Annotated in this window: 111 protein-coding genes, 1 other RNA gene and 1 riboswitch (2 of these 113 only partly in view); of the genes, 50 read left to right on the forward strand and 62 right to left on the reverse strand. The window is 69.1% G+C overall.

The window, feature by feature from the left end; genetic code table 11:
* A protein-coding gene (locus KCG34_RS15630; protein ID WP_211936568.1) for an EAL domain-containing protein crosses the window boundary here: on the forward strand, positions 1-1,384 show its 3' portion. It extends 287 nt beyond the left edge of the window; the window shows 1,384 of its 1,671 coding nt (coding positions 288-1,671); its start codon lies beyond the left edge, outside the window; it ends in the stop codon at positions 1,382-1,384.
* 274 nt (positions 1,385-1,658) lie between these two features.
* Here KCG34_RS15630 and KCG34_RS15635 read toward each other — a convergent pair whose 3' ends face one another.
* Entirely contained in the window at positions 1,659-1,982 is a 324-nt protein-coding gene (locus tag KCG34_RS15635; protein ID WP_211936569.1) for a cupin domain-containing protein, read from the reverse strand.
* The gene (locus KCG34_RS15640; RefSeq protein ID WP_211936570.1) at positions 1,979-3,919 is read right to left on the reverse strand and encodes a potassium transporter Kup; all 1,941 of its coding nucleotides are present in this window, start codon (positions 3,917-3,919) and stop codon (positions 1,979-1,981) included. The genes KCG34_RS15635 and KCG34_RS15640 overlap by 4 nt, the downstream gene beginning before the upstream one ends.
* A 184-nt stretch (positions 3,920-4,103) precedes the next feature.
* Here KCG34_RS15640 and KCG34_RS15645 point away from each other — a divergent pair, with 184 nt between their 5' ends.
* Entirely contained in the window at positions 4,104-4,904 is an 801-nt protein-coding gene (locus KCG34_RS15645; protein WP_211936571.1) for an SDR family NAD(P)-dependent oxidoreductase, read from the forward strand.
* A gap of 162 nt (positions 4,905-5,066) precedes the next feature.
* Here KCG34_RS15645 and purH read toward each other — a convergent pair whose 3' ends face one another.
* From purH to rpe, 3 genes are all read right to left on the reverse strand, one after another.
* Positions 5,067-6,680, reverse strand: a complete 1,614-nt coding sequence (gene purH / locus KCG34_RS15650) for a bifunctional phosphoribosylaminoimidazolecarboxamide formyltransferase/IMP cyclohydrolase (protein ID WP_211936572.1) — start codon at positions 6,678-6,680, stop codon at positions 5,067-5,069.
* A 26-nt stretch (positions 6,681-6,706) separates the two neighbouring features.
* Positions 6,707-6,788, reverse strand: a riboswitch (ZMP/ZTP riboswitch).
* A gap of 41 nt (positions 6,789-6,829) precedes the next feature.
* On the reverse strand, positions 6,830-8,515 hold the full coding sequence (locus KCG34_RS15655) for a heparinase II/III family protein (RefSeq protein ID WP_211936573.1): 1,686 nt from the start codon (positions 8,513-8,515) through the stop codon (positions 6,830-6,832).
* A gap of 10 nt (positions 8,516-8,525) precedes the next feature.
* Positions 8,526-9,188, reverse strand: coding sequence for a ribulose-phosphate 3-epimerase (gene rpe / locus KCG34_RS15660; protein WP_211936574.1), 663 nt, complete (start codon positions 9,186-9,188; stop codon positions 8,526-8,528).
* 148 nt (positions 9,189-9,336) lie between these two features.
* Here rpe and KCG34_RS15665 point away from each other — a divergent pair, with 148 nt between their 5' ends.
* Positions 9,337-9,906, forward strand: a complete 570-nt coding sequence (locus KCG34_RS15665) for a carboxymuconolactone decarboxylase family protein (RefSeq protein ID WP_211936575.1) — start codon at positions 9,337-9,339, stop codon at positions 9,904-9,906.
* A gap of 2 nt (positions 9,907-9,908) precedes the next feature.
* Positions 9,909-10,712: an SDR family NAD(P)-dependent oxidoreductase gene (locus KCG34_RS15670; RefSeq protein ID WP_211936576.1), complete on the forward strand. Its 804-nt coding sequence runs from the start codon at positions 9,909-9,911 to the stop codon at positions 10,710-10,712.
* 12 nt (positions 10,713-10,724) lie between these two features.
* Here the strand turns inward: KCG34_RS15670 and KCG34_RS15675 are convergent, their stop codons facing one another.
* On the reverse strand, positions 10,725-11,345 hold the full coding sequence (locus KCG34_RS15675) for a C40 family peptidase (protein WP_211936577.1): 621 nt from the start codon (positions 11,343-11,345) through the stop codon (positions 10,725-10,727).
* 126 nt (positions 11,346-11,471) lie between these two features.
* On the opposite strand from KCG34_RS15675, the gene KCG34_RS15680 reads away from it, so the two are divergent.
* Positions 11,472-11,999, forward strand: a complete 528-nt coding sequence (locus KCG34_RS15680; protein ID WP_211936578.1) for a hemerythrin domain-containing protein — start codon at positions 11,472-11,474, stop codon at positions 11,997-11,999.
* A 22-nt stretch (positions 12,000-12,021) separates the two neighbouring features.
* Here KCG34_RS15680 and KCG34_RS15685 read toward each other — a convergent pair whose 3' ends face one another.
* The 7 genes from KCG34_RS15685 to KCG34_RS15715 form a co-directional block, all read right to left on the reverse strand.
* Positions 12,022-13,380, reverse strand: coding sequence for an alpha/beta hydrolase family protein (locus KCG34_RS15685; protein WP_211936579.1), 1,359 nt, complete (start codon positions 13,378-13,380; stop codon positions 12,022-12,024).
* A 74-nt stretch (positions 13,381-13,454) separates the two neighbouring features.
* Positions 13,455-13,787, reverse strand: coding sequence for a phosphoribosyl-ATP diphosphatase (locus KCG34_RS15690; protein ID WP_211936580.1), 333 nt, complete (start codon positions 13,785-13,787; stop codon positions 13,455-13,457).
* Positions 13,784-14,548: an imidazole glycerol phosphate synthase subunit HisF gene (gene hisF / locus KCG34_RS15695; RefSeq protein ID WP_211936581.1), complete on the reverse strand. Its 765-nt coding sequence runs from the start codon at positions 14,546-14,548 to the stop codon at positions 13,784-13,786. The genes KCG34_RS15690 and hisF overlap by 4 nt, the downstream gene beginning before the upstream one ends.
* 6 nt (positions 14,549-14,554) lie before the next feature.
* Complete coding sequence (gene hisA / locus KCG34_RS15700; RefSeq protein WP_211940841.1) at positions 14,555-15,298, reverse strand: 1-(5-phosphoribosyl)-5-[(5-phosphoribosylamino)methylideneamino]imidazole-4-carboxamide isomerase; 744 nt, start codon at positions 15,296-15,298, stop codon at positions 14,555-14,557.
* Complete coding sequence (hisH, locus tag KCG34_RS15705; protein ID WP_211936582.1) at positions 15,286-15,930, reverse strand: imidazole glycerol phosphate synthase subunit HisH; 645 nt, start codon at positions 15,928-15,930, stop codon at positions 15,286-15,288. The genes hisA and hisH overlap by 13 nt, the downstream gene beginning before the upstream one ends.
* A 7-nt stretch (positions 15,931-15,937) precedes the next feature.
* Positions 15,938-16,534: an imidazoleglycerol-phosphate dehydratase HisB gene (gene hisB, locus KCG34_RS15710; RefSeq protein ID WP_211936583.1), complete on the reverse strand. Its 597-nt coding sequence runs from the start codon at positions 16,532-16,534 to the stop codon at positions 15,938-15,940.
* Positions 16,535-16,614: 80 nt separating this feature from the next.
* Positions 16,615-17,601 (reverse strand): adenosine kinase, encoded by a 987-nt coding sequence (locus tag KCG34_RS15715; protein WP_211936584.1) that lies wholly within the window; start codon positions 17,599-17,601, stop codon positions 16,615-16,617.
* Positions 17,602-17,678: 77 nt separating this feature from the next.
* Between KCG34_RS15715 and KCG34_RS15720 the strand changes: the two genes are divergently transcribed.
* Entirely contained in the window at positions 17,679-18,530 is an 852-nt protein-coding gene (locus tag KCG34_RS15720) for an ATP-grasp domain-containing protein (RefSeq protein WP_367576002.1), read from the forward strand.
* On the opposite strand, the gene nth is transcribed toward KCG34_RS15720, so the two are convergent.
* A complete protein-coding gene (nth, locus tag KCG34_RS15725) occupies positions 18,527-19,240 on the reverse strand; it encodes an endonuclease III (RefSeq protein ID WP_211936586.1) in 714 nt (237 codons plus the stop codon). The genes KCG34_RS15720 and nth overlap by 4 nt on opposite strands.
* Before the next feature lie 80 nt (positions 19,241-19,320).
* Between nth and KCG34_RS15730 the strand changes: the two genes are divergently transcribed.
* Positions 19,321-19,797 (forward strand): DUF2244 domain-containing protein, encoded by a 477-nt coding sequence (locus tag KCG34_RS15730; RefSeq protein ID WP_211936587.1) that lies wholly within the window; start codon positions 19,321-19,323, stop codon positions 19,795-19,797.
* Between the two features lie 3 nt (positions 19,798-19,800).
* Here the strand turns inward: KCG34_RS15730 and hslU are convergent, their stop codons facing one another.
* Both hslU and hslV read right to left on the reverse strand, forming a co-directional pair.
* On the reverse strand, positions 19,801-21,108 hold the full coding sequence (gene hslU, locus KCG34_RS15735; RefSeq protein ID WP_211936588.1) for an ATP-dependent protease ATPase subunit HslU: 1,308 nt from the start codon (positions 21,106-21,108) through the stop codon (positions 19,801-19,803).
* Between the two features lie 10 nt (positions 21,109-21,118).
* Positions 21,119-21,670, reverse strand: a complete 552-nt coding sequence (hslV, locus tag KCG34_RS15740) for an ATP-dependent protease subunit HslV (protein WP_211936589.1) — start codon at positions 21,668-21,670, stop codon at positions 21,119-21,121.
* Positions 21,671-21,798: 128 nt separating this feature from the next.
* Here hslV and KCG34_RS15745 point away from each other — a divergent pair, with 128 nt between their 5' ends.
* Positions 21,799-22,545, forward strand: coding sequence for a HesA/MoeB/ThiF family protein (locus KCG34_RS15745; protein WP_249138042.1), 747 nt, complete (start codon positions 21,799-21,801; stop codon positions 22,543-22,545).
* Between the two features lie 45 nt (positions 22,546-22,590).
* Positions 22,591-23,547 (forward strand): alpha/beta fold hydrolase, encoded by a 957-nt coding sequence (locus KCG34_RS15750; RefSeq protein ID WP_211940842.1) that lies wholly within the window; start codon positions 22,591-22,593, stop codon positions 23,545-23,547.
* A 24-nt stretch (positions 23,548-23,571) separates the two neighbouring features.
* Here the strand turns inward: KCG34_RS15750 and KCG34_RS15755 are convergent, their stop codons facing one another.
* Positions 23,572-23,892, reverse strand: coding sequence for a hypothetical protein (locus tag KCG34_RS15755; protein WP_211936591.1), 321 nt, complete (start codon positions 23,890-23,892; stop codon positions 23,572-23,574).
* 160 nt (positions 23,893-24,052) lie between these two features.
* On the opposite strand from KCG34_RS15755, the gene KCG34_RS15760 reads away from it, so the two are divergent.
* The gene (locus KCG34_RS15760) at positions 24,053-25,969 is read left to right on the forward strand and encodes a transglycosylase domain-containing protein (protein ID WP_211936592.1); all 1,917 of its coding nucleotides are present in this window, start codon (positions 24,053-24,055) and stop codon (positions 25,967-25,969) included.
* A gap of 24 nt (positions 25,970-25,993) precedes the next feature.
* Complete coding sequence (locus tag KCG34_RS15765; RefSeq protein WP_211936593.1) at positions 25,994-26,710, forward strand: alpha/beta family hydrolase; 717 nt, start codon at positions 25,994-25,996, stop codon at positions 26,708-26,710.
* Between the two features lie 4 nt (positions 26,711-26,714).
* On the opposite strand, the gene KCG34_RS15770 is transcribed toward KCG34_RS15765, so the two are convergent.
* The 5 genes from KCG34_RS15770 to KCG34_RS15790 all read right to left on the reverse strand — a co-directional run bounded on the left by KCG34_RS15770 (position 26,715) and on the right by KCG34_RS15790 (position 31,103).
* Complete coding sequence (locus KCG34_RS15770) at positions 26,715-27,533, reverse strand: enoyl-ACP reductase FabI (protein WP_211936594.1); 819 nt, start codon at positions 27,531-27,533, stop codon at positions 26,715-26,717.
* A 377-nt stretch (positions 27,534-27,910) separates the two neighbouring features.
* The gene (locus tag KCG34_RS15775) at positions 27,911-28,681 is read right to left on the reverse strand and encodes a phosphodiester glycosidase family protein (RefSeq protein ID WP_211936595.1); all 771 of its coding nucleotides are present in this window, start codon (positions 28,679-28,681) and stop codon (positions 27,911-27,913) included.
* Positions 28,682-28,707: 26 nt separating this feature from the next.
* Positions 28,708-29,925, reverse strand: coding sequence for a beta-ketoacyl-ACP synthase I (fabB, locus tag KCG34_RS15780; RefSeq protein ID WP_211936596.1), 1,218 nt, complete (start codon positions 29,923-29,925; stop codon positions 28,708-28,710).
* A gap of 29 nt (positions 29,926-29,954) precedes the next feature.
* Positions 29,955-30,476, reverse strand: coding sequence for a 3-hydroxyacyl-[acyl-carrier-protein] dehydratase FabA (fabA, locus tag KCG34_RS15785; RefSeq protein WP_211936597.1), 522 nt, complete (start codon positions 30,474-30,476; stop codon positions 29,955-29,957).
* Between the two features lie 105 nt (positions 30,477-30,581).
* Positions 30,582-31,103, reverse strand: a complete 522-nt coding sequence (locus tag KCG34_RS15790; RefSeq protein ID WP_249138043.1) for an SH3 domain-containing protein — start codon at positions 31,101-31,103, stop codon at positions 30,582-30,584.
* A gap of 132 nt (positions 31,104-31,235) precedes the next feature.
* Between KCG34_RS15790 and KCG34_RS15795 the strand changes: the two genes are divergently transcribed.
* The 3 genes from KCG34_RS15795 (at position 31,236) to KCG34_RS15805 (ending at position 34,548) form a co-directional block, all read left to right on the forward strand.
* The gene (locus KCG34_RS15795) at positions 31,236-32,222 is read left to right on the forward strand and encodes a 2-hydroxyacid dehydrogenase (protein WP_211936598.1); all 987 of its coding nucleotides are present in this window, start codon (positions 31,236-31,238) and stop codon (positions 32,220-32,222) included.
* A gap of 54 nt (positions 32,223-32,276) precedes the next feature.
* The gene (recQ, locus tag KCG34_RS15800; protein ID WP_249138044.1) at positions 32,277-34,112 is read left to right on the forward strand and encodes a DNA helicase RecQ; all 1,836 of its coding nucleotides are present in this window, start codon (positions 32,277-32,279) and stop codon (positions 34,110-34,112) included.
* Positions 34,113-34,239: 127 nt separating this feature from the next.
* Positions 34,240-34,548 (forward strand): hypothetical protein, encoded by a 309-nt coding sequence (locus KCG34_RS15805; protein WP_211936599.1) that lies wholly within the window; start codon positions 34,240-34,242, stop codon positions 34,546-34,548.
* A gap of 95 nt (positions 34,549-34,643) precedes the next feature.
* On the opposite strand, the gene KCG34_RS15810 is transcribed toward KCG34_RS15805, so the two are convergent.
* From KCG34_RS15810 to rplU, 11 genes are all read right to left on the reverse strand, one after another.
* A complete protein-coding gene (locus tag KCG34_RS15810; RefSeq protein ID WP_211936600.1) occupies positions 34,644-35,114 on the reverse strand; it encodes an OsmC family protein in 471 nt (156 codons plus the stop codon).
* A 41-nt stretch (positions 35,115-35,155) separates the two neighbouring features.
* Entirely contained in the window at positions 35,156-36,277 is a 1,122-nt protein-coding gene (zapE, locus tag KCG34_RS15815) for a cell division protein ZapE (RefSeq protein WP_211936601.1), read from the reverse strand.
* Between the two features lie 51 nt (positions 36,278-36,328).
* Positions 36,329-36,793: a 23S rRNA (pseudouridine(1915)-N(3))-methyltransferase RlmH gene (gene rlmH / locus KCG34_RS15820; protein ID WP_211936602.1), complete on the reverse strand. Its 465-nt coding sequence runs from the start codon at positions 36,791-36,793 to the stop codon at positions 36,329-36,331.
* Between the two features lie 34 nt (positions 36,794-36,827).
* Positions 36,828-37,256 (reverse strand): ribosome silencing factor, encoded by a 429-nt coding sequence (gene rsfS, locus KCG34_RS15825; protein WP_211940845.1) that lies wholly within the window; start codon positions 37,254-37,256, stop codon positions 36,828-36,830.
* A 59-nt stretch (positions 37,257-37,315) separates the two neighbouring features.
* Positions 37,316-37,978 (reverse strand): nicotinate-nucleotide adenylyltransferase, encoded by a 663-nt coding sequence (locus tag KCG34_RS15830; RefSeq protein ID WP_211936603.1) that lies wholly within the window; start codon positions 37,976-37,978, stop codon positions 37,316-37,318.
* Positions 37,944-39,524 carry an aldehyde dehydrogenase family protein gene (locus KCG34_RS15835; RefSeq protein WP_211936604.1) on the reverse strand — a complete coding sequence of 527 codons (1,581 nt, stop codon included), beginning with the start codon at positions 39,522-39,524 and terminating at the stop codon, positions 37,944-37,946. The genes KCG34_RS15830 and KCG34_RS15835 overlap by 35 nt, the downstream gene beginning before the upstream one ends.
* 485 nt (positions 39,525-40,009) lie before the next feature.
* Positions 40,010-41,143: a glutamate 5-kinase gene (gene proB / locus KCG34_RS15840; RefSeq protein WP_249138350.1), complete on the reverse strand. Its 1,134-nt coding sequence runs from the start codon at positions 41,141-41,143 to the stop codon at positions 40,010-40,012.
* On the reverse strand, positions 41,131-42,174 hold the full coding sequence (obgE, locus tag KCG34_RS15845) for a GTPase ObgE (protein ID WP_211936606.1): 1,044 nt from the start codon (positions 42,172-42,174) through the stop codon (positions 41,131-41,133). Before obgE ends, proB begins: the two co-directional genes overlap by 13 nt.
* A gap of 196 nt (positions 42,175-42,370) precedes the next feature.
* Entirely contained in the window at positions 42,371-42,904 is a 534-nt protein-coding gene (locus KCG34_RS15850; RefSeq protein WP_211936607.1) for a GNAT family N-acetyltransferase, read from the reverse strand.
* A 143-nt stretch (positions 42,905-43,047) separates the two neighbouring features.
* Positions 43,048-43,320 carry a 50S ribosomal protein L27 gene (rpmA, locus tag KCG34_RS15855; RefSeq protein WP_211936608.1) on the reverse strand — a complete coding sequence of 91 codons (273 nt, stop codon included), beginning with the start codon at positions 43,318-43,320 and terminating at the stop codon, positions 43,048-43,050.
* A gap of 23 nt (positions 43,321-43,343) precedes the next feature.
* Complete coding sequence (rplU, locus tag KCG34_RS15860; RefSeq protein ID WP_211936609.1) at positions 43,344-43,883, reverse strand: 50S ribosomal protein L21; 540 nt, start codon at positions 43,881-43,883, stop codon at positions 43,344-43,346.
* Between the two features lie 186 nt (positions 43,884-44,069).
* Here rplU and KCG34_RS15865 point away from each other — a divergent pair, with 186 nt between their 5' ends.
* Complete coding sequence (locus tag KCG34_RS15865) at positions 44,070-45,122, forward strand: CobW family GTP-binding protein (RefSeq protein WP_211936610.1); 1,053 nt, start codon at positions 44,070-44,072, stop codon at positions 45,120-45,122.
* Positions 45,123-45,328: 206 nt separating this feature from the next.
* On the opposite strand, the gene KCG34_RS15870 is transcribed toward KCG34_RS15865, so the two are convergent.
* Positions 45,329-45,766 (reverse strand): ExbD/TolR family protein, encoded by a 438-nt coding sequence (locus tag KCG34_RS15870; RefSeq protein ID WP_211936611.1) that lies wholly within the window; start codon positions 45,764-45,766, stop codon positions 45,329-45,331.
* A gap of 166 nt (positions 45,767-45,932) precedes the next feature.
* Here KCG34_RS15870 and KCG34_RS15875 point away from each other — a divergent pair, with 166 nt between their 5' ends.
* Positions 45,933-46,907 (forward strand): WD40 repeat domain-containing protein, encoded by a 975-nt coding sequence (locus KCG34_RS15875; RefSeq protein WP_211936612.1) that lies wholly within the window; start codon positions 45,933-45,935, stop codon positions 46,905-46,907.
* Positions 46,908-46,973: 66 nt separating this feature from the next.
* Here the strand turns inward: KCG34_RS15875 and KCG34_RS15880 are convergent, their stop codons facing one another.
* Entirely contained in the window at positions 46,974-47,642 is a 669-nt protein-coding gene (locus KCG34_RS15880; RefSeq protein ID WP_211936613.1) for a nitroreductase, read from the reverse strand.
* 90 nt (positions 47,643-47,732) lie between these two features.
* Here KCG34_RS15880 and mtgA point away from each other — a divergent pair, with 90 nt between their 5' ends.
* The 3 genes from mtgA to rarD all read left to right on the forward strand — a co-directional run bounded on the left by mtgA (position 47,733) and on the right by rarD (position 50,622).
* Complete coding sequence (mtgA, locus tag KCG34_RS15885) at positions 47,733-48,428, forward strand: monofunctional biosynthetic peptidoglycan transglycosylase (RefSeq protein WP_376788223.1); 696 nt, start codon at positions 47,733-47,735, stop codon at positions 48,426-48,428.
* A 254-nt stretch (positions 48,429-48,682) separates the two neighbouring features.
* Positions 48,683-49,711, forward strand: coding sequence for an aspartate-semialdehyde dehydrogenase (locus KCG34_RS15890; RefSeq protein ID WP_211936614.1), 1,029 nt, complete (start codon positions 48,683-48,685; stop codon positions 49,709-49,711).
* Complete coding sequence (gene rarD, locus KCG34_RS15895; protein ID WP_211936615.1) at positions 49,711-50,622, forward strand: EamA family transporter RarD; 912 nt, start codon at positions 49,711-49,713, stop codon at positions 50,620-50,622. Before KCG34_RS15890 ends, rarD begins: the two co-directional genes overlap by 1 nt.
* Here the strand turns inward: rarD and KCG34_RS15900 are convergent.
* The 3 genes from KCG34_RS15900 to KCG34_RS15910 are packed head-to-tail and all read right to left on the reverse strand — an operon-like array spanning position 50,619 to position 54,618.
* Entirely contained in the window at positions 50,619-51,749 is a 1,131-nt protein-coding gene (locus KCG34_RS15900) for a serine hydrolase domain-containing protein (RefSeq protein ID WP_211936616.1), read from the reverse strand. The two genes, rarD and KCG34_RS15900, sit on opposite strands and share 4 nt — an antisense overlap.
* 4 nt (positions 51,750-51,753) lie before the next feature.
* Positions 51,754-52,602: a PfkB family carbohydrate kinase gene (locus KCG34_RS15905; RefSeq protein WP_211936617.1), complete on the reverse strand. Its 849-nt coding sequence runs from the start codon at positions 52,600-52,602 to the stop codon at positions 51,754-51,756.
* A gap of 51 nt (positions 52,603-52,653) precedes the next feature.
* Positions 52,654-54,618: a methyl-accepting chemotaxis protein gene (locus KCG34_RS15910; RefSeq protein WP_249138045.1), complete on the reverse strand. Its 1,965-nt coding sequence runs from the start codon at positions 54,616-54,618 to the stop codon at positions 52,654-52,656.
* 312 nt (positions 54,619-54,930) lie between these two features.
* On the opposite strand from KCG34_RS15910, the gene KCG34_RS15915 reads away from it, so the two are divergent.
* Together KCG34_RS15915 and KCG34_RS15920 are read left to right on the forward strand one after the other, a co-directional pair.
* Entirely contained in the window at positions 54,931-56,031 is a 1,101-nt protein-coding gene (locus KCG34_RS15915) for a tetratricopeptide repeat protein (RefSeq protein WP_211936618.1), read from the forward strand.
* Positions 56,028-57,245 (forward strand): SGNH/GDSL hydrolase family protein, encoded by a 1,218-nt coding sequence (locus KCG34_RS15920; RefSeq protein ID WP_211936619.1) that lies wholly within the window; start codon positions 56,028-56,030, stop codon positions 57,243-57,245. Before KCG34_RS15915 ends, KCG34_RS15920 begins: the two co-directional genes overlap by 4 nt.
* Here the strand turns inward: KCG34_RS15920 and KCG34_RS15925 are convergent.
* Positions 57,229-58,284 carry an acyltransferase family protein gene (locus tag KCG34_RS15925; RefSeq protein WP_211936620.1) on the reverse strand — a complete coding sequence of 352 codons (1,056 nt, stop codon included), beginning with the start codon at positions 58,282-58,284 and terminating at the stop codon, positions 57,229-57,231. The genes KCG34_RS15920 and KCG34_RS15925 overlap by 17 nt on opposite strands.
* 192 nt (positions 58,285-58,476) lie before the next feature.
* Between KCG34_RS15925 and KCG34_RS15930 the strand changes: the two genes are divergently transcribed.
* Positions 58,477-58,830 (forward strand): DUF6481 family protein, encoded by a 354-nt coding sequence (locus KCG34_RS15930; protein ID WP_211936621.1) that lies wholly within the window; start codon positions 58,477-58,479, stop codon positions 58,828-58,830.
* 96 nt (positions 58,831-58,926) lie between these two features.
* On the opposite strand, the gene KCG34_RS15935 is transcribed toward KCG34_RS15930, so the two are convergent.
* From KCG34_RS15935 to KCG34_RS15950, 4 genes are all read right to left on the reverse strand, one after another.
* Positions 58,927-60,309, reverse strand: a complete 1,383-nt coding sequence (locus KCG34_RS15935; protein ID WP_211936622.1) for a carbohydrate porin — start codon at positions 60,307-60,309, stop codon at positions 58,927-58,929.
* Positions 60,310-60,511: 202 nt separating this feature from the next.
* Complete coding sequence (locus tag KCG34_RS15940; protein ID WP_211936623.1) at positions 60,512-61,207, reverse strand: TetR/AcrR family transcriptional regulator; 696 nt, start codon at positions 61,205-61,207, stop codon at positions 60,512-60,514.
* Between the two features lie 30 nt (positions 61,208-61,237).
* Entirely contained in the window at positions 61,238-63,250 is a 2,013-nt protein-coding gene (locus KCG34_RS15945; RefSeq protein ID WP_211936624.1) for an amidohydrolase, read from the reverse strand.
* 56 nt (positions 63,251-63,306) lie between these two features.
* Positions 63,307-65,703 (reverse strand): TonB-dependent receptor, encoded by a 2,397-nt coding sequence (locus KCG34_RS15950; protein ID WP_211936625.1) that lies wholly within the window; start codon positions 65,701-65,703, stop codon positions 63,307-63,309.
* A gap of 264 nt (positions 65,704-65,967) precedes the next feature.
* Here KCG34_RS15950 and KCG34_RS15955 point away from each other — a divergent pair, with 264 nt between their 5' ends.
* The 4 genes from KCG34_RS15955 to pyk all read left to right on the forward strand — a co-directional run bounded on the left by KCG34_RS15955 (position 65,968) and on the right by pyk (position 70,793).
* A complete protein-coding gene (locus KCG34_RS15955; protein WP_211936626.1) occupies positions 65,968-66,402 on the forward strand; it encodes a MarR family winged helix-turn-helix transcriptional regulator in 435 nt (144 codons plus the stop codon).
* Between the two features lie 136 nt (positions 66,403-66,538).
* Entirely contained in the window at positions 66,539-68,347 is a 1,809-nt protein-coding gene (edd, locus tag KCG34_RS15960; protein WP_211940848.1) for a phosphogluconate dehydratase, read from the forward strand.
* Entirely contained in the window at positions 68,344-69,369 is a 1,026-nt protein-coding gene (glk, locus tag KCG34_RS15965; RefSeq protein ID WP_249138046.1) for a glucokinase, read from the forward strand. The genes edd and glk overlap by 4 nt, the downstream gene beginning before the upstream one ends.
* A complete protein-coding gene (gene pyk, locus KCG34_RS15970; protein ID WP_211936627.1) occupies positions 69,366-70,793 on the forward strand; it encodes a pyruvate kinase in 1,428 nt (475 codons plus the stop codon). The genes glk and pyk overlap by 4 nt, the downstream gene beginning before the upstream one ends.
* Before the next feature lies 1 nt (position 70,794).
* Here pyk and KCG34_RS15975 read toward each other — a convergent pair whose 3' ends face one another.
* Positions 70,795-71,058, reverse strand: a complete 264-nt coding sequence (locus KCG34_RS15975; protein WP_211936628.1) for an SWEET family sugar transporter — start codon at positions 71,056-71,058, stop codon at positions 70,795-70,797.
* A gap of 162 nt (positions 71,059-71,220) precedes the next feature.
* Here KCG34_RS15975 and KCG34_RS15980 point away from each other — a divergent pair, with 162 nt between their 5' ends.
* The 5 genes from KCG34_RS15980 (at position 71,221) to KCG34_RS16000 (ending at position 74,873) form a co-directional block, all read left to right on the forward strand.
* On the forward strand, positions 71,221-72,417 hold the full coding sequence (locus KCG34_RS15980; RefSeq protein WP_211936629.1) for an ATP-binding protein: 1,197 nt from the start codon (positions 71,221-71,223) through the stop codon (positions 72,415-72,417).
* Positions 72,418-72,500: 83 nt separating this feature from the next.
* Positions 72,501-73,223 (forward strand): phosphate signaling complex protein PhoU, encoded by a 723-nt coding sequence (gene phoU / locus KCG34_RS15985; RefSeq protein WP_211936630.1) that lies wholly within the window; start codon positions 72,501-72,503, stop codon positions 73,221-73,223.
* 9 nt (positions 73,224-73,232) lie between these two features.
* The gene (gene phoB / locus KCG34_RS15990; RefSeq protein WP_211936631.1) at positions 73,233-73,922 is read left to right on the forward strand and encodes a phosphate regulon transcriptional regulator PhoB; all 690 of its coding nucleotides are present in this window, start codon (positions 73,233-73,235) and stop codon (positions 73,920-73,922) included.
* A gap of 81 nt (positions 73,923-74,003) precedes the next feature.
* Positions 74,004-74,483 (forward strand): hypothetical protein, encoded by a 480-nt coding sequence (locus KCG34_RS15995; RefSeq protein WP_211936632.1) that lies wholly within the window; start codon positions 74,004-74,006, stop codon positions 74,481-74,483.
* 192 nt (positions 74,484-74,675) lie between these two features.
* Positions 74,676-74,873, forward strand: coding sequence for a hypothetical protein (locus tag KCG34_RS16000; RefSeq protein ID WP_211936633.1), 198 nt, complete (start codon positions 74,676-74,678; stop codon positions 74,871-74,873).
* A gap of 12 nt (positions 74,874-74,885) precedes the next feature.
* Here the strand turns inward: KCG34_RS16000 and KCG34_RS16005 are convergent, their stop codons facing one another.
* Complete coding sequence (locus KCG34_RS16005) at positions 74,886-75,191, reverse strand: type II toxin-antitoxin system RelE/ParE family toxin (protein WP_249138047.1); 306 nt, start codon at positions 75,189-75,191, stop codon at positions 74,886-74,888.
* Positions 75,188-75,472 (reverse strand): type II toxin-antitoxin system ParD family antitoxin, encoded by a 285-nt coding sequence (locus tag KCG34_RS16010; protein ID WP_211936634.1) that lies wholly within the window; start codon positions 75,470-75,472, stop codon positions 75,188-75,190. Before KCG34_RS16010 ends, KCG34_RS16005 begins: the two co-directional genes overlap by 4 nt.
* Before the next feature lie 171 nt (positions 75,473-75,643).
* Here KCG34_RS16010 and KCG34_RS16015 point away from each other — a divergent pair, with 171 nt between their 5' ends.
* Positions 75,644-76,147 carry an outer membrane lipoprotein gene (locus KCG34_RS16015; RefSeq protein ID WP_211936635.1) on the forward strand — a complete coding sequence of 168 codons (504 nt, stop codon included), beginning with the start codon at positions 75,644-75,646 and terminating at the stop codon, positions 76,145-76,147.
* Between the two features lies 1 nt (position 76,148).
* Here the strand turns inward: KCG34_RS16015 and KCG34_RS16020 are convergent, their stop codons facing one another.
* From KCG34_RS16020 to KCG34_RS16040, 5 genes are all read right to left on the reverse strand, one after another.
* Positions 76,149-76,985, reverse strand: a complete 837-nt coding sequence (locus KCG34_RS16020; protein WP_211936636.1) for a TIGR00282 family metallophosphoesterase — start codon at positions 76,983-76,985, stop codon at positions 76,149-76,151.
* 1 nt (position 76,986) lies between these two features.
* The gene (locus KCG34_RS16025) at positions 76,987-77,574 is read right to left on the reverse strand and encodes a 5-formyltetrahydrofolate cyclo-ligase (protein WP_211936637.1); all 588 of its coding nucleotides are present in this window, start codon (positions 77,572-77,574) and stop codon (positions 76,987-76,989) included.
* A 30-nt stretch (positions 77,575-77,604) separates the two neighbouring features.
* A non-coding RNA gene (ssrS, locus tag KCG34_RS16030) (6S RNA) lies at positions 77,605-77,768 on the reverse strand.
* A gap of 62 nt (positions 77,769-77,830) precedes the next feature.
* Positions 77,831-78,166 (reverse strand): cell division protein ZapA, encoded by a 336-nt coding sequence (locus tag KCG34_RS16035; RefSeq protein ID WP_211936638.1) that lies wholly within the window; start codon positions 78,164-78,166, stop codon positions 77,831-77,833.
* A 6-nt stretch (positions 78,167-78,172) separates the two neighbouring features.
* Positions 78,173-78,508 carry a DUF4164 family protein gene (locus tag KCG34_RS16040; RefSeq protein WP_211936639.1) on the reverse strand — a complete coding sequence of 112 codons (336 nt, stop codon included), beginning with the start codon at positions 78,506-78,508 and terminating at the stop codon, positions 78,173-78,175.
* 160 nt (positions 78,509-78,668) lie between these two features.
* Between KCG34_RS16040 and tkt the strand changes: the two genes are divergently transcribed.
* The 11 genes from tkt (at position 78,669) to fba (ending at position 90,126) form a co-directional block, all read left to right on the forward strand.
* On the forward strand, positions 78,669-80,642 hold the full coding sequence (gene tkt, locus KCG34_RS16045) for a transketolase (protein WP_211936640.1): 1,974 nt from the start codon (positions 78,669-78,671) through the stop codon (positions 80,640-80,642).
* Positions 80,643-80,774: 132 nt separating this feature from the next.
* Entirely contained in the window at positions 80,775-81,668 is an 894-nt protein-coding gene (locus KCG34_RS16050) for a helix-turn-helix domain-containing protein (protein WP_211936641.1), read from the forward strand.
* A gap of 107 nt (positions 81,669-81,775) precedes the next feature.
* Positions 81,776-83,029, forward strand: coding sequence for a hypothetical protein (locus KCG34_RS16055; RefSeq protein ID WP_211936642.1), 1,254 nt, complete (start codon positions 81,776-81,778; stop codon positions 83,027-83,029).
* On the forward strand, positions 83,026-83,484 hold the full coding sequence (locus tag KCG34_RS16060; protein ID WP_211936643.1) for a nuclear transport factor 2 family protein: 459 nt from the start codon (positions 83,026-83,028) through the stop codon (positions 83,482-83,484). The genes KCG34_RS16055 and KCG34_RS16060 overlap by 4 nt, the downstream gene beginning before the upstream one ends.
* 270 nt (positions 83,485-83,754) lie before the next feature.
* On the forward strand, positions 83,755-84,078 hold the full coding sequence (locus KCG34_RS16065; RefSeq protein WP_211936644.1) for a hypothetical protein: 324 nt from the start codon (positions 83,755-83,757) through the stop codon (positions 84,076-84,078).
* A gap of 216 nt (positions 84,079-84,294) precedes the next feature.
* Entirely contained in the window at positions 84,295-84,495 is a 201-nt protein-coding gene (locus tag KCG34_RS26190) for a DUF6471 domain-containing protein (RefSeq protein WP_367576003.1), read from the forward strand.
* Positions 84,444-85,565 carry a hypothetical protein gene (locus tag KCG34_RS16070; RefSeq protein ID WP_211936645.1) on the forward strand — a complete coding sequence of 374 codons (1,122 nt, stop codon included), beginning with the start codon at positions 84,444-84,446 and terminating at the stop codon, positions 85,563-85,565. The genes KCG34_RS26190 and KCG34_RS16070 overlap by 52 nt, the downstream gene beginning before the upstream one ends.
* Before the next feature lie 159 nt (positions 85,566-85,724).
* Entirely contained in the window at positions 85,725-86,387 is a 663-nt protein-coding gene (locus KCG34_RS16075) for a hypothetical protein (protein ID WP_211936646.1), read from the forward strand.
* 257 nt (positions 86,388-86,644) lie between these two features.
* Positions 86,645-87,655, forward strand: coding sequence for a type I glyceraldehyde-3-phosphate dehydrogenase (gap, locus tag KCG34_RS16080; protein WP_211936647.1), 1,011 nt, complete (start codon positions 86,645-86,647; stop codon positions 87,653-87,655).
* A 140-nt stretch (positions 87,656-87,795) separates the two neighbouring features.
* Positions 87,796-88,986, forward strand: coding sequence for a phosphoglycerate kinase (locus KCG34_RS16085; protein WP_211936648.1), 1,191 nt, complete (start codon positions 87,796-87,798; stop codon positions 88,984-88,986).
* 54 nt (positions 88,987-89,040) lie between these two features.
* Positions 89,041-90,126 (forward strand): class II fructose-bisphosphate aldolase, encoded by a 1,086-nt coding sequence (fba, locus tag KCG34_RS16090; RefSeq protein ID WP_211936649.1) that lies wholly within the window; start codon positions 89,041-89,043, stop codon positions 90,124-90,126.
* An 18-nt stretch (positions 90,127-90,144) separates the two neighbouring features.
* On the opposite strand, the gene KCG34_RS16095 is transcribed toward fba, so the two are convergent.
* The 3 genes from KCG34_RS16095 to KCG34_RS16105 form a co-directional block, all read right to left on the reverse strand.
* Positions 90,145-90,366, reverse strand: coding sequence for a YdcH family protein (locus KCG34_RS16095; protein WP_211936650.1), 222 nt, complete (start codon positions 90,364-90,366; stop codon positions 90,145-90,147).
* Positions 90,367-90,428: 62 nt separating this feature from the next.
* Positions 90,429-90,887 (reverse strand): TIGR02444 family protein, encoded by a 459-nt coding sequence (locus KCG34_RS16100; protein WP_211936651.1) that lies wholly within the window; start codon positions 90,885-90,887, stop codon positions 90,429-90,431.
* The gene (locus KCG34_RS16105; protein ID WP_211936652.1) at positions 90,884-91,507 is read right to left on the reverse strand and encodes a UbiX family flavin prenyltransferase; all 624 of its coding nucleotides are present in this window, start codon (positions 91,505-91,507) and stop codon (positions 90,884-90,886) included. Before KCG34_RS16105 ends, KCG34_RS16100 begins: the two co-directional genes overlap by 4 nt.
* A gap of 136 nt (positions 91,508-91,643) precedes the next feature.
* On the opposite strand from KCG34_RS16105, the gene KCG34_RS16110 reads away from it, so the two are divergent.
* The 6 genes from KCG34_RS16110 to KCG34_RS16135 all read left to right on the forward strand — a co-directional run bounded on the left by KCG34_RS16110 (position 91,644) and on the right by KCG34_RS16135 (position 98,689).
* Positions 91,644-91,817, forward strand: a complete 174-nt coding sequence (locus tag KCG34_RS16110) for a YdcH family protein (protein ID WP_211940851.1) — start codon at positions 91,644-91,646, stop codon at positions 91,815-91,817.
* Between the two features lie 242 nt (positions 91,818-92,059).
* Positions 92,060-92,776 carry a CoA transferase subunit A gene (locus KCG34_RS16115; protein WP_211936653.1) on the forward strand — a complete coding sequence of 239 codons (717 nt, stop codon included), beginning with the start codon at positions 92,060-92,062 and terminating at the stop codon, positions 92,774-92,776.
* Positions 92,776-93,423, forward strand: a complete 648-nt coding sequence (locus KCG34_RS16120) for a CoA transferase subunit B (RefSeq protein WP_211936654.1) — start codon at positions 92,776-92,778, stop codon at positions 93,421-93,423. The genes KCG34_RS16115 and KCG34_RS16120 overlap by 1 nt, the downstream gene beginning before the upstream one ends.
* A gap of 155 nt (positions 93,424-93,578) precedes the next feature.
* Entirely contained in the window at positions 93,579-95,276 is a 1,698-nt protein-coding gene (locus tag KCG34_RS16125) for an ATP-binding protein (protein ID WP_211936655.1), read from the forward strand.
* A gap of 330 nt (positions 95,277-95,606) precedes the next feature.
* A complete protein-coding gene (locus KCG34_RS16130; RefSeq protein WP_211936656.1) occupies positions 95,607-97,481 on the forward strand; it encodes a ribonucleoside-diphosphate reductase subunit alpha in 1,875 nt (624 codons plus the stop codon).
* A gap of 302 nt (positions 97,482-97,783) precedes the next feature.
* Complete coding sequence (locus tag KCG34_RS16135; protein ID WP_211936657.1) at positions 97,784-98,689, forward strand: lipid A-modifier LpxR family protein; 906 nt, start codon at positions 97,784-97,786, stop codon at positions 98,687-98,689.
* 767 nt (positions 98,690-99,456) lie between these two features.
* On the opposite strand, the gene KCG34_RS16140 is transcribed toward KCG34_RS16135, so the two are convergent.
* The 5 genes from KCG34_RS16140 to dapE form a co-directional block, all read right to left on the reverse strand.
* Positions 99,457-100,575 (reverse strand): DUF3089 domain-containing protein, encoded by a 1,119-nt coding sequence (locus KCG34_RS16140; protein WP_211936658.1) that lies wholly within the window; start codon positions 100,573-100,575, stop codon positions 99,457-99,459.
* Between the two features lie 28 nt (positions 100,576-100,603).
* The gene (locus tag KCG34_RS16145; protein ID WP_211936659.1) at positions 100,604-102,013 is read right to left on the reverse strand and encodes an efflux transporter outer membrane subunit; all 1,410 of its coding nucleotides are present in this window, start codon (positions 102,011-102,013) and stop codon (positions 100,604-100,606) included.
* Positions 102,010-103,623 (reverse strand): MFS transporter, encoded by a 1,614-nt coding sequence (locus KCG34_RS16150; protein WP_211936660.1) that lies wholly within the window; start codon positions 103,621-103,623, stop codon positions 102,010-102,012. Before KCG34_RS16150 ends, KCG34_RS16145 begins: the two co-directional genes overlap by 4 nt.
* A complete protein-coding gene (locus KCG34_RS16155) occupies positions 103,620-104,696 on the reverse strand; it encodes an HlyD family secretion protein (RefSeq protein ID WP_211936661.1) in 1,077 nt (358 codons plus the stop codon). The genes KCG34_RS16150 and KCG34_RS16155 overlap by 4 nt, the downstream gene beginning before the upstream one ends.
* A gap of 78 nt (positions 104,697-104,774) precedes the next feature.
* Positions 104,775-105,908, reverse strand: coding sequence for a succinyl-diaminopimelate desuccinylase (gene dapE, locus KCG34_RS16160; protein WP_211936662.1), 1,134 nt, complete (start codon positions 105,906-105,908; stop codon positions 104,775-104,777).
* Positions 105,909-106,018: 110 nt separating this feature from the next.
* On the opposite strand from dapE, the gene KCG34_RS16165 reads away from it, so the two are divergent.
* Positions 106,019-106,990, forward strand: coding sequence for a cation diffusion facilitator family transporter (locus tag KCG34_RS16165; protein WP_211936663.1), 972 nt, complete (start codon positions 106,019-106,021; stop codon positions 106,988-106,990).
* Here the strand turns inward: KCG34_RS16165 and KCG34_RS16170 are convergent.
* The 3 genes in view from KCG34_RS16170 to KCG34_RS16180 are tightly spaced (each overlapping or abutting the next) and all read right to left on the reverse strand, a layout consistent with a single transcriptional unit that may run on beyond the window.
* Positions 106,972-108,483 (reverse strand): efflux transporter outer membrane subunit, encoded by a 1,512-nt coding sequence (locus tag KCG34_RS16170; protein ID WP_211936664.1) that lies wholly within the window; start codon positions 108,481-108,483, stop codon positions 106,972-106,974. The two genes, KCG34_RS16165 and KCG34_RS16170, sit on opposite strands and share 19 nt — an antisense overlap.
* Positions 108,458-110,029 carry an MDR family MFS transporter gene (locus KCG34_RS16175; RefSeq protein WP_211936665.1) on the reverse strand — a complete coding sequence of 524 codons (1,572 nt, stop codon included), beginning with the start codon at positions 110,027-110,029 and terminating at the stop codon, positions 108,458-108,460. Before KCG34_RS16175 ends, KCG34_RS16170 begins: the two co-directional genes overlap by 26 nt.
* Positions 110,026-111,080, reverse strand: partial view of an HlyD family secretion protein gene (locus tag KCG34_RS16180; protein ID WP_211936666.1) — the 3' portion only. 55 nt of this gene lie beyond the right edge of the window; the window shows 1,055 of its 1,110 coding nt (coding positions 56-1,110); its start codon lies off the right edge, out of view; it ends in the stop codon at positions 110,026-110,028. Before KCG34_RS16180 ends, KCG34_RS16175 begins: the two co-directional genes overlap by 4 nt.

The following is a 111,080-nucleotide window of genomic DNA, read 5'->3' on the forward strand; positions in this document are numbered from 1 at the left end:
GGCGGCCAATGTGGTGCTGAAGACCCTGGACGGTCCGCAGAGGGCGGTGATGCGCGCCTTCCGCTCGCGCGACCTCGGCTCGCGCATTTCATGCACCTTTTCGCTGGGCATCGAGCTGCCTAAGACGGCCGGGGCGGCGCAGTCGCCGCCCAGCGTCCCGATGCTGGCGGCCGAGGACTTCATCGAGCGGGTCTCCGAGATCATGGAAGACCCGCGCGCCCTGCGCGAGCGGCTATACCTGACCTTCGTCGAGGTGGCGGCCGCCCGCCAGCTGGGCGACCAGCCCCTGGCCGAGGCGATCCGATCGGCCCTGTCCCAGCTCGAGGCGCTGTTCTTGCGCTCGGCGGTCAACCAGGCCGCGGCCAAGGTCGCGGCCGGCCGCTACGTGCTGCTGACCAATGAAAAGACGCCGCTGGAGCAGCTCGACAAGGCCATCGACGGCCTGGGCGCCGAGATCGCCGCCCTGCTGGCGCCGCGCATGTCGCAGGCCCAAATCAACGATCCATCCCGTCCCGGCGCCGGGGTTCGTGCGGTCCGCTACGCCATCGACCGTTTCCTGGCCCAGGAGGGCGATCCCGACGTCGCCACCCTGGCGGCCGAACTTTCAACCACCTTCAAGGACGCCGGCGCCTTCCGCGTCGCGGTCAAGGACCGCAAGTTCAAGCTGGCCTATCAGCCGATCGTCCGCCTGGCCGACGAGAAGGTCCACGCCTACGAGGCGCTGCTGCGCATCCCCGGCAAGGACAACACCGCCGCCTCGATCCGCATGGCCGAGCAACTGGGCCTGATCGACCAGCTGGACGTGGCCGTGGCCGAAGCGGCGTGGCGCGTGCTGGAGGCCGACCGCACCCGCGAGCTGTCGATCGCCATCAACATTTCCGGCGGCGCGCTGCGCGACGACGGCTATGTCCAGGGCCTGATCGCCATGACCAAGCGCTCGCAGTCGATGCGCAACCGCTTCTGCATCGAGATCACCGAGCGCGCCGCCCTGGAGGACCTGGAGGGCATCGACCGGCGGGTGCAGGTGCTGAGGAAGATGGGCTTCAACGTCTGCGTCGATGATTTCGGCGCCGGGGCGGCCTCGTTCGACTATTTGCGCGCGCTCAATATCGACACCATCAAGATCGACGGCCGCTATGTGCGGGAACTGGCGACCAGCCAGCGCTCGCGCCTGCTGGTCGGGCATTTCGTGCGCTTGTGCGCGGTGCTGAACATCAAGACCGTCGGCGCCCGCACCGAAGACAAGGCCGCCGCCGACTCCCTGCGCGAGCTGGGCGTCGACTATGCCCAGGGCTGGCACTACGGCCATCCGGTGGACGAACCGAGAACCACCGACAAGCTGGTCGCCCCGCGCCGCAAGGGGCTGCAGGAGACCTGGCAGTAGGATTTCCGGGAGCGCGAACTCCCGCGCGCCGAGGGGGGAATGTCGGGGGGCCTCGGCGCGCGGGTCCGCCGGGCGGGACGCCAGCCCGGCGAAGGCGAAATTGGGACCCGACCCAAGATGGCGAAACTGGCCAGAACGGCCTCGGCCACAGCGCCAGCGCGCCGGGTCCGGCTATCGTGGTCAGCTCCAATCGCTACCCCACCATGCTTCGTGCGCCCGAACACAAAGGCGCAGAACCTTCAGATATCGGTTCAGCCGTGTGCGGTGCGGCGGCTCACTCGCCGCCGTCGGGGCCCCAGAAGATGGCCCAGGTGAGGAAGTCGTCGCTGAAGTCCTCGAAGCGGTGCTCGGCGCAGGCCTCGACGAAGATCACGTCGCCCGGGGCGAAGGGGCGCACCTCCTCGCCCTTGCGGAACCGGCCGGTCCCCGAGATGACGATGTAGAGTTCGTCCTGCTTGTGCGGGGTCTGCGGGTCGCTGCCCTTGGGGGCATAGACCAGGGCGCGCATCGAGCCGTGGCGGACGCCGGTGAAGAAGTCCTCGCCCGAGGCGGCCAGGCCCTTCTGGAACTCGGCCAGAGGGATCAGCCAGTCGCTCATACGGTGACCTGGGCCCCCAGCTCGACCACCCGTCCGGGCGGTATCTTGAAGAAGTCGGTCGGATTGGCCGAGTTCTTGGTCAGGAAGATGAACAGCTTGTCCTGCCAGACCGGCATGCCCGAATGCTCGGCCCGGACCAGCGAGCGGCGCCCCAGGAAGAAGCTGGTGGTCATGATGTCAAACTTCAGCCCCTGCTTCCTGCAGATCTGCAGCGCCTTGGGCAGGTTCGGGCTCTCCATGAAGCCGTAGGTCAGGGTCAGCTTCTTGAAGTCGTCGCTGATTTTCTCGATCGCGATGCGGTCGCATTCGGGCACTTCGGGGATGTCCGCCGTGCGCACGGTGACGATGACATTCATCTGATGCAGCACCTTGTTGTGCTTGAGATTGTGCATCAGGGCCACCGGGGCCATGTCGGCGTCGGCGGTCAGGTACATGGCCGTGCCCGGCGAGCGATAGGGCGGGCGCGCCTTCAGCATGTCGATCAGGTCGCACAGGGGCAGGCTGTCGCGGCGGGTCTTCTCGCTGAGGATGTGCGAGCCGCGGCTCCAGGTCCACATGACCAGCATCAGGCCGAGGCCCAGGGCCACCGGCACCCAGGCGCCCTCGACCAGCTTGACCAGGTTCGAGGAGATGAACACTAGGTCGATCACCCCGATCGGGACCACCAGGGCCGCGGCCTGCCACAGCCGCCAATTCCAAACCTTCCGCACGATCACCCAGGCCAGCAGGGTGTCGACGAACATGGCTCCGGTCACCGCCGCGCCATAGGCCGAGGCCAGGTGGGCCGAGGTCTGGAACACGAACAGCAGCAGCATGACCCCGATGGTCAGGAACAGGTTGACCGAAGGAATGAAGATCTGGCCGGCCTGGGTCTCCGAGGTGCGGCGGATGTTCATTCGCGGCAGAAGGCCGAGCTGGACCGCCTGCTGGGTCATGGAGAAGGCGCCGGTGATCACCGCCTGGCTGGCGATCACGGTGGCGGCGGTGGCCAGGCCCAGCACCGGCCAGTAGGCGTAGTCGGGCGCCATGGACCAGAAGGGGTCGTGGGCCTGGGGATGGCGCAGCATCATCGCGCCCTGGCCCAGATAGTTCAGCGCCAGGCAGGGCAGCACGAACCACAGCCAGGCGGCGCGGATCGGCCGGCGGCCGAAATGGCCCATGTCGGCATAGAGGGCCGAGGCGCCGGTGGCGACCAGGAACACCGCGCCCAGGATCAGGAAGCCCTTGTAGCCGCTGGAGAGCAGGAAGCTCACGCCGTAGTAGGGGCTGATCGCCCGGAGGATCGAGATGTCGTCGCCCAGGTGGTAGAGGCCCAGCCCCGCCAGGGCCAGGAACCACAGGGCCACGATCGGGCCGAACAGGGCGGCGACCCGGTGGGTGCCGCGGGACTGGACCAGGAACAGGGCCACCAGGATGCCGGCGGCGATGCTCTCGACATAGGGGTTGAGCAGGTGGCCGATCTGCGGCGCGCCCTTGACCCCTTCGACGGCGGAGAGGACCGAGATCGCGGGCGTGATCAGGCAGTCGCCGAAGAACAGGGCCGCGCCGGCGACGCTGATGACGAAGATCGCCGCGGTGCGCCGGCCGGCGGCGTGCTGGGCCAGGGCGCTCAGGGCCAGGGTGCCCCCCTCGCCGCGGTTGTCGGCCCGCATCAGGAAGATGACGTACTTGACCGTGACCACCAGGATCAGGGCCCAGATCACCAGCGAGATCACCCCCAGCACCGCCATCTCGTGCGAGGCGCCGTGGCGGGCGTGGCCCAGGGCGACGCGCATGGCGTAGAGCGGGCTGGTGCCGATGTCGCCGAACACCACGCCCACCGCGCCCAGCATCAGGGCGGCCATGCCCTGGCTGGCGGGCTTGGGGGCGGCATTGGCGGGAAGGTCGGCGGCGAGTTCCGGCGCGGCCGTCGTGGCTTCGGGGCTGAGCCCAGTCATGCAAGGTCTCCGGGGCATGTCAGCAACGCCCGCGGCCGGGCGGCGATCCCCAAAATTCAGCGGGCGATTACTCCCTTTCCGGGCGCGCTTCAATCGTCGCATGGTCGCGCCTGTTCCTGCGGCTTGAACGCCCCCGCGGCGCAGGCCACTCTTGCCGGTAAAGCTGATCGGAGACGCCGCCCGCATGACGCGCCGCCTTTGCCTGGTGACCGGGGCCTCGGCCGGGATCGGCGCCGCCATCGCCAGGATCTACGCCGCCCACGGCTACGACATCGCCCTGACCGCCCGCCGCGTCGACAAGCTGGAGGCCGTGGCCGCCGATATCCGCATGCGGCACGGGGTCGAGACCCTGACCATCCCCGCCGACCTGGCCGAGCCCGGCGCCGTGGACAGGATCCTGGCTGATCTGGAGGGGCACGGGCGGGTGGTCGACGCCTTGGTCAACAACGCCGGCTACGGGGTGCCCGGCCGCTATGCCGAAACCCGCTGGGACCAGCAGGCCGCCTTCCTGCAGGTCCTGCTGGTGGCGGTGTGCGAGCTGACCCACAAGGTGTTCCCGGGGATGGTGGAGCGTCGGTTCGGCCGCATCGTCAATGTCGCCTCCCTGGCCGGGCTGGTTCCCGGCACGGCGGGCGCCACCCTCTATGGCGCGACCAAGGCCTTTCTGGTCCGCTTCTCCCAGAGCCTGCATCTGGAGGGCCAGGAGGCCGGGGTGCATGTCAGCGCCCTCTGCCCCGGCTTCACCTTCTCTGAATTCCACGACGTCACCGGCACGCGCGAGCAGGTGTCCAAGAACACCCCGCCCTGGCTGTGGATGGGCGCCGACGAGGTGGCTGCGGCGGGCTACGAGGCCGCCGAGGCCAACCGCGCCATCTGCGTCCCCGGCGCGCCGAACAAGACCATCGCCGCCATCGCCAAGCTGATTCCCGACGACTGGGCCCTGGCCCTGATCGCGCGCGAACAGGGACGGTTTCGGCGGGGGTAGTGAAGCCCTCCCCCTCGATGGGGGAGGGTTGGGAGGGGGTGTGACCGCGAGGATGGAGCGAAGATCGCAGTTGGGCGCCGGAGCCACCGCAGCTCAAGTCGTCACCGCAGGCGCGAACACCCCCATCCAACCTTCCCCCATCGAGGGGGAAGGCTTTTCGTGTCAGTGACGGAACACCCGCGTCCCGGTGAAGGCCATGGCGATGCCCGCCTCGTCAGCTGCGGCGATGACCTCGTCGTCGCGGATCGAGCCGCCGGGCTGGATCACCGCCGTCGCCCCCGCCTCGACCGCCTGCAAGAGGCCGTCGGCGAAGGGGAAGAAGGCGTCGGAGGCGCAGGCCGAGCCCTTGGCCAGGGACTGGGGCAGGCCGGCGGCTTCTGCGGCCTCGGCGGCGCGCAGGGCGGCGATGCGGGCGCTATCGCGGCGGTTCATCTGGCCGGCGCCGATGCCGGCGGTCTGGCCATCCTTGGCGTAGATCACCGCATTGGACTTGGTGTGCTTGGCCACGGTGAAGGCGAACAGCATGTCCTCGATCTCGCGCGGAGTCGGGGCGCGCTTGGTGACGATCTTGAGGTCCGCCGCGGTGATCCGCGCCGCATCGCGCGACTGCACCAGAAAGCCGCCCGAGACCGAGCGGAACGTCTCGCCACCGGCCAGCGGGTCCGGCAGGCCGCCGGTGACCAGCAGGCGCAGGTTCTTGCGCTTGGCGAAGACGGCGATGGCGTCCTCGTCGGCGTCGGGGGCGATCACCACCTCGGTGAAAATCTTGGCGATCTCCTCGGCCGCAGCGCCGTCCAGTTTGCGGTTCAAAGCCACGATGCCGCCGAAGGCCGAGACGGCGTCGCACTCCAGCGCCTTCAGATAAGCCGCCTTCAAGTCCGCCCCGGTGGCCACGCCGCAGGGATTGGCGTGCTTGATGATGGCCACGGCCGCGCTCGCCGCCGGGTCGAACTCGGCCACCAGCTCGAAGGCGGCGTCGGTGTCGTTGATGTTGTTGTAGCTGAGCTCCTTGCCCTGCAGCTGGCGGGCGGTGGCCACGCCGGCGCGGGGATTGGCGTAGCGGTAGAAGGCCGCCTTCTGATGCGGGTTCTCGCCATAGCGCATGGTCTGGACCAGCTGGCCGGCGAAGGCCTTGCGCGTCGGCGCCTCGTCGCCCACCGCCTGGGCGAACCAGGCCGAGATGGCGGCGTCATAGGCGGCGGTGCGGGCATAGGCGCGGGCGGCGAGCTGCTTGCGCAGGGCGAGGGTCGTGGCGCCCTCGGCCTTCAGCGCCGCCAGCACCTCGGCCATGTCGGCCGGATCGGTGCAGACGGCGACATAGCCATGGTTCTTGGCCGCCGAGCGGATCATGGCCGGGCCGCCGATGTCGATGTTCTCGACGCACTCGGCGAAGTCGCCGCCCTTGGCCACCGTCTCTTCGAACGGGTAGAGGTTCACGTATAGCAGGTCGATGCCGCCGATGCCGTGCTCGCTCATCGCCGCCTTGTGCGCCGGGGCGTCGCGCACGCCCAAAAGGCCGCCGTGCACGATCGGGTGCAGGGTCTTGACCCGCCCGTCCATCATCTCGGGAAAGCCGGTAAGGTCCGAGACGTCCTTCACCGCCAGGCCGGCAGCGGCGATGGCGGCCTTGGTGCCGCCTGTCGAGACCAGTTCGACGCCCAGCTCGACCAGGGCCTTGGCGGCCTCGATCAGGCCGGTCTTGTCCGAGACCGAGATCAGGGCGCGCTTGACGGGGGCTTTGTCGGCGGGGGCGGGATAGTCGGGGGCGTGAGGCAAGGCGATCTCCTTCAACGAGCGTTTGAGGACATTGCCCAGGCGAGCGGCGGATATGTCCCCGCGCTCCCCGGTGGTCGCCCACCTTCATCGCCAGTCACGCAAGGAATGGCCGGGGGATAGGCGGGGGCGGGGTTGGAGTCAACGGCCCCTTACCCTTCCGCCGCCGCCAGTTTCCACCGCACCCGCCCGCCGCGGTCGGTGCGGAGGCGGCCCCGCAGCACGATCTGGCTGGCCTTGTAGGCGACGCCTTCGACGAAGGAGGCCGAGGGCTCGATACTGACTTCGCTGGCGTCGCTGCGCAGCCACCAGCCGCGGCTGGAGGGGCCGCGGAGGAGCACGCTGCGCTGGTCGCGGCTGACCAGAGCCGAGACGTCAGGGGGCAGGTGGAAGCGCACGGCCACCGCCGCCGACTGGGCCTGGGCCTGCTCGGCCGGGATGAAGCGGTCCTCGCCGCGCAGTTCGCCCAGGGCTTTGTCGAGGAACAGGCGTCGTTCGTGGGTCAGGCCGGTGGCCGCCAGCCAGCCGGTGTTGCCGACCTCGACCCAGATCCCGGCCTCGTTCTCGCGGCGATGGCAGGCTATCTGGCCGGCGACCCCGACCAGCCGGGCGCCCAGGGCCTCGGCCAGATAGCCGGTGAGGGGCGCGACCGGGCCGGCCTCGCCCAGGGTCACGGTGGAGGCGGCCTCGGTCTGGCGCCAGGGGCCGGGGCGGTGGCTGCGCGGGCTCCAGCCGCAGTTGGCGATCAGCCGCTCGCGCCCGCAGACCACCTCGATCGCGCCCACCTGGTCGCAGGCGGCGAGGCTCCAGGCGCCGCTGGCCGGGGCCCCGACATCCATCAAGACGCTCATGCCGGGGCTGGTCAGGCGCTGATAGCCGCTGAAGGGGGCGTCCCGCTGCGGTTCGGCCTTGGCGGCGGGGGTCTCGTGGGTCAGGGCGGCGGCGATCCGCGCCGGGGTCGAGGACTCGCCGCCCTGGAAGGCGCCCAGGCGTCCGTCGGGCAGCGTGAAGAAGCGCGTCGCGCCCGACAGGCGGTCGATGGCGCGCGTGGCCCGCTCCAGCGGCGCGTGGCCGGTCTGCGACAGGCCATCGTCGAGGGCCAGCAGGTCGAGCAAAAGCTCCAGCCCCGCCTCGGGCGAGCGGGTCATGTGGCCGCCGTCCGGGGCCACGGCCTTGGCCAGGGCCTGGTCCAGCCGCGGCAGGGCCCGGATGTAGATCGCCTCGCCCGCCGGCCCCGCCAGGGCGATCCCGGCCACCGCGGCGGCGTTCAACCGCTCGGCGGCCCGCGGCGGCTCGTCCTTGAGCCTGAGGAGGTGGCGGGCCTGGCGCGCCACGCTGTCCGAGAGCTGGCCGATCTCGAAGTCGGAGGCGCCGGCCAGCATGGCCCGGCCGGCGCAGGCCAGGTTGAACACCCGCCGTTCGGCCAGGTCGGCGCGCCAGGAAAAGGGGTTCCAGCGGCCGAACACCCGCTTCCAGTCCAGGGTCAGGCGCAGGGCTTCGCGCGCGCCGGCCTCGCCGTGGGCCATCAGGTCGACAAGCCAGTCAAAGCTGTGCAGCCGCTCGGCGAAGGCCAGGCTGGGGCTGGGCCGGTTCCAGGGATCGCCGCCGGGGCCGAGGTCCAGGGTCTCGCCGGCCAGGTCGAAACGGCCCTGCAGCAGCGCCTCGCCGCGCTCGCGGGTCGCCGGGCGGGCGTTGTGGGGCTGGATGGCGAAGCCGAGGGGCCTGGGCCCGGACAGGCCCGACTGGCCCATGGGCGTGGCGCGCCACTCCGCGCGCGCCTGGCCGGCCAGGGCGCGCCCCACGGCCGGAAGCCACAGCCGTGTCCGCTCGCCCGCCATAGGTAGGGGCCTAGCCTCCCCTCAAGGCGCGGATATTGTCCGCATAGGCCGCCGGCCCGCCGCGGAAGACGGCGGTGCCGGCCACCAGGGCCGTGGCGCCGGCGTCGACGCACAGCCGCGCGGTCTCCGGCGTGACCCCGCCGTCGACCTCCAGCTCGATCGGCCGGCGCTCCTTCTCGATCATGCCGCGCAGGCGCTCGATCTTCCTCAGCTGCGAGGTCATGAAGCTCTGGCCGCCGAAGCCGGGATTGATCGACATGACCAGGATGTGGTCGACCTCGTCCATCATCCATTCGATGGTCTCGGGCAGGGTCGAGGGGTTGAACACCACCCCGGCCTTGGCCCCCAGCTTGCGGATCTGCTTCAGCGAGCGGTTCAGGTGCGGCCCGGCCTCCGGATGGATGCTGATCAGGTCGGCGCCGGCCTGGCGGAACGCCTCCAGATAGGGATCGGCCGGGGCGATCATCAGGTGCACGTCGAAGGGCAGCTTTGAGTGCGGGCGCAGGGCCTTCACCACGTCCGGGCCTATGGTGATGTTGGGCACGAAGTGGCCGTCCATCACGTCCACATGCACCCAGTCGGCGCCGGCGGCCTCGATGGCGCGCACCTCCTCGCCGAGCTTGGAGAAGTCCGAGGCCAGGATGGACGGGGCGATGATCGGGGGTCTGCTCATGAGCCGGAGTTAGCGCGCGGCGCGGGGCCGGCGCAAGCCGCCGGCGCCATGCAAACGCCTGAGGCGGGTTCCGGTTGAAATCCCGCTTGGCGAAGGCGGGTGAATGGCGGTCAGATAGACCCACAGACATACACGGGAAGGACGCCGCATGAGACTGACCAAGCCCCGCATCGCGCCCGTGGCCGAGGGCGACTGGACGGACGAGCAGCGCGAACTGGTGGCGCCCATGGCTGACCGCGGCGCGATCCTCAACATCTTCCGCACCTTCCTGAACAAGCCGGCGGCGATGAAGGGCTTCCTGGGGTGGGGAAGCTACATCCTGTCGAAGAAGAACAGCCTGCCCGCCCGGGAGCGCGAGATCGTGATCCTGCGCATCGGCTACCTCTGCAAGGCGGGTTACGAGTGGACCCAGCACGTACCGATCGGCCAGCGGGCGGGCCTGACCGACGCCGAGATCGCGCGCATCAAGGCCGGCGCCGACGCGCCGGGCTGGAGCGCGGCCGACGCCGCCCTGATCCGCGCCACCGACGACCTGCACCACCAGCAGTTCGTCACCGAGCCGTCCTGGGCGGACCTGCTCAAGCACTTCGACCAGGGCCAGGCCATGGACCTGGTGTTCACCGCCGGCCAGTACACTCAGGTCTCGATGCTGCTGAACAGCTTCGGGGTGCAGCTCGACGAGGGCCAGACCCTCGATCCCGACCTGAAGGGGTTCTGACCGTGGCCGGGCGGCTCGCGGGCAAGGCCTGCCTGATCACCGGCGCCGGCCAGACCCCGGGCGAGACCGTCGGCAACGGCCGGGCCATGGCGCTCCTCTTCGCACGCGAGGGGGCGAAGGTCCTGTGCATCGACCGGCGGCTGGAGAGCGCCGCCGAGACCGTGGCCATGATCCAGACCGAGGGCGGCGAGGCGGCCGCCTTCGAGGCCGATGTCTCCCGGGACGGCGACTGCGCCGCCGCCGTGGCGGAGGCTGGGGCGCAGTTCGGGCGGCTGGATGTGCTGGTCAACAATGTCGGCATCGGCGGGCGCGGCGACGGGCCGGCGCACCGGGCGGACGAGGCCGCCTTCGACCGCATTCTGGCGGTGAACCTGAAGTCGGCCTTCCTGATGATCCGCCACGCCATCCCGGTGATGCGCGCCCAGGGCGGCGGGGCGATCGTCAACATCTCGTCCCTGGCCTCGATCGCGGGGGGAAACCAGGTGGCCTACGAGGTCTCCAAGGCGGGCATGAACCGGCTGACCACCAGCGTCGCCAACGCCAACGCGGCCCACGGCATCCGCTGCAACGCCATACTGCCCGGCCTGATGGACACCCCCATGGCCGTGGCCGGCATAGCCAACGCCCGCGGCGAAGACCCCGAAGCCGTCCGCGCCGCCCGCAACGCCCGGGTGCCGCTGAGAGGCAAGATGGGCACGGCCTGGGACACGGCGCACGCGGCCCTGTTCCTGGCCTCGGACGAAGCGGGGTTCATCACCGGCGTGCTGCTCCCGGTGGACGGGGGGATGTCGGCCCGGGTGGGGTGAGGGGCCTCCTTTTCACCGCGTCTGGAACTGCGCCAGCGCCTTGGTCTTCGGATCGTTCGCGAAATCGGCCGGCGCGATGAAGCCGCGCTGGTCCCAGGGGATTTCGACGCCGATCGCCTCGTAGCACCTGGCCGCATATTCCGAGCAGATGAACTCATTCTGCGGCTGCAGGAATTTCGGCGTCACCCGCCCCGTCCGGCCAAAGGCGATGCGCGCCGCGATCTTCAGGATTTCGATTGGCGCGAAAGGATCACCGAACCGGTCGACGGCGAAATCGGCCAGGCGGCGCATGGCGGCGTCCCCGCTCGCCCCCGCATAGTCCTCGTGCCGCGCCAGGATGATCTTGCCGGGATAGGGCTTTTGCCCGGTGCTGCTCTGGCTGATGAAACGTTCGAGCGTGACGGTGCGCACGCCCAGCCGCTGCACGCTCTCGAACACCATGATCCGGTGCAGCGGCGCCCAGCGGTAGGCCAGGGCGACATGGGTCCATGGGCTCCTGGTCGCCCAGCCGATCAGGCGGGAGAAGGGGTCGTTGCCGGAGCACAGCAGAATGTCGCCGTCGCGCACCCGTCGGGCGATCGCCGAGAGAGGCTCGGGCTTCAGGGTGCGCAGAACGTCTTCATCGATGGCCATGGGCGCTCTCTTTCTTCCGTTCGCGGCGCCGCGAACGTGTCGCAGGCGCCGGCTCGACCGTCCTTCAACGCGCGGCGGAACAGTCGCGTCGGAGGCGAGTTGTTGTTGAAACCACAGGAGAGCAACATGACGACAGCATCCAGCAAATCGGCCGCAGGATCCAAGATTCGCCGCACCCGTCGAACAGGACGCCGAGATCCCCTCGCGGTCAAGCTGTTGAAGCAAGACCACCGCGAAGTCGAAAACTGGTTCGACGAGTACGAGCAACTGGAATCGGACTCGGAAAAGCTAGAGCTGTTCAAAAAGATCGCTCTTGCGCTCAAGGTTCATACCCAGATCGAAGAGGAAATCTTCTATCCCGAGGAGCGCGGGCAGATCGAAGACGACATGCTCGACGAAGCCTATGTCGAGCATGCCGGGGCCAAAAAGCTGATCGCCGAGATCGAGGCCATGGCGCCCGGCGACGAGTTCTACGACGCCAAGGTCAAGGTGCTGGGCGAATACATCAAGCACCACGTCAAGGAGGAAGAGCAGCCCGGCGGTATCTTCGCCCAGGCCAAGAAGGGCGACGAGGACCTGGACGCCACCGGCGAAAGGCTGAAGGCCCGCAAGGCGGAGCTGATGGCCAAGCTGGGCGGCGCCAAGGCGCACTGACCTGCGCCCCGGCGGGCGGCCGCTATTGGCCGCTCGCCGCCATTGCGCGCTTGGGAGTGGTCACGGTCCCGTCGCCATAGGTCCCGTTCAGCCGCCCGTCCCGCGCGAAGTCGCGCATCATCGCGAAGTAGCCGTCGGCGTTGCGCGTGCTCTGGCGCTCGCCGCTCGCGTCCAGTTCGTATTCGTAGATGCCGTGCTCGGTGTGCGGAAACACAGCGCGGGTGATCGGCTTGCCGGCGGCGGCCAGGGCGTCGAGGCGGCGGCGGGTCTCGGCATAGGGCGCCTGCAGGTCGTCGCTCCCTTGGATCCACAGCTGGGGCGTATTCAGCCGCCGCTCCACGTCCATGCCGTCGTAACGCCAGGGCGTGCCCATCACCAGTTCGCTCGCCTTGGCCTTCGCCTCCGCGTCGCTCAGGGGCAGCACCATCCAGGTGAAATTGCCGTGCAGGTCCTTGTACCAGGGCTCGGCCTTGTCCTTGGTCCGCAGGGCGTCGAGGCGGTCGTAGCCGGTCTTCAGGTCGCTGCTGACATAGACGCCCACGGCGTCGACCACATCCATGGCCTGGTCGATCTCGGCCTGGCTGTGGCCCTTCAGCTTCAGCTCCAGCGCCGCTTCCTCGCGGTCCTCTTCCAGCGGCGAGATGAGCAGGCCGAAGCTGGAGATGACGAAGTCGGCCCGGGTCTTGGTGGCGGCCAGGGGCGCGATCCAGCCGCCCTGGCTGCCGCCCTGGAAGCCCATCCGCCCAGCGCGCGGGCCGGCCAGGCGCCGAGCCTCGCCCATGGCCGCGACCGCGTCGTCGGCCAGGGTCTCGAAGTCCTGGGTGTATTTGCCCTCCGAGGCGCCGATGCCGCGCTTATCATAGACGAACACGCCCACGCCCTCGGCCGGCAGGATGCGCTGCAGGGAATAGAGGTCGCGGGCGGAATAGTTCTCCGAGCCGTGGATCAACACTACGACGGGGACCCGCCCCGCGCCCTTGGGCAGAACCAGCCGCCCGGCCAGCTTGACGCCCGCGCCCTGGAAGGTGGTGTCGGTGACGTCGAAATCCTGGCGGTGCGCGGCCTGGCCGTCGAAGCTCAGTTCGCCTGTGCCGCAGGCGCCGAAGCGGACCTGATGCCCGTCGGGCTTGCCGGTCCAGCCGCGCGTCGAGCCCCAGACCCCGTCCGCGCCTTGGGTCAAGGCGCCGGTAGTCCCGTCAAAGCGGCGCCAGCGCAGGGCCTGGCCCGTGGAGGCGCCGATATCCACCAGGCTGCCATCCGCCAGGCGATAGGCGCCGATGTGGCAGTCACCCACCGTGGTCTTATCGCTATCAGCCAAGGCCACGGCGGGAGCGAGCGCCGCGAGAAGGACGGCGGCGATGAGAGCGGCTCTGTTTTTCATGGCCGCCACCATCGGGGCGGGGATGGGATCGAGCCAGTTAAATGGCTGTAAGGCCGATTAAACTTCGGACAGGATCAGCCCTTGCGCGACGCCTTCTCCTCGATCCCCGAGCGGCCCTCGCGCGCCTCCAGCTTGGCGGCCACGGCGTCGAGGCTGACGTCGCTGGCGGCCAGCAGGACCAGCCAGTGATAGATCAGGTCGGCGCTCTCGGCGGCGATGGCGTCCGGGTCGTTCAGGGCGGCGGCCAGGGCGGTCTCGATGGCCTCCTCGCCCAGCTTCTTGGCGGCCAGGACCGGGCCGGCGGCCAGGAGCTTGGCGGTGTAGGAGGAAGCCGGGTCCGCGCCCTTGCGCGCGGCGATGGTGGCGGACAGCCGGGCCAGGATGTCGGCGAAGCGCTGGGTGCTCATGCGATCAGCCTCACCGGCAGGCCGGCGCGGGCCATGGCGGCCTTGGCTTCGGGGATGGCGATCTCGCCGAAGTGGAAGATCGAGGCGGCCAGCACCGCGTCTGCCCCGCCAGCCTGCACCGCCTCGATCAGGTGGTCGGTGGTCCCGGCCCCGCCCGAGGCGATCACCGGCACGCCCACGGCGCTGGACACGGCCCTTAGCAGGGCGACGTCGTAGCCGCTCTTGGCCCCGTCGCGGTCCATGGAGGTGAGCAGGATCTCGCCAGCCCCGCGCTCCACCGCCCGCGCGGCGTAGTCGACGGCGTCGAGGCCCGTGGCCTTGCGCCCGCCATAGGTGAACACCTCCCAGCCGCCGCCCTCGCGGGCGCGGGCGTCGATGGCGCAGACCACGGCCTGGGAGCCGAAGGCGTCGGCGAGGCTGGCGATCAGGCCCTCGTCCTCCACCGCGGCGGTGTTGACCGAGACCTTGTCGGCCCCCGCGCGCAAGAGAGCGCGCGCATTTTCGACGTTGCGCACCCCGCCGCCGACCGAGACCGGCATGAAGCAGACGTCGGCGGTGCGGGCGATCACGTCCAGGATGGCGCCGCGGCCCTCGTGGCTGGCGGTGATGTCGAGGAACATCAGCTCGTCTGCGCCCGCCGCGTCATAGGCCCGGGCCTGCTCGACCGGGTCGCCGGCGTCGCGCAGGGACACGAACTGCACGCCCTTGACCACCCGGCCATCCTTGACGTCGAGACAGGGGATGACGCGGACCTTGAGCATGGGGCCTCAGGCCGCCTTGCGGTTGGCCACGGCGATCACCTCGGCCGGGCGGATGGCGCCGTTGTAGAGCGAGCGGCCGAGCACCGCGCCGGCGATCGGCACGCCGGGCCAGGCCTGCAGGTGGCGGATGTCGTCCACCGAGGCCACCCCGCCCGAAGCGATCACGGGGATGGAGACTGCATCGGCCACCGCCCCCACCGCCTCGACATTGACCCCGGTCATGGCCCCGTCGCGGCTGATGTCAGTGACGATCAGGGCGGCGACGCCCGCATCTTCGAACCGCTTGCCGAGGGTGATGGGATCGAGGTCGGAGCCGCCGGTCCAGCCCTCGACCGCGACCTTGCCGTCGCGCACGTCGACGGCCACGGCGATCTGTTCGGGCCATTGGCGGGCGGCGGTCTTGACCAGCTCGGGATCGCGGACCGCGACCGTGCCCAGGATCACCCGGCTGACCCCCGCCTCGATCCACAGGCTGACCGCCTCCAGGCTGCGGATGCCGCCGCCCAGCTGCACGGGGATGGAGACGCGATTGAGGATGGCGCTGACCGCGTCGGCGTTCATCGACTGGCCCTGGATGGCGCCGTTCAGGTCGACCACGTGCAGCCAGTCGAAGCCGTCGCGCACGAACTGCTCGGCCTGGTCGGCGGGCGAGGCGTTGAACACGGTGGCCTTGTCCATGTCGCCATGCAGCAGGCGCACGCACTGCCCGTCTTTCAGGTCGATGGCGGGATAGAGGATCATGGGCGCCAGTCCAGGAAGTTGGCGAGCAGCCTTAGGCCCGCCGCTTGCGATTTTTCGGGGTGGAACTGCACGCCGGCCATATTGCCATGCGCCACGGCCGCGGCGAACCGCCCGCCATGGTCGACGCTGGCGGCCACGGCGGCGGCATCATCGGGGAAGAAGGCGAAAGAATGGGTGAAGTACATGGGTGAATCCGCGCCCAGTCCCTCGAACAGGGGATGAGGGGCGGCGACCTGGATGTCGTTCCAGCCCATGTGCGGCACCTTGAAGGCCGCGCCGTCGGGGGTCAGGCGACGAACCTCGCCGCCGATCCAGTCGAGGCCGAGCGTGGTGCGAAACTCCAGCCCGCGCGAAGCCATCAGCTGCATGCCGACGCAGATGCCGAGGAACGGGGTCCCGCGCCCGCGCACCGCCGCCTCCAGGGCCTCGGTCACGCCCGAGCGCGCGTGCAGGCCCGCGGCGCAGGCGGCGAAGGCGCCGACGCCGGGCAGGACGATGCGGTCGGCGCGGGCGATCAGGTCGGGATCGGCGGTCACCACCACCCGGCGCGCGCCGTCCAGCGCTTCGCCGGCCTTGACGAGGGCTTTTTCGGCCGAGCGCAGGTTGCCCGACCCGTAGTCGATCAGGGCTATGCTCTGCATGGGTTTATCAGAGCACGCCCTTGGTGGAGGGGGCGTGGCCCAGGGTCTTGGGGTCCAGCTCCACCGCCTGGCGCAGGGCCCGGGCCAGGGCCTTGAATCCGCTCTCGGCGATGTGGTGGCTGTTCTCGCCGTAGAGGGTCTCCAGATGCACGCAGGCGCCGCAGTTCATGGCGAAGGCGTGATGGAATTCCTTGAACAGCTCGGTGTCCATCTCGCCGACCTTGGGCCGCTGGAAGGCGACCTTCCAGACGAGGTAGGGGCGGTTGGAGAGATCGAGGGCGCAGCGGGTCAGGGTCTCGTCCATCGGGATATAGGCGTGGCCGAACCGGCGCACGCCCTTGAACCCGTCGAGGGCCTTGGCGATCGCCAGGCCCAGGACGATGCCGGTGTCCTCGACCGTATGGTGCATGTCGATGTGCAGGTCGCCCTTGGTCTCGACCGTCATGTCGATCCCGCCGTGGCGGGCGAAGCTTTCCAGCATGTGGTCGAAGAAGCCGACGCCGGTGGAGACTTTCGAGACTCCGGTCCCGTCCAGGTCCACGGTCACGCGGATCTGGGTCTCCTTGGTCTCGCGGACCACTTCGGCCGTGCGGCTGGCGGCCATGTCGGCGCGCTCCTTGATCTTCGTCCGATCCCGGCGAGCGGGAATGGCGATCTAAACGGAAAGGACCCGATAGGAAAGCCCTATAGCCCTGCGGCGGCGGCCAGAGCCTTCAGCGAAGTCTGCGGGCGCGGGCCGTAGTGCGAGATCACCTCGGCCGCGGCCAAGCCGCCCCAGCGGGCGCAGGCCGGCAGGCTATGGCCTTGGGCCAAGGCGTGCAGGAAGCCGGCGGCGTACTGGTCGCCGGCGCCGGTGGTGTCGACCACCTTGTCCACCGGAGCGGCGGGAACGGCGTGGGCGTCGTCGCCGGCGATGACCACCGAGCCCTTCGGGCCGCGGGTGATGGCGGCGATCTTGGCCCGGCCGCGGATCGCCTCGGCGGCGGCGTCGAAACTGTCGGTCTCGAACAGGGCGCAGATCTCGTCCTCGTTGGCGAACAGGATGTCGACCTCGCTGTCGATGAAGCCGAGGAGCGCCGGCCGGTGACGATGCACCACGAAGCTGTCGGAGAGGGACAGGGCGATCAGCCGCCCGGCCCCGCGCGCCAGGCCGGCGGCCTTGGCGAAGGCGCGGCGGGCCTCCGGCGGGTCGAACTGGTAGCCTTCCAGATAGACCGCGGCGGCGGCCTCGATGATCGCCGGATCGACGTCGTCGGGAGACACCATGGCTGCGGCGCCCAGGAAAGTGCACATGGTGCGCTGGCCGTCGGGGGTGACGTTGATCAGGCAGCGCCCGGTCTGGTGGTCGCCGATCCGCCCGCCGCTGAACTTGGCGCCGATGGATTCGATGTCATGGGCGAACACGTCGCCCAGCTGGTCCTGGCCCAGCTTGCCGATGAAGGCGCCGCGGCCGCCCAGGCTGGCCAGGCCCGCGATGGTGTTGCCGGCCGATCCGCCCGAGGCTTCGACTCCCGGCGCCATGTGGCCGTAGAGTTCGACAGCGCGCGCGTCGTCGATCAGGATCATGGCGCCCTTGGTCAGGCCGTGCTCGACCAGGAAATCCTCGGTGGCCGGCGATATAACGTCGACAATGGCGTTGCCGATGGCGGCGACGTCGTACAGGCTTTGCATGGGCAGGGAGATCCGGGCTTTGAACGGCGCGCGGAGTATAGCATGGGCCTCGGACTGGCAATGCGGGCGGTGATGTGATGCGACTTTTGCTGCTGACGCCGGCGCCGGACGAGCCGAGATTCGCCGCCATCGCCTCCGAATTGGCCGAACGCCTGTCCGCGCCCCTCCGACCGGAGGGGATCGAAGTCACAACCCGTTCGTGGACCGAGGCCGGCGACCTGGCCGGGTTCGATGCGGTCACCCCACTCCTGGCCTGGGGCTATCATAGCCGCGAGCGCGAGTGGCGGACCTTGCTGGATCGGCTGGACGAAGGCGGCGTTCGCGCAGTCAATTCGGTCGAGGTCCTGTCCTGGAACACCCAGAAGACCTACCTGGCCGAGCTGGAAGAGGCCGGGGCGCCGATCGTGCCGACCCTGTTCGTCGACCGCCTGACCCCCGCCGCTGTCGCCGAGGCGCACGAACGGTTCGGCCAGGACCTGATCGTCAAGCCGCAGGTCTCCGGCGGCTCGTTCGGCACGATCCGCCTGCCCCATGGCGGCAGCCTGGCCGGCGGCCCGCCCGGCCCGGCCATGCTGCAGCCCTTCCTGCCGGCGGTGGCCGAGGAGGGCGAGCTGTCGCTGCTCTATTTCGGCGGCGCCTTCAGCCACGCCATCGCCAAGGTCGCCAGCGCCGGGGACTTCCGCGTGCAGTACCAGTACGGCGGCGCCTATCGCGCCATCGAGGCTGACGCCGAGATGCGCCGGGTCGCCAGCCAGGTGCTGGAGGCGGCGGGCCAGCCCCTGGCCTATGCCCGTATCGACCTGATCCGCGCTCCTGACGGCGAGCTGCGCCTGATGGAGCTGGAGGCGATCGAGCCCGACCTCTATCTCGACCTGGCCCCCGACCGCGGCGGCGGATTTGCAAAGGCGATGCGCGCGGCGATGCGCTAGGCGCCCAGGAACAGCTCACGCGACGGACAGAGGTCGGCGACCACGCATTCCGCGCACTTGGGCTTGCGCGCCACGCAGACATAGCGGCCGTGCAGGATCAGCCAGTGGTGGGCGCGGGTCAGGTAGGGCTTCGGGATGATGGCGGTCAGGTCGTGCTCGACCTGGTCGGGGGTCTTGCCGGCGGACAGCTTCAGCCGGTGGGCGACGCGGAAGACGTGGGTGTCGACGGCGATGGCCGGCTCGATATCGAGCTCGTTCAGCACCACGCTGGCGGTCTTGCGACCGACGCCGGGCAGGGCCTGCAGCGCCTCGCGCTTCAGGGGGACCTGCCCGCCGTACTGGTCCAGCAGGATGCGCGAGAGGGCGATGACGTTTCTGGCCTTGGTGCGGTAGAGGCCGATCGAGGCGATGAAAGGGATCAGGCCCTCTTCGCCCAGGGCGACCATGTCGGCCGGGTTGTCGGCGACGGCGAACAGCTTGTCGGTCGCCTTGTTGACCATCTTGTCGGTCGCCTGGGCCGACAGGGCCACCGCTACCACCAGGGTGTAGGGGTTCTTGAAGTCGAGCTCGGTGCGTGGATCGGGGGCGGTCTGGGCGAAGCGCGAGAACAGCGCCTCGATCCGTGCGGCCTGGGCGGGGGAGGCGCGGCGGGGGCGTTTGGCGGGCTTGCGCGCAGGTCTTGGGGCGGGCTTGGGCTTGGCGGCTGGCATGGCTTGACCATGGCTTGCGTCGCTGCGTTCGCCAACGGTCCGCTGGTGCGAAGCGGTCGCGACTTGGCTAGACTGGTCTGATGGCCGCCACCCTCTACATGGACGCCCGCCTGGCGCCGACGCGCTCGCTGTCCAAGCGCGGCTTCGCCTGGTTGTTCGGCCTGGTGATCGCCGCCAACCTGGCCATGGCGGCCTTCGTCATCGCCCTGCACGCCTTTCCGGTGCCGTTCTTCCTGGGGCTCGACGTGCTGGGCGTCTGGCTGGCCTTCCGCGCCAGCTATCGCGGGGCCGCGAGCCAGGCCGAGCGGGTGCAGGTTTCCGCCGACGAGGTGCGCGTCTCGCACGAGATCGGCCGCCACGCCCGCACCGTCTGGACCTCGCCCACCGCCTTCACCCGCGTCGCCGTCGAGGCGCCCGGCGAGCACGAGACCAGCGTCTCCCTCCAGCTCTCCGGCCGCAGCCTGGTGGTGGCCCGAGCCCTCAGCCCCGTCGAGCGCGCCGACTTCGCCAAGGCCCTGGAAACGGCGATCCGGAAGGCGCGGGCGGAGCGGTACTGAACGCTAAAGAATATACCGCGACAGGTCCGCGTTCTGGGCCAGGGCTCCGACGCGGTCGCGGACATAGGCGCCGTCGATGACGACCTGCTCGGCCCCGCCGTCGCCGGCGGTGAAACTGATTTCCTCGACCACCTTTTCCAGGACGGTCTGCAGGCGGCGGGCGCCGATGTTCTCCACCGCCCCGTTCACCGCCACGGCCGCGTCGGCCAGGGCCTCGATGGCGTCGTCGGTGAAGGTCAGGGTCACGCCCTCGGTGGCCATCAGCGCCTGGTTCTGGCGGATCAGGTTGGCCTCGGGCTCGGTGAGGATGCGGCGAAAGTCGTCCCGGGTCAGGGCCTTCAGCTCCACCCGGATCGGCAGGCGGCCCTGCAGCTCGGGAAGTAGGTCCGAGGGCTTGGCCACGTGGAAGGCGCCCGAGGCGATGAAGAGCACGTGGTCGGTCTTCACCGGCCCGTACTTGGTCGAGACGGTGGTCCCCTCGATCAGCGGCAGGAGGTCCCGCTGGACGCCTTCGCGCGAGACGTCGGCGCCGGCGCGTTCCGAGCGCGAGGCGACCTTGTCGATCTCGTCGATAAAGACGATGCCGCTGGTCTCGGCCAGGTCCAGGGCCTCCTGGGTCAGGGCTTCCTGGTCCAGAAGCTTGTCGCTCTCCTCGGCGATCAGGGGCGCCCAGGCGCCGGCGACGGTGGTCTTGTGCGTCTTTGTCCGCCCGCCGAAGGCCTTGGACATCATCTCGGAGATGTTCAGCACGCCCACCGAGGCGCCCGGCTGGCCGGGGATATCGAAGCCCTGCATGGGCGAGCCACTGTCGGACAAGGTCAGCTCGACTTCCTTGTCATCGATCTCGCCCGCCCGGAGCTTCTTCCTGAAGGCGTCGCGGGTCGCGGGCTGTGCGGCCGGGCCGACCAGAGCGTCGAGGATCTTCTCCTCGGCGGCGGACTCGGCCTTGGCGCGCACGGCGGCGCGGCGCTTGTCGCGGACCATGGCCATAGCGCTCTCGACCAGGTCGCGCATGATCTGGTCGACGTCGCGGCCGACATAGCCGACCTCGGTGAACTTGGTCGCCTCGACTTTCAGGAACGGGGCCTGTGCCAGCCTGGCCAGGCGACGGGCGATCTCGGTCTTGCCGACCCCGGTCGGGCCGATCATCAGGATGTTCTTGGGCGTGATCTCGTCACGGATCTCTTCCGGGGCCCGGCGGCGGCGCCAGCGGTTGCGCAGGGCCACGGCCACGGCGCGCTTGGCCTCGGCATGGCCGACGATGAAGCGGTCGAGCTCGGAGACGATCTCGCGGGGGGAGAATTCGGTCATACGCGGGGTCCTAGGCGTCCAGAGTCTCGAGGGTCAGGGCGCCGTTGGTGTAGACGCAGATGTCGCCGGCTATGGCCATGGCGCGGCGGGCGATGTCCTCGGCGGTGAGGTCGAAGTCGACCAGGGCCCGGGCCGCGGCCAGGGCGAACTGGCCGCCCGAGCCGATCGCCGCGACGCCAAATTCCGGCTCCAGCACGTCGCCGACGCCGGTGACGGTGTAGATGGCCTCCTTGTCGGCCACGATCAGCATCGCCTCCAGCCGGCGCAAATAGCGGTCGGTGCGCCAATCCTTGGCCAGGTCGACGCAGGCCCGGGCCAGCTGGTCGGGATACTGCTCCAGCTTGGCCTCCAGCCGCTCGATCAGGGTGAAGGCGTCGGCGGTGGCGCCGGCGAAGCCGGCCAGCACCTTGCCGCCGGCCAGGCGCCGCACCTTCTTCGCATTGCCCTTGACGATGGTCGGGCCCATGGAGACCTGGCCGTCGCCGGCGATCACGGTCTGGCCGTTCTTGTGCACGGCCAGGATGGTGGTGCCGTGCCAGTTGGGGAAGTTGGGGTCAGTCATAGCCGCGCATGTGGCGCGGATGGGCCGCCGGATCAAGCGCCACGCCGACGGTTGGCCTCGAACGGTCGCGCCCCTAAATCCCCGGGGCGAGTATGCTTCGGCTCCGGATCAGCTCAAGGACGCTCCATTTGACCAGGTTCACCGACGAGGAAATCGAGCGCTATGCCCGCCATCTGGTGCTGCGCGAGGTCGGTGGGCCGGGGCAACAGGCGCTGAAGGCGGCGCGGGTGCTGGTCGTCGGCGCCGGCGGCCTGGGCGCGCCTGTGGCGCTCTATCTGGCGGCGGCCGGGGTTGGGACCCTGGGCCTGGCGGACGCCGACACCGTGGCCCTGTCGAACCTGCAGCGCCAGGTACTCTACGCCACGGCGGACATCGGTCGGCCCAAGGTCGAGGCGGCGGCCGCGCACCTGGCGGCGCTGAACGCCAATGTCGCGGTCCAGGCCCATGCGGTTGAGGTGCATGCCGCCAACGCCCGCGAGATCGTCCGGGGTTATGACCTGGTGCTGGACGGCACCGACAATTTCGAGACCCGCTTCGCTGTCGCAGACGCCTGCGTGGCCGAGGGCAAGACCCTGGTCTCCGGCGCCATCGGCCGCTGGACCGGCCAAGTCGGGGTGTTCGCCGGCAAGCCCTGCTATCGCTGCCTCGTGCCAGAGGCGCCGCCGGACGCCGAGACCTGCGTCGCCGTAGGGGTGGTGGGCGCCCTGGCCGGCGTGATCGGCTCGATGATGGCGCTGGAGGCGGTCAAGCTGATCGCCCGCGCCGGCGAGCCGCTGACCGGCCGCCTGCTGGTCTACGACGCCCTGGCCGGCGAGGCCCGCACCGTGCGCATCGGCGCCGATCCGCATTGCCCCACCTGCGGCTCTGGTGATTAGCTGCCATTCCGGGCGAGGCGATCGGAGGAGGGACGATTGGGACGCGTGATCAAGGGACTGGGCATCCTTGTCCTGGCCGTTTTCGCCATCGTGCTGGTCGGCTGGCTGGCCCTGCTGCGGCCCGACATCGGCTACGACAGGCTGGAGGCCAAGTATGCCGACGCCGCCAGCCGCTACATCGACCTGCCGGGCGGGGTGCATATGCGCTATCGCGACCAGGGCCAGGCCGGCGGTCACGTGCTGGTGCTGGTGCACGGCTTTTCCGCCTCGGCCCAGGACTGGGACGACTGGGCGCGGATCCTCTCGCCCCGCTACCGCATCATCACCCTGGACCTGCCTGGCCATGGCCTGACCCGGGCGCCGGCGCGCTGGCCCGCAAACACCGATTCCTACGCCGACCTGGTCGCCCAGGCGACGGACAGGCTGGGCGTGAAGTCGTTCGTGCTGGCCGGCAATTCCATGGGCGGGGGCGTGGCCTGGGACTTCGCCCTGCGCCATCCCGACCGGCTGCAGGGCCTGGTGCTGGTGGACGCCGCCGGCTGGGCCCCGCCCAAGAGCCAGCAGGGCGGCGCGGTGATCTTCCAGATCCTGCGCAATCCGGTCGGCCGCGCGATCCTGCGCGACATCGACACCAAGCCCCTGATCGCCCAGGGGCTGAAGTCGGCCTTTGTCGACGAGAAGCTGGTCACCCCCGCCCTGGTCGACCGCTATTCCGATTTCGCCCGCGCACCGGGGCATCGGGCCATCCTGATGGCGCTGCAGACCGGTGACCGGCGCGAGGCGAGCTATGCGGTGCTGGCGGCGATCAAGGCCCCGACCCTGGTCATGCATGGCCGCGACGACCACCTGATCCCCTTCGCTAACGGCGAGGCCTTCGCCAGGGCGATCCCGGGGGCGACCCTGATCGCCTATCCGGGGGTCGGGCACGTGCCGATGGAGCAGATCCCGGACCGGTCGGCCGCGGACCTGGACGCCTGGCTGAGGACCAAGGTCTGGCCGTAGCCTGGCTCCGGCCGAAAGAGCCCCCTATTGCGCCTTCCAGCCCCTGTTGGTCATGCAGGTGGCGTAGGCGGCGTCGCGGGTGATCTTTTCCCGGTTGGCCAGGGGGTTGTCCTTGTCGACATAGGCGGCCATGGCGCTGGTCACGCCATAGGTCGGGTCGGAGAAGCCGGCCGAGACATGCACGTCGATAGTGTCGGCCTCCTTGCGGCACTGGGCCTTGTCGGCGGCCAGGTGGGCCGGATCGCCCCCGGTCCAGGCCGGCTCGGGCGCAGCCGCCGGCGGGGTGCTGGCGCAAGCTGCGAGGCAGAGACTGGATGCGAGCAAGAGCGACAGCGAGCGGATCATGGGGGCCTTCGAGCAGTTGCAGGCCCAGCCTAGAGCCCAGCTGCGGCGAAGTCATGTCGCATGGGGAGCCCGATTCATGTTTCGTAAACCCTATCGCGCGTGAGTCCGGCTTTCGGGTATTGAGCGCGCAAGGGCGCGTCCCAGCGGAGAGAATTCGACCATGGCCAAGGCGCAGGGCCGGCGCACGCCGTTGCAGGCCTTCCTCTACTGGGGCGCGGTGGTCGGGGTCTGGGGCCTGATCGCGGTGGTCGGCTTTTTGGCCGTGTTCGCCACCAACCTGCCCGACACCTCCAAGATGTTCGACGTCACCCGCCAGCCGTCGATATCCTATCTCGACCGGTCGGGGGCGCTGGTGGGGGTGCGGGGCAGCCAGTTCTCGCCGCCGGTCGATATAGACCAACTGCCGCCCTACGTGCCCGCCGCCTTCGTGGCCATCGAGGACAAGCGCTTCTACCACCACTTCGGCTTCGACCCGATCGGCATGATGCGGATGATCGTGGTCGATATCCGCGCGCGGCGAGCGGTGCAGGGCGCCTCGACCATCACTCAGCAGCTGGCCCGAAACCTGTTCCTGACCCCCGACCGCACCATCCGGCGCAAGGCCCAGGAGCTGGTCCTGGCCATCTGGCTGGAGACCAAGTTCTCCAAGAAGCAGATCCTCGCCCTCTATCTGAACCGGGTGTTCTTCGGCGAGGGCGCCTATGGCATCGAGGCCGCCTCGCAGCGCTATTTCAACAAGCCGGCCTCAAAGTTGACCGTGGGCGAGGCCGCGTTGCTGGCCGGGCTGATGAAGGGGCCGTCGCGCTATAGCCCGGTCTCGGAAAGCGAACGGGCGGCGCGGCGGGCCAACCTGGTGCTGGCGGCCATGGTCGACAGCGGCGCCATCACCGAGCAGCAGCGCCAGGAAGCGATCAGCCAGCCGGTGCGGGTCTCGGCCACGCTCGAGAGCCAGAAGGCGCAGTATTTCGTCGACTGGGTCGACCAGCAGGTGCGCGCCCTGGTGGGCCAGCCGCAGGAAGACCTGGTGGTCGAGACCACCATCGACCTGCCGACCCAGCTGAACGCCGAATACGCCCTGCACCAGGGGGTCGAGCACGCCGCCGACCGCGGGGTGCAGCAGGCGGCCCTGGTGGCTGTGGACGCGGCGGGCCGCATCCGCGCCTATGTCGGCGGGGCCGACTACGCCCAGAGCCAGTACGACCGCGCCTCGCTGGCCCAGCGCCAGGCCGGCTCCTCCTTCAAGCCGTTCGTCTATCTGACGGCCATGGAGCAGGGCCACACCCCGGACCAGATGGTGGTCGACGAGCCGATCACCATCGGCAACTGGCAGCCGCGCAACTACACCAACAAGTATCTCGGGCCCATGACGCTGGAGACGGCCTTCGCCCAGTCGATCAACACCGTCGCCGCCAAGCTGGGCAGCGACATCGGCACGCAGAATGTAGCCGCCACCGCCCACCGCCTGGGCATCACCTCGGACATCCAGACCAGCCCGTCCATGGCCCTGGGCGCGGTGGAGGTGACGCCGTTGGAGATGGCCCAGGCCTATGACAGCTTCGCCAATGGCGGCCTTTCGGCCAAGGCCTATGGCATCGAGCGCATCCGCACCGCCTCGGGCAAGGTCCTGTTCGACCACAGCCTGGGCCAGCAGCCCAGGAGCGCGGTGATCGGCCAGCCGGCGCTGAGCTACATGATCCAGCTGATGCGCGAGGTGCTGGCCTCCGGCACCGGGGTCAAGGCCAAGATCCCCGGCTACGACCTGGCCGGCAAGACCGGCACCACCAGCGACTACCGCGACGCCTGGTTCGTCGGCTACACAGGCGGCTTCACCGCCGCGGTCTGGACCGGGCGCGACGACAACACCCCGATGAAACGGGTCACCGGCGGCTCGGTCCCGGCCGAGATCTGGCGCCAGTTCATGGCCATGAGCCTGCCGCGCCTGGGGGTGCAGACCATCCCCGGCGCCAATCCGGTCCCGGCGGGGCCGGAAAACATCGACCAGATCCTCAGCGGCGAGCCGGCGCCCCAGCCCTCGCAGGCCGGCGCGGCGGCGCAGGGCGAGCCGCCGCCGGGGTGAGGAACGCAGTCCGGGGAGGCTCGGATGGACGGAACCGTTTTCTATCTCGGCGGCGCGTCCTATCCCGCCGATCGTCAGGTGGAGGATGTCCTGCGCGCCCGCTTCGTCGCCGAGGGCGCGAGTTTCGTCGGGCATCGGGAAGTGCTGGGGCAGGGCTCGGGCCAAGGGCGCGGCGCATCGGTTGAGGAGATGGTGGCCGCCTTGCGCCGTGTCGTCACGCGACGCCGCGGCGATGGCCCGGCGATCCTGGCCGGCCGGTCGAGCGGCGCGCATGCGGCGACCCTGTTCGCCGCCGAGCGGCCGGTCACCGCCGTGGTCTGCTACGGCTATCCCTTCAAGAACCCGAGCTTCGTGCTCCAGCCGGGCCGCTTCGCCCACCTCGCCGCCCTGACCACCCCGACCCTGATCCTGCAGGGGATGCGCGACGTCTATGGCGGGCTGGGGCTGACCGAGGATTACGCCCTGTCGCCCGCCGTAGGCCTGCATTTCTTCGACGGCAGCCATGAGGCGGATTTCGACGCGCCGGGCTGCGCCCATCTGCCGGACCTGATCGTCAACTTCGCAAGCGGCGGCTGGCGAAGCCCCGGCCATCGCGGCGCGCGCTTCGACGAGGCCGACTATCTGGCGCGCCATCCCGATGTCGCCGCAGCGGTCGCCGAGGGGCGCTTTCGCTCCGGCGCCGACCATTTCCAGCGCCTCGGCCGGGACGAGGGCCGCCGGTTCAGGCTCTTGCCGAAGTGAGGGGTCAGCCCTCGCCGAAGCCTTCCGGCAGGCCGATCATGTGGAAGCCGGCGTCGACATGCACCACCTCGCCGGTGGTCGAGCGGCCGAGGTCGGACAGCAGCCACAGGGCGCAGCCGGCCACGCCCTCCATGGTGGTGTCCTGCTTCAGGGCGCTGAAGGCGCGGCCCTGGCTGATCATCGAGCGGCCGCCGGAGATGCCGGCCAGCGACAGGGTGCGCATGGCCCCGGCCGAGATGGCGTTGACCCGGATGCCGGCGGGGCCGAGGTCGCGGGCGATATAGCGGGTCGCCGCCTCCAGCGCCGCCTTGGCCACGCCCATGGTGTTGTAGTTGGGAATGACCCGCTCGGCGCCGAGATAGGTCATGCTGACCATGGCTCCGCCGTTCGGCATCAGCTTGGACGCCCGCCGCGCCACGTCGACGAAGCTGAAGGCCGAGACGTTCATGGCGGTCAGGAAGCCCTGGCGGGTGGTGTTCTCGACGAAACTGCCCTTCAGCTCGTCCTTGTCGGCGAAGGCGATCGAGTGGACCACGAAGTCGAGGGTCCCGAACACCTTTTCGATCTCGGCGAAAGCGGCGTCCATCGAGGCGTCGTCGGTGACGTCGGCCGGGATCATGTGCTTGACGCCGATGCTCTCGGCCAGGGGCCGCACGCGCCGCTCCAGGTTTTCGCCCTGATAGCTGAAGGCCATTTCGGCCCCCTGGGCCGCCAGCTGCGAGGCGATGCCCCAGGCGATCGAGTTCGAATTGGCCACGCCCATGACGAGGCCCTTCTTGCCCTTCATCAGCTCGCCCTTGGGCAGGTCGTAGTCGTCGGCCATGGCGTCAAACTCCCGGTCAGGTCCGATTCGCTTTGGCTGCGTCCTCCCATGTCAGGGGCGAAATGTCCAATGCCGAACCCTTCTCCCCTTGCGGGAGAAGGAGGGGCCCGCGGCGAAGCCGTGGGAGGATGAGGGGTCACGCCCAACTATCCGATTTGAGAGCGGTGCGAGGGCCAAAGGGAGGCTGGGCCGGCGCGACCCCTCATCCTCCCACCCGCTCTCGCGGGCGGGCCCCTCCTTCCCCCGCAAGGGGGGAAGGGAAGAAGCCAAGCCCACCCAAACGCCTTGGTGGAAAGTCTTGCCTCCAGCTCCAATGTCATCCAAGGGCTTTGGGAACGGCCAGCATTCCAAGGAATACTTTCGTCACATCTCGCGCGTTAGCGTTTGCGCATGACGATGACATAGACGCCCAGCTCCGCATTGGCGTCGATGCGCCCCAAGTCTGGCGACCAGAGGCTGGAGACCGCCCCATCTAGATAGAGCACGTCGGGACAGCCCAAATCGTCTCGCAGGAAACGGGCGAAGCGGCCGAAGGAAACCGGCTCGTTGCTGATTGCGAACAGGGCTTCGCCATTCTTCACGCCGACCCCGTTTCGCACGGCGAGCGAGGGGCCGTTGTCGGAAACGTGTGGATTGAGACGCCCGCCCTGGACGAGCAGCGGGCCGGACTGGGTCGCCCAGACCGTGTGACGGACCGCGGTCTGAAAGGCGTGGGTCTCGCTGACGTGCGGTGCTCCGCGCGCATCGACCCAGAACACGCCATTGGGCAGCATGAAGAAGTTGCCGCCGCCTTTTCCGAGATTGATTGGCCGCACCGCTCGGCCTGAGGCGATGAAGAGCCCGAGAGGATCGAAGTTCGGATCGAACATCCCTCCGTTCATCGCAAACTCGACCCGTGACGCTTCGCGCCCCAACGCCGTTCTCAAGCCTGGAAGATCAACGGCCGTAGGACGCATGCTTCGCGACACCAGGCGTATGTCGCTGGTGGACGCGCGATAGCGGCAGACGACGAAGGTGTCGCCTTCGAATAGTTGGGAGGTGCAGGCGCTAGAGTCGCCTTTCGGGTCTGCATGGGCCGCAACCGATATAGCGGCCATGACAAGGGCCAGCGCGATGCCGCCAATGCTGCGAAAGAAGGCGGCAGACATCCCCTAGATGCCCGCCGAGCCTACTGTCACCCCTGATACCGGCTCATCACCAGGCACCCATTGGTCCCGCCGAAGCCGAAGCTGTTCGACATCACCGTGTTCAGCTGCACCTCCTTGCGCTCGCGCAGGATCGGCAGGTCGGCGAATTCGGGGTCCAGGGTTTCGATGTGGGCGCTTTCGCAGGCGAAGCCGGCCTGCATCATCAGGAGGCAATAGATCGCCTCCTGCGCCCCCGCCGCGCCCAGGCTGTGGCCGGTCAGGGACTTGGTCGAGGAAATCAGGGGCGCCTTGTCGCCGAACACCGCGCGCACCCCCTGCATCTCCTTGGAGTCGCCCACCGGGGTCGAGGTGCCGTGGGTGTTCAGGTAGTCGATTGGCGCGTCCAGCCCGGCCATGGCCATCTTCATGCAGCGGATGGCCCCCTCGCCCGAGGGCGCGACCATGTCGTAGCCGTCGGCGTTGGCGCCGTAGCCGGTGATCTCGGCGTAGATCTTGGCCCCGCGGGCCTTGGCGCGCTCAAGGTCCTCCAGCACCACGATCCCCGCTCCGCCGGCGATGACGAAGCCGTCGCGGTCCTTGTCATAGGCGCGGGAGGCGACCTGGGGCCGGTTGTTGTAGCCGCTGGACATGGCGCCCATGGCGTCGAACAGGTTCGACAGGGTCCAGTCCAGCTCCTCGCAGCCGCCGGCGATCATCACGTCCTGCTTGCCGAACTGGATCTGTTCGGCCGCGGCGCCGATGCAGTGGGTCGAGGTCGCGCAGGCCGAGGAGATCGAATAGTTGATCCCCTTCATCTTGAACCAGGTCGACAGCACCGCCGAGGGGCCGGAGCTCATCGCCTTGGGCACCGCGAACGGGCCAATGCGCTTGGGGCCTTTCTCGCGGGTGGTCTCGGCCGCGGCGACGATGGCCCGGGTCGAGGGGCCGCCCGAGCCGACGATCAGGCCGGTGCGCTCGTCCGAGACCTCGGCCTCGGACAGGCCGGCGTCCTGGATCGCCTGCTCCATGGCGATGTGGGCGTGGGCCGTGCCGGGGGCCAGGAAGCGGGCCGCGCGGCGATCGATCAAATTTTCCCAGGCCTCGATCCTCGCGGGCGCATGCACCTGGCAGCGAAAGCCCAGCTCGGCGTATTCCGGCGCGGCCACGACGCCGGAACGGGCGTGGCGCAGGGATTCGGTCACGGTCTCCGCATCGGAGCCGATCGACGAGACGATCCCCAGTCCGGTGACGACAACGCGGCGCATGCCGGTTCTCCCCAATCTTTCTTTCTGCTTCAGACCAGGTCCTTGGCGTCGAACAGGCCGACGCGCAGGTCCTTGGCCTCATAGATGGGAACGCCGTCGGCCTCCAACACGCCGTCGCCGACCCCCATCACGAGTTTGCGCATGATCACGCGCTTGAGCTCGATCTTGTAGGTCAAGAGCCCCACCTTGGGCGTAACCTGGCCGGTGAACTTGACCTCGCCCACGCCGAGCGCGCGTCCCCGGCCCGGCCCGCCGGCCCAGCCCAGGAAGAAGCCGACCAGCTGCCACATGGCGTCCAGGCCCAGGCAGCCGGGCATCACCGGGTCGCCGATGAAGTGGCACTGGAAGAACCATTGCGAGGGATCAATGTCGAGTTCGGCCCGGACAAAGCCCTTGCCATAGGCGCCGCCGGTCTTGGAAATTTCGGTGATGCGATCGAACATCAGCATCGGCGGGGCGGGAAGCTGGGCGTTGCCGGGGCCGAACATCTCGGCCCGGCCACAGGCCAGAAGGTCTTCCCGGTCGAACTGGGTCCTTTCCCCAACGGTCATGGCGCACTCGTCCTCGGGCAGGCCTCGCGGCCCGCAAGTTGCGGCGCCGGCGCGGATTCGCGCAGCGCCTGGGCTGCGAGCCCTAGCACAGGCCGCTTCGCCCGCTCAACGGCATTGCGGCGCCGGGGCGGTTCCCCAGACCTGGGCCGCGCGCGTCCAGCCGGCGGCGCCGCCCATCTTGATCTTGCACCAATCGCCCTGGCAGCGGTCCAGGGGCGCGATCGCCCGGGGCGCCAGATAGGCCACCACCGCGGCGTTGTCGTGGGCCGCGCTGAGAATCGGCACGGCGCCGCCCGAGGTGTTCATCACCGAGCGCCGCCCGTCGGTGGTGCGCTTGTGCACCCAGGACAGGCCCCCGTCCGGATCGCAGATCCGTCGCCAGTCCTTGGTTTCGGCCACCACCTGCACCGGCAGGCCGCGCACGTGATAGGTCCAGAGCAGCCGGTGGTCGTCGCTGGGGCCCGAGCGGGCGTTGACCGGGTCGAACTTCAGGATCACGTAGCGCGGCACCGGCAGGCCCGAGGGCGTCTGGCCGGGACGCTCGGCGTCCGACCCCGTCCCGGCCTTGGGCGAGCAGGCGGCCAGAAACGCCAGGGCCGCGAGCAGGACCTGCGCCTTTAACCGCACTGGGCTTGGCTCGCCATAGTTTGACCCCCGAACGCGCTTGCCTTGGCCGTTCGAACGCCCTTTGTTAGAAGGCGCCGACAAATCACCCCGGTCCCAGACTCAAGACCTTAAGCCCCCTTTTCAAGCCCCCGCATGGCCGCCCGCAAGCCGAAAGTCGTCGTCACCCGCAAGCTGCCCGATCCCGTCGAGGCGCGCATGGGCGAGCTGTTCGAGGTTCAGCTCAATCTGGACGACCATGCCTTCAGCAGGGCGGAGCTGGCCCTGGCCGTGGCCGAGGCCGACGTCCTGGTGCCCACCATCACCGACCATATCGACGCGGCCCTGCTGCAGCAGGCGGGGCCGAACCTGAAGCTGATCGCCAATTTCGGCGCCGGGGTCGACAATATCGATGTGGCGGCGGCCAACGCCCGTGGCGTCACCGTCACCAACACCCCCGGCGTGCTGACCGAAGACACCGCCGACATGACCATCGCCCTGATCATGGCCTCGGCCCGGCGGGTGGTCGAAGGCGCCAACCTGGTCCAGGCCGGCGGCTTCAAGGGCTGGGCGCCCACCTGGATGCTGGGCAAGCGGCTGAAGGGCGCGCGGCTGGGCATCATCGGCATGGGCCGCATCGGCGAGGCGGTGGCCCGCCGCGCCCGGGTGTTCGGCATGGAGGTGCACTACCACAACCGCCGCCGGGTCAGCCCGCGGATCGAGGAAGAGCTGGGCGCGACGTACTGGGAGTCGCTGGACCAGATGCTGGCCCGCACCGACATCCTGACCCTGCACTGCCCGCACACGCCCGCCACCTATCACCTGATGTCGGCGCGGCGTCTGCACATGCTTCCCAGGCACGCCATCATCGTCAACACCGCCCGCGGCGAGGTGATCGACGAGGCCTCGATGGCCGACATGCTGGCCGACGGCGCCTTGGGCGGGGCCGGCCTGGACGTGTTCGAGCACGAGCCCTCGATCAATCCCAAGCTGCTCAAGCTGCCCAATGTGGTGCTGTTGCCGCACATGAGCTCGGCCACGGTCGAAGGCCGCATCGAAATGGGCGGCAAGGTGATGATCAATATCCAGACCTTCCTGGACGGCCACAAGCCGCCGGACCGGGTGATCCCGTCGATGCTGTAGGGCGCGCGCCAGAACCCGGTTGGCGCGCGGGCTCGGCTCCGCCATAACCGCTCGGTGAGCCCCGATTCCCCCCTCGATGCGGCCCGCCGGATCCTCAACCAGACCTTCGGCCATGCCGCCTTCCGCGGCCTGCAGGAGGCGGTGATCGGCGAGGTGCTGGCCGGCAAGAGCGCCCTGGCCGTGCTGCCCACCGGCGGCGGCAAGAGCCTGTGCTACCAGATCCCCAGCATGGCCCTGCCCGGCCTGGGCCTGGTGGTTTCACCCCTGATCGCGCTGATGGCCGACCAGGTCGCGGGGCTGCGCCAGATGGGCGTGGCGGCGGCGCGCCTGGACTCCACCGCCTCGCCGGCCGAGCGGCGCGAGACCTGGGAGGCGATCGAGGCCGGGACGCTGGACCTGCTCTATGTCTCGCCCGAAGGGCTGATGCAGCCCTCGATGCTGGAGCGGCTGTCGCAGCTGCGCCTGGCCCTGGTGGCGATCGACGAGGCGCACTGCGTCAGCCAGTGGGGCCACGACTTCCGCCCGGAATACCGGACCCTGGGACGGCTGGCCGAGCTGTTCCCGACCACGCCGCGCCTGGCGGTGACCGCCACCGCCGACGCCCGCACCCGCGAGGACATCCGCGCCGAGCTGCGCCTGGAGGGCTGCCTCGAGTTCGTCGACAGCTTCGCCCGGCCCGAGCTGATCCTGTCGGCCGAGCGCAAGACCGGCCGCGGCCGTAACCGGGTGATCGAGCTGGTCCAGGCGCGGCGCGGGCGCTCGGGCGTGGTCTATTCCGGCTCCAGAGACGGCGCCGACAGCCTGGCGGCGGAGCTGGCCGAGGCGGGCGTCCCGGCCCTGGCCTATCACGCGGGCCTGGACAAGCAGGTGCGCGCCGACCGCCTGACCAGGTTCCTGGACGCCGACGAGGCGGTGATGGTGGCGACCATCGCCTTCGGCATGGGGGTCGACAAGCCGGACGTGCGCTATGTGATCCACGCCGACCCGCCGGCCTCGATCGAGGCCTATTGGCAGGAGATCGGCCGGGCCGGGCGCGACGGCGAGCCGGCTGAGGGCATCACCCTCTATTCCTCCGCCGACCTCAGCTGGGCCCTGCGCCGCATCGAAACCCGCGAACTGGCGGACGAGGTGCGCATGGTGCAGGTGAGGAAGGCGCGCCAGCTCTACGCCATGCTGGAGGGCATGGGCTGCAGGGCCGCCGCCGTGCGCCGCTATTTCGGCGAGGACCAGGTCGAGCCCTGCGGCCAGTGCGACCTGTGCCTGGAACCGCCGGCGGCGGTGGATGCGAGCCTGGCCGCGCAGAAGGCCCTGTCGGCGGTGCACAGGCTGAACGGGCGCTTCGGCCGCGGGCGGGTGGTGGATCACCTCCTGGGCAAGACCAAGGAGCCGACGCCGTTCGAGGCGGGGCTGTCCACCTTCGGCGTCGGCACGGAATTCAGCCCGGCCGGCTGGCGCGACCTGATCGACCAGCTCTTGTTCGAGGGCCTGCTGCGCGAGGACCCCAATGACGGGCGCCCGCTCTTGGCCCTCGGCGACGGCGAAGCGGTGCGGGCGGTCTATCGCGGCGAGCGCAAGGTGGGCCTGCGGCGGGCGCCCGAGGCGCACGACCCCACCACCCGCTCCGGCCGCCCGCGCAAATCCCGCGGCGGGGTCCCGCTGGCGGTGGATGCGGCGGACATGGCCCTGTTCGACGCGCTGCGGGCCTGGCGCCGCCAGGAAGCCGCGCGCCAGGCGGTGCCGCCCTATGTGATCTTCCACGACCGCACCCTGGCCGAAATGGCCGAGATCAAGCCGCGGGAGCGCTCGGTCCTGGCCCGTATCGGCGGCGTCGGCCAGGGCAAGCTGGATCGCTATGGCGAGGCGATCCTGGCCATCACGGCGAACTACTGAGCCTGTAAAAAATTTTCAAAGCTGACACGAAACTGAACGCGGCGATCCCGATGGGTTCAGTTTGGGGGGCCTATTCCCTGTCTCACGGTCGATGTGACCGGAAAGCAGAGACCTAGGAGCCTCCCCCGTGAAGACCTTGATGATCGGCATGCTCGCCGCCGCCAGCCTGGCGGCCGCCCTGCCCGCTTCCGCCCAGACTACCCCCGCTCCGGCCACCGCGCCGGCGCCTGCCGCGGCTTCCGCCGCCAGCGCCCCGGCTGCGACCCCGGCCCCGGCGGCCTCGACCAAGGCCATGGCCGCGCCCAAGGCCGAGAAGGCCAAGGCGACCAAGGCCGGCAAGGCCAAGATGAAGCACCACAAGCACCATAAGGCCAAGTCCAAGGCCATGAAGGCCGAGGCCGCGAAGACCCCGGAGGCCAAGCCCACCACCAAGTAGGCACGCCCCCTCCGCCGGCCGAAGGCGCTCCTCCCCCCGCCTTCGGCGCACCAGCCGAGCCCGGTCCCTCCCCGCCGGGCTCGGCTTCGGCGTTTCTAAGCCGAGCGGATCACCGGCTCGCAGGCGATGGGGAAGTTCACCGAATTGGCGATGAAGCAGAGCTCGTGCGCCCGGTGGTGCAGGCGCTCAGCCAGGGCCGCGTCGTCGCCGGCGCGGATCAGGATCTCCGGGCGCAGGGTGACGGACGTGAAATGGCCGCCCTTTTCGTCCTCGACCATCAGCCCCTCGGCCGCGTCGACATAAGCGCGCACGGCGATCCCGGCCTCGGAACAGAGGTGCAGGTACCAGAGCTTGTGGCAGGCCGAGACCGAGGCGACCAGCAGCTCCTCGGGGTTCCAGCGCGCCGCGTCGCCGCGGAAGGCCGGGTCGGACGAGCCGGGGATCGCCGGCTTGCCCGGCGCGCTGATCACATGGTCGCGGTCATAGGCCCTGTAGCTCGCCGTGCCCTCGCCCCGGTCGCCGGTCCACTCCACCCTGACCTCGTAGCGATGCTGGCCATGCGCCATCGAACCCTCCTTGCGAAACCGGCTTCGCCGTTCAGATAGGGCTAGTCGCGCGCATTCTCCAGCCAGTCGGCCGAGCGCATCTCGTGCAGGCGCGAGGCGGTGCGCTCGAATTCGAAGGCGCCGTCGCCGGCGGGATAGAGGGCGTCGGGCTCGGCCGCCGCCAGCACCACCAGCCGCGCCCCAGCCTCGTAGAGGGAATCGATCAGGTCGACGAAGCGCCGCGCCTCGTTGCGTCGCTCGGCCCCGAGGACCGGCACGGCCTCCAGGAAGACAGTGTGGAACCGCGCCGCGACCGCCAGATAGTCCTGCGGCCCCAGCGCCGTGGCGCAGAGGCTGGCGAAGGAGGCGCGGACGAGGCCCCCGGCGGCGCGGGGCAGGCGCACCTGGCGGCCGAGAACCTCGAGCGTGGCCCCGGTTTCCTCCATCCCGCCCAGGAGGTCGCGCCAGAGGGCGTCGAAACCGGTCTCGGCGGCGGCGTCCAGCGGGGTGAAATAGACCCGCGCCGCCCGTAAGCGATCCAGTCGGTAGTCCGATGGCCCACGCACCGCCACCAGCTCCAGCCGCTCCTGGATCAGGGCGATGAAGGGCAGAAAAAGCTGGCGGTTGATGCCGTCCTTGTAGAGGTCGTCCGGCGGCCTGTTGGAGGTAGCGACCAGCACCACCCCGCGCTCGAACAGGTGCTCGAACAGCCGCCCCAGGATCATGGCGTCGGCAATGTCGGTGACCTGCAGTTCGTCGAAGCAAAGAAGCTTGGCCTGCTCGGCGATGTATTCGGCGACGGGGGGGATTGGATCGTCGCCCTTGGTCTGGCCGAAGCGCGCTTTGCGCGCGGCGGCGTCGCCCTTGCGCCACTCGCCGACCAGGGCGTGGACCTCGGCCATGAAAGCCTGGAAGTGCACGCGCCGCTTGCGCGTCACCGGAGCGGAGTCGAAGAACAGGTCCATCAGCATGGACTTGCCGCGGCCCACCGGGCCCCAGAGATAGACCCCGCGCGGCGCCTTCGGCTTCTTGAACAGGGCAAAGCCGAAGCCCGGTTCGGCCAGGGCGTTCAGCTCGCTCTCCAGCCGCGCCAGCGCCTCGACCGCCGCCGCCTGGGCCGCGTCGGGCTTGATCTCGCCGGACCTGAGCCGTTCGCGATAGGCGGTGGAAAGGGACTGGACCATTGGGGCTGCGGTTAGCCGGTCAAGCCAGGACTGAAAAGGCCTGCCGCAACGTCAATCGCGGTGATAGGGCGCGCCAGCCAGGATGGTGACTGCGCGATAGACCTGCTCGGCCAGCATGGCGCGCACCAGGGCGTGCGGCCAGGTCTGGATCCCGAAGGCGAGGGTTTCGCTGGCGGCGGCGAGGACCTGCAGGTCGAGCCCGTCCGCCCCGCCGATCACCAGCACCAGCCGCCGGGTCCCGTCGTCGCGCAGCCGCTCGATACGGCCGGCGAAGGCGCGGGAGGTGAAGGCCTTGCCGTGTTCGTCGCAGGCGATGACGTGGGCGCCGGCCAGGTGCGGCGACAGGGCCTCGGCCTCGGCGGCCTTGCCCGGCTTGCGCCCCTCGACTTCGACGATCTCGACCGGCCCCAGGCCCAGCGAACGCCCGGCGGCGCTCGCGCGCTCGGCATAGTCCTTCGCGAGCGCCGCTTCCGGCGCCCGGCCCAAGCGGCCGACGGTGAGGAGGGTGACCTTCATCTTCCCTTCGCCCCTTTCGGGAGAAGGCGCTGGGTCAGTTCGCCGCCGCGCGGTGCGGGGAGTCGACCGACCAGATCTTTTCGAGGTTGTAGAACACGCGCACCTCGGGCCGGAACAGATGGACGATGATGTCCCCGGCGTCGATCAGGACCCAGTTGCAGTCCGGCAGGCCCTCGACCCGGGCCTTTCCGGCGCCGAGATCCTTCAACAGGCGCAGCAGGTGGTCGGCCAGGGCGCCGACATGGCGGTGCGAACGCCCGGAAGCGACGATCATGCAATCGGCCACCGAGCTTTTGTCCTTCAAGTCGATAAGGACGATGTCCTGCGCCTTGTCGTCGTCGAGACGGGCCAGAATCCGTTCCTGCAGTCCTTCCGTCGAAACGGGACTAGACTGGTCCTCTATGGAAGGCTCGGCCGACTGGGCCTGACCTTCGTGCGCACTCGGCGCGGCATCGCGATGCAGCGGTTTGCTCCTCTAGGCGTCACGCTAATTGGGGACCCTAGCATACGAATGCGTCCAGGTCAGGCGTGAATCTCGGATGCGACCTTTGCGTCCCTGATCTTGGTCGAGGAGGCGTGGTTCAGCTGCGCCGGAATATAGACCCAGGCGGGCGGGTCGGTGGTCGCCAGGCGCCGGGCGAAACCGGCCGGACGACGGGCGGCGGCGAAGCGCCGGGCGGCGGGGGCGAGGCCGCCGCGCAGCTCCGAGCCGGGGCGGGAGACCACGGCGATCGGGATGTTGGCCTGGATTTCGCTCCAGCCGCGCCACCTGTGGAAGCTGGCCAGGCTGTCGGCGCCCATGATCCAGACGAACTTCACCCCCGGAAAGCGGGCCTGGAGGATGCGGATCAGGTCGATGGTGTAGCGGACGCCGAGGCGCGTCTCGATGTCCGAAACGATCATCTTCGGGCCGCGGGCGAAACGCGCCGCCTTGGCCATCCGCATCCTGAGGCTGTCTGGCTGGGCGGTCTTCAGGGGGTTCTGCGGCGAGACCAGCCAGATCACCCGGTCGAGCCCCAGGCGCGTCAGCGCCGTCTCCGCAACATGGGCATGGCCCTCATGCGCTGGGTTGAACGAGCCGCCGAACAGGCCGACCCGCATGCCGGGCTGGAGCGAAAAGCCCAGTCTCAGCGCGTCGGGGCGGCCGGCCTCAGGAACGCGCCGGACCGGACCCGCGAACCACATGCTGATCTGACTTGGGTGAAGGCGATTGGGGTGATGGAGATTGCCGGTCGAGGGCCAGGTCGGTCTGGCGCACCCGGGCGCGGACGGTGAACACGCTGTCGCCGGCCAGGACCCCGCCGCGGGCGAGGAGGCGGCCGTTCTGCCAGTTGGAGAGGCCGAGTTCGGGCCGGTTCAGGGCGTATTGCCCATCGACCCAGCGGGTGAAGCCGTCGCCGACGAAGGGGGCGTCCACCGCCTCGAAGAAGCGCTTCTGCGCCAGCTCGTCCTCGGCGATCAGGCTGACGGCGAAGTGGGGGCTGAAGCGGTTGAACAGGGCCGCGGCCTCCTCGGCGCCGTCAACCAGGGCGAGGCTGAGCTCGGGGGTGTCCTCCCACTCCCATTCGACAGCCAAGCCCTCCAGAGGCAGGGCCTCGACCGCCGCCTCGTCATGTTCACCGTCGGCGCGGCGCACCTTGGCGCGGGCCTTGCGCCAGTCGGCGGGCAGGGCGGAAAGGTCTGCCTCGACCACATGCAGCTTGACGTCGCCGCCGCGGCGGCGGCCGGCGCGGGCTATGGCGTCCAGGAAGGCGGGCAGCAGTTCGTCCGCGCGCTCACGGGCGATGCAGCAGACGTTCAGGGTGTTGCAGACCTTGCGGTCCAGCGAGTGATAGACGGCCTCGGCGAAGCGGGCGGCGTCGGCGCTCTTGTCCGCCACCAGCCAGGCGCCGCCGGTTCCGTGCAGGCTGACGGGCGTGCCGGTCTGGCGCGCCACCCCGCCGAGCTGGGCCACGGCGGGGCCCGAGCCGCGGGCCACGGCCAGGGACAGGCGCGGATCGGCGAACATGGCCCAGCCGGCGGCGTGCTCGGCGCTCTCGACCAGGCTGGCGGCGCCCTCCGGCAGGCCGGCGGCGGCCAGGGCCGGGTCCAGGGCCTCGGCGACGATGGCCTTGGCGGTGCCGAGCGCATCGCCGCCGATGCGGAACACGACGGTGTTGCCGGTGCGCAGGACGCCGGTGGCGTCGGCGAACACGTTGGGACGGCCTTCGAAGACGAATCCTACGACGCCCAGCGGCGCGGCGACCTGCTCCAGGCTCCAGCCGGCGTGGTCGATCCGCTCCAGCACCCGGCCGCGCGCGCCCTCGGCGGCGGCCCATTCCTTCAGGCCGGCTATCATGTCCCGCCGCATGGCCGCGCTGACGGCGAGGCGGGTGGTCGAGCGGCCGCGTGCCCTGGCGCTGTCCACGTCCTGCGCATTGGCGGCGGCGATCGCGCCCCAGGCGGCCTCGTCCTCCAGCCGGGCGGCGAAGGCTTCGAAGAAGCGGCTGATCTGGCTGTCCGACACCTGGCCCATGCGCCGGAAGGCTTCGTGCGCCCGGCCCACGGCCCGGTCGGCGACGGCCTGCACTGCGGCCGGCACGTGCAGCAGGGCGCCGGTGTCCTGCACGACGATCAGGCTGTCGCCGGCCTGGAACTGTTCGGCCAGCGCCGCCGACACCCGCGCGACCCGGTTCCCCCCAAAGGGGATCGGCTGTCCAACTTCCAGCTTGTCCAGGGCGGCCACGGTCATGCCGCCGTCATAGAGGCAAAAGCGGGCGGGATGAAGAGCGCGCGGCGAAGACCACCACCTATGACCGGCTCGGGGGGAAAGCCACCAGACGGCAGACGAGGAACACAATGCCGGCCCAGATCGCGCTGTTCACAACCGTCATTGGCCAGAACCACAGATTCGCCCACGACCCCAGCACCGGAAACAATGGCAGGGAGAGCCAGCGCCATGCACCGACATGTCGGTGAGGTCCATCCGCTCCTGCCCAGGCCATGAACTGGGCAATCCAATGGATAGAGAAAGCAAGCGCGAAGACGACCGCCAAAAGAACGGGACGCTTTGTGCTTTGAGCCCTGGTTGTATCCGCCATACCAACACCGCTCATCCCGGCGAATGCCGGGATCCAGATCGTATGGCGCAATAGGTTCAGGACAACCCCAAATTTTAGCGCTCTATGACCTGGATCCCGGCATTCGCCGGGATGAGCGGATATTTTGGAGCGATCGCTATCCCCGTCCAAGCGCCAAGTCGTCGGCGTGGATCAGGGTCGGCCCCTCGGTGTAGCCGAGCACCGCTTCGATGGCGGCGGACTTCAGGCCCTTGATGCGGTCGGCGTCGGCGGCGTCGTAGCGGGAGAGGCCGCGGGCGATTTCGCGGCCGTCCTCGGCCTGGATCAGGATCGCGTCGCCCTTTTCGAAGCGGCCCTCCACCTGGCACACCCCGGCGGGCAGGAGGGACTTGCCCTGGCGCAGGGCGGCGGCCGCGCCGGCGTCGACGGTCACCGAGCCCTGGGGCGCCAGCGAGCCGGCGATCCAGGCCTTGTAGGCGGCGGCCGGGGAGACGTGGGGCTCGAACAGGGTGGCCTTGGCCCCGGCCTCGACCGCGCCCAGAGGGGCGGGGCGGCCGCCGATGGTGATCAGGGTGGCGCAGCCGGCCGCGGCGGCGATGCGGGCGGCCATCAGCTTGGTGGCCATGCCGCCGGTGCCGACACCGGCCGCGGCGTTGGCGCCGCCGGCCATGGCGTCGATCTCGGGCGTCAGCTCGCGCACCACCGGGATGTGCCGTGCGCCCGGATCGCGGCGCGGGTCGCCGGTGTAGAGGCCATCGACATCGGAGAGCAGCACCAGGAGGTCGGCGCCGATCATCTGGGCCACGCGGGCGGCCAGGCGGTCGTTGTCGCCGTAGCGGATTTCTTCCGTCACCACGGTGTCGTTCTCATTGACGATCGGCACGACGCCGAGGCCCAGGAGGGTCTCGGTGGTCGCCCGCGCGTTCAGCCAGCGGCGGCGGGTCTCGGTGTCGTCGCGGGTGAGCAGCACCTGGGCCGCGGTCATGGCGTGGGGGGCGAAGGCCTCTTCCCAGGCGTGCATCAACAGCGACTGGCCGGCGGCGGCGGCGGCCTGTTTCTGCGGCAGGTCGAGTTTCTTGGCCATCAGGCCCAGGCGCTTGCGGCCCAGGGCCACGGCGCCGGAGGAGACGATCAATAGCTGCTGGCCGCGGGCCTTCATCCGCGCGGCGTCGGCGGCCAGGCTGGCCAGCCAGGCGCGGTCGGCGTCGGCGGTGCGCGGATCGATCAGCAGCGCCGAGCCGACCTTGACCACGATCCGCCGGGCGGAGGCGAGGTCGGTCAAGGCCTCCAGCCCTCATCCTTGGGGCCTTCGATGGCCCGCTCGCTCTCCCGCGCGGCGCGGATTTCGATATGGGCGGCGCGCAGCACCTCCTCGACCCCTTCGCCAGAGACGCCGGAGACCAGCATGGGCATGCGCCCCGCAGCCTCGGCCAGTTCCTCGGCGAGCAGGATGCGGCTATCCTCATCCAGGGCGTCGACCTTGTTCAGCGCCAGGATCTCGGGCTTTTCCGCCAGGCCCTCGCCATAGGCCTCCAGCTCACCGCGCACGGTGCGCCAGGCGCCCACGATATCGTCCTGGGTCCCGTCGATCAGGTGGATCAGGACGGCGGTGCGCTCCACATGGCCCAGGAAGCGGGTGCCAAGGCCGGCGCCTTCCGAGGCGCCCTCGATCAGGCCGGGGATGTCGGCGAGGACGAAGCGTTCGTTGGTGGAAAGATCGACCACGCCCAGGCCCGGCGTCAGGGTGGTGAAGGGATAGTCGGCGATCTTGGGCTTGGCCGCCGAGACGGCCGAGAGGAAGGTCGACTTGCCGGCGTTGGGCAGGCCCACCAGGCCCGCATCGGCGATCAGCTTCAGCCGCAGCCAGATCCAGCGCTCCTCGCCCGGCAGGCCGGGATTGGCGTGGTCGGGGGCCTGGTTGATCGGGCCCTTGAAATAGGCGTTGCCGAAGCCTCCGTTGCCGCCTTTCAAGAGCCTGACCCGCATCCCCGGCTTGTCGAGGTCGCAGATCAGGGTCTCCTTGTCCTCGTCCAGCACCTGGGCGCCCACGGGGACCTTGAGCACGATGTCCTCGCCATTGGCGCCGTGGCGGTTGCGGCCCATGCCATGGCCGCCGGTCTGGGCCTTGAAATGTTGCTGGTAGCGGTAGTCGATCAGGGTGTTGAGGCCATCAACCGCCTCGATCCACACGTCGCCGCCATGGCCGCCGTCGCCGCCGTCCGGGCCGCCATATTCGATGAACTTCTCGCGCCGGAACGAGACCGCGCCTCCGCCGCCGTCGCCGGAGCGGATGAAGATCTTGCACTGGTCGAGGAATTTCATGGCGGTGTTTTGCTTGAGGATTGGGGGCGCGTCGAGGTTTTCCCTTCTCCCCTTGCGGGAGAAGGAGGGGCCCATGGCGAAGCCATGGGAGGATGAGGGGTCGAGCCGGCCTTTGCGGCGAGGTCCGCGAGACCCCTCATCCTCCCACGCCCTGCGGGCGCGGGCCCCTCCTTCCCCCACAAGGGGGGAAGGGTTTTCAGGCGATCCAGACCATCATCCGCGTGTCCACCACCGCGTCGCGGGCGGTGGAATAGCGGGGCTCGATGACGCCGGTGTAGAGGAAGCCGGCCTTCTGCAGCACACGGCCCGAGGCGGGGTTGTCGATGAAGTGGCCGCTGATCACCGCGCGGGCGCGCTTCTCCTGCTTGATCCAGGACAAGAGCGCCAAGGCCGCCTCGGTGGCGAAGCCGCGGCCCCACCAGGGCCGGCCCAGCCAGTAGCCGATCTCCGGGCCGAACTGGCCGGTGGGATGCATGCCTATCAGGCCGACCACGCCGTCGTCCTCGTGCTCGATGGCGAACACCGCCTCGCGGCGATAGTCCAGGGCGGCCATGCGGGCCAGGAAGCCCTCGGCCTCGCCGCGGCTGTAGGGGTGCGGAATGCGGGTGGTCATCCGCGCCACGCCGAGGTCATTGGCCAGGGCCGCCACGCGCGGCGCGTCGGAAAAGGCCGGGGCGCGCAGGGCCAGCCTGCGGGTCTCGATCTTGGGCGTTCGTTCGATGACGCTCATTTTACGCCTCCCGGGACCATGCGATGGCCCCAAAACCAGAATGGGGGATCCGGCGCTCCGGATCCCCCACTCGGGTAGCTCGGCTTCCGGATCGCAGCTTATTTAGGGCGCGATCCGAAAATGTAAGGCGTCGGATCGCTGGGCTATTCGGCCGGCTCGGCCGCGGCGGCCACGACGTTTACATAGGTTCGGTCGTCGCGCTTGGTGACGAACTTCACAGCGCCGTTGGCGGTGGCGAAGAGGGTATGGTCCTTGCCAAGGCCGACATTGGCGCCCGGCCAGAACTTGGTGCCGCGCTGGCGGACGATGATGTTGCCGGCCAGCACCTGCTCGCCGCCGAACTTCTTTACGCCAAGGCGGCGGCCATCGGAATCGCGACCGTTACGCGAAGAGCCGCCGGATTTCTTGTGTGCCATGGTGGGTCTCCGGGTAGATCAGATTACGCTTCGTCGCCGGCGTCGGCGGCGGGAGCCTCGGCCTTGGGGGCCTTGGGCTTGGCGGCGCGCTTCGGCTTGGCCGGGGCTTCAGCTTCGACGGCCGGGGCCGCTTCCACCGGGGCTTCCACGGCCGGGGCGGCCGCGACGGCCAGCTTCAGGCCGCGGGCGCGGGCGTTCAGCTCGGCGCGGGTGGTCAGGTCGATGGCGCCGTCCCAGGTCTCGCTCTTGCCGTCGGCCTTCAGGCCGGTGATGCGGACCACGGTCTCCAGCTGGCGATGGCCTTGGGTGCGACGATAGCCCTGGCGGCGGATCTTCTTGAACACCTTGATCTTGTCGCCCTTGCGGGTCTCGATCAGGGCGCCTTCGACGACGGCGCCGTCCACGGTCGGGGCGCCGACCACGACGTCCGCGCCTTCGCCCAGCATCAGGACTTCGTTGAACGCCACCTTGGCGCCCGGCTCGCCCTCGAGCTTTTCGACGACCAGCAGGTCGCCGGCCTTCACTCGATATTGTTTGCCGCCGGTTTTGATGACCGCGTACATCGCGTTCGCCTTAAGATAAATCGCAAAAGGAAGCGCCCGCGAGTTTGGCCCGCGGGCGAGAGGCGGGCTTTATACAAGCACGCGCTTCAGAGTCAACGCTTTGGCGCCGAAACTTGGCGGTTCGATTCAGGGCGCGTCATGCCGAGACCCTGGCGGCGAGGCCCACTCTCTACTAACTAGCAGCGCATGACTCAAACCGCCCCGCTCAAGACTCCCGTGACCGTGCTGACCGGCTATCTCGGCGCCGGCAAGACCACGCTTTTGAACCGCATCCTCTCCGAGGACCACGGCAAGCGCTACGCCGTGATCGTCAACGAGTTCGGCGAGATCGGCATCGACAACGACCTGGTGGTCGGCGCCGACGAGGAAGTGTTCGAGATGAACAACGGCTGCGTCTGCTGCACGGTGCGGGGGGACCTGATCCGCGTGGTGCAGGGCCTGGCCAAGCGTAAGGGCGGGTTCGACGCCATCGTGGTCGAGACCACCGGTCTGGCCGACCCCGGCCCGGTGGCCCAGACCTTCTTCGTCGACGACGACGTCAAGGCCAAGACCCAGCTGGACAGCGTCACCACCGTGGTCGACGCCAAGCACATCCTCTTGCGGCTGTCGGACTCGAAGGAGGCGCGCGAGCAGATCGCCTTCGCCGACCAGATCGTGCTGAACAAGACCGACCTGGTCTCGGAAGACGACCTGAAGATGATCGAGGCGCGGCTGCGCCGGATCAACCCGCTGGCGCCGATCCACCGCGCCCAGCGCTCCAACGTGCCGCTGGAGGCGATCCTGGGCCGCGGCGGCTTCGACCTGGAGCGGATCCTGGACATCGAGCCGGAGTTCCTCAATCCGGCGCATGGCGAGGAAGGGCATGTGCATGACGAGCACTGTGACCACCATGACCACGATCATCACCACCACGGCCATGATCACGACCACGCGCGCCACGACGACGACATCAAGGGCGTGTCTCTGCGGCTCGACAAGCCGGTGGACGCCAACAAGGTCACCCGCTGGCTGAACGAGCTCCTGGCCGCCCAGGGGCCGGACATCCTGCGCGCTAAGGGCATCCTCGACGTCAAGGGCGAGGACCGGCGGCTGGTGTTCCAGGCCGTGCACATGATCCTGGAGGGCGACATGCAGGGCCCCTGGCGCAGCGAGGCCGACCGCTACAGCCGCATGGTGTTCATCGGCCGGAACCTGGACGAAGCGGCGCTGAAGGCGGGGTTCGAGGCCTGCGCGGCTTAAGGGTCGCGCCCACAGATTTCCTCATCCTGAGGCGCCCGCGCAGCGGGCCTCGAAGGACGCAATAGCGCCGCCGCTGCGTGCTTCGAGGCTCGCCGCTTTGCGCCGAGCACCTCAGCATGAGGAGTGAGGCTACGCGGAAACACCCCCAAAACGAAAACGGCTCCCGCGAAGGGAGCCGCCTCGTAATCCGGTTTCGGATGAAACGCTTACAGGTTCTCGGTGATCAGCGAGACCTTGTAGTAGCCTTCCGACTGCAGCTTGTTGATCACCGACATGAAGGCTTCGTAGTGCACGTCCTTGTTGGCGCGGATCAGCACGGGGTCGTTCTTCGGGTTGGCGGAGCCGTTGCGGATCTCGGCGCCCGAAAGGTCGGTGACCAGATTGTCGAGGCTGGTCGGAGTGTCGACGATGTCGATCTGGCTGTCGCTCTGGATCGAGATGTAGACGGGCTTCTTTATCTCGTGGGCCTGATCCGGAGTCGCCGGCGGCAGGTCGATCTTCACCGCCAGGGTGGCCGCCGGGATCGACACCATGAAGATGATCAGCAGCACCAGCATCACGTCGACGAACGGCGTCACGTTGATATCGGAATTCTGGCCGAGGCCGTACTTCCCGCCCGTCTTTCCACCCAGCTTCGCAGCCATATATCCTCTCCGGAGTAGCCCGCGACCGGCGGACCCGCATAGTTGGCGAGACTTCAATCACACCCCGCCCCCCGAAGTAAAGGGGCTCTGATCACGGAGCCTGCCGTAAGGTCGCATTGTCAACGCCCTGGGCAAGGCGGCGCCCAATGGGGTATGCGCGAGCGCCATGAAGCAAGCATTCGACGCCTATGTGACGGCCGCCCTATTCGACAAGACCGGCCAGGCCCTGTTCGCCCTGGGCGACGGCACGGTCCGCACCGACGCCGGCGCGACCCTGGCCGCCCATGACGGGGCGGTGCTGTGCGCCTGCGCCCATCCCTCAGGCGAGGGGGTGGTGACCGGCGGGGACGACGGGCGGCTGGCCTGGAGCAGGGCCGGGGGCGTCGCCGAACTCGCGGCGCTGACGGGCAAGTGGATCGACGCGGTGGCCGCCAGCCCGGCCTCGGGCCTGATCGCCTTCGCCGCCGGGCGCGAGGCGCATATTCGTGACGCGGCTGACGCCGCGTTCGCCCGCATATTCGCCCACGACAAGAGCGTCGCCGACCTGGCCTTCGACCCCAAGGGCCGGCGGCTGGCGGCGGCGACCTACGGCGGAGCGGTGCTGTGGTACGCCCGCATCGCCGAGCAGAACCCGGTCAAGCTGAACTGGGCCGGCAGCCACATCGCCGTGGCCTTCAGTCCGGACGGGCGCTTTCTGATGTCGTCGATGCAGGAGAACCAGTTGCACGGCTGGCGGCTGAACGACGCCAAGGACCTGCGCATGGGCGGCTATCCGGCCAAGGTGAAGAGCCTGGTGTTCATGGCCAAGGGCATGCTGATGGCCACCAGCGGCGCCCCCGGGGTGGTGGTCTGGCCGTTCGGCGGCGCCAATGGCCCGATGGGCAAGGAAGCCGCCGAGATCGGCTTCGACGAATCGACCCTGGTGGCGCGGGTGGCCGGCACGCCGGACGGGACCATCCTGGCGGCGGGGCTGGACGACGGCCGGGTCTGGGCCTGCGACCTCACGTCGCGCCGGATCGAGCAGATCAAGGCCGAGAAGGGCTCGGCGATCACCGCGCTGGCTGTGACCAGGGACGGCGGGCGCCTGGCCTGGGGGGATGAGGACGGGCAGGTTGGGGTGAGCGAGCTGGAGGGGCTTTAGGCTCCGCCACCCAAGACCGTCATGGCTCGGCTCGTCCCGGCGAAGACGGGAAAATATGGCGGTGAGCTACTCGAACCCCCTCAGCTCCCCCCAGACCTCGAACGGATCGCGCCGGGTGCGCAGGGTATTGATCGGCGCATCCTCGTCGCGGAAGCCCATGGCCATGCCACTGAACAGCATGTGGTCCTCCGGCAGATCGACGAAGGCCGCCACGGTCTGCGGCACGCGGGCCCAGAACTCCTGGGCGCAGGTGGAAAGGCCGCGCTCCTCGGCCAGCAGCATCACCGTCTGCATGTACATGCCGAGGTCGGCCCACTGCGGCGGGCCGAGCTTGCGGTCGAGGCAGAAGAACAGGCCCACCGGCGCGCCGAAGAACTCGATGTTCTTGGCCAATTGGCGCAGGCGCCCGGCCTTGTCCTCGCGGGCGATGCCGATGCTGGCGTAGAGGTCCTCGCCGCAGACGAAGCGGCGGGTGCGGAAGGGGTCCCAGAGGTTGGGCGGATAGACGTCGTATTCGGTGGGCTCGCCGCCGCCCGCCATGGAGGCCGCGGCCTTGGCCTTCAGCTCGGCCAGGGGCTGGCCGGCCAGGGCATAGACCCGCCAGGGCTGCAGGTTGCCGCCGGAGGGAGCGCGGGCGGCGATCTCCAGGATCTCGCGCACCAGAGCGCCCGGCACCGGGTCGGGCTTGAAGGCGCGGACGGAGATGCGGCGCTGCACGGCTTCGGTGACGGTCATTGGGCAGTCCTGGAGACAGAATCTTTCGGCCTCGCTAGCATCAGGCCCCAGCGTCAAGGCAAGCGGATTGAGTCGGGGTTAGGCGTGGCGGTGAAGAAGGCGCGGGGCGGCTGTCTGGGCCGGCTGGTCGGTCTGGTGCTGATCCTTTTCATCGCGCTCCCGATCGGGAGCGTGGTGCTCTATCGCTTCGTCCCGCCGCCGATCACCATCCTGATGGTCCAGCGCCTCATCGAAGGCCACGGCATGGACTACCGCTGGAAGCCGCTCGACAAGATCTCGCCGGCCCTGGCCCAGGCGGCGGTGGCGTCCGAGGACGCGCGGTTCTGCGAGCACCACGGCTTCGACGTCCAGGCCATGGAAAAGGCCATGCAGCACAATGAAAAGCGGCCCAAGAAGATCCGCGGCGGCTCGACCATCAGCCAGCAGACGGCCAAGAACGTGTTCCTGTGGCCGGGCCGCGACTATGTGCGCAAGGGGTTAGAGGCCGGCTACACGGTGCTGATCGAGACCGTGTGGGGCAAGCGGCGGATCATGGAGGTCTATCTCAACGTGATCGAGTTCGGCCCCGGGATCTATGGCGCCGAGGCGGCCAGCCAGCGGTTCTTCCACGAGCCCGCCTCGGCCCTGACCCCCGCCCAGGCGGCGCAGCTGATCGTGGTGCTGCCCAGGCCCCTGAAATGGAACGCCGAGGCGCCGGGGCGCTATGTGGCCAAGCGCTCGCGGGTGATCGGCGGGCGCATCGGCACGGTGCGCGAGGATGATCTGGCGGGGTGCGTGCTGGATTAGGGGGCAGGCAAGCCCGGATTCTCATTTAAATCCGCTCATCCCGGCGAATGCCGGGAACCAGATCATATGGCTCAGACATCGGTCCGTTTGCACAGGGGCGATTCCCAAATGCCAGCACTCTGTCAACTGGTTCCCGGCATTCGCCGGGATGAGCGGGGTGGGGGCGAGGCAAAATGTTGCGCTGCGGCGCCTTGTAACGCCCCGTTCGAGGGCGTATCTCCCCCGAACTCTGTTTCAAGCCAAGGAGATGCATGATGGGTTACCGGGTGGCCGTTGTCGGCGCCACGGGCAATGTGGGCCGCGAAATGTTGGCGATCCTCGAGGATGTGAACTTCCCCGTGGACGAAATTTACGCCGTGGCCTCGCGCAACTCCATCGGCGTCGAAGTCAACTACGCGGACAAACGCATTTATTGCCAGGCGATCGACGACTTCGACTTCTCCAAGGTCGACGTGGTGCTGATGTCGGTGTCGGGCGCGTTCTCCAAGGAATGGTCGCCCAAGATCGGCAAGCAGGGCCCGATCGTGATCGACAATTCGTCGGCCTGGCGCATGGACCCCGACGTGCCGCTGATCGTGCCGGAGGTGAACCCGGACGACGCGTCTCTGGCGCGGCGCAAGAACATCATCGCCAACCCGAACTGCTCGACCGCCCAGCTGGTGGTGGCTTTGAAGCCGCTGCACGACGCGGCCAAGATCAAGCGGGTGGTGGTCTCGACCTATCAGTCGGTGTCCGGCGCGGGCAAGGCCGGCGTCGACGAGCTGTGGGACCAGACCAAGGCCGTCTTCACCCTCGGCCCGACGGAGCCGAAGAAGTTCCCCAAGCAGATCGCCTTTAACGTCATCCCCTTCATCGGGTCGTTCAACGACGACGGCTATACCGACGAAGAGGCCAAGATGTGGAACGAGACGCACAAGATGATCGATCCGGCGATCAAGCTGACGGTCACCTGCGTGCGCGTGCCGGTGTTCGTCGGCCATTCGGAATCGGTGAACATCGAGTTCGAGACCCCGCTGGACGAGGACGAGGCCCGCGAGATCCTGCGCGACGCCCCCGGCGTGCTGGTGGTCGATAAGCGGGACGACAAGGGCTACATCACGCCCAAGGAGGCCCAGGGCGAATTCGCAGTCTATGTCTCGCGCATCCGCAACGACCACTCGGCCCCCAACTGCCTGAACATGTGGGTGGTGTCGGACAACCTGCGCAAGGGCGCGGCCCTGAACGCCGTGCAGATCGCCCAGCTGTTGCACGAACGCGGCATGCTGGAAAGGGCCCACGCCTGATGAGCCAGCCCTCCGCGCCGGCTCCGGCGCGGGGGGCGCTGATCGCCGGGATCGCCTGCTACACCCTCTGGGGCGTCCTGCCGCTCTATCTGCGCGCCGTGGCCCAGGCCGGCGCCAGCCCGCTGGAGATCATCGCCCATAGAGCCGCCTGGTCGGCGCCCTGGGCCGGGGCGCTGGTGCTGCTGGCCGGCCAGCGCCGCCAGGTGGCGCAGGTGTTCGCCACGCCGCGCACCCTGGGCCTTCTGACCCTTTCGGCGCTGCTGATCGCCGGCAACTGGGGGCTGTTCGTGTGGGCGGTGGCCAATGGCCACATCATGGAATCCAGCCTCGGCTACTACATCAACCCGCTGCTCAACATGGCCATGGGCGCGGTGCTGTTCCGCGAGCGGCTCGACCTGTTCGGCAAGACCGCCATCGGCCTCGCCGCCGCCGGGGTGCTGGTCCAGGGCGTCGCCCTCGGCCATCCGCCGATGATCTCCCTGGCCCTGGCCTTCAGTTTCGGCTTCTACGGCCTGATCCGCAAACAGGTCGCCGCCGAGGCCCAGACCGGCCTGTTCGTCGAGTGCCTGGTGCTGCTGGTCCCGGCCGTGGGCTATATCGCCTGGCTGCAGACCCATGGCGCCGGCCACTTCTTCGCGTCCCCCGGCATGACCGCACTTCTGGCCTTCGCCGGCCCGGCGACTGTCGTGCCCCTGGCCCTGTTCGCCTGGGCGGCGCGGCGGTTGCCGCTTTCGACCGTAGGCTTTTTGCAGTTCATCGGCCCGACCATGCAGTTCATCATCGGGGCCGAGGGCGGCGAGCGCCTGACGCCGGTCATGGTCGCCTCGTTCAGCCTGATCTGGCTGGGGGTCCTGGTGTTCGTCACCGGCGCCTGGCGCGCCAGCCGGCGGGTGGAGTGGCGGGAGGCCTAGATCGCCTCGTAGGCCGCTTCGATCAACCGCTTGGCTCTGGGGTCGCCCACCAGCACGGCGGACTGGCGGTTCATCACATAGGCGCCCGAGACGCCGGTCTCCGGGTCGGCGAAGGCGCAGCTGCCGCCCCAACCGTAGTGGCCGAAGGTCTCAGGCCCGAAACCGAACACGTTCAGCCCCTCGTTGCGCATCAGCCCGGCGCCCCAGGCGATGTCATAGGGCAGGACGAGGTCGCGGCCGTGGATGCGTTTGCGTGCGGCTGCTGCGGCCACGCCGGGGGCCAGCACCGCCTGGCCGTCCAGCCGGCCGTCATTGGCGAAGGCGGCCATCAGCCGGGCCAGGGCCGGGGCGGTGGCATGGCCGTTGGCCGAGGGGATCTCGGCTCGCCGCCAGTCGGCGCCGCTGCGGCCGCCGGGCGAAGACCACTTCTCCAGGAAGGCGGCCTTCTTGGCCGGCGTGATCTCGCCGAGGTCCGGCGCGGCGGGCGGCCGCCTCAGGTCGGCGCAGCGGCCGTGTTCGCTGTCCGGCAGGCCGATCCAGAGGTCGAGGCCGAAGGGTTGGGCGAGGTCTTCGCGCAGGGCCGTCCCCATGGTGCGGCCATCCACCCTGCGGAAGATCTCGCCGGCCAGGTAGCCATAGGTCACCGGGTGATAGCCGCTGGCGCTGCCCGGCGGCCAAAGCGGCGCCAGGGCGGCCAGGGCGGCGCAGAGGCCGTCCCAGTCGAACCACAGGGTCGGGTCGATCGGCTGGACAAATCCCGGCAGGCCGGCCTGGTGCGACAAGGCCTGCTCCACCGTCACCGCGCCCTTGCCGTGGGCGGCGAACTCGGGCCAGAGCTCGGCCACCGGCGTCGCATAGTCCAGCCGCCCCTGGCTCACCAGCCGCGCCACCATCAGGGCCGCCACCGCCTTGGTGGTGGAGAAGACCGGGGTCAGGGTGTCGGGGCCGAAGGGCTGCTGGCCGGCGCGGTCGCGGATCCCGGCCCAGAGATCGACCACCACCTGGCCCTCGAGCGCCAGGGCGAAGCGCGCGCCCTGCTCCTGGCCTTCGGCGAAATTGGCGGCGAAGGCCTCGCGCACGGGCTCGAACTGGGGCGGGCAGGTCCCGAAGATTTCAGTCTCGCTCATCAGGTCAGACCAGCCTTTCGATACGCACATTGGACGAGGCCTGGCGCAGGCGCGGCCCCATGGCCACCACCGGCAGTTCGCTGGCGGCCCAGGCCTCGGCGGCCGCCACCGTCTCATAGACGGCCCCCACCGCCCGGGCCATGGCGTAGGAGATCGGCTGGTCCTCGACCAGGGCGGCGGCGAAGAGGGCGGTGAGCAAATCGCCCACGCCATTGGGCGCCTTGGCCAGGCGGGCGTGGGCGGCGACCCAGGCCTCCGGCCCGTCGGCATAGACAACCGCCAGGTCAGAGCCGTGGCGCACGGAAGAGACCAGGGACGGCTTGCCGACCACCCGCCCGGCCGCCCGGGCTGCGCGGGCGTCGCGCACCGGGGTGCCGGTCAGGCGCTGCATCTCCCAGGCGTTGGGGGTGATCAGGTCGGCGCGCGGAACCAGCTCGGTCACCAGGGCCTCGGCCACCTCGGCGTTGACATAGAGGCCCTTGTCGTCGTCGCCCATGATCGGGTCGACAATGATCCGCGGCTTCTTGGCGTAGGCTCCGCCGCGATCGGCGGCGCGGATGCGGTCGATGGCGGCGGCGGCGGCGCGCACCTGGGCGCCGTTGGCGAAATAGCCGGTGATGACCAGGTCGACCACGCCGAACAGGCCGTTGGCCTCGACCCCGTCCAGGACCCCCTGGAAGGTGTCCAGCCGCACCGGATCTCCGCCCGGCGCGCCCCAGCCCGGGTGGCGGCCGAACAGCACGGTCGGGACCAGCACCGGGTCGATCTTCAGCTGCGACAGGGCCAGGGCCTGGACGAACCCGCCCACGCGGCTCGAGGCGACGTGGCTGGACAGGATCAGGGCGAGGGGCATGCGCCCCTTATCGCAGAGCCTGTCGCGAAGTCACCCCGCAAGGCGCGGGGATCAAAACTCCTCCCACGCGTCGGCTTTGGCGGCTGTGGCCAGGTTGGAGCGGGCGAAGCTGGCGGCGCGGCCCTGGGCGGCGTGGACCGGATTGGCGGCGGACCTGCGGGGCGCCGCGGCCGCGCGCTGCGACCGGCCGCCGACCTGGAAGCCCTGCATCAGGCCCGCCAGCGACTGCGCCTCATTGGCCAGGCTGTGGCTGGCGGCGGTGGACTCCTCGACCATGGCGGCGTTCTGCTGGGTCATCTGGTCCATCTGGTTGACGGCGGTGTTGACCTGGGAAAGGCCGGTGGCCTGTTCCTGGGTGGAGTGGGTGATCTCCTCGACGATGGCGTTGATCTCGGCCACCTGGTCGGTGATGCGGCGCAGGGCCTCGCCGGCCTCGCCCACCAGCTGCACGCCCTGGCCGACTTCGCCGGCGGAGGCGGTGATCAGGCCCTTGATCTCCTTGGCCGCGTCGGCCGAGCGCTGGGCCAGGGCCCGCACTTCCTGGGCCACGACGGCAAAGCCGCGGCCAGCCTCGCCCGCCCGGGCCGCCTCGACCCCGGCGTTGAGGGCCAGAAGGTTGGTCTGGAAGGCGATCTCGTCGATCACCCCGATGATCTGGCTGATCTGGCTGGAGGAGCGTTCGATGGCGCTCATGGCCTTGACCGCGCCTTCCACCACCTCGCCGGAGGCCTCGGCGTCGCCCTTGGCCTTGGCCACCACGCTTCGGGCGTGCTGGGCGCCCTCGGCGGTCTTCTTCACCGTGGCGGTGATCTCGTCCAGGGCCGCGGCGGTTTCTTCCAGGCTGGCCGCCTGCTGCTCGGTGCGGCGGGACATGTCGTCGGCGGCCTGGGTGATCTGGCCGGCGCCGGAGCTGATCGCCTGGGCCGAGCCGACCACCTGGCCGACCGCGCCCTCGAGCTTGGCCACGGCGGCGTTGAAGTCGTGGCGCAGCTTTTCGTATTCGCCGGTGAAGGCGGCGTCGATGCGATGGGTCAGGACCCCGTCGGCCAGGGCGCCCAGGCCGGACGCCAGGGCCTCGACCACCTTGGCCAGTTCGGCGGCCCGGGCGGCGCGCTCGCGCTCGGCGGCCCGGCGCTCGGCCTCGGACTGGTCGCGCAGGCCCGCGGCCTCGGCCTCCATGGCCTCGGCCTTCAGGGCATTGTCCTTGAACACCTGCACCGCCTTGGCCATGGCCCCGACCTCGTCGGCGCGCTCCTGGCCCTCGATCACCACCTTCAGGTCGCCATTGGCCAGGGCCTTCATCCGCTCGCCGACCTTGACCAGCGGCCCCGAGACCTTGGCGCCGACGATCCAGGCCGAGATGCCGAGCCCGCCCAGGATCGACAACAGCCCCAGGCCGATCATCATGGCGATGGTCTGCTGCGACTGGCGCTTCAGCGTCTCGACGATGGCGTCGTTGCGGGCTTCCTCCGCGTGGTTGAAGGCCAGGGTCTTGGCCGAGAAATCACCCAGGGCGGCGTCCAGGTCCTCCAACTCGCGCGCGGCCTGGGCCATCTGGTCGAGGTCCTTGGACGACAGCTTGGAGCCGACCGCCAGCCCCGGAATGGAGTCACCGATCGCCTTGGGCGCCTGGGCCTTCTCATAGAGGGCGTCGAACTGCTGCTTGAAGGCCTCGAAATCCTCGGCCTTGGCGGGATTGAGCTGTGCAGCCTCGTCCAGGGCCTGGTCGCCCTTCTTCCGGGCGCCGGCGAAATCCGTCCGGACCTTCTTGGCGCGCGGATCGGCGGGGTCGTAGACCACGGTGGCGTAGACGTCGCGGTCGAACTCGCCGGCGATGCGGACGGCGCGGTTGAGGCGCAGGATGGACGGGTCGGCGCTGCCGGTGATCTCGCCATAGCGGCGGGTGAGGTCGTTCAGCCTGACGACGCCGACCGAGACCACGCAGGCGAACACCGCGGCCATGCCGACCAGCGGGATCAGGACCTTGGTCCGCAGTTTCAGGTCGTCGAAGCTCATGGCGATCGCCTCTCGCTGATTTTCATCATGTTCCGGCCCGAACCCGGCCTGGATCAGGTGTTTCCTCGCCCGCCAGGCTTTCCCCGCGCTTAACGATGATCTCGCGGGACCTGGGTTCAGGGCGGTCGGCGGGCCGCCGACGGTACCTGAAGACCGGATTTCGGCTTATGGTTTCAGGGTTTGCCGCGCCGCCTCGGACATTGCGTCGCACCCCGGCCCGAAGGCGTGTGGCACAGGGTCCGAGGCCGCCGGCCGCGAGAAGCGAAAGCCCTCGCTACCGGAACGGTAACATCCGGCGGTTAGGGTGGCCGGATGCGCTCGCCGCCGAGAATCGCCTGGCTGCTCCTCGCCCTTCTGAGCATGGGCCTCGTCGCCCTGGTATTGGCCAGGCCCGCCGCCGACACGCCGGAGGTCACGCGGGCCAAGGCGCTGATCGCCGCCGGCCGTTCCGCCGAGGCCGAGCCGGTGCTGGCGCGGCTGGCGGCCCGCGGCGATGCGCGGACGCGCCTCTATGCCTATCGGGCCTGGGCGCAGATCCTGGGGCCGCAGCGGGGGGATTTTCCGGGCTTCATGGACAGGCAGCGCCACGCCCTGGCCCTGGACCCGGCCAGCGCGGAGCTTCACCTCGGCCTCTATCAGGGGGAGAGCGTCCTCGGCCACGACGGGGCGGCGGCGCTGGAGCTGCAGGAGGCGGTGCGCTCGGCCTTCCGGGTCGGGCCGCTGCGCCTGGGCGCCCGGTGGATGACGCCGCCGGGCATGCAGGCCCTGGTCTATCGCAGCCACGGCGACTTCGCCGCCGCAGCGCGCGAGGACGCCGAGAGCCTGAAGGGCGACCCGCCCGGTTCGCCAGCCGCCCGGGCGGACCAGCTGAACCTGGCCGGCGACCGGATCCTGAACCACGACCTCTCGGCTGTGATCCCGCCGCCCGCCCCCGGCGCGGCGCCGGTCGAGGCGGTTCTGGCGGCCCGCGACCAGGCCTGGGCCGATCTCGCCCGCGAGGACTGGGCCGGGGCGGCCAAGGTGCTGAGCGCCCTGGAGGGCCAGCCATTGCCGCCGCCGATGAAGAACACCCTGCCCGTGCTGACGCGGCCCTGGCTGGCCTATGCCTTGTTCAAAAAGGGCGACGCCGCGGGCGCCCGCGCCGAACTGGCGGCGACACCCGCCGATTGCGCGCTCTGCCAGCGCATCCGGGGCCGGATCGCGGCGCAAAGCGGCGATGCGGCTGGCGCCGAGCAGGCCTTCGGCAAGGCGATCGACTTGAGCGCAGGCCTGCCGTTCGCCTATGTCGATCGTGGCCGGGCGCGGATGGCGCGGGGCGACGTGGCCGGCGCCCTGGCGGACGGCAAGGCGGCGGTCGCCGCCTCGCCGAACAATCCGGACGCCAGAGACCTGATCAGGACCGCAACACGATGAGGAACCGGTTCGGCAAGGCTCTGTCGGTGGTTGCGCTCGTGGCCCTGTCCGCCTGCGGGCCGAGGCCTGCGCCGGCGCGCCATGACGGCGACTGGCTGGCGACCTGGGCCTCGCCCGCCCAGCCGCCGGGCGGGGCGCCCTCGGGCCTGAAGGGCCAGACTGTGCGCCAGGTGGTGCGGGTCAGCCTGGGCGGCCGGCGCTGGCGGCTGAAGCTCAGCAACGCTTTCGGCAAGGGCGAAGCTCGGATCGACGATGTGCGCCTGGCCCTGGCCGGCGACGGCGCGGCGACGGCCCCGGGCTCGGACCGGCCGGTGACTTTCGGCGGGGCGTCGTCTGTGAGCCTGGCGCCCGGCCAGAGCCGCTACAGCGACCCAGTCGACTTGCCTGCGCCGTCGCTCGCCAAACTGACGATCAGCCTGCACGTGGCCGAGAGCCGGGTTCCTAGCCAGCACGCCGAGGCGTGGGACCCCATATTCGCGGCGCCCGGCGATCAGGCGGGCCGGCCGACCCTAACCGGGGCCAAACCCCTGGAAAAACGCCCGTTCCTGACCGAGATCGACGTCGCCGCGCCGGCCTCGGCTCATGCGGTGGCCTTGCTAGGCGATTCCCTGACCGACGGGCGCGGCTCGAGCCCAGGCGCCTTCCATCGCTGGAGCGACCGGCTGGGCGAGCGGCTGGTGATCTCGGGCGGCGGGGTGGCGGTGGTCAACGCCGGCATCGGCGGCAACCGCCTGCTGCATGCCCTGGTCGGGCCGCCCGCCCTGCGCCGCTTGGATCCAGACGCCCTGGACCTGCCCGGCGTGAGCCGGTTGGTGGTGCTGGAGGGCAGCAACGATTTCGGCATACCCGGCCTGATCGGCCGCCCCGGTGAGGCGGTGCAGGCCAGCGACGTCGAGGACGCCTATCGCCAGATCATTCGCCGCGCCCATGCCCGGGGGATCAAGGTGATCGGCGCCACCCTGCCGCCATTCTCGGCCAGCGCGGACTGGGCCGGCTACTGGAGCCCCAGGGCGGCGGCCGAGCGCCAGGCGGTCAATCAGTGGATCCGGACCTCGGGCGCCTTCGACGCCGTGGTGGATTTCGACGCTGTGCTACGCGACCCGCGCGATCCCGGCCGCCAGCGCCCCGCGTTCGACAGCGGCGACCACCTGCACCCCAACGACGCCGGCTATGCCGCCATGGCCCAGGCGGTGGACCTCAGGCTGCTGCGCTGAGGGCCTTTGGCGCGCGCCAACGCCGGTTCAGCCAGCGGCGGGCGGGTTGTTCGACCAGGTAGAAGCTCGCGAGCGCGCAGGCGACCGCGCCGGCCAGCAAAAGCGGCTCCGGCGCGCGGCCGATCAGGCGGAAGAAGGGGTGCTGCCAAAGGTAGAGCGAGAACGACCAGAGGCCGATGCGGGTCAGGACCGGGTCGGCCAGCAGCCTGCGCAGGCCCTGGGGCGCCTGGTCGAGTCCCACCAGGGCCAGGCTGAGGCAGAGGGTTCCCAGGCTGTATTTGATGGCGTCCGGCACGACCGCGACGCTCAGCATCAGCGCGAGCCCGCCGAATGCGGCCGTGGTCCAGGCCGGCCAGGCGAGGCCGGCCTGGCGCTGGGCCAGATAGACCGCCGCCGCCATCAGGATCGAGCCCATGCGTACGTCGGTGCGCCAATAGACGGCGTAGTAGTCGAGACCGAGGCCCGACTGGACCATGCCGTTGGCGACGCAGGCGATGGCGAGGCCGGCTATGGCCAGGAGCGGGTTGAAGCCGAACCGGCGCGCGGAAAGGGCCACAAGGCCCAGGACCAGATAGCCCCACTCCTCCACGCACAGCGACCAGGTGTGGTCCAGGACCCCCATGTTGTGCAGGTAGATGCGCACATAGTTGCCGGTGAAGGTCAGGCTGGAGGCGATGTCGATCGGCTGCACGGCCAGGGGCCCCGGCCCATGGAACACCACCGCCATCAGGGCCACGAAGACAAACAGCCCCGGCCAGACCCGGGCGACGCGCCGGCGAAAGAAGGACCCAAGCGGAAAGCGCTCGACGAACAGCACGTCGGCCATCAGGCGGCCTGAGAGGACGAAGAACATCTCCACCCCCAGCCGGCCCGTATTGTAGATCGCCAGTGGCGCGAAGTGGCCGGCCAGCACGGCCAGGATCGACAGGCCCCGCCAGCCGTCGAGATAGTCCAGCCTCTGGCTGTGCACGCTGGGAGCCGCCGGCGCGCGCGCGGTCGCCTGCGGCGCCACAAGCTCCAGGGCGGGTCCCGCCTCCATGCCGATCCTTCTCGCCAGACCCCTCAGGGGTGTCGGCCACAAGCATGGAGGCTTGTGATTACGGCTTGGTTGAAGCGGGGCTGCGGCTTTGGCGCAACGCCCGGCGCGACCTGTGGGCGCGGGCGATTTTTCAAGTCTTGCAATTTCGCCGAGTCTGCGCTTTCACCCTGCCGTTCAAGTCACGGAGACCCGATGCAGGAACCGAAGAGGTCGAACTTCAACGACCGCGCCGCCGCCTCGGCAGAGGCCAAGAAGGCGCTGCTTGCCAAGTTCAAGCCGAAACCCACCGTCACCGATCCCGACTTCAAGAGCCGGGAACAGCGCCGCCAGGAAGAGCTGGCCGCCGTCCGCGCGGCCCGCGAGGCGGAACGCGAAGCCTTGCGCCGGGCCCAGGCCGAAGCGCAGCAGGCCATGCGCCAGGCAAGCCTGGACGCCGAGCTGAGCGAGCTCGACGCCAAGCGCCAGGAGCGCAAGGAACGCAAGGCCGCGATGAAGGCCGAGGCCCGCGCCAAGCGCGAAGCCAAGGCGGCCGAGCGCCGCCGCTGATCCTTAGAGCGCCGCCGCTCCTGACCCGGGGCGCGGCGAACTGTGCGCTTGCAACGCCGGAACCGAGAGGGGCCGGCGTTTTGGCGCGTGGGCGGTTCAGAAATGAGCGTGCAGGCGGGCGGCCAGCACCGGCGCCGGGCCGCGGTCGGTGTTGTAGGCCGGATTGACGATCAGCTGGGCGTCCAGGGTCAGGGCCAGCCATGGGGTCAGGCCAGCGTCGTAATAGGTCTCGACGATCGCCTCGTCGCCCGGATGCGGCAGCCGCCCGTCGCCCACCAGAATGCCGAGGCCGCCGTCCGCCAGGTATTGGGTGTGAACGCGGCTGATCCCGTTGACCACGCCGGCCAGGCCGACCATGTCGCCGTCGCGGCCCCAGCGCCTGCCGCCGAAGGAGAGGCCAAGGGCGAAGGTGCGGTCCACATCCGTGAACTCGTAGGCCTCGGCCTCGCCGCCGGCGAACCCGGCGCGGGCGAAGAGGCCGATGTCGCCGCCCAGGGCCTGCTCCAGGTTCAGCCCTAACCCGCCCCGGCTGCGATAGTCGCGCACCAGGGCGGTGCTGGGGGGCTGGCCGGTCGAAAGCCCCAGGGCGATGGCGTCGCCGTAGCGGCCCATGCGACCGCGGGTGAGAAATCCGGTGAGGGCCAGCTTGCCGTCTTGGCCGCGCAGGGTCCAGCGCCGCTCGGCCTCGCCGATCAGCTGGAACTGGCCGAAGCGCCCGTCCAGGTGCTCGCTGTTGGGCACGATGGAGAGGTCGAAGGCGCCGGCGCGCAACGTCCACGGGCCTTGGTACCACTCGGCCGCCGCCCCGACCGTGTAGCCCCAGGCGTCGGCGGCGTAGTCGAAGGTCCCGGTGTCGATCACCGTCCAGTTCAAGAAGTCGCCGCGCGGATCGTGGGCGTACCTGTTGGCGTCGAACACGTCGCCGACGCTGAACTTGCCGACCGTCAGCACGAGGCGGTCGCCGGTGCGCGAGCCCGCGAACTGGTTGGCGTCGGCCTCGACCTTCTCTGCAGGGCCGCCCAGGTCGATGGTCTGGCGCAAGAAGGCGCGCTGCAGGCGCAGATAGGGGTCCTTCTTGCCGACCTTGTAGGCCTCACCCGAGGGGAAGCCGGCCGCGCCCAGGGTGTCGTTCAGGCCGAAGCCCTGGTCGATCTCCGGATCGACCCACAGCTCGGCGCCTCGCCAGGGCCTGAACCCCAGATAGAGGGTGGCGTCGACGGTCTCGCGCCCGCGAGTGGCCGGGTCCAGGCTTTCGGCGCCGCGATAGGGCGAAGGAAAGGCGATGGTCGCCTGCTCCACCACCGTCGCCTGGCCGTGGACCGCCCACAACGCATCGGCGGCCGCTTCGGATGACGGCCTGGCCGGGGCGGCATCGTCCGCGCGCGCCATCGGCGAACACGCCAGGACGAGCCCGGCTGCGGCGAGAACCGCGATCAGGTGGAATCCGCAGGGCTGGCGGCCGGGCTGGAGCAAGGTCATCGATTTCACTTCGTGCTGGCCGTCGGGCCTGAGGACCCTTCTGCCGTCCATCGGCGACCGCTGCGTGACACACGCTAAACGCGGCCGTCCGGCAAAAGAGCTTGTTGCAGATCTTCGGGACGCGAGCCGACCGTCGGCGCCGCGAGCCCGGCGGCGGGGTATACTATACTGGGGTATAGGTCAATCGGCCCGAGTGCGGGATCTATTCCGCAAGGCTGGCCAGGAGCTGCTCGCGCGTGACGCCCAGGGCGGCTGGCTCCGCCTCGCCTTCCATGGCCGGGCGCATCATGCCCAATGACGCCTCGATCGCGCGATCGATGGCCAGGGCCGGATAGCGCTGGGCGTAGCGCCAGTACATCCAGACCGAGGAGTCGATGGCATAGAGGTTGATGGCCAGGTCGAAGAGGGCCGCGTCCGACCAGGGCGAGCCCAGGGCCCGCATGTCGGCGGCCAGCTGATCGGCCAGGATCATGCCATGCCGCAGGTCGATGGCCCAGAGCTGCGGCAGCATGAAGATGGCGTCGGCCAGGCTGAAGTCGAAATCGACCACCCGTTCGGCCGCCTTCAGCTGGCGGAAATAGCCCTCGAAGAACGCCCGCCAAGGGGTCGTGGCCGCATCCGGGCGGGTGTCGATCGCCAGCTTGCGGATCTCGATCAGCTTCTCCTCATAAAGGTGGCAGACGATCGCCTCCTTGTTGGGGAAGAAGCGGTAGAGGGCGCCGACCGAGACCCCGCTGGCCTCGGCGATGGCCACGGTGGTCAGCTGGTGCACCCCGTGGGCTTTCAGAAGCGCATGGGCGGCGTCCAGCACCTTGCGCCGGTTGCGTTGCGAGCGCGGCTGGACCGGCAGGGCGCGGGGTCGCAGCTCGGCGGGGGTGTCGGCGGGCAAGTCGGACATGCGCCCTACTAACCCGCCCCGCCGGCGCCGTCAGCTTTGAGGCTTGGCCGCATAGACCTTCTGGCCCTTGAACCAGGTCTCCAGCACCTTGGTCTTGCCGATCTGGTCGGCGTGGCCGGCGTCGCCCAGGGCCAGGATGTCCTGATCCAGGAGGATGAAGTCGGCGGACTTGCCGACCTCCAGCGAGCCGTACTCGTCGGCCCGGCCCATGGCCTGGGCGCCGTGGATCGTATAGGCGTCGACCACGTCGCGCACGGTCAGCCGCTCGCTGGGCGTCGCCGGCGGCAGGCCCGGCTCGGCGCGGGTGAGGCCGAGCTGCATGTTGACGAAGGGCTGCGGGTCGCGGGTGTTGACCGGGGCGTCGGAGCCCGCGGCCAGGATGGCGCCGGCGGCCTTGGTCGACTTGGTCGGATAGAAGGCCTTTTCGTAATAGCTGTCCGGCTTGTGGTAGTCGGCGTAGCTGTTCCCGCTGACATGCTCGAAGAAGGGCACGACGGTCAGGTCGTATTCCGGATCAGCGTTGGCCCAGGAATAGGTGTAGGCGAGATAGAGGTGGTCCTTGCCGATGCGGGCGATGTCCTCCGGCGAGACCACCTGCAGGTGGGCGATGGTGTCGGGGGTCTTGTCGTTGCCGTCCGCGGCCCGGGCGCCTTCGATGGCGTCCACCGCCGTGCGGACCGCCGCATCGCCGATGGCGTGGATGTGCAGGGTGAAACCGGCCAGGTGTGCGGCCTTGGCGTAGTCCAGGATCACCTGCCGGTCGTGCTGCAGCTTGCCGGAGGAGATGGCGCACTGGCCGGGGTGGTAGCCGTTGGCCTTCATGAAGGCGGCGACGGCCTCGGCGCTTTCGTACTGGTCCGGGTGCGCGCGCACGCCCTGGCAGAGGCTGGAGGCGGTGTCGACATAGCCCTTGACCACCAGCTTGCCGTCGGCGCCCTTGCCGAAGATCGGCTGCAGATAGGGCTTCAGTGACGGCGAGTCCGGCAGGGTCGGCGGGACGGCGTAGGGGTTACCCTCCAGGACCCCGTCGGCGAAGATCTTGATCGCCTCGGAGCGGATCAGGTCGTCGCCGGCATATTTGGCCCGTATCTGCTTCGCGCCCGTCAGCAGGCGGTCGTACTCTATGTGGCCGTCGGCCGCGCGGAACTCCTCCGGCAGGTAGAACTGCATCAGGTTGACCCGCACGGTCAGTTTCCCCTGCGCCGCCAGGGTGTCGTAGAACACCTGCATCTCGGGCACGACATAGGCGTCCTGCATCGCGGTGATGCCGACGCTGTTCAGCCGCTCGGGCACCAGCTGCGGCGTCTTCATCAGGGCCTGGAAATTGACCAGCAACAGGTTCGGCGCGTCGATGACGTCGCGGGCGTCCTCGTTGACCGTGCCGTTGGGCTCGCCGGCGGCGTCGACGCCGATCAGCTTGGCGAAGTCCTTGAAGTCGCTGGCTATGGTGGCCCGGGAATAGCCGACCACCTGGCCCTTGGCGTTCTTGGCGCGCGCCAGGCCGAGGCTGTTGAAGGCGCCGTGGTGGCCGTCATTGCCCAAGAGCGCCACCGGGTTGTTCGGCGCGGCGCGGTCCAGGGCCCGGCGCAGGTCGGGGGCCTGGGCGCTGGGCTCGTTGCCGGCGCTGAAGTTCCACTGCTGGACCGTGATCCACTGGCCGGGCTTGATGTCATAGCGCTTGATGCAGGCCTGGATGAAGCCGGCCATGGCGTCCAGGGAATAGGGCTTGCTCTCGAAGCTGCAGACGTCGAGGTCGGCGATGCCGGTGGGGTGGATGTGGGCGTCCACCAGGCCGGGCAGGACCAGGCGCCCGGCGCCGTCCTCGACCCTGGTGTTCGGCCCGATCAGAGCCTTGGCCCCGGCCGCATCGCCGACATAGACGATCTTGCCGCCGCTCACGGCCATGGCCTGGGCGGTCGAGCGGGCGGCGTCCTCGGTATAGATGCGAGCGTTCTGCAGCACATAGTCGGCCGGCGCGGCGGCGTGGGCGGCCGAGGCGAGCATGGAGGCGCCCAGCAGGGCGGCGATCAGGCGCTTCTTCATGGCGTTTCCTGGAAAAGGTGCCCCGCCGAAGGGACCGGCGGGGCGCGAGGTTTTGTTCAATAACGATAGGCCGCGGTCACCCCGACAGTCAGCGGGCGGAAGGTGAAGTCGCGGTGGACGGGGTTGCCGATGACCTCGGAATAGCGGGTCAGGCGCGGCGCCTCGTTGGTCAGGTTGTTGACGAACAGGGAGACGTCGTAGCCGCTCCAGCGCACCCCGCTCCGGAGGTTGACCAGGTTGGTGGCCGGGGCGGTCAGGGCGAAGGGGTCGTAGCCGCCGTTGTTGGAGTCGGTGACCGGGTTGGTCAGGCCCCTGGAGTGGTAGGTGTAGTCGAGGCGGGCGTAGCCGTTTCGATCGCCGAACACCGGATGGTCGAGGGTGACGCCGAAGGTGGCGCTCCAGGGATTGGTGTCCAGATGGTCGCCCTTGGTGACGACGTTGAAGGCGACCCCCGGGTTCTTGTTGACGGTCTTGGAGTAGGTGGCGTCGGTGTAGCCGACCGAACCGTCCAGGGTCAGGCCGTGCAGGGGATGGGCCTCGAACTGGACGTCAAAGCCGTTGCTCTCGGCCTGGCCGAGGTTGTCGACGAACTGCTGGCCGCAGGAGCTGACATAGACCAGCTGCTGAATGTTGCTCCACTCGATGTGGTAGACGCTGGCGTCGACCTCGAGCCGGCGATCGAACAGCTTGCTCTTGGCGCCAAGCTCATAGCTCCAGACGTTGTCCGAGGCGTAGGTCAGGGGCGCCTGGGTATAGCCCTGGGCGGTCAGGCTGCCGGGGCCGGTCTGGCAGGACAATGACAGCGGCGCGTTGGTCCCGCCGATGCGGTAGCCCTTCGCGGCGGTGAAATAGAACAGGGTGTTGTCGTCCATCTGATAGGACAGCCCGCCCTTGGGCGTGACCGGGGTTTCGCTGATCCTGGTCGACGGCTGGGCGATGGGAGGCCCGAACAGGAATGGTCCGGCGGCATAGCCCCGGCCGGTGAACTGGGCGTCGGCCACGCGGACCCCGGCCGTGATCTTCAGCTTGTCGGTGATGTGGTAGCTGGCTTCGCCGAAGCCGGCGAACTGCTTGTCCACGCCTTCCCCGGTGGCGATGAGGGCCTGGGTCCCGTTGATCAGTTCGACGCCGGTGATGTCGGCGATCGACGAGCCCGCCGGCAGGCCGAACAGCTCGGCGAACTTGGGATCGATGATGTTCTCGTAGGATTTCTGCCGCGATTCCGAGATGAAGAGGCCGACAGTCCAGGTCAGGCGGGCGTTGGGGTCGGTCGACTGCGCCCGCAGCTCCTCGGTCCAGACCGTCTGCTTGTTCACCATTATGGTGGGCGAGTTGTAGGCGGTGTCGATCTGGCCCGTTTCGGAGGTCGGATCGATGACCCAGTTGGCGCCGTCGAAGATGGCCGGGTTCAGGGTCGAATAGTCGTCCACCAGCCGGTCGCGGCGCTGGTACATCGAGGTGTTGGAGATCAGCTCCACCGGGCCGAGCTCATAGCGGATGTTCAGGGACGGCAGGACGAAGTGGTCGTGGTCGGGCTGGCGGCCCGGCTGGCCGTTGACGAACTTGCCGGCGCCGGGGGCGGAATAGCCCTCCCAGAAGGTGCCAATGTCGTTGAGATAGCGGTTCTGGTAGAATATCGACGGGGTGATGGTCAGGTGCTCGGTCGGGGCCCAGGCCAGGGCCACGCGGCCGACCTGAGTGTCGCTCCAGTTGGCGTTCTTGAACACCTGGCCGGTCCCGTTCAGCCCTGGATTGAGGTTCTTGCGGTCGACATAGCCGCCGTCGTGGCGATCCCAGAGGCTGGCGCGGAAGCCGAGCTTACCGTCGACGATCGGGCCGCCGACCGCCCCGCCGGCCTCGTAGCTCAGGTCGCCGCCGTCGGTCCCGGCCAGCTCGGCCCGGGCGTAGCCGGAATAGTGGGTCAGGCTAGGCTGGGGGGTGATGAAGCGGATGGTGCCGCCTTCCGACCCGGCGCCGAACAGGGTGCCCTGCGGCCCGCGCAGCACCTCCACCCGGTCGAGGTCGAACACCAGGGGGTAGGAGTTGGTCGAGGAATAGCCGACCACCCGGGTCATGATCGGAGTGTCGTCGACATAGATGCCGGTGGTGGCCGCGCCGACCAGGCTGTCCACGCCGCGGATCGAGATGTCCGACTGGGTGCCGAAGCCGTTGGGGTTCAGGGTCACGCCCGGGGTCATCTGGCTGATCTGGTCGATGCCCTTGATGCCCCGCACGTCCAGGGCTTTCTCGTTCAGCGCCACCACGCTGGCCGAGACCTTGGAGAGGCTCTCGGCGTGACGGGTGGCCGTGACCACGATCTCGCCCACCGTCTGGGTCCCGGAAGAGGCCGGCGCCGCGGTCTGGGCCAGAACTGGCCCCGCGGCCAGCAGCGCGGCGGTCAGGAACCCGCCGCTCGACAGGGCCTGCTTGAAGCGATTGCGCGAATTGGCCACCCGATCCCCCTTGGTTCATCAGGCTTCACGCCGGCGAACCTTGCCGCCCCACAAAACGTGAAACCGACTTCATGTTTCTATCATCGACGCCCTTCGTCAAGTGTGATCTCAGAATCTCGGGGCGGCTTTCTGAGGTGGCGCGCCAACCGCAGACTGAACGTCCTAAAATTTACGATGGTTAACGCGTAGATCCGGATATTGTCTTTGTAAAACCATCGATATTGTCGCTGTACGACCAACCAAACTAGTACGCTGAGCGTATGAATGAGTCAGACTGAATCGGACGCCGCCGCGATTTCCCGGGCGGTCATGGGGCTGAGCAGGCGACTGCGGGCCGAGCAGCCGGAGCAGGCCGTCGGCCTGACCGCCCTCGGCGTGCTCGCTTCCTTGCAGCGATCGGGACCCCTTTCAGCGGCCCAGCTGGCGGCGGACCAGCGGCTGCAGCCGCAGTCCCTGACCCGGGTGCTGGGCGAAATGGAGCGGTCCGCCCTGATCCGCCGCAAGCGGAACCCGGCCGACCGCCGCGCGCTGATCATCGAGATCACCCCGATCGGCCGCCACCGGCTGGCCAGCGACGTTCGCCAGGGCCAGGGCTGGCTGGACCAGGCGATGGCGGCCAAACTGACCGTGGCCGAGCGCGCCATCCTGCGCCTCGCCGCCTATCTGATGCAGAAGCTCGCCAGCGATGCAGACGTATAAATAGCCGCAAGATGCAGACAGACAGACAACGTTCCCATATAGAGCGCGGAGACAAATCTTGCGCCAGACGCGGCCGGCTCCTGCCCTTACGGCAAGCCCATGCTAGAAGCGCCGCAAAGAGCCTGACCTAGAGTGAATCGCCATGCATGAAGCCGTCGCCGCCGTCACCGCCCGAATCCGGGAACGCAGCCGCGACCGCCGGGCCGACTACCTGGCGCGGGTCGACGAGGCCAAGAGCTCGGGCGCCGGGCGGGCGAAACTGTCCTGCGCCAACTGGGCCCACGCCTTCGCCGCCGCGCCGGGCGAGGACAAGCGGCGGATCATGGATCCGGCCGCGCCCAATATCGGCATCGTCACCGCCTATAACGACATGCTCTCGGCCCATCAGCCCTACGAGCACTTCCCCGAACTGATCCGCGCCGCCGCCCGCGCGGCCGGGGCCACGGCCCAGGTCGCCGGCGGGGTGCCGGCCATGTGCGACGGGGTCACCCAAGGCCGCCCGGGCATGGAGCTGTCGCTGTTCTCGCGCGACGTGATCGCCATGGCCACGGGCGTGGCCCTGACCCACGACGCCTTCGACGGCGCCCTTTGCCTGGGCATCTGCGACAAGATCGTGCCAGGCCTCGTCATCGGGTCGCTGGCCTTTGGCCACCTGCCGGTGGTGTTCGTGCCCGCCGGCCCCATGACCAGCGGCATCTCCAACGCCGAAAAGGCCCGGGTGCGCACCCTCTACGCCGACGGCAAGGCGACCCGCGATGAGCTTTTGGCCTCGGAAATGGCCTCCTATCACGGGCCGGGCACCTGCACCTTCTACGGCACCGCCAATTCCAACCAGATGCTGATGGAGATGATGGGCCTGCACCTGCCGGGCGCGGCCTTCGTCAACCCCGGCACGCCGCTGCGCGAGGCCCTGACCGCGGCGGCCACGCACCGGGTGGTCGAGATCGGCCCACGAAGCCAGAGCTACACCCCCATGGGCCGGGTGGTGGACGAGAAGGCGGTGGTCAACGGCATGGTCGGCCTCTTGGCCACCGGCGGGTCGACCAACCACACCCTGCACCTGGTGGCCATGGCCCGGGCCGCGGGGATCGAGATCACCTGGGACGACTTCGGCGATCTCTCGGCGGTGACGCCGCTGCTGGCGCGGGTCTATCCCAACGGCCAAGCCGACGTGAACCATTTCCACGCCGCCGGAGGGATGGCCTTTGTGGTCCGTGAACTGCTGGACGCCGGCCTGGCTCATGAGGACGTCCTGACCGTCGCCGGGCCGGGCCTGCGCCGCTATCAGCAGGAGCCCTATCTGGAAGACGGCCGCCTGGCCTGGCGCGAGGGCGCGGCCGAGAGCCTGGACCTGAACATCCTCAGGCCCGCGAACGACCCGTTCGACAAGGAGGGCGGCATCCGCCTCCTGGCCGGCAATATGGGCCGCGGGGTGATCAAGACCTCGGCGGTCAAGCCGGAGCAGCGCGCCCTCGAGGCCCCGGCCAAGGTGTTCGACGACCAGGACGACCTCCTGGCCGCCTTCAAAGCCGGCGACCTGACCGGCGACTTCATCGCCGTGGTCCGCTTCCAGGGCCCCAAGGCCAACGGCATGCCCGAGCTGCACAATCTGAGCCCGACCCTGGGCCTGCTGATGGACCGGGGGCAGAAGGTGGCCCTGGTCACCGACGGGCGCATGTCAGGCGCCTCGGGCAAGGTGCCGGCGGCCCTGCACATGACCCCGGAGGCCATTGAGGGCGGCCCCCTGGCCTATGTGCGGGACGGCGACCTGATCCGGCTGGATGCGGAGGCGGGGGTTCTGGAGATCAAGCTGGCGCCGGCGGCGCTGAAGGCGCGCGATCCGGCGGTGAAGCGGCCGGTGGGCCATGGCCTGGGCCGCGAGCTGTTCGGCCACATGCGCGCGGCGGTCAGCGGGGCCGAGGCCGGCGCCTCGGTGCTGTTTTGAGCACGGCCCGCGCGGCCGAGGCCGCTTCCAAGCCAGCCCCCGCCCTTCTGGGCCTGATCGGCGACATCGGCGGCACCAACGCCCGCTTCGCCCTGGGCCACATCGAGGACGGCCGGGTCTGGGTCAGCTCGCTGCGCATCCTGCAGGCGGCCGACTATCCCACCGGCGAGGACGCGGTGCGCGCCTATCTGGACGGGCTGGACGGGCATGAACGGCCGCGGGTTGCGGTGATCGCCGCCGCCGGCCCGATCGAGCACGGCGCTGTCGAGTTCACCAACAACACCGCCTGGCGCTTCTCCGAGGCCGGCCTGGTCAAGGCCGCGCACCTGGACGGAGCCCGGCTGATCAACGACTTCACCGCCCAGTCCCTGGCCCTGGACCACCTGCGCGCCGAGGACTGGCGCACGGTGGGGCCGGTGGAGGCGGCGGCGGATCCCGACGCGACAGCGGCGATCCTCGGGCCCGGCACCGGCTTCGGCTGCGGCGCCCGCATCCGCGACGGCAAGGCCTGCGCCACCCTGTCGGGCGAGGCCGGCCATGCCGCCTTCGCGCCCACCGACGAGCTGGAGGTCGAGGTCGCCCGGCGCCTGGCCCAGCGCTTCGGCCGGGTCTCGATCGAGCGCATCCTGTCTGGCCCGGGCCTGGCCACCCTGTACGAGACCCTGAACGCCATCGAGGGGATCGACACCCCGCCTCTGGCGCCCAACGAGATCACCCACCGCGCCATCGAGGGCGACGAGCTGTGCCGGGCGGCCCTGTCGCGGTTCTGCGCCGTGCTTGGCTCTGTGGCCGGCGATCTGGCCCTGGCCTTCGGCGCCCGGGCCGGGGTCTATGTCACCGGCGGCATAGCTCCGGTGATCCTGGAGTTCCTGCGCGCCAGCGACTTTCGCGCCCGCTTCGAGGACAAGGGCCGCCTGAGCGACTATGTCAGCGCCATCCCGACCCGGGTGGTGGTGCGCCCCGACGCCGCCCTGGTCGGCGCCGCCAGCCTTCTGGGTGATTTCGAGGACGCCGCCCGATGATCCGCGCCCGCCGCGCCCGCATTGTCGCCACCCTGGGCCCCGCCAGCCGCGCGCCCGACAAGGTGCTGGCCCTGGCGCAAGCCGGGGCCGACGTGTTCCGCCTGAACTTCAGTCATGGCACGCACGAGGACCACGCCGCCACCCTGGAGGCGATCCGCGCCGCCGAGGCGGTGGTCGAGCGCCCCCTCGCGGCCCTGGCCGACCTGCAAGGACCGAAGTTTCGGCTGGGGACCTTCCAGGCCGGGCGCATCTCGGTCGGGCCCGGCGCGCGGCTGAGGCTGGATCTGGATCCCACCCCCGGCGACAGCCACCGGGTCTACATGCCCCACCCGGAGCTGTTCGCGGCCCTGAGCCCCGGTGCGGCCCTGCTGCTGGACGACGGCAAGGTGCGGCTGAAGGTTTTGGACTGCGGCCCGGACTTCGCCGAGACCGAGGTGATCCAGGGCGACGGCCTTTCGAACCACAAGGGCATCGCCTTGCCCGGCGCCGTGGTGGCTTTGTCGCCCCTGACGCCCAAGGACCGCGAGGACCTGGCCTTCGCCCTGCGCCTGGGGGTCGACTGGGTAGCCCTGTCCTTCGTGCAGCGCGCCGCCGACATGGCCGAGCTGCGCCAACTGGTCCAGGGCAAGGCCGCGGTGCTGGCCAAGATCGAAAAGCCGGCGGCCCTGACCGACCTTTCGGCCATCCTCGACCTCTGCGACGGGGTGATGGTGGCGCGCGGCGACCTGGGCGTCGAGCTGGACCCGGAAGAAGTGCCGGTGGCGCAGAAGACCATCGTGCGCGCCGCCCGACGCCGCGGCATTCCGGTGATCGTCGCCACCCAGATGCTGGAATCCATGATCAGCGCCCCGGTGCCGACCCGGGCCGAGGCCAGCGACGTGGCCAACGCGGTCTATGAGGGCGCCGACGCCATGATGCTGTCGGCCGAGACCGCGGCGGGCCAGTTCCCGCTGGAGGCGGTCAGCATCATGAGCCGCATCATCGAACGGGTGGAGCGAGACCCCAACTGGCCCGGCCTGATGGACGCCGAGCACGCCTGGATGGAGGAGGGCGACGCCGACGCCCTGGTCGCCGCGGCGCGCAAGGCCGCCGAGTCCAGCTCCACCGCCTGCCTCGCGGTCTACACCACCACCGGCACCACCGCCCTGCGCCTGGCGCGCGAGCGGCCGCTGCAGCCGGTGCTGGCCCTGACCGCCAGCGTGAACGCCGCGCGCAAGCTGGGCCTGGTCTGGGGGCTGGAGCCGCGCGTCGCCGAGACTCCCAAGGGCCTGGACGATCTGACCCGGGTGGCGGCCAGCATGGCGGCGGACCTGGGCCTGGCCGAGCCGCACAGCCGCATCTGGATCCTGGCCGGCACCCCATTCGGCTCCCCCGGCGCAGCCAACCTGCTGCGCCTGGCTCACGCGCCGGCGAAGGGGCGATAGCTCACCCGCCGAAGCGCAGTCTCAGAGCCAGTATGGCGCTTGAGAGCGCCAGGCAGACCAGGTTCGAGCCGATGACCGGCCAGCTGCGGATCATCAGGCCGTAGGCCGTCCAGAGCGCAAATCCGGCCACCGTTACGGCGTACATGCGCAGGGAGACGCCGTCGACGGCGCGTTCGCGAAGGATTTTCACGATCTGTGGCGCGAAGCTGCACATCGAGCAGCAGGCGGCGAGCGTCCCCACAGCGTTGATCAAGATCAGGGCCATCCCATCGCTCTTTTTGCGCAAGGCCTCAGCCCGGTTCAGCGGCCCAGGCGGCCGCCGGTTCCCTGATCGCCGATCAGAGGCTCGGGATGGGCGAGTCGAGGTTGCGGTCGGGCGCGTTACCTGTCATCCCGCGGGAAATCCCCTCGCGCCCTCGAGCATCTCATGGCCGCCGTGTCTGCTTCGCCCCTGCCGCCCGAACCGGTTGAGGGCCGCCCCGCCTTCGCCGAGCTGGTGGAGAGCCTGCCGGACCCGGTTCTGGTGGTGGTCTCGCACGACGCCGAGGACCCCGCCGACCGCCGCGTGGCCTTCGCCAACAGGGCGGCGCGCGAGCTCTTGCGCATCCAGGGCGAGGGCGCGCCTCTGGTGTCCTCAATCCGTAACCCGCGGGTGCTGGAGGCGGTCGAGGAGAGCCTGTTCGGCCGGCTGGAGGGCGAGGCGGCTTATGAGGCCGGCGGCGCCCAGGACCGCTACTGGCGGGTCTCGACCCGGCCGCTGGAGACCCTGGCCGACGGCGGGCGGCAAGCCCTCTTGGTCATGCGCGACGAGACCGACTCCCGCCGCAACGAGCGCATGCGGGCCGACTTCCTGGCCAACGCCAGCCACGAGCTGCGCACGCCGCTCGCCTCCTTGACCGGCTTCATCGAGACCCTGCGCGGCCACGCCAAGGACGACGCGGTCGCGCGCGAGCGCTTCCTGGGCGTGATGGCGGCCCAGGCGAGCCGCATGGCCCGGCTGATCGACGACCTGCTCTCGCTGAGCCGCATCGAGCTGAACGAGCACATCGCGCCCGAGGGCAAGGTCGATGTGGCCCTGGCGGTGCTGGACGTGCTGGACGCCCTCTCGCCGCTCGCCGCCGAGCGCGGGGTCAAGCTGAAGACCAGCCTGCCCGAGCGGGGCGTCGCCACCATCACCGGCGACCGCGACCAGATCCTGCAAGTGGCCCAGAACCTGATCGACAACGCCGCCAAATACACCCCCGGCGGCGACGCGGTGCAGATCGAGGTGCTGGTCGGCCAGACCGCCGACCAGGCGATCGCTCCGCTGCGCGCCAGCGCCGCGCGGCTGTCGATCCTCAATCCGGACCTGGTCGGCGGCGAGCGGTTCGTGGTGCTGCGCTGCACCGATCGTGGGCCAGGGATCGCCCGCGAGCACCTGCCGCGCCTCTCCGAGCGCTTCTATCGGGTCGAGGGTCAAAAGAGCGGCGAGCGGCTGGGCACGGGGCTCGGCCTCGCCATCGTCAAGCACATCGTCAACCGCCACCGCGGCGGCCTGGTGGTGGAGAGCGAGGAGGGCCATGGAACCACCTTCACCGCCTACTTCCCGTGGCTGCAACAAAACCGTCACGAAACCGTCGCATAGGGACAGCAATCCCGCGCCAATAAGGTGCAGGGTGCTGGCGCCGAGTCAGTCGGCGCTTACCAGTGGGCGATCGCGGCACTCGAATGAATGAAGTTTGCGCCAAGTCGGGCGGAGATCTGGTGGATCCGCTGGTTGCGGAAGTGGCCCGCCTGGGCGGCCTGGCCGAGGCCCAGATCGCCGACTGCGTCGACGCGGTGACGCGACGCGACGTGCCCCTGGCCCAGGCCCTGATCGGCCGCGACCGCAAGCTGGACCAGCTGCAGGCCGACATCGAGCGCAGGGCCATCGACCTGATCGCCACCCGCCAGCTCTCCGGCCGCCAGCTGCGCCGCGCGGTGGCTGCGCTGAAGATCGCCTCCAACCTCGAGCGCTGCGGCGACCTGGCCCGCAACATCGCCAAGCGCACCCTGGCGCTGAGCGAAAACGAGCCGCTGACGCCGCTGACGCGCTCGATCGACCGCATGGGGCGGCTGGTGGCGAGCCGGCTTAAGGACGTGCTGGACGCCTATACGGCGGGCGAGCTGGACAAGGCCGCCCAGGTCTGGAGCCGCGACACCGAGGTCGACGAGCACTACAACAGCCTGTTCCGCGAGCTGCTCACCTACATGATGGGCGACCCGCGCACGATCACCCCCGGCGCACACCTGCTGTTCATCGCCAAGAACCTCGAACGGATCGGCGATCATGCGACCAATATCGCCGAGATCATCCACTTCGAAGTCACCGGCGAAACCGACATGGGCGACCGGCCCAAGTGGGACGCCCTGATGGAAAAAATGCCCGCGGCGGCCAAGCCCGAGAACTGAGGACCCGACATGATCCCCTATATCCTGGTGGTCGAGGACGAGGACGCCCTGAGCGCCCTGCTGCAATACAACCTGGACAAGGAAGGCTACCGGGTCGCCGTCGCCGCCGATGGCGAGGAAGCCCTGGTGGTGATCGACGAGCAGATGCCGGACCTGGTCGTGCTGGACTGGATGCTGCCCAAGGTCAGCGGCGTCGAGGTCTGCCGACGCCTGCGGGCGCGGCCGGAGACGCGCAACCTGCCGATCATCATGCTGACCGCCCGCGGCGAGGAGAGCGACCGTATCCGCGGGCTCGACACCGGCGCCGACGACTATGTGGTCAAGCCGTTCTCGATGAGCGAGCTGGCCGCCCGCATCCGCGCCGTGCTGCGCCGCATCCGCCCGGGCCTGGCCGAGGACCGGCTGCACCACGGCGACATCGTGGTCGATCGGGTCGCCCACCGGGTGCGCCGGGCCGACCACGAGATTCACCTGGGCCCCACCGAGTTCCGCCTGCTGGACTATCTGATGCAGCATCCGGGGCGGGTGTTCAGCCGCGAGCAGCTCTTGGACGCGGTCTGGGGCTCGGACGTCTATGTCGAGGCCCGCACGGTCGACGTGCACATCGGCCGCCTGCGCAAGGCGCTGAACCAGCACGTCGAGTTCGACCCCATCCGCACCGTGCGCTCGGCGGGGTATTCGCTGGACGCGGCGGGCTGACTTCCCGCCGCCCCCAAGGGGCGGCTGGCCTTGCGTGCGCCAAACCTGCCGTTAAGGTCGCTGCAACTTGAGGGGGATTCTATGATTCGTCGCGCTGCAGCCTTAGTGATGATGATGGCGTTGTGTGCGTCGGGCGGGCCGGCTCGGGCCGGAGTCTATTCCGACGATCTGTCCAAGTGCCTGGTCAAGTCGTCCAGCGCCAGCGACCAGACCGCCCTGATCGCCTGGATGTACCTGGCGATGAGCGCCCATCCCGCCCTGAAGTCCTATACGACCATTACCGACGCCCAGCGCCAGGCCGCCGACAAGACCGCGTCGGAACTGATGCAAAGGCTGCTGATTGTGGATTGCCACACCGAGAGCGTGGCCGCGCTCAAATATGAGGGAACCTCGACCATCGAAACGGCCTTTTCGGTGCTAGGCCAAGTGGCGATGCGAGGGCTGATCGGCGATCCGGCGGTGGCGAAGGAATTCGCCGGCCTGCAGAAATACGTCGACAAGACAAAGTTCAGCGACCTGTTCAAGGAGGCGGGCGTCCCGACTGAAGCGGCGACCAAGTAAAGCCGTCGTAGCCCGCCCAAGCCTCCGTCGTTTCGCCATCTGCGCTGCCTGCTGCGCCACCAAGGGAATCGTCTGGCCGGGGCGGCCGCCGACGCAAGACCCTGAACCGGCACGTCGAGTTCGACCCCTTCCGCACCGTGCGCTCGGCGGGGTATTCGTTGGATGTGGGGCGATCCGACCTGGAGGCGAATATTGGACGAACGTCACGCCATCCGCCGCGCAACTGTGGGCTACACGACTCTCGGCGTCCTGGCCGTCGGAGCCATCGCCGTGGGCGCGCTGGCGATCGGCGCCCTGGCCATAGGCCGGCTGGCGATCGGCCGGGCCAAGCTGGGCAAGGTCGAGATCGACGAACTGACCGTTCGGCGCCTGACGATATTGGAGCCGTAGCCGGGGCGACGATCAATCCTGCTCGAGATGAGCGGCTATGTCCCGTCCACCATAGAGAATGCGGTCGACCACAAGCAGGCCTTCGCCCAGATGAAAGGCGATGGTGACGCGGCGTTCGAAGCCGATGATCCGCAAGCCGGGCGCGAGATCGTCCCGGCGGGTTCCCCGCTCGGGAAAAGTCGAAAAGCTGAGGCAATAGTCGCGGATTCTCTGGACGTAGGCCAAAGCCCGCGAGTCGCCGGCGCGATCGGCGATGAACAGGTAGAGGTTGCGAAGATCCGACCGCGCCTCGGGCGAAAAGACGATCCTGCTCGTCACGCCTGACGGCTTTTGAGCCGGTCCTCATGCAGCGCCTGGATTTCGGCCATGACCTCGTCCAGCGGGATGCCACGGCCCGGATCGGCCTGCATGGCGAGGGCGACGGGCGCGACTTCCTCGCGTAGCCATCGCTCCAATGCGGCGTCCTGTTGCTGCAAAGCTCGCAGGCCGGCCCGGACGACCTCGCTGCCGGTGGCGTAGGCGCCGCTTTCCACCAGCTGGTCGATGAAGCGCGATTGCTCGCTGGGCAGGCTGAAGGTGCGTTTTTCGGCGGCGGCCACGGTGCTACTCCGTCAGACGTCACAACGGTATGATAAATTCATACCATCGTCTACGCCGTTTTCGGCGGTGCGCGGCGCAGCCGGAACGACAGCTTGGCCGGAGCGTTCATCCCGGGTTCAGTTCGAGAGGGATAGGCCGTTCCCGTCCCGCCGCGTCCCGTGAGGCTTTCAATGAACCCGTCGATTTCGTTCCGTTCCAGCGCCGTGAAGAAGACGCTGGTCGCCCTTTCGCTGGCTGTCGCCGCCGGCTCTCTGGCCGCCTGCGCCGAGGACTACGGCCCGCGGCCCTATCCCGCCTATGCGGCGGGCGTGCCTTCGACGGTCGAGCATGGGGTGATCGTCAGCTATCGGCCGATCGAGTTCGGGCCGGGCAACAACGGCGCCGGAGCCGTGGTCGGCGGTGTGGCCGGCGGCGTGGCCGGCAACGCCCTGGCTCACGGCCGGGACCGCGGCCTGGCGACGGTCGCCGGCGCCGTCGGCGGCGCGCTGCTGGGCAACGCCGTGCAGAACGGCGACCGCCACCCCGGCTTCGCCTACATGGTCCGCTTGCGCGACGGCCGCGAACTGGAGATCCCGCAGCCCGACGCCCAGCCGATCCCGCAAGGCGCGCCGGTCGACGTGATCTGGCAAGGCGGCCGCGCCCAGGTGGTCCCGCGCGGATATCCGCCGCGCTAGGTCAGGCGGTCTGCAGCGCCACCACGGGAATCGTCTGGCTCAGCCGCCCGCCGACGCGGATCGGCTCGATGCGGGTCGCCAGGCCCGTGCGCGGATCGGTCTCGACGAACACGCCGCAGACCGTCGCCGGGCCTTCGGCCGGCTTGTAGCGGCCGCCGGCGATGCGGGTGGTGAAGCGGCGCAGCGGCTCTTCCTTCTGGTTGCCGATCACGCTGTCATAGTCGGCGCAGGCGCCGGCGTCGGTCTGGTAGGCGGTGCCGCCGCTCAGGATCTGGGCGTCGGCGGTAGGCACGTGGGTGTGGGTGCCCACGACCAGGCTGGCGCGGCCGTCGCAGAAGTGGCCCATGGCCATCTTCTCTGACGTCGCCTCGCAATGCATGTCGACCACCACCGCATCGGCGGCCACGCCGACCGGGCAGGCGTCCAACTCGCGGTCCACGGCGGCGAAGGGGTCGTCCAGGGCGTCCATGTGCACCCGACCCAGAAGATTGATCACCAGCACCCGGTGGCCGCTCTCGGTCTCGAACATCTGCGAGCCGCGGCCCGGGGCGTCGGACAGCACCGGATAGTTCAGGGGGCGGATCAGGCGCGGCTCGCGCACGATGTAGGTCAGGGCCTCGCGCTGGTCCCAGGAATGGTTGCCCAGGGTCAGGCAGTCGGCGCCGGCCTCGAACAGCTCGCGGGCGGTGTTCTCGGTGATGCCGAAGCCGGCGGCGGCGTTCTCGGCGTTGACGATCACGAACTGCAGGCCGAGCCGGCGCCGCAGGTCGGGCAAATGGTCGGCCAGGCCGTCGCGCCCGGAGCGGCCGACGACATCGCCGAAGAAGGCGAAACGCATGTCAAAAGTCCTTTCGGGCCGGGATATAGCCTGTTTCCGTCAGGATGGCGTCCAGCATCTGGTCGTGCGCCTCGCCGGGGATGCGGGCCACCTCTTGCCCTGCGTAGGCGAGGCCGAGGGCGAACACCGGACCCCGGGCGCGCAGGGCGGCGAGGGTGCGGTCATAGAAGCCGCCGCCCTGGCCCATGCGCGCGCCGCGGCGGTCGAAGGCCACGAGGGGGGTGATGACCAGGTCGGGCCGGACCTCGGCGGCTTCGGGCGCCGGCGAGGGCACGCCGATGGCGTCGGGATGGACCGGCTCGCCCGGCCAGTAGCGGCGGAAGATCAGGGGCGCGTCGCGGTCCAGGGTCACCGGCAGGGCCAGGGTCGCGCCGGCGGCCTGCAGCCGGGCCATCAAAGGGCGAGGGTCGATCTCGCCGCCCAGGGGGTGATAACCGCTGACCACGGCGAAGCGGCCGAGCAGGGATTGCGGGAGGTTGGCGGCGGCCTGTTCGGCGGCGCCGGGAACGTCTTTCCTGAGGCCGCGGCGCAGGGCCCGCATCTCCTCGCGCAACAGGGCCTTGGCTGAGGCTGGGTCGGCCTGAATCACGCAAAACCTGGTTGCGGGAGAGACTAGGGTGGCGGCGCCGCGAAAACCGTGAAGGCGTTTTCAATCCACTCGGACCTGGTCAGACCAGGTGGGCGCCGTGTGTCCAGGACCACGATCCCGGACAGGGACAGCTCCCTAAGAGATGAATTAAGGTCCCCGGGATGTGAAGCCTTCGACGCGAGCCGCAGCAGACCCGCCGGTAGGCAACATAGGCGCCCGGCCGGGTTTTCTCAAGCCAGGCCGCTGTCGCACCCCGCTAACGCGCAACCTTGGCCGCGATCGCCTCGACCTTGCGCGCGGCGGCGTCCAGGGCCACGGCGGCGCGGCTCTCCAGGCGGGCGGCGTCGGATTGCAGGCGGGCCAGCTCGGACTGGGCGTGGGCCATGCGCATGCGCACGTCGGCCAGCTCGTCGGCCAGCAGGAGGGCGCCCATCAGGAACAGCCGGGTTTCGCCCAGCTGGCCGACCTCCTGGCTGACCTGGCGCACCTGGCGGTCGAACAGGCGGGCGAGCTCGGTGAGGTGGCCCTCCTGGCCGTCCTCGCAGCCCACCACATAGGGCCGGCCGTTCACTTCGATGGTCACCTGGGACATGGGCCGTCAAACCTCCTCGACTTCGTCTGCGCCGCCCACGTCCCCAAACACGTCGTCCTCGATCTCGTCTTCATCATCGGTCAGCGCCTGACGCAGCTCGGCTATGGCCAGGCCGATGGCCGCCGAGGCCTGGGCGCCGGCTTCTTCCAGCTCGCGCTCGCGGCCCCTGGCCGCGTCCAGCTCGGCGGCGAGGGCCGAGCGGTCCAGGTCGAACAGCTCGCCATTGCCCGAGCCGGCCTGGGCGGCCAGGCCCGTCACGCGCAGGTCGAGCTGGGTCAGGGCCCGGTCCAGCCGCTGGATCGCCGCCTCCAGGGAGCCGCCCTCGCTGACATCGTGCAACATGCCGCCTCGCTTCGCCGCGTCGCTATCGCCGCCGCCCTCTATAGACCGCGCCGGGGCGAGGCTGAAAGCGCGGCCTTGCTTGACCCTCGCCGCTTCGCGGTGCAAAGGCGTGGCGCATCACCCTTTTCCGTCACTCTCTCTGTATCGAGGGCGCCCGCGCATGTCCGCCTCCCCCACCGCCATGGCCGACGCCATCCGCATCCTGTCGATCGAGGCGGTGCACAAGGCCAAGTCCGGCCACCAGGGCATGCCGATGGGCATGGCCGACGTGGCCACGGTGCTGTGGACCAAGTTCCTGAAATACGACGCCAGCCGCCCCGACTGGGCCGATCGCGACCGCTTCGTGCTATCGGCCGGCCACGGCTCGATGCTGATCTACAGCCTCCTGCACCTGACCGGCTTCAAGGCCGTGACCATGAAGGAGCTTGAGGATTTCCGGCAGTGGGGCTCCAAGACCCCGGGCCACCCGGAATACGGCCACACCCCGGGCGTCGAGACCACCACTGGCCCCCTGGGCCAGGGCATCGCCACCGCCGTCGGCATGGCCATGGCCGAGCGTCACCTTGCCGCCCGCTTCGGCGAGGACCTAGTCGACCACCGCACCTGGGTGATCGCCGGCGACGGCTGCTTGATGGAGGGGGTCAGCCACGAGGCCATCTCCATGGCCGGGCGCTGGAAGCTGAACAAGCTGACCGTCCTCTTCGACGACAACAACGTCACCATCGACGGCGAGGCGACCATTTCCGAGACCGGCGACCAGGTGGCGCGGTTCAAGGCCGCCGGCTGGGCGGTCAAGGTGATCGACGGCCACGACTACGGCCAGATCCGCCGGGCGCTCGCCTGGGCGACCAAGCAGGACCGGCCCTCGATGATCGCCTGCAAGACCAAGATCGCCCGCGGCGCGGGGCCCAAGGAGGGCGACCGCCACGGCCACGGCTACAACCTGTTCGACAAGGAGATCGCCGACGCCCGCACCGCCATGGGCTGGTCGGCCGAACCCTTCACCGTGCCGGACGAGGTGCTCAAACCCTGGCGCGCCGCCGGCCGCCGCGGCGCCAAGGTGCGCAAGGCCTGGGAGGCCAAGCTGGCGGCTTCAGGCCACGCCGACGCCTTCCACCGCGCGATGGTGGGCGAGCTGGGCCCCGACGCCTTCGTCGCCCTGGACGCCCACATCCAGAAGATGGCGGCCGACAAGCCGGCCAACGCCACCCGCGTCTGGTCCGGCGCGGCCCTGGAGCAGCTGACCCCGGCGATCCCGGAGATGGTCGGCGGCTCGGCGGACCTGACCGGCTCGAACAACACCTTCGTCAAGGGCATGAAGGCGTTCGACGCACCCGACTACGAGGGCCGCTATGTCCATTACGGCGTGCGCGAGCACGGCATGGCCGCGGCCATGAACGGCATGGCCCTGCATGGGGGCGTGATCCCCTATTCGGGGACCTTCATGACCTTCTCGGACTATTCGCGGCCGGCGATCCGCCTGGGCGCCCTGATGGGCATCCGCGTGATCCACGTGATGACCCACGATTCCATCGGCCTGGGCGAGGACGGGCCCACCCACCAGCCGGTCGAGCACCTGGCCGCCCTGCGCGCGATCCCCAACCTGCTGGTGTTCCGCCCCGCCGACGCGGTCGAGGCCGCCGAGTGCTGGCGCCTGGCGCTGAAGCACCGCACCACCCCCTCGATCATGGCCCTGTCGCGGCAGAAGACCGCCGCGGTGCGGAGCGACGGTCAAGACAGCCTGTCCGACCACGGCGCCTATGAGCTGCTGCCGGCCGAAGGCGAGGCTCAGGTGACCCTGTTCGCCACCGGCACCGAGGTCGCGGTGGCGGTCGAGGCGCGCAAGCTGTTGCAGGCTGAGGGCGTCGGGACCCGCGTGGTCTCGGTCCCCTGCTGGGAGCTGTTCGAGCAGCAGGACGCCAGCTATCGCGCCGAGACCATCGGCGGCTCGCCGGTGCGTATCGCCGTCGAGGCCGGGGTCAAGTTGGGCTGGGAGCGCTTCATCGGCGAGGACGGCGGCTTCGTCGGCATGAGCGGCTTCGGCGCCAGCGCCCCGTTCGAGCGGCTGTACAAGGAATTCGGCATCACCGGCGAGGCGGTGGCGTCGCTGGCGAAGGCGAAGCTCAGGCAATAGGCGGCGGGGGCGGCCGCCCTGTCGGCCGCTCGGCCATTCCGCCTCATCGATTCGCGCGCCAGGAAAATGCGCTAGGCGCGGCCGCCACAGCCGCTTAGCTTAGCCATGGTGTTTTCGTACGGGCTGCGTGTGTTGGATCAGATCGATTCCTTGTACGAGTGGGACTTCGAGGTCGCGAATCTGGCGCAGATGCGCGAGCGCCTGAGGCGCAGGCCGGAATATCCCGCCGCGGCGCGGCGGCTGGCCGCCAATATGCTGCGCGACGCCGAAGCGGATCCCGCGTTGGACGGGCTTCGGAAGGACGCCGGCCGCACCGTCGCGGGGCTGAGCGCCGCCTATCTGAACGCTTCCGGCGGACTCACCCTGGCCCGGCTGAAGGATTTCATTGCGGGTTTCGGCCTGGTCAGCCCCGGGCGCGCCCGAGCGCTGCTGATCTATATGCGCTACCTGGGCTATGTGGAGCCCAATCCCGGCCGCGGTCAGCGGCCGGCGGCCTCGTATCGCCTGACGCCGCGGTTCCTGGCCACCTACACGCGCCATCAGGCCAGCCTGCTCGACGCGCTGCAGGTGATCGAGCCCGGCGCCGGGCTGGTGCTGCGCAATCTGCATGCGCCGAGCGTTTTCAACACCCTGGTCATCGAGCAGGGCGACGCCTTCACTTCGGGAAGCCCGCAGGCGGAGCCGTTCGAGGACTGGTATGGCGTGTTCATGAACCGCCACGCCGGCATTCAGGTGCTCCACGCCCTGGTGGCGCAGGCCGATTGCTTCCCGCCGGAGGGTCCGATCGCCTTGTCCCTCGCCGCCATGGCCCGCCGGCTGAAGGTTTCGCGCGTGCATTTGACCCGGATGGTGAAGGCGGCCGAACGCCACGACTTCGTCGAGCTGGAGCCCGGCGGCCTGAGGTTCACCGAGGCCGGCCGCCAGGCGCTGGATTGGCTCTACGCCAGCCGTTTTTGCGTTCTCCTCGCCTGCGCCGCCCGGACGCTGAAGGCCAATGAAGAGGTCTGTGCGCGCACGGCGGCTTGAGCGCGCCCTCGCCGCGAGCGGCGGCGATTCAAAATGTGCGTCGACCGCGGCGCCCCCGCCTTGGTAGGCGCCATGCCGGTGGGACGCTGATCGCGGAGGAATTTGCAATGTGGCGGCGACTGGCGCGATGGGCTTCGGCTGCGCTTCTGGTGGCCGGGACAGCGGCCCACGCCGCGCCGGCCGGCCACTACCTGTTCGCCTGGGCGGGCGATACGGCCAAGCAGGGGCAGGATTTCATCATGGTGATCGACGCCGACCCGGCCTCGCCCGGCTATGGCAAGCTGGTCGCCTCCGCCGCCTCGGGCATCCAGACGCACCAGGTCCACCACACCGAATACTGGATGCCGGACGGGGGCCTCTTGTTCGCCAACGACCATATCTCGGGGCAGACGGTGGTGATGGATCTGCGCGATCCGCTGCATCCCGGCGTGCACGCGAGCTTCAAGGACCTGGACGGGTTCAGCCACCCCCACTCCTTCCTGCGGCTGCCCAACGGACACGTGCTGGCGAGCTTCCAGGTCGAGGGGCAGATGAACCACGCCGGCATGGACCACGAGATGGCCGGCATGGCCATGCCCATGACCGACATCGGGGCCAGGCCCGACGTGCACGGCGGGCTGGTGGAGATCGACGACGAGGGCCATGCGGTGCGCGCCGCCTCCACCGCCGACCCGGAGCGGCCCAATGACCTGTTGATGGCCTACAGCCTCCTGCCGCTGCCCGACATCGACCGGGTGATCGTGACCAACTCGTCGATGCGCGACGAGGACCGCATCGGGCACACCTATCAGGTCTTCCGGCTTTCCGACCTGAAGCGGCTGTCGACCAACGACCTCGACGCCCCGGCCGGCCGCTATGGCGAGACCAATCCGGAGGAGGCCAGGCTCGGCCCCGATGGGGCGGTCTATGTGCAGACCACGGGCTGCGGGATCGAACGGGTCAGCGACATCGCCTCGGACCATCCGCGCTCGAAACTGGTCTGGCAATTCCCCGGCTCGTTCTGCGGCGTGCCCAGCATCGTCTCGCACTACCTGATCCAGAGCGTGCCGATCCTGCATGCGATCGTGGTGCTGGATATCCGCGACGGCGACCACCCCGCCGAGGTGACGAGGGTGGTGCTCGATCCGACCATATCGCCGCACTGGACGGGCTATGACGCCAAGACCCATCGCCTGGCCGTCACCGGCTATGACGAGGATCGCCTGTTCATGCTCAGCTTCGATCCGGACACCGGGGCGCTGGCGATCGATGCGGCGTTCCACGACGACAAGGGCAAGCCCGGCTTCGACCTCGACAACCGCACCTGGCCGCACGGCTGGACCGGCTCGGCGATCGCCCATGGGGTGGTGTTTTCGAAATGAAGTCGACCAGGATCACCGCCCCGCAGATCGCCCTCGCCGCCGGCCTGATGGCCGCGCTCTGCCCGCTGGCGCCCGCCCGCGCCGCGCCGGACGCCGCCGCCCAGCAGGAGGTCGCCCGGCTGGAGGAGGCCTATTCGCAGAGCTTCGTCACCGGCGATGTCAGCATCGCCCAGCGGCTGGTGGCGGAGGATTTCGTCGGCTGCGAGCCCGACGGCAAGACCTCGGACAAGGCGGCGATCCTGGCCGATGTCCGCAGCGAGCCCCGCGCGACCTCGCTGAAGATCACCGCCCTGACCGTCCGCCTGCACGGCGACACGGCCATCGCGCTGGGCAGCGAAGAGGATGCCTATGCGGGCGCGACGGCGCCGACCCACAGGCGATGGCTGGATACGTGGCGCAACACGGCCGATGGATGGCGGCTGGTTGCGTCGGCGGAGGTTTTGGTGAAGCCGTGAGGCCAGCGGAACGGTCCGGCTTCTCATAGCTTCACTGCTCTTCCTCATCCTGAGGCGCCCGCGTGAGCGGGCCTCGAAGGACGCAGTGGCCGCGCCGTGCGTCCTTCGAGGCTCGCCGCTTCGCGCCAAGCACCTCAGGATGAGGAAGAGCAGTGAAGCCGCGCCGCCAACGGCCGGATCCGGTCTCCAGTAGTCGCGAAGAAGGCGCGTTGCTGCGGCTCCGCTTGAATGTATGCTCCGGCGGAACAAGGCGCTGTGGAGCAATCAGTCGTGGCCATCCTGGTCAGTTTGCTTTCGCTGCTGTTCGTCGCTGCGCAAGGGGCGGCGGTGTTCGCCACGGCCTATGTGGTCCTGAGAGCTTTCAAAATCAGGCACTGGCTGGCCAAGATCGCCGCGATCGCGCTGTCCTATGTCGCCTGGATAGCCGCAACGGTCGGTGGATATTTCCTGACGGGCGGCGACGGGAGTTTCATGAAGGGGTTCGCGGTCGTCATGATGCTTTGCCTCACGGCCTTGGTGAGTTCGCTCGGCTATCTGCTGGGATGGCTTTTGTGGCCCAAGCTGCGCGGCGGCGGGCGCTTGTTGGCGAGCTAGATCAGTCGACCTACGCCGCCCAGCGGCGAGCCTGAGCCTTTGTTTCACAGTTGCGAGCCTGCCTGCCGGCATAGCCAAGTCAAGGGCGCAGCCGGCTTCGCCGGTCGCCCGCAGGGCGACCCTTGAGTTGGCTATGCCGGCAGGCTCTGATCAGCTGTGAAACTAAAGCGGTGAGTGGGCCGGGCGGCCCGTCGTTGAGGGCGTTGTCTTGCTACAATGGCACCCTCAAGGCGGCGTTTGCCATGCGCTATTTCACCTACAAAGGCTTTAGTAGAAGAGTTGCACGCCGTGGGCGTGGAGGAGACAAACGCCAACCTAGGCAATAGGATCAGTCGAGGCGGATTCTTGGCGGGGTTCTTCATCCAATGTCTGGTCGCGATTGGCGCCCATTCAGTCCGGGTTCACGAGCCCGAATAGGGTTCGACAAATCTCAACCCGAAACTGATGCCATAGCAGAAGGCGACAATAGAAATAGCGGCGCTCAAGATACGGCCAGTGCGTCTCAAGGCGCATCGGGCGGCAATGGCCACGCAAACCCAATCGCAGAAGACCCAGAACGGCCAAATCGAAACGACCCTCCCAAGGCTTCTGGTGGGGTTGCGCTCGTCGTTTCCATTATTACCGCCGCCATCGCAGCGGCCGGTGTTTGGGTCTCGAATGGGAATTTGGAAGCCACCAAAAGACAGGCTGACGCTGCCAGCGGCCAATTGAGCGTCATGATGGAGCAACTGAGCGATGCCCGCTCCTCGGCAGCCGCCGCCGATAGCGCCGCCGCTATAGAAATGGCCAAGCAAGACAAGCAGATCTCTGCAAACCAGACCTTGGCTGCCGCGGCGGCGAATCAGGCGATCGCCGCAAAGACCTCAGCTGAAGCGTTGAAGGGTCAAGTTGCTCTGATGCAGGCCCAGCAGAGGCCGTGGATCACACTCAATATCAGTACTAAAAATCCTCTTCAGTTTTTTAATTTGCCGGACGGGCCACACGCGTTCATGCCGCTTGATATCAGGCTGGAGAATATAGGACAGTCCCCAGCCTTCAACGTTAATAGTGTGACGTGGGGATATCTAAGCTATCCAGGACATGCAGATTTTACACAAGAAGCCACTTCGCGTTGCGAATCTTTTAGAAAAGAGGTTCTCGACAATCCTAACCGAGGGGAAATACTGTTCCCGCATGATCACGTCGATATCAGCTTGAACGATCAGCGCCATTTTGCCACCCAGGCAATCGGATTCATGCCGAAAGAAATTGCAAGCGCCGCGGACAGGGAGAATAATATCACGATATTTTTGTATGGTTGCGTGGATTATATGTTCGGGAAACCCAAAACTCATCATCAGAGCGGCGTCATATTTCAACTATTCAAGCGCGTAAAATTGCAGAATGGCCAAACGGCTTTGGACTACAACTTCAAGATCGGTGAGAACATACCCGCAAGTGATATTCTCTTTTTGAAAACACCCAGCGACAGTTGGCAAACCGACTAGCGCAGCTGGCGGATTCGTCGCCGCTAGAGGACGACGCGTGAGCGATCGCCGCTTGACTTTCGCTCGACATTTGTTCATGTTTTGTTCGTGTCGATTCAAGCCCAACGCCCTCAATCCGACTCCACCCGCGCCGCCCATCGCGCGCGGGTGGAGCGGCATATGGAGGACCTGGCGGAGCTGTCCGCCCTGGGCATGGAGTTGGCCAGGTCCCTGGCCAAGCGCGGGATCGAGGCGGCCAGGGCCGGGAAGGCCGAGGCGGTCGAGGCTGAACGCAGCTTTTCGCGGCTGACGCGGGCGGTGCGCCTGACCATGGCGCTGGAGGCTCGTTTAAGCGAGAGCCTGCTGCCGCAGGACAAGCCGGGCGCGGCCCAGGGCGCTCCTGGCAAGGGCCCCCAAGGCCAGGGCCCGGAAGACGGCTTCTGGATGCCCTATAGCCAGCTGAACGGCGCGACCCAGCGGCTGAAGGAGAAGCTGGCCAAGTTCATCAAGAACGCCCCGGCGCCGGAGGATGGCGACGGCGAGGACGATTTTGTCGAAACCAGTGAAGGGCGCGAGCGGGAGGCTCGTGAGCGGCTGGTGGAGACCGAGGAGGAACTTCCGGACTGGCTGATGTCCGGGGGGCGTGCGGCGGAGTTTCCGGATGGGGTTGATCCGTTCGGACGGCCTGCGGGTGGTCATGTTCGGCCTGCCGGTGACGGATTCAAGGCTCGCGGCCCCGCCAAGGCCACCCCTCATACCGCTCACCCCGGCGAAGGCCGGGGCCCAGATCGTATGGCGCCGCCCTCTGGCCCTGATCCACAACGCAAGTCCGGCGGACCCTGAGCCTTATGATCTGGGTCCCGGCCTTCGCCGGGATGAGCGGATTATGTTTGGGGATTGAGAGATGTGGGCGGGGCCGAACCAGCCCCACACCCTGACAACGCTACCTGAAGCAACGCCAAGATTAATAGGTCGCACATTGGTGCTGACCATCTGCATTTGCATGCTTAACGGAAACCATTCGTGAGCCCGCCGCCCTTGACTTTGGGCGTTTCAACCGCAAAACCCGCGCGAATTCGCACTGACAGGGAAGCTGGTTCATGACTGTTCGCGTCGCCATCAACGGATTTGGCCGCATCGGCCGGCTGGTTCTGCGCTCGATCGCCGAGCATGGGCGCCGCGATATTGAAGTTGTGGCCATCAACGACCTGGGCCCGGTCGAGACCAACGCCCACCTGCTGCGCTATGACAGCGTGCACGGCCGCTTCCCGGGCGAGGTCAAGGTCGATGGCGACTCCATCGACGTCGGCTTCGGCAAGATCAAGGTCACCGCGATCCGCAACCCGGCCGAACTGCCGCACAAGGACCTGGGCGTGGACATCGCCCTGGAATGCACCGGCCTGTTCACCACCAAGGAGAAGGCCGCGGCCCACCTGGAAGCCGGCGCCAAGCGCGTGCTGGTCTCCGCGCCGTGCGACAACGCCGACAAGACCATCGTCTATGGCGTCAACCACCAGACCCTGACCAAGGACGACCGGGTGGTCTCCAACGGCTCGTGCACCACCAACTGCCTGGCGCCGGTGGCCAAGGTCTTGATGGACCTGGCCGGCATCGAGCGCGGCTACATGACCACCATCCACTCCTACACCGGCGACCAGCCGACCCTGGACACCCTGCACAAGGACCTCTACCGCGCCCGCGCGGCGGCCATGTCGATGATCCCGACCTCGACCGGCGCGGCCAAGGCCCTGGGCCTGGTTCTGCCCGCCCTGGCCGGCAAGCTGGACGGCTCCTCGATCCGGGTGCCGACCCCGAACGTGTCGGTGGTCGACCTGAACATCGTGCCGAGCCGCGAAGTCACCAAGGACGAGATCAATGCGGCCTTCACCGCCGCCGCGGCCTCCGGCCCGCTGAAGGGCGTGCTGGCCGTGACCAACGACCCGCTGGTCTCGGTGGACATCAACCACGTGGCCGCGTCCTCGACCGTGGCCCTGCCGCAGACCCAGATCGTCGACAAGATGCTGGTGCGCGTCCTGTCCTGGTACGACAACGAGTGGGGCTTCTCGACCCGCATGAGCGACACGGCCCTGGAGCTGGCGAAGCTGATCTGAACCACCCCGCCCCGGCCGCCTTTGGTGACCGGGGCGACTTGTTTTTGGGCGATGGCGGCGCGATCGCCGCAGCGGCCTCGGGCGGCCGCGACCGACCGCGCGGCCACGCCTGGTGTCTTGACGAACTGACGGGATTTTCGATGGCGTTTCGCACCCTCGACCAGGCTGACCTGAAGGACAAGCGCGCCCTGGTGCGCGTCGACTTCAACGTGCCCATGCAGGACGGAGCGATCAGCGACGACACCCGCCTGCGCGCGGCCCTGCCGACCATTGCGAAGCTGCGCGACGGCGGGGCCAAGGTGATCCTGCTGGCCCACTTCGACCGGCCCAAGGGCAAGCGCGTGCCGGAGATGAGCCTGAAGCCCGTGGCCGCGCCCCTGGCGGCCCTGGTCGGCGCCCCGGTGGCCTTCGCCAATGACTGCATCGGCCATGACGCCGCCGCGGCCATCGCCCAGCTGAAGGGCGGGGACGTGCTGCTGTTGGAAAACGTCCGCTTTCACGCCGGCGAAGAGAAGAACGACCCCGAGTTCGCAAAGGCCCTGGCGGCCGAGGGCGACCTCTATGTCAACGACGCGTTTTCGGCCGCGCACCGGGCGCACGCCTCGACCGAGGGGGTGGCGCACCTGTTGCCGTCCTATGCCGGCGAGCAGATGCGGCGCGAGCTGGAGGCGCTGGACCGGGCCTTGGGCAATCCGGAGCGGCCGGTGCTGGGCATCGTCGGCGGCTCCAAGGTCTCGACCAAGCTCGATCTGCTCTCGCATCTCGTGACCAAGCTGGACCGCCTGGCCATCGGCGGCGGCATGGCCAACACCTTCCTGTTCGCGCAAGGCTGTGACATCGGCGCCTCTTTCGCCGAGAAGGACCTGGCCGACACCGCGCGCGGCATCATCGAGACCGCCAAGGCCAAGGGCTGCGAGCTGCTGTTGCCGATCGACGTGGTCGTCGCCGAGAAGATGGAACCCGGCGTCGCAGCGCACGTTCGCGAGCTGGGCCAGGTGGGGGAGAAGGACCGCATCCTCGACGCTGGCCCCAAGAGCGCGGCGCGGCTGATCGAGGTTATGGACGCCTGCAAGACCCTGGTGTGGAACGGCCCCCTGGGCGTGTTCGAGATCCCGCCGTTCGACGCGGCGACGGTCGCGGCGGCGAAGCATGCCGCCAAACTGGCGCGCGCGGGCAAGTTGGTGGCGGTGGCCGGTGGGGGTGATACCGTGTCGGCCCTGAATGCGGCGGGGGTCGTGGAAGATTTCACCTTCGTCTCGACCGCCGGCGGCGCGTTTCTTGAATGGATGGAAGGCAAGACCTTGCCCGGCGTCCAGGCCCTGATGATCTGATCCGATTTGGGATCGCGGGCGGACGCCTGAAGAAGAATTTGAAGGAGAACGATAGTGGCCCGGATCACCCTGAGACAGCTTCTCGACCACGCCGCCGAGCACGGCTATGGCGTGCCCGCCTTCAACATCAACAACATGGAACAGGGCCTGGCGATCATGCAGGCCGCCGACTCGCTGAAGGCGCCGGTGATCATCCAGGCCAGCCGCGGCGCGCGCAGCTACGCCAACGACATCGTCCTGGCCAAGCTGATCGACGCCCTGGTCGAGCTCTACCCGCACATCCCGGTGTGCATGCACCAGGACCACGGCAACAACGAAGCCACCTGCGCCACCGCCATCCAGCACGGCTTCACCTCGGTGATGATGGACGGCTCGCTGATGGGCGACGCCAAGACCCCGGCTTCCTACGAGTACAATGTCGACATCACCCGCCGGGTGACCGACATGGCCCACTGGGTCGGGGCCTCGGTCGAGGGCGAGCTGGGCGTCTTGGGCTCGCTGGAGACCGGACAGGGCGAAAAGGAAGACGGCCACGGCTTCGAGGGCACCTTGGGCCACGACCAGCTGCTGACCGACCCCGACCAGGCGGTGGACTTCGTGGCCAAGACCCAGGTCGACGCCCTGGCCATCGCCATGGGCACCAGCCACGGCGCCTACAAGTTCACCCGCAAGCCAGACGGCGACATCCTGGCCATGAGCGTGATCGAGGAGATCCATCGCCGCCTGCCCAACACCCACCTGGTGATGCACGGCTCCTCGACCGTGCCGCAGGACCTGCAGGACATCATCAACCAGTACGGCGGCGCCATTCCCCAGACCTGGGGCGTGCCGATCGAAGAGATCCAGCGCGGCATCAAGAACGGCGTGCGCAAGATCAATATCGACACCGACTGCCGCCTGGCCATGACCGGCCAGATCCGCCGCGTGCTGTCGGAAACCCCCGAGGAATTCGACCCGCGCAAGTACCTGAAGCCGGCCCTGGAGGCCATGTCCAAGGTCTGCAAGCAGCGCTTCGAAGAGTTCGGCGCGGTCGGCCACGCCGACAGGATCAAGCCCCTGCCGCTCTCGGCCATGGCCAAGCGCTACGCCTCAGGCGAGCTGAACCCCAAGTTCGGCGTGTCGAAGGCGGCGGCGGAGTAGGGTTTTCCGCCTGGCGCCTCAGGCGATGATGTCCGGCGTCAGGCGGTCTTCCAGCTCGGCGATCTTGTCGCGCAGGACCAGCTTCTGGCGCTTCAGCCGGGCGATTTGCAGCTGGTCGGGCTGAGGGCCGAGGGACAGGGCGACGACGGCGTCGTCCAGGTCCTTGTGCTGCTGCCTCAGATCGGCGATGCGCATCAGAATGGCGTCGTCGTTCGCGGCCAGGTCGTTGTCGTCGAACATGTCACTTCCGCGCTGGCGGCCTGCCGATGCGGCCGCACGAGGTGATTGAATCTAGCAAGAAATCACGCTGCGGAAAATGCCCGCGCCAGGGGTTCGAAGACGGAAACCTGTGACTTGCCGCCATCCCACGCCTCGCCCGCCGCCGTCAGCAGGGCCAGGGGATCGGCTGCGGCCACGACCCGCGGGCCGGCGATGCGGGCCAGGCCCTCCAGCATCAGCCGCTCGGCCTGGAACTCGCTGCCCTTGACCTGTTCGCGCAGGGCCAGCCGCGCCACGTCGTCGATGCCGGGAAACGCCGCCTTTGCCGCCCGCCGCGCGGCGCGGAGGGGATCCAGCACCGCCTCGCTCCAGCTGCGGGCGAGCGCCGCCCCCGCTGTCAGCGCCGCCGCGTCCGGCGCGGCCCACAAGGCCCAGAGGAGATAGGAAACGCAGTGGCCATGCTCGTCCTGCAGCATAAGGCACGCCTCATCGACGCCCGGCCGGCCATGGACCTGGACCGCCCAGTCCCAGATCCCGCTCACAGGGTCTCGTCCCCGCCCGCGCTCGGCCCCTCCAGCGGCCGGATGTCCTCGCCCCAGCGGCGCACGGGCGCCCAGGAGAGTCCGAACAGGTCCAGGGCCCGGCCGACCGACTGGTCGACCATCTCCTCCACCGTGGTCGGGTGGGCGTAGAAGGCCGGCAGGGGCGGGGCGATCACCGCCCCCATCTCGGCCAGCCTCACCATGGTCCGCAGATGGCCGAGGTGCAGTGGCGTCTCGCGCACCAGGAGCACCAGCGGGCGCCGCTCCTTGAGCGTCACGTCGGCGGCGCGGGTCAGGAGGGTCGAGGTCACGCCGGTGGCGATCTCGCTCATGGTGCGGACCGAGCAGGGCGCTATGATCATGCCCAGGGCCGGAAACGAGCCCGAGGCGATCGAGGCCCCGACATCGGCCGGGCGATGCGCGACCGAGGCCTTGGCGGCCAGCTCCGGCAGCGACAGGCCGGTCTCCTGCTTCAGGGTCAGGGCCGCCGACTTGGATGCGACAAAATGGCTCTCGAGGCCCAGGTCGCGGCAGGCGTCCAGCAGGCGCAGGCCATAGACCGCGCCGGAAGCGCCGGAGACGCCGACGATCAACCGTCGCCGTTCCAAGGAATTCGTCATCTCAACCTCTTTTCGAGCGCCGATCGCCCGCAAAATCGGCGCCGCCTTCTGAGGGGCCAAACACAAAAGAATGTGATCTGACGCCGGAACATGTGGGTGATTTACTTTGGCCGCCATCAGCACGGAGGCGCAACCCATGGCTATCCAAGCCCGCATTCGCGAACTCGGTTTCCGGCACGAATCCCTGGATCGCGCGATCCAGGAAGAGGCGAGCCGACCGGCGGCGGATGAGATGCGGCTGAGGGAGCTCAAGCGGCGAAAGCTTCGGCTGAAGGAAGAGATGGAGAGTTTGCGGGCCAGCCTGCACTGACGCGGCGCGGGTCCTGAGCCCCGCTTTCGGACAATCGAAAACAATCTGAACAGCGAACGCGGCCGGCGCTCGCTCTAGCGCCCTTTCCCCTCGACGGGAAAGGGCCTTGCGAGTCTGACCCGACCGCCCCATTTGCCCAGATCCGACCGACCGGCTGGCAAATCTGCTGCGCCGCAGCATAAGCGCTTGAACCCCGCGCCGATCCGCGCGAGATGGCGGACATCCATCAATTGGAGGCTTCCATGGCGGGTAAGGTGCGCAGCGCCGCGGTCGAGGCGCTTTCAGGGCTCTTGTTCGACGGCATGACCATCATGGCCGGCGGATTCGGCCTGTGCGGCATTCCGGAGAACCTGATCGCGGCGATCCGTGAGGCGGGGGTGAAGGACCTGACCGTGGTCTCCAACAATTGCGGCGTCGACGGCTTCGGCCTGGGCGTGCTGTTGGCCGGGGGGCAGATCCGAAAGATGATCTCCAGCTATGTCGGCGAGAACAAGCTGTTCGCCGAGCTCTACCTGTCGGGCAAGCTGGAGCTGGAATTCAATCCGCAGGGCACCCTGGCCGAGCGCATCCGCGCCGGCGGGGCCGGGATCCCGGCCTTCTTCACCAAGACTGGCGTCGGCACCCTGGTGGCCGAGGGCAAGGAGGTGCGCGAGTTCGACGGCGAGCTCTATGTGATGGAGCGCGGCCTTGTCGCCGACCTCTCGATCGTCAAGGCCTGGAAGGGCGACGGGGAAGGCAACCTCGTCTATCGAAAGACCGCGCGGAACTTCAATCCGATGATGGCGACCGCCGGCAAGGCCTGCGTGGCCGAGGTCGAGGAACTGGTCGAGGTCGGGGCGCTGGATCCGGACCAGATCCATACGCCCGGCATCTATGTCGACCGCATCCTGCACGGCGCCCATTTCGAAAAGCGCATCGAGCAGATGACCACCCGCCCCCGTGAGACGGAGCAAGCGTAATGGCCTGGACCCGCGACGAGATGGCCGCCCGCGCGGCCAAGGAGCTGAAGGACGGCTTCTACGTCAACCTCGGCATCGGCATCCCGACCCTGGTGGCCAACTACATCCCCGAGGGGATGCACGTCACCCTGCAGAGCGAGAACGGCATGCTGGGCATGGGGCCGTTTCCTTACGAGGGCGAGGCCGACCCGGACCTGATCAACGCCGGCAAGCAGACCATCACCGAGCTGCCGCAGTCCTCCTATTTCAGCTCGGCCGACAGCTTCGCCATGATCCGCGGCGGGCACATCGACCTTTCCATCCTGGGCGGCATGCAGGTTTCGGAAGCCGGCGACCTGGCCAACTGGATGGTGCCGGGCAAGATGGTCAAGGGCATGGGCGGGGCCATGGACCTGGTGGCCGGTGTCAAGCGCGTGGTGGTGGTCATGGACCACTGCGAGAAGTCCGGCGCGCCCAAGCTGCTCAAGGCCTGCACCCTGCCCCTGACCGGGGCCAAGGTGGTCGACATGCTGGTCACCGAGCTCGGCGTGTTCGCGATCGACCGCAAGGCCGGCGGCGTCACCCTGGTCGAACTGGCCCCCGGCGTGACCGCCGAAGAGGTCCAGGCCAAGAGCGAGGCCGAGATCAAGGTCGCCGTCGCCGCCTGACGCGGCGCCCAAAAGGTGGCCTGGCGGCGCCTCAGGATGCGGCGATCCCAAGCCCTGCAAGGGTTTCGCCGGCTCGTGCGCCCCGCGATAAGACATGATTAACGCGCCACGGCCGCATGTCTCGCGAACGCAGGGGCTGTGCAAGGCGTCACACCGTGGCTGATCCATCCGCCCGGGCCGAAAGGCTCAGGGCCTTTTTCTCCCGCCGCCGGTGGCGGGCGGCCACCGCCGGCGCGGCCGAGGCGCGGCTGCAGGCGGTGCTGGACGCCCTGCCCGAGGGCGTGGTGGTGCTGGACGCCGAGGGCCGCTACGTCCATTGGAACGAGGCCTATGCCGGCATCTATCACCGCTCGGCGGACCTGTTCGCCCCGGGCGCCCGGCTGATGGACACCTTGAGGGTCGGCATCGAGCGCGGCGACTATCCCGATGCGGTGGGCCGCGAGGCCGAATGGCTGGCCGAGCGCCAGGCCTGGCTGGACAATCCCGGCCGGCGCCACGAACAGCGAATCGCCGACGGCCGCTGGCTGATGATCGAGGAGCGCCGCACCGCCGACGGCGGCACGATCGGCCTGCGCGTCGACATCACCGACATGAAGCGCCAGGCGGCCGAGCTTGAGGCCGCCCTGCGCCGGGCCGAGGCCGCCAGCTCGGCCAAGGACGAGTTCCTGGCCAATATGAGCCACGAGATCCGAACGCCCCTGAACGGCGTCCTCGGCCTGGCCGAGGTGCTGCGCCGCACCAGCCTGGACCCCATGCAGCGCGACCTAGTGGGGGTGATCGTCAGCTCGGCCGGGGCCCTGAACCAGATCCTCGCCGACGTGCTGGACCTGAGCCGGCTGGAGGCCGGGCGGATCGAGATCGAAAGCCGGCCCTTCGACCTCGGCGAACTGCTGCGCGAGACCGCGGCCCTGTTCGCCCCCACCGCCCGCGGCAAGGGCCTGGCCCTCGCCTGCGAGATCGCGCCGGATGTCCAACGCCGCGTGGTCGGCGACCCGACCCGCCTGAAGCAGATCCTGGCCAACCTGCTCAGCAACGCGGTCAAGTTCACCGAGGCCGGTTCGGTCACCCTGAGCGCCGATCGGGCCGCGCGGGGCGAGGTGCGATTCGAGGTGGCCGACACCGGCATCGGCTTCACCCCGACCGAGGCCGCGCGCCTGTTCGAGCGCTTCCAGCAGGCCGACGGTTCGATCACCCGCCGCTTCGGCGGCACGGGCCTGGGGCTTTCCATCTGCCGCCAGCTGGTCGAGCTGATGGGCGGGCGCATCGCCGCCGCGGGATCGCCGGGGGAAGGCGCCTGCTTCACCCTGCTCCTGCCCCTGGCCGAGGCCCCGGTCGCCGCGCCCACCGACGCCCAGACCGCCGCGACAGCGCCCGGGGTCAAGGTGCTGGTCGCTGACGACAATCCCACCAACCGCCGCGTGGCCGAGATGATCCTCTCCGCCGCAGGGGCGCAGGTGATCGCGGTCGAGGACGGCGCCGAGGCGGTGCGCGCCTTCGAGGCCCAGGCCTTCGACGTGATCCTGATGGACCTGCAGATGCCGAGGATGGACGGCCTGACCGCCATCCGGGCGATTCGGCGCCAGGAGGCGGCCACGGGGGCGGGCCGCATCCCGATCGTGGTCCTGAGCGCCAATGTCATGGCCGAGCACAGAAGCGCCTCGGCCGAGGCCGGCGCCGACGACCACCTGGGCAAGCCGTTCCGCGCCGAGGAGTTGATCGAGGCGGTGATTCGCGCCGCCGAGGCCGGCGCCGAAAATCTACGCATGGGCGAGTGCGACCAAGCTTCGCCGTCACAAGATGTTGTGGCGCCGGCCCTCGGGCTCGCCGGAACGGGCCGCCTTCGCCAGGGGTGAGTCGGCCCCCGCAGCGCCCTGCGGCTTCGCGCCGCGCAGATTGACGGGATCTTAACCGCCGGCGCCGGCCGCCGCTCTTCGTTTCGGCGAAATTATCCCCAAATATCTGAGTCCAAGCCACGGCCCCGATCGCCCGGCCGGCGGGCTCGCGATAGGACGCGTTAGGAACTTGTTTACGAAAAACCCCGCTTGGCGCCGTTTTCGCCCGTTGACGGTATGTCACGCCTGTGGCCCCATATGTGTGGGGTTAGGGCTGCTTCGCCCACAAGATATAGGGTCTGGACGACGCTGCTGGCGTCGCCGCGTTGAAGGGGTGATGGGGTTTCCAAGATGATGCGCAACCAGGCGACCAAGTCTTCTGCGAAGGTCCGTGACGCCAAGTTCGCCGCCACCCGCCCGGCCGATCGGCCGCAGCTGCAACTGGTGAAGAAGGTCGAAGTCGACCGCTCGCGCGACGCGCTGCTGACGGATTTCGGCCGCACCACCCTGGAAGACCGCTATCTGCTGCCGGGCGAGTCCTACCAGGACATGTTCGCCCGCGTGGCCACCGCCTATGCCGACGATTCGGATCATGCCCAGCGGATTTATGACTACATCTCGAAGTTGTGGTTCATGCCGGCGACCCCGGTGCTGTCCAATGGCGGCGCCGACCGCGGCCTACCGATCTCCTGCTTCCTGAACTCCGTGTCCGACAGCCTGGAGGGCATCGTCGGCGCCTGGAACGAGAACGTCTGGCTGGCGGCCAACGGCGGCGGCATCGGCACCTATTGGGGCGGGGTTCGCTCGATCGGCGAGAAGGTCAAGGGCCAGGGCCAGACCAGCGGCATCATTCCCTTCATCCGCGTGATGGACAGCCTGACCCTGGCCATCAGCCAGGGCTCGCTGCGCCGCGGCTCGGCGGCGGTCTATCTGGATATCCACCACCCGGAGATCGAGGAGTTCCTTGAGATCCGCAAACCCTCGGGCGACTTCAATCGCAAGTCGCTGAACCTGCACCACGGCCTGTCGATCACCGACGAGTTCATGGAGGCGGTGCGCGACGGGACGCCCTTCGGCCTGCGCAGCCCCAAGACCCACGAGGTGGTCAAGGCGGTCGACGCCCGCGCCCTGTGGCAGAAGATCCTGGACGTGCGCCTGGCCACCGGCGAGCCCTACCTGATCTTCTCCGACACCGTGAACCGGATGATGCCGCAGCATCAGCGCGAGCTCGGCCTTTCGGTGCGCCAGTCGAACCTGTGCTCCGAAATCATGCTGCACACCGGCCCCGATCACCTGGGCGAGGAGCGCACCGCGGTCTGCTGCCTGTCCTCGGTCAACGCCGAGACCTTCCTGGAATGGCGCGACCATCCGACCTTCATCGAGGACGTGCTGCGGTTCCTGGACAACGTGCTGCAGGACTTCATCGACCGCGCCCCGCCGGCCATGCAGGCGGCCAAGTACGCCGCCGAGCGCGAGCGGTCCGTGGGCCTGGGCCTGATGGGCTTCCACTCGTTCCTGCAGGGCCAGAACGTGCCGTTCGAGAGCGCCCTGGCCAAGTCGTGGAACATGAGGCTGTTCAAGCACCTGCGCCGCGAGGCCGACAAGGCTTCCCGCGTCCTGGCCGCCGAGCGCGGCGCCTGCCCGGACGCCGAGGAGCGCGGGGTGATGGAGCGGTTCAGCCACAAGCTGGCCATCGCGCCCACCGCCTCGATCTCGATCATCTGCGGCGGGACCTCCGCCGGTATCGAGCCGATCCCCGCCAACATCTACACCCACAAGACCCTGTCCGGCTCCTTCGCGGTCAAGAACCCCTATCTGGAGAGGCTTCTGGACGAACGCGGCCTGAACAACGACGCCACCTGGCGCTCGATCCTGGAGCACGAGGGTTCGGTGCAGCACCTCGACGCCCTGACGCCGGACGAGAAGGATGTGTTCAAGACCGCCTTCGAACTGGACCAGCGCTGGGTGGTCGAACTGGCCGCCGACCGCACGCCCGAGGTCTGCCAGTCCCAGTCCCTGAACGTCTTCCTGCCCGGCGACGTCGACAAGTGGGACCTGCACATGCTGCACTACACCGCATGGGAGCGAGGCGTGAAATCCCTCTACTATCTGCGCTCCAAGTCGGTTCAGCGCGCGGCCTTCGCCGGCGCCGAGGGGGGTGAAAAGGCCGAATCCATGTCGGTCCCGTCCCGCACCGACTACGAAGAATGCCTCGCCTGCCAGTAGGGCGGCGAGCGCGTCCAGGTCGCCAGAACGGCGCGGAAACGGGGAAGCCCGACGCGCCGTTCGAGCGGCGTTTCAGCATCCCTTGATCGCCGTCAAGGCGCTCCGAAGCGGATTGTGCTCTTCACAATCCAGCGAGCGCTGTGGCGAAGGTCCCGTCCTGGCCGAAAGCTTGCAGCGAAGTTTGCGCGCAGCAGGTGAATCCGCGGGAACTGTTAAGGAATCCGTGGGTTGATGAGCTGAGCCGATTGATGATCGTCCGGCCTGTCGCCGGGCGACGGCCATAGGGACGAAGGGGTTGTGCGATGCGGGCCATATTGGGTCTGCTACTGATCGCACTCACGGGCGGGGCGGCGACCAGCGCCCTCGCCGCCGATGATGCGGCCTTGACGGCGCTGAACCGCGCCGCGTTCGACAAACCGAAAGCGGCGGCGGAACAGCCGAAAAAGCCACGCTTCCAGGCCAGCTACCATGTGGGCGAAGGCCCGGCCGCGCCGGCCGAGAGCAGCCAGGCGCCCCTGGCCGCCGATCGTCTCCTCTCCGAGCGCGCCTGGGCGCTGACCGGGGGCTCGGCCACCTGGACCAGCCACTCGGTCAGCCGGCTCAACGACGACGGCGCGGTCGACACCCTGCGCATGACGGTGGTCGCCGCAGAGCGCGGCCCGGGCGGGGTGGTGCTGGCCTCGCCGGGCGGGCGGCTGCAGCCTGAGACCAACAGCGTCAACCTCGACTTCGAGCGTTCGGCCCCGATCACCAGCGGCCGCTTCGCCCTGGACGTGGCGCCGCACTTCGGCGTGGCCATGAACGATCAGGGCGGCTCGGCCCTTGCTGGCGCCGCGGTGCGGCTGCAGCTGCCGCAGCGCCGCAACTCCATCGCCGGCCAGCTCGGCTTCCAGCCCGACCGCGAGGCCGACGGGACCCGGGGTCGCTGGTTCCTGTTCGCCGAAGGCAGCGGGGAGCTGGTGGGCGTCCACCTCAGCCGCAGCGGCGGCCTGATGCCCCGCGCCAACCTGACCGTCGACGACGGCGTCAATCCCACCGTGGTCAGCGACAGCCAGGCCGGCGTCGGCTGGAAGAAGGGCGCGATGCAGGCCTCGTTCGGCTATGTCCACCGCGAGATCCGCAACGACCTCGGCTACGATACCAGCCGCCAGATCGGCGACATCAAGGGCGACATGGTGGCGTTCAGCTTCAGCTTGAAGTCGCGGTAGGGGGCGATCCATCGCTCCTTAGTCCCATGTCGGCCAGAGCTCCAAGCACGCAGGGAGCAAAGCCGCGCAGCATTCCGAGACATGGGCGCTCGAGCGGTGAGGCGTTAGGCAGGCAATCGCTTGTCTGCTGGCGAAATTCAACTCATAATCGCACCACTTGCATCTCATCGATCAGCCGCGGAGGCTAGTGTCATTGATGAAATGCTAGGGAAGGCGACTCGAATCCGCAGCCGCGTCGGCGAAACAACGGGAACGGGCGTGTACCCTATGTCGAATTCACTCATGAAAGATAATAACGATCCTTGCGAAAAGGAATAAAGTATGAATTGGCGATTATTGGCATATTATTCGCTTCTTTTAATTGGCGTATGCACGATTCTACTCGCACTTTATCTTTCCTATATACTCAAGATGAATTCTCATATGAGGTACGGAGTTACATCTTTAATAGGGTTGGTTGGGTTTATCATAGCGACCGCAGCGAGACGATTTCGAGGGGACGGCTGAGGTTCGGATCAAGTTCTATACTAATCTGAACAATTATTGGGCAGGCATCGGGGTGGCATAGAGGGGGCTCTCGGCGGACCAGCCGCTGATGTCTGAATGGGGGGCAGACCTCACCTTTCCGCGGCTGAGCTGAGCGCCGCCTTCAGCGTCGTGCCGGTGTTGACATCTGGTTCCCATGGCGAAGTCGCCGCGATCAAAGGCGGGCAAGAGAAGGAGGAAGCATAGGTGAGACGTCAAACTCACTACCGAGCAGTTCACTCCTACCGCCCTACAAACGCCTCCGCCCGCTCCACCGCGTTGCGGCGCAGGTTCATGTAGAACAGGTTGTAGTCCAGGTCGTGATACACCCCGACCAGGGTCAGGGGGTCGCGGAAGCCTTCGCGGCGGCCGAAGGGGATATCGACCTCCAGCATGCCGTCTGAACAGCGTGCGCCGGTCAGACCAGCGACCGGCGCCGGCAGGCCGCTCAACCCGTGGACGGCGGGGATCGCGCCCTGGTTGGCGTCGGCCGGGGCTTCGCCGCCATAGCGCCAGTCCAGCGGGTTGACGCAGACGATGTCGTGGCCGGCCGCGCTCTGATAGCGCCCGTCCAGCCACATCAGCGCCGCGCCGCCGCTGCGGGTCTTGCCCTTGCCGGCGGCGACGCTGTTCCAGTCGACGATGCAGCCCGTCTGGCGCTCGGTGCGGCAGATCGGCAGGCCCTTGGCCTCGATCTCGGCAGGGACGAAGCCGCCGATGACATAGGCCGCCACCAGCCGCTTCTGCAGCGGCGTTCCGATGATCCGCTCCTGAAGCAGGCGCAGCGCGTGCAGCGAGCCCTGGCTGTGGCCGGCGATGATGAACGGCCGCCCGCCATTGTCGTGAGCCATGTAGTCGTCGAAGGCGCGCAGGACGTCGGCATAGGCCAGGTCGATCGCCGCCTCGCCGTCGGGCGTATCGCGCATGAAGGCGCCCAGCACCGCCTGGCGATAATGCGGGGCGTAGATGCGGCAACAGCCGTTGAATACGCTGGCTTGGTAGCGCATCACCCCCGTCTCGATCCGGGTGGAGGGCGTCCCGGGCTCGTCATAGGCCGCGTTCCAATGCTCGCCCGCCAGGTAGGTGGTGGGGTGGATGAAGAAGACGTCGACCTTGGCCGCTCGGCCAGCGGGCTTGAGGCCGGTTTCGTCCGGGGTCAGGGCGGTCTCGCCGGGCGCGTCCGGGCGCGCCGCCCAGGCTTCGGGCCGGCGGTAGTCCGGAGCCGGCGGCGGAGGCTGGGCCGCGAAGGGCTCGGAGGGGCCTCGCATCAGCCCGCCCTCGGCGTGCAGCCGCTGGGCGAACAGGCCCGAGGCGGCCAGGACGGCGACCAGCGCCAGGGCGGCGCTCAGGCTCTTGCGCATTCGGCGATTCCCCTCCGGTTTGGCGGGGTCAGCCCTTCCAGCCGCCGCCGAGCGCCTTGAAGATCGCGATCTGATCCTGAACGAGAGCTGAATCCGACGCAGCCACCGCAGCGTCGGCCGCGACCACGGTCTGTTCGGCGGTGAGGAGGTCCAGGGTGCTGATCGAGCCAGCCGAAAGCTGGCCGCGGGCCAGGTCGAAGGCTTCGTGCGCCCGGGCCTGGGCCTCGTCCAGGGCGCGGCGGTGATCCAGCTCGGCGCCATAGGCGGTCAGGGCCTGCTCAGCCTCCTTCAGCGCCTGCAGCACGGCGGAATCGAAGCCGTCCAGCGCGACCTCGGCCCCCGCCTTGGCCTGGCGGATACGGGCGCGGGGGGCCGATTGGTTGGGAAAGGCCCAGCTGATCTTGGGTCCGACGCCCCAGCCCAGGCCCGCGTTGGTGGCGATCAGCGAGGTGTCGTCGGCGAAGCCGCCCCAGAAGCCGGTCAAGGTGATGCGCGGGTAGAGGTCGGCGGTCGCCACCCCCACCCGCGCGGTAGCCCCGGCCAGCCGCAGCTCGGCCTGGCGCACGTCGGGCCGGCGCTTGAGGAGGGCCGCGCCGTCGCCCACGGGAATGGGCGCCGCCAGGCGCGGCGGGGTCACGCAGGCCTCGGCCTCGTGGGGGGCGTTGGCCGGGGTGCGGCCGAGAAGGGCGCCCAACTGGAACAGGGCGGCGCGCCTCTGCCCCTCCAACGGCGGCAGGGCGGCCCGGGCCTGGGCCACCAGCCCGCGGCTCCTTACCACGTCGAACCGCGTGCCGGCGCCGACCTGGAGCCGCTGGTCGGCGATCTCGGCCTGGTGGCTGACCACATCGAGGGAACGCTGGGCCACGGCCAACTGTTCGCCCAACGCGCAGACCTGGGCGTAGGCGCGGGCGGTCTCGGCCGCGACGGTGATCTTCAGTCCGTCCCGCGCGGCCCGGGCCGCGGCGGCGTCGGCCTTGGAAGCCTCGATCTGGCGGCGCAGGCGGCCGAACAGGTCGAACTCGTAGGAGACGTCGATCAGGTCGTCGAACAGCCAGATGGTCTGGGGCTTGGCCCCCAGGATCTCGACGATCTCGTCCGTGGCCGGGTCGCGGCCATAGATCGAGCCGGAGGCCAGGGTGGTCGACGGATAGCGGCCGGCCCGCGTCGCCTCATAGACCGCCCTGGCCGCCGACAGGTTGGCCTGGGCCGCCTTCAGGTCGGTGTTGGCGGCGAAGGCCTCGGCGATCAGCTTGTCGAGCAGGGGGTCCTGATACAGACGCCACCAGTCGTCCGGCAGGGCGGCCGTCGTCTCCAGCTCCGGCCGCACCGAGACCAGGGGCCCGGCGGCGCCCGCTGGCGGGTTCGGGGCGCGATAGGTCGGGCCAACGAGGCAGCCGCTCAGGGAAAGGGCCAGGATCAGAGGGGCGGCGCGTCTCATGCCGGGTCGGCCTCCCGCGGCGAAAAAAGCGGCCGGTGCGAGGCTGGCCCCAGCGGCGCGGGCTTGTGCGCCACCACCAGCATCAGGGCCAGCGCCGTGCAGGCGGAAATGGCGACAAAGGCGTCGATCACCCCCTGCGTCGCCGCGGTGCTGCGCACCACCCCGCCCAGGAGCGCGCCGGCGCGGGCGGGGCCAGAGCCGGGATCGCCGGCCCGGGCGGTGGCGGCGGCATAGGCGCCCAGGCGCTGGACCACGACCGGGTCGCCGGTCTGGACGTGCAGGCCGATCAGGTTGGAGGCGGTCTGCGAGCGCATCCGGGTGAAGGTGGCGACGAAGGCCACCCCCAGCTCGCCCCCCATCAGCCGCGCGGTCTGCACCGCCCCGCCGAAGGTCAGGGCGTCCTCGGGCCGCAGGTGCAGCACGGCGAAGAACAGGATGCCGGACAGGGCGAAGCTCTGCCCTACCGCCTGCAACAGCTGCGACGGCAGGAACTGATCCGAGTTCCAGATCGGAGTCAGGGTGCGCGAAACCATCAGGCAGGCCAGGCTGATGAAGATGAATCCGATCGAGGAGACCAGCCGCGGGTCGGTCCGCCGCAGCATCAGGGCCGCCAGCGGACAGAAGACCAGCTGCGGCGCGGCGATCCAGATCAGGGTCTGGCCGACCTCCAGCGCCCGATAGCCGCGCACCGCCCCCAGATATTGCGGGATCAGGAACGCCGTCGACAGGATGGTCAGGCGCAGGAATGAGATCAGCACCAGAAGCCTCGGCAAGGGCGGCGCCGCGGCGACCCTGAGATTGACACCGGGGTGGGCGGTCCTCAGCTCGTGAACGATGAAGCCGGCCACCAGCACACCGCCGGACAGCAGGAGGGCCGAGACCAGACCGGAATTCAGCCAGTCCAGCCGGTTGCCCTGGTCCAGTCCGGCATAGATCAAGGCCAGGCCCAGGCCGCCGAAGATCAGGCCGAACACGTCGGCCGGCGGGCGGGCCGGCAGCGGCGCCGTGCGCGTCACGCCCCAGTGCAGACAGCCGACCATGCCCAGCGCAAGGGGCACGTTCTGCCAGAAGATCCAGCGCCAGGTCAGGTGATCGACGTACCAACCCTCCAGCGAGGCGGAGATGTTCAGCGAAAGCTCGAGATTGAGGGCGTAGATCGCCACCCCATACGCCCAGTACTTGGGCGGGGTGTTCCTCAGGATGAAGCTCAGCGTCAGGGGCACGAAGAACCCCGAGGCCAGGCCGCCGGCGAACTGCAGCGCCAGGAGCATCGGCAGGTTGGTCGAGAAGGGCTCGATCAGCGAGATGATCGCGAAGGCCAGGGCGGAGTCGATCAGCGCCCGACGCGGCCCGAACATGCCGCCGATCCACACCGCGAAGGGCGCCACCAGCATCTGGGCGCAGGTCTGGGCGGTGGTGATCCAGGCGCCTTCGTCGAAGCCGGCATGCACCGCGCCGCGGATATCGGCCAGGCCGAAGGTCGAAAGCCGCCCGTTCAGGGTGGAGATGAAGGTGCCGAGCAGCACCGCCGCCAAGCCCAGCCAGGGAATGCTCTCGGGCGGGGCCGGCGGCGCCGGGGCCGCAGCAGGGACGGCCGCGGCGTCGCTCATGAGCGGCCGTCTCGGGCGTCGATCCGCGCCAGCACCGACAGGCCCGGCCGCAGGCGATCGGCCAGGCCGTCCGCGTCGTCGATGGCGATCTTCACCGCCACCCGCTGCACCACCTTGGTGAAATTGCCGGTGGCGTTGTCGGGGGGCAGCAGCGCGAACTGCGCGCCCGAGCCGGGGGCGAAGGCCAGGACGTGGCCCTTCATCACGTGGCCGGGATAGGCGTCGATGCGCACCTCTGCCTTCTGGCCCACGGCCATGTGGGTCAGCTGGGTCTCCTTGAAATTAGCGGTGACCCAGACCTTGGGCAGGGGGGTCAGGCTGGTGACCTGGCCGCCGGCGCCGACGAACTGGCCGGGCTTGACCTGGCGCTGGCCCAGCACCCCGTCCTGTGGAGCGACGATGCGGGTATAGCCGAGGTTGATCCGCGCCAGCTGCAGGTTGGCGGTCTGGGCCTGGATCGCCGCCTGGGCCTGGGCCTCCTGCGCCGCCAGCACGCCGAGCTGGCGCTGGGCGGCCTCCACCTGGGCCTTGTTCTGGGCCTGCTGGGCGGAGAGCTGGGCGCGGGTGGTCTCCAGCTTTTCCCTGGCCTCGGTCGAGGAGGAGCCGATGGCCAGCAGCTCCTTCTGCCGCGCCAGGTCGCGGCCGTTCTGCGCCAGGGTGGCGGTGGTCGAGGCCAAGACCGCCTTGGCCGCGTCCAGATTGGCCTGCTGCAGGCCGGCCTGGGCCTTTAGCGCCTCAGCCTGGGCGCTGGCCGAGGCGACATTGGCCTCGCCCTGGGCCACGGCCGCCTTGTAGTCGGTATCGACGATCTGGGCGATCAGGTCGCCGGCCTTGACCCGCTGGTAGTCCTGCACCGGCATCTCGGCCACATAGCCTGGGACCTTTGAGGCGATGGGGGTGAAGTCCGACTGCAGATAGGCGTCGTCGGTCTCCTGCCAGCCGGCCCGGCCCTGCCAACGGTCCCAGCGGCTGGTGACCACGATCAGAACCGTCAGGGCGACCAGGAACACCAGGATCCGCCAGACGACTTCCGGCGCGGTGCGCCAATCGATCCCGAACCTGTGCTCGGCCATTCGAAACCCCCGGGGACGCGCGCTTGAGGGTGCGACGCAATAGCTGCGCCGCAAACTGGCGCCGCAGAATTTCCCCGTCTAGCCGAAGGCGGTGAAATAGCGCGCGATCAAGGCGGCATAGACACGGGTCAGGTCCGCGATGTGCTCAACCGGCGTGCATTCGTCCACCGCATGCATGGTGGCGTTGACCAGGCCCAGCTCGACCACCGGGCAGAGCTTTCGGATGAAGCGGGCGTCGGAGATGCCGCCGGTGGTGGAGAGCTCCGGCCGCCGGCCAAGCACCTCTTCGACCGCCTGGGCGCAGACTTCGACGAACGGGCCGGGCTCGGTCAGGAAGGCGTTGCCGGTCAGTTTGGCGACTAGGCCGACCTTGCCGGAAAAGCCGGCCTGCTCAGCGGCGCATTCGGCGATCAGCCAGTCGATCAGCCCCTGGCCGTCATGGGCCGGGTTGAAGCGGATGTTAAGCCGGGCCTTGGCCTGGGCCGGGATCACGTTGGTGGCGGGGTTGCCGACATCGATGGTGGTGACTTCCAGGTTCGAGGGCTGGAAGCCCGGATGGCCTTCATCCAGCACCCGCCCTTGCAACCGGGCCAGGAGCCGCACCAGGGGCGGGATCGGGTTGGCCGCCTGCTGCGGATAGGCCACGTGGCCCTGGGCGCCATCGACCGTGATCCAGGCGTTCAGGCTGCCGCGGCGGCCGATCTTGATCTGGTCGCCGAGGCGGGAGGACGATGTTGGCTCGCCCAGCACCACGTGGTCGATCCGTTCGCCCTCCGCGGCCAAGGCCTCGACCAGGCGGGCGGTGCCATCCTCGGCCGCGCCCTCCTCGTCGCCGGTGATCAGGAAGGAAAGCGAACCTGGGACTTGCGCCTCGCTGGCCGCGGCGGCGAAGGCGGCGATGGCGCCCTTCATGTCCACCGCCCCGCGGCCGTACAGCACCCCCTCCTCGACCACCCCGGCGAAGGGCGGCTTCAGCCAGGCGCCGGCGTCGCCCACCGGCACCACGTCGGTATGGCCGGCGAAACAGAGGTTGGGCGCGGCGGTCCCGCGGCGGGCGTAGAGGTTCTCGATCTCGCCGAAGCGCATCCGCCGGCAGGCGAAGCCGGCGCTTTCCAGCGCCTGTTGCAGCACGTCCATCGCCCCCTCGTCGGCCGGGGTGACCGAGGGGCGGCGGATCAGGTCCTGGGCGAGGGCGACGGGATCGAGGCTCATGCCGTGCCGCTAGCGGCTTGCGGCGGCGAATGCAAATGCGACGTCCCGACCGCTGGCGTCGGCAGGCGATATTGTATACTGGGGGAGGGTATCTTGAGGTTCCTTCCGCCATGGCCGCCCATCGCCACGATCACGACCATGATCATCACCACGACCACGGCCATGACCATCATCATGGGCATGATCACGGCCACGGACATGGCCATCACGGCCACGTCCACGCCTCGCCCGAGGACCCGCGCTACGGCTTGGCGGTCGGGCTGAACCTGTTGATCGTGGCGGTCGAGGCGGTCGGCGGCTTCTTCGCTCACTCGACCGCCCTGGTGGCCGACGCCGGGCACAACCTGTCCGACGTGATGGGCCTGGTCCTCGCCGGCGGCGCCTTGTGGCTGTCCAGGCGCCCGGCCAGGGGCCGGCGCACCTATGGCTTCGGCAAGGCCACCGTGCTGGCCGCTCTGATCAACGCCTTGGTCCTGATGCTGGTCAGCGGCGGGCTGATCGTCGAGGCGGTTCGCCGGCTGACGCACCCTGAGCCGGTGCATGCCTCCCTGGTGATGATCGTCGCCGGCGTCGGGGTGGTGGCCAACACCCTGACCGCACTGATGTTCGTGGGCAGCAGCGGCCACGATGTGAACGCCCGCGGCGCCTTCCTGCACATGGCGGGCGATGCGGCGGTGTCCCTGGGGGTGATCCTCTCGGCCGCGCTGATCGCCGTGACCGGCCAGACCTGGATCGACCCGGCGGCCACCGTCCTGGTCGTCGCCGTGATCGTCGCCGGGACCTGGGGCCTTTTGCGGGAGTCCGTGGACCTGGCCCTCGACGCCGCCCCGATCGGCGCCGACCTCGGCCGCATTCGCGCCTTCCTGCTGGACGGCCAGGGGGTCACCGACGTGCACGACCTGCACGTCTGGGCCATGAGCACCACCGAAACGGCCCTGACCGCCCACCTGGTGCGGCCCGCCGACGACGGCGAGGACCAGTTCCGCGCCAGCCTGTCGGCCGCCCTGCGCTCACGCTTCGGCGTCGGCCACGCCACCTTGCAGATCGAGCGGGCCCGGACCGATCACTGCCCCGAGTGCTGAGCCGCGCCTGAAGCGTCGACTGCGCCCGGCGGCACATTGGCGGTGGCCAAGAGCAGCCGCGCGGCATCGCCGACCCGGCCGGTGCCCTGTTCCGACAGGGCCAGCTTGGTGCGCCGCCAGTCGCGCTCGGCCCGCACGACCTGCTCGGCGCTGGTCCCACCCTCGGCGAAGGCCTTGCGCACCATGTCCAGCCGCCGGGTCGCCGCGTCCAGCGCTCGGGTCTGTTCGGCATACGAGGCGTTGTCGTGGGCGATGGCGGTCAGGGCGTCGGCCACCTGGCCGAAGGCGTCCAGCACCGTCTGTTCGTAGGTCGCCAGCGCCGCCCGGGCGTTCTCCTGCGCCTCGCGCTGTTTGGCCTTCAGTTCGCCCGAGTGGAAGATCGGCGCGGTCAGGCCGCCGGCGATCGCCCAGCTGGTGGAGGTGTGGTCGAAGATCTTGTCCGGGGTCAGGCCGTTCAGGGCGTAGTTGGCGCTGAGGGTGATGTTCGGATAGAGGGCCGCGGTCTCGACCCCGACCTGGGCGGTGGCCGCATGCAGCCGCGCCTCGGCCTCCAGGATGTCCGGCCGCTGGCGCACCAGTTCCGAAGGCAGGCTGACCGGCAGGCTGGCCGGCATCGAGCCCGAACTGGCGTCGAAGACCGGCGCGTCGAAGCCGTCCGGCGACTTGCCGACCAGGGCGGCGAGGGCGTGACGGGCTGCGGCCAGCCGCTGCTGCTGCACCGGGACCATGGCCTGGTCTTCGGCCAGGGCGGTCTCCGCCGCCGCCACGTCCGCCGCGGCGGCCCCGCCGGCGTCACGAGCGCGGCGGATCATGTCCAGATCCTGCTGATCGGTGCGCACGATATCGGCCAGGGCCTGGACCTGAATGCTGGCGTCGGCGGCGGTCAGGGCCTGGGCCACCACCTTGCCGGTCAGGGTCAGGTAGGCCGCGTCCAGCTCGCGCGCCTGGGCTTCGGCGTCGGCCTTGGCCGCCTCGACCCGCCGCCGCTTGGCGCCCCAGACATCGAGGTCGTAGCTGACCGTGGTCCCCAGGGTATAGAGGTTGAACTCCGGATTGGTGGGGAAGGACAGGCCGCCCGGCAGGGCTTTGGCGTTGAAGGCGCCGCCGGAAAAGGCGTTCAGATTGGCCCGCTCGCGCTGGATGCCCGCATTGGCGTCGACCATCAGGTTCCCGCTCTCGGCGCCCACCGCCTCGCGCGAGGCCGCCAGCCGCGCCCGCGCCGCTTCCAGGCTGCGGTTGTTGGCGATGGCCTGGCGCACCAGCTGGTCCAGCTGGGGCGAATGAAACAGGGTCCACCAGTCGGCCACGACCTTGTCGCCGACCCTGGTCTCGATCGGGCCGGCATTGGCGTCGTCGCCGGCCATGGCGTAGCCCTTGGCCGCCGGGGCGGCAGGGGTCTTGAAGTCGGGGCCGACGGCGGCGCAGCCGGCCACGAGGCTCGCGACGGCGACTCCGGCGGCGAGGGCCCTAGTCCGCGATAAGGTGCTGGTCATCGGAAACGGCTCTTTGGCTCTTGCGCATCAGAAGCAGCGCGGGGATCAGGACGAGGGCGGTGACCGCCATCAGCTTGAAGTCGTCTATGTAGGCCACCATCGAGGCCTGGCGGGTGACCTCGCCGTCCAGCGCGGCGACGCCGGCGGGGCGGGTGAGGCTGAAGGGCGCGGCCAGGCTGCGGACCAGCGGATTGTCCAGGGTCAGGCCTTCGACCAGGCGCGAATGGACGATCTGGGTGTTCTCGGTGTGCAGGGCCTGCATGATCGAGATGCCGGCGCTGGAGCCCAGGTTGCGCACCAGGGTGAACACCCCCGCCCCGTCGGCGCGGTAGCGGGCGTCCAGGGTGGCGAAGGCGAGGATGGTCAGGGGCACGAAGATCAGGCCGATGCCGAAACCCTGGAAGATGCCGGTCCAGACGATCAGGCTTGAATCCATGGTCAGTGAATAGCGGGTCATGCCGCTGAGGGCGGCGAAGCTGATCAGCAGCCCCGCGGTGATGATCAGGCGCACGTCGATCCGGTTCACCATCCGACCGACCACGAACATGGCCAGCCAGCTGCCTATGCCGCGGGGGGCCGAAACGATGCCGGTGGTCACCACGGGATAGCCCAGCAGCACCTCCATCATCGGCGGCAGCAGCGCCAGGGTCGAGAACAAGAGGATGCCGATGAAGAAGCCGAACACCGTGGCGCTGATGAAGTTGCGGTCGGCGAACAGCGCCCGGGGCAGGAACGGCCGGTCTGCGGTCAGGGTGTGTACGGTGAACAGGAAGGCCGCCAGGCCCGCCACCACGGCCTCGATCCAGATTTCGGTGGATTCGAACCAGGCCTGGCTCTCACCCCGGTCGAGGAACAGCTGGAACGCGCCGATGGCGATCGAGAGCAGGCCGAAACCCATCAGGTCGATGGGGATCTTCTGCTCGTGCTTATGGTCGTGGATGAAGGCCGAGACGCCCAGGAAGGCCAGTACGCCGAAGGGCAGGTTGATATAGAATACCCAGCGCCAGCTGAAATTGTCGGTCAAAAAGCCGCCCAGGGCCGGGCCGACGATCGGGCCCAGGATGGCGCCCATGCCCCACATGGCCATGGCCGAGCCCTGCTCTTCGGGCGAATAGATGTCCATCAAGACCGCCTGGGACAGCGGCACCAGGGCCGCGCCGAACAGGCCCTGCAGCAGGCGGAAGCCGACGATCTGCGCCAGGGTGGCAGCCGCGCCGCACAGGGCCGAGGCCACGGTGAAGCCGGCGATCGAGATCATGAACACCTGCTTGCGGCCGAAGCGCCCGGCCAGCCACCCCGTCATCGGCGTCATGATCGCCGCCGCGACGATGTAGGAGGTCAGGACCCAGGTGATCTGGTCGGCCGAGGCCGAGACGCTGCCCTGCATATGCGGCAGGGCGACGTTGGCGATGGTGGTGTCCAGCGAGTTCATCACCGTCGCCAGCATGACGCAGGCGGTGATGATCCCCCGGTTCGGGTCGCCCTTTTGAGTCTCGGATGGGGCGGCCTTGGCCGGGGACGCGGGTCCCGCGGCGGCGTCGCTCATCGGCCGGCGCCTCCCGCGCCCTTCGCCTGAGCAGAACCGCCCAGGCTGCGCTTGTGGGTGGTGTCGACCGTGACGGTCACCGACAGGCCCGCCGGCATGGGGACGCCCGGATCACCCTCGAACACCAGGCGCACGGGCACCCGCTGGGTCACCTTGACCCAGTTGCCGGTGGCGTTCTCCGCCGGCAGCAAAGAGAAGCTGGAGCCGGTGCCGGGGCTGATGTTCTCGACCCGGGCCTTGAACTTGTGGTTCGGATAGGCGTCGACCTTCACCTGGGCCGACTGGCCGGCGCGCATATATTCCAGCTGGTTTTCCTTGAAGTTGGCCTCGATCCAGATGTTCGGCGAGACAAGGCTGAACACCGGCGTCGAGGCGTTGACATAGTCGCCGGCCTGCAACTGGTCGACCTTGGTGACGATGCCGTCCTGCAGGGCCACGACATCGACATAGCTGCGGTTCAGGCCGGCGGCCGAAAGGCGCGCGCGGGCCTGCAGCACCATCGGGTGGCGCTCGACCGGCAGGTTGGGGTCGCCGTCCAGGGCGGCCAGTGCGTTGGCGACAGCTTGGCGCTGGGATTCGACCTGGCGGGCGGCCTGCTCGGCCTGGTTGGCGACCTGCGCCGCCTGGATCTGGGTCGCGGTGCCGGCGGCCACCAGGGCCTTCTGCCGCTTCGCCTCGCCCTCGAGATAGGCCAGGTTGTCCTGGGCGGCCTTCAGCTCGGCCTCGTGCTGCAGATAGCTGGCCTTCAGCCCGTTCACCTGCAGCCGAGCCGCCTCCAGGCTCGCCTGGGCCTCGTCGACCGAGGCCTGGAACGGGCGCGGATCGATCTGGAACAGGATCTGGCCCTGCTTGACCAGCTGGCCGTCATGCACGCGCACGGCGATCACCCGGCCTGAAATGCTGCTCGAAACCGAAACCCGGCCGCTGTTGATCGAGGCGTCGTCGGTGGACTCGTAGCGCCCGCCGGTCAGATAGACATAGAGGCCGCCCAATACCACCAGCAGCACCGCCCCGATCATGATCGGCCAGCGCAGGCGGCGGAATCGATTGG

This window comes from Phenylobacterium montanum, assembly GCF_018135625.1.
Classification (GTDB): domain Bacteria; phylum Pseudomonadota; class Alphaproteobacteria; order Caulobacterales; family Caulobacteraceae; genus Poindextera; species Poindextera montana.

Bases quoted from the DNA above. Each gene is read 5' to 3' on its own strand.
- KCG34_RS16150 (WP_211936660.1), bottom strand. From the start codon at position 103,623: ATGAGCGACGCCGCGGCCGTCCCTGCTGCGGCCCCGGCGCCGCCGGCC.
- KCG34_RS15875 (WP_211936612.1), top strand. From the start codon at position 45,933: ATGAAGCAAGCATTCGACGCCTATGTGACGGCCGCCCTATTCGACAAG.
- obgE (WP_211936606.1), bottom strand. From the start codon at position 42,174: ATGAAATTCCTCGACCAGTGCAAGATCTTCATCCGCTCCGGCGACGGC.
- KCG34_RS15640 (WP_211936570.1), bottom strand. From the start codon at position 3,919: ATGACTGGGCTCAGCCCCGAAGCCACGACGGCCGCGCCGGAACTCGCC.
- KCG34_RS16055 (WP_211936642.1), top strand. From the start codon at position 81,776: ATGTGGCGGCGACTGGCGCGATGGGCTTCGGCTGCGCTTCTGGTGGCC.
- KCG34_RS16070 (WP_211936645.1), top strand. From the start codon at position 84,444: ATGTCTGGTCGCGATTGGCGCCCATTCAGTCCGGGTTCACGAGCCCGA.
- KCG34_RS15635 (WP_211936569.1), bottom strand. From the start codon at position 1,982: ATGAGCGACTGGCTGATCCCTCTGGCCGAGTTCCAGAAGGGCCTGGCC.
- KCG34_RS15665 (WP_211936575.1), top strand. From the start codon at position 9,337: ATGAGACTGACCAAGCCCCGCATCGCGCCCGTGGCCGAGGGCGACTGG.
- KCG34_RS15870 (WP_211936611.1), bottom strand. From the start codon at position 45,766: ATGGCTGCGAAGCTGGGTGGAAAGACGGGCGGGAAGTACGGCCTCGGC.
- KCG34_RS15865 (WP_211936610.1), top strand. From the start codon at position 44,070: ATGACTCAAACCGCCCCGCTCAAGACTCCCGTGACCGTGCTGACCGGC.
- fabB (WP_211936596.1), bottom strand. From the start codon at position 29,925: ATGCGCCGCGTTGTCGTCACCGGACTGGGGATCGTCTCGTCGATCGGC.
- KCG34_RS15980 (WP_211936629.1), top strand. From the start codon at position 71,221: ATGGCCGCCGTGTCTGCTTCGCCCCTGCCGCCCGAACCGGTTGAGGGC.
- KCG34_RS16140 (WP_211936658.1), bottom strand. From the start codon at position 100,575: ATGCGCAAGAGCCTGAGCGCCGCCCTGGCGCTGGTCGCCGTCCTGGCC.
- KCG34_RS16075 (WP_211936646.1), top strand. From the start codon at position 85,725: ATGGAGGACCTGGCGGAGCTGTCCGCCCTGGGCATGGAGTTGGCCAGG.
- KCG34_RS16105 (WP_211936652.1), bottom strand. From the start codon at position 91,507: ATGACGAATTCCTTGGAACGGCGACGGTTGATCGTCGGCGTCTCCGGC.
- KCG34_RS16175 (WP_211936665.1), bottom strand. From the start codon at position 110,029: ATGAGCGACGCCGCCGCGGGACCCGCGTCCCCGGCCAAGGCCGCCCCA.
- KCG34_RS15690 (WP_211936580.1), bottom strand. From the start codon at position 13,787: ATGAGCACCCAGCGCTTCGCCGACATCCTGGCCCGGCTGTCCGCCACC.
- KCG34_RS15955 (WP_211936626.1), top strand. From the start codon at position 65,968: ATGAGTCAGACTGAATCGGACGCCGCCGCGATTTCCCGGGCGGTCATG.
- KCG34_RS15940 (WP_211936623.1), bottom strand. From the start codon at position 61,207: ATGTCCGACTTGCCCGCCGACACCCCCGCCGAGCTGCGACCCCGCGCC.
- KCG34_RS16040 (WP_211936639.1), bottom strand. From the start codon at position 78,508: ATGTTGCACGATGTCAGCGAGGGCGGCTCCCTGGAGGCGGCGATCCAG.
- KCG34_RS16035 (WP_211936638.1), bottom strand. From the start codon at position 78,166: ATGTCCCAGGTGACCATCGAAGTGAACGGCCGGCCCTATGTGGTGGGC.
- fabA (WP_211936597.1), bottom strand. From the start codon at position 30,476: ATGACCGTTGGGGAAAGGACCCAGTTCGACCGGGAAGACCTTCTGGCC.
- KCG34_RS15770 (WP_211936594.1), bottom strand. From the start codon at position 27,533: ATGGCCGACGACTACGACCTGCCCAAGGGCGAGCTGATGAAGGGCAAG.
- phoB (WP_211936631.1), top strand. From the start codon at position 73,233: ATGATCCCCTATATCCTGGTGGTCGAGGACGAGGACGCCCTGAGCGCC.
- hisB (WP_211936583.1), bottom strand. From the start codon at position 16,534: ATGGCCGCCAGCCGCACGGCCGAAGTGGTCCGCGAGACCAAGGAGACC.
- KCG34_RS15675 (WP_211936577.1), bottom strand. From the start codon at position 11,345: ATGGCCATCGATGAAGACGTTCTGCGCACCCTGAAGCCCGAGCCTCTC.
- hisF (WP_211936581.1), bottom strand. From the start codon at position 14,548: ATGCTCAAGGTCCGCGTCATCCCCTGTCTCGACGTCAAGGATGGCCGG.
- rlmH (WP_211936602.1), bottom strand. From the start codon at position 36,793: ATGAAGGTCACCCTCCTCACCGTCGGCCGCTTGGGCCGGGCGCCGGAA.
- KCG34_RS16015 (WP_211936635.1), top strand. From the start codon at position 75,644: ATGAACCCGTCGATTTCGTTCCGTTCCAGCGCCGTGAAGAAGACGCTG.
- KCG34_RS16110 (WP_211940851.1), top strand. From the start codon at position 91,644: ATGGCTATCCAAGCCCGCATTCGCGAACTCGGTTTCCGGCACGAATCC.
- KCG34_RS15945 (WP_211936624.1), bottom strand. From the start codon at position 63,250: ATGAAGAAGCGCCTGATCGCCGCCCTGCTGGGCGCCTCCATGCTCGCC.
- KCG34_RS16020 (WP_211936636.1), bottom strand. From the start codon at position 76,985: ATGCGTTTCGCCTTCTTCGGCGATGTCGTCGGCCGCTCCGGGCGCGAC.
- phoU (WP_211936630.1), top strand. From the start codon at position 72,501: ATGAATGAAGTTTGCGCCAAGTCGGGCGGAGATCTGGTGGATCCGCTG.
- KCG34_RS15685 (WP_211936579.1), bottom strand. From the start codon at position 13,380: ATGAAAAACAGAGCCGCTCTCATCGCCGCCGTCCTTCTCGCGGCGCTC.
- KCG34_RS15905 (WP_211936617.1), bottom strand. From the start codon at position 52,602: ATGCCCCTCGCCCTGATCCTGTCCAGCCACGTCGCCTCGAGCCGCGTG.
- KCG34_RS15935 (WP_211936622.1), bottom strand. From the start codon at position 60,309: ATGACCTTGCTCCAGCCCGGCCGCCAGCCCTGCGGATTCCACCTGATC.
- KCG34_RS16165 (WP_211936663.1), top strand. From the start codon at position 106,019: ATGGCCGCCCATCGCCACGATCACGACCATGATCATCACCACGACCAC.
- KCG34_RS15775 (WP_211936595.1), bottom strand. From the start codon at position 28,681: ATGTCTGCCGCCTTCTTTCGCAGCATTGGCGGCATCGCGCTGGCCCTT.
- rpmA (WP_211936608.1), bottom strand. From the start codon at position 43,320: ATGGCACACAAGAAATCCGGCGGCTCTTCGCGTAACGGTCGCGATTCC.
- KCG34_RS15925 (WP_211936620.1), bottom strand. From the start codon at position 58,284: ATGGAGGCGGGACCCGCCCTGGAGCTTGTGGCGCCGCAGGCGACCGCG.
- KCG34_RS15795 (WP_211936598.1), top strand. From the start codon at position 31,236: ATGGCCGCCCGCAAGCCGAAAGTCGTCGTCACCCGCAAGCTGCCCGAT.
- KCG34_RS16155 (WP_211936661.1), bottom strand. From the start codon at position 104,696: ATGGCCGAGCACAGGTTCGGGATCGATTGGCGCACCGCGCCGGAAGTC.
- rpe (WP_211936574.1), bottom strand. From the start codon at position 9,188: ATGAGCAGACCCCCGATCATCGCCCCGTCCATCCTGGCCTCGGACTTC.
- KCG34_RS15880 (WP_211936613.1), bottom strand. From the start codon at position 47,642: ATGACCGTCACCGAAGCCGTGCAGCGCCGCATCTCCGTCCGCGCCTTC.
- KCG34_RS15995 (WP_211936632.1), top strand. From the start codon at position 74,004: ATGATTCGTCGCGCTGCAGCCTTAGTGATGATGATGGCGTTGTGTGCG.
- KCG34_RS15930 (WP_211936621.1), top strand. From the start codon at position 58,477: ATGCAGGAACCGAAGAGGTCGAACTTCAACGACCGCGCCGCCGCCTCG.
- KCG34_RS16135 (WP_211936657.1), top strand. From the start codon at position 97,784: ATGCGGGCCATATTGGGTCTGCTACTGATCGCACTCACGGGCGGGGCG.
- KCG34_RS16095 (WP_211936650.1), bottom strand. From the start codon at position 90,366: ATGTTCGACGACAACGACCTGGCCGCGAACGACGACGCCATTCTGATG.
- pyk (WP_211936627.1), top strand. From the start codon at position 69,366: ATGATCCGCGCCCGCCGCGCCCGCATTGTCGCCACCCTGGGCCCCGCC.
- KCG34_RS15730 (WP_211936587.1), top strand. From the start codon at position 19,321: ATGGCCGCCACCCTCTACATGGACGCCCGCCTGGCGCCGACGCGCTCG.
- hslU (WP_211936588.1), bottom strand. From the start codon at position 21,108: ATGACCGAATTCTCCCCCCGCGAGATCGTCTCCGAGCTCGACCGCTTC.
- zapE (WP_211936601.1), bottom strand. From the start codon at position 36,277: ATGGTCCAGTCCCTTTCCACCGCCTATCGCGAACGGCTCAGGTCCGGC.
- KCG34_RS16145 (WP_211936659.1), bottom strand. From the start codon at position 102,013: ATGAGACGCGCCGCCCCTCTGATCCTGGCCCTTTCCCTGAGCGGCTGC.
- KCG34_RS15850 (WP_211936607.1), bottom strand. From the start codon at position 42,904: ATGAGCGTCATCGAACGAACGCCCAAGATCGAGACCCGCAGGCTGGCC.
- KCG34_RS15755 (WP_211936591.1), bottom strand. From the start codon at position 23,892: ATGATCCGCTCGCTGTCGCTCTTGCTCGCATCCAGTCTCTGCCTCGCA.
- KCG34_RS15975 (WP_211936628.1), bottom strand. From the start codon at position 71,058: ATGGCCCTGATCTTGATCAACGCTGTGGGGACGCTCGCCGCCTGCTGC.
- dapE (WP_211936662.1), bottom strand. From the start codon at position 105,908: ATGAGCCTCGATCCCGTCGCCCTCGCCCAGGACCTGATCCGCCGCCCC.
- KCG34_RS16060 (WP_211936643.1), top strand. From the start codon at position 83,026: ATGAAGTCGACCAGGATCACCGCCCCGCAGATCGCCCTCGCCGCCGGC.
- KCG34_RS15760 (WP_211936592.1), top strand. From the start codon at position 24,053: ATGGCCAAGGCGCAGGGCCGGCGCACGCCGTTGCAGGCCTTCCTCTAC.
- KCG34_RS15910 (WP_249138045.1), bottom strand. From the start codon at position 54,618: ATGAGCTTCGACGACCTGAAACTGCGGACCAAGGTCCTGATCCCGCTG.
- KCG34_RS15810 (WP_211936600.1), bottom strand. From the start codon at position 35,114: ATGGCGCATGGCCAGCATCGCTACGAGGTCAGGGTGGAGTGGACCGGC.
- KCG34_RS16170 (WP_211936664.1), bottom strand. From the start codon at position 108,483: ATGACCAGCACCTTATCGCGGACTAGGGCCCTCGCCGCCGGAGTCGCC.
- KCG34_RS26190 (WP_367576003.1), top strand. From the start codon at position 84,295: ATGGCACCCTCAAGGCGGCGTTTGCCATGCGCTATTTCACCTACAAAG.
- nth (WP_211936586.1), bottom strand. From the start codon at position 19,240: ATGCCAGCCGCCAAGCCCAAGCCCGCCCCAAGACCTGCGCGCAAGCCC.
- hslV (WP_211936589.1), bottom strand. From the start codon at position 21,670: ATGACTGACCCCAACTTCCCCAACTGGCACGGCACCACCATCCTGGCC.
- KCG34_RS15720 (WP_367576002.1), top strand. From the start codon at position 17,679: ATGCGACTTTTGCTGCTGACGCCGGCGCCGGACGAGCCGAGATTCGCC.
- KCG34_RS15830 (WP_211936603.1), bottom strand. From the start codon at position 37,978: ATGTGGTTCGCGGGTCCGGTCCGGCGCGTTCCTGAGGCCGGCCGCCCC.
- KCG34_RS15890 (WP_211936614.1), top strand. From the start codon at position 48,683: ATGGGTTACCGGGTGGCCGTTGTCGGCGCCACGGGCAATGTGGGCCGC.
- KCG34_RS15920 (WP_211936619.1), top strand. From the start codon at position 56,028: ATGAGGAACCGGTTCGGCAAGGCTCTGTCGGTGGTTGCGCTCGTGGCC.
- KCG34_RS15680 (WP_211936578.1), top strand. From the start codon at position 11,472: ATGACGACAGCATCCAGCAAATCGGCCGCAGGATCCAAGATTCGCCGC.
- KCG34_RS15835 (WP_211936604.1), bottom strand. From the start codon at position 39,524: ATGACCGTGGCCGCCCTGGACAAGCTGGAAGTTGGACAGCCGATCCCC.
- KCG34_RS16130 (WP_211936656.1), top strand. From the start codon at position 95,607: ATGATGCGCAACCAGGCGACCAAGTCTTCTGCGAAGGTCCGTGACGCC.
- KCG34_RS16115 (WP_211936653.1), top strand. From the start codon at position 92,060: ATGGCGGGTAAGGTGCGCAGCGCCGCGGTCGAGGCGCTTTCAGGGCTC.
- KCG34_RS15915 (WP_211936618.1), top strand. From the start codon at position 54,931: ATGCGCTCGCCGCCGAGAATCGCCTGGCTGCTCCTCGCCCTTCTGAGC.
- gap (WP_211936647.1), top strand. From the start codon at position 86,645: ATGACTGTTCGCGTCGCCATCAACGGATTTGGCCGCATCGGCCGGCTG.
- hisH (WP_211936582.1), bottom strand. From the start codon at position 15,930: ATGCAGAGCATAGCCCTGATCGACTACGGGTCGGGCAACCTGCGCTCG.
- KCG34_RS15900 (WP_211936616.1), bottom strand. From the start codon at position 51,749: ATGAGCGAGACTGAAATCTTCGGGACCTGCCCGCCCCAGTTCGAGCCC.
- rarD (WP_211936615.1), top strand. From the start codon at position 49,711: ATGAGCCAGCCCTCCGCGCCGGCTCCGGCGCGGGGGGCGCTGATCGCC.
- KCG34_RS15765 (WP_211936593.1), top strand. From the start codon at position 25,994: ATGGACGGAACCGTTTTCTATCTCGGCGGCGCGTCCTATCCCGCCGAT.
- KCG34_RS16085 (WP_211936648.1), top strand. From the start codon at position 87,796: ATGGCGTTTCGCACCCTCGACCAGGCTGACCTGAAGGACAAGCGCGCC.
- KCG34_RS15655 (WP_211936573.1), bottom strand. From the start codon at position 8,515: ATGGCGGGCGAGCGGACACGGCTGTGGCTTCCGGCCGTGGGGCGCGCC.
- KCG34_RS15645 (WP_211936571.1), top strand. From the start codon at position 4,104: ATGACGCGCCGCCTTTGCCTGGTGACCGGGGCCTCGGCCGGGATCGGC.
- tkt (WP_211936640.1), top strand. From the start codon at position 78,669: ATGTCCGCCTCCCCCACCGCCATGGCCGACGCCATCCGCATCCTGTCG.
- KCG34_RS16120 (WP_211936654.1), top strand. From the start codon at position 92,776: ATGGCCTGGACCCGCGACGAGATGGCCGCCCGCGCGGCCAAGGAGCTG.
- rplU (WP_211936609.1), bottom strand. From the start codon at position 43,883: ATGTACGCGGTCATCAAAACCGGCGGCAAACAATATCGAGTGAAGGCC.
- KCG34_RS15715 (WP_211936584.1), bottom strand. From the start codon at position 17,601: ATGCAAAGCCTGTACGACGTCGCCGCCATCGGCAACGCCATTGTCGAC.